Annotated in this window: 111 protein-coding genes and 1 riboswitch (2 of these 112 cut by a window edge); of the genes, 45 read left to right on the top strand and 66 right to left on the bottom strand. The window is 52.7% G+C overall.

The features are described 5' to 3' along the window. The 6 genes from ACIPDS_RS11480 to ACIPDS_RS11455 all read right to left on the bottom strand — a co-directional run. Positions 1-412, bottom strand: partial view of an EscV/YscV/HrcV family type III secretion system export apparatus protein gene (locus tag ACIPDS_RS11480; protein WP_400735622.1) — the start only. Its footprint begins 1,643 nt before the window's first position; the window shows 412 of its 2,055 coding nt (coding positions 1-412); its start codon is at positions 410-412; the stop codon falls past the left edge of the window. Further along, the gene (gene sctW / locus ACIPDS_RS11475) at positions 412-1,575 is read right to left on the bottom strand and encodes a type III secretion system gatekeeper subunit SctW (protein WP_400735539.1); all 1,164 of its coding nucleotides are present in this window, start codon (positions 1,573-1,575) and stop codon (positions 412-414) included. Before sctW ends, ACIPDS_RS11480 begins: the two co-directional genes overlap by 1 nt. Next, on the bottom strand, positions 1,566-3,230 hold the full coding sequence (sctC, locus tag ACIPDS_RS11470; protein WP_400735537.1) for a type III secretion system outer membrane ring subunit SctC: 1,665 nt from the start codon (positions 3,228-3,230) through the stop codon (positions 1,566-1,568). The genes sctW and sctC overlap by 10 nt, the downstream gene beginning before the upstream one ends. A 3-nt stretch (positions 3,231-3,233) precedes the next feature. After that, positions 3,234-3,992 carry a helix-turn-helix domain-containing protein gene (locus ACIPDS_RS11465; RefSeq protein ID WP_400735535.1) on the bottom strand — a complete coding sequence of 253 codons (759 nt, stop codon included), beginning with the start codon at positions 3,990-3,992 and terminating at the stop codon, positions 3,234-3,236. A 122-nt stretch (positions 3,993-4,114) separates the two neighbouring features. Continuing rightward, on the bottom strand, positions 4,115-4,597 hold the full coding sequence (locus tag ACIPDS_RS11460; protein ID WP_400735533.1) for a transglycosylase SLT domain-containing protein: 483 nt from the start codon (positions 4,595-4,597) through the stop codon (positions 4,115-4,117). Positions 4,598-4,615: 18 nt separating this feature from the next. Continuing rightward, entirely contained in the window at positions 4,616-6,085 is a 1,470-nt protein-coding gene (locus ACIPDS_RS11455; protein WP_400735531.1) for a winged helix-turn-helix domain-containing protein, read from the bottom strand. A 581-nt stretch (positions 6,086-6,666) separates the two neighbouring features. On the opposite strand from ACIPDS_RS11455, the gene ACIPDS_RS11450 reads away from it, so the two are divergent. Beyond that, a complete protein-coding gene (locus ACIPDS_RS11450) occupies positions 6,667-7,440 on the top strand; it encodes a hypothetical protein (protein ID WP_400735529.1) in 774 nt (257 codons plus the stop codon). A 121-nt stretch (positions 7,441-7,561) separates the two neighbouring features. Here ACIPDS_RS11450 and ACIPDS_RS11445 read toward each other — a convergent pair whose 3' ends face one another. Next, entirely contained in the window at positions 7,562-8,977 is a 1,416-nt protein-coding gene (locus ACIPDS_RS11445; RefSeq protein ID WP_400735526.1) for an EAL domain-containing protein, read from the bottom strand. A gap of 807 nt (positions 8,978-9,784) precedes the next feature. Here ACIPDS_RS11445 and ACIPDS_RS11440 point away from each other — a divergent pair. From ACIPDS_RS11440 to ACIPDS_RS11410, 7 genes are all read left to right on the top strand, one after another. After that, a complete protein-coding gene (locus tag ACIPDS_RS11440) occupies positions 9,785-10,318 on the top strand; it encodes a fimbrial protein (RefSeq protein WP_400735524.1) in 534 nt (177 codons plus the stop codon). A 43-nt stretch (positions 10,319-10,361) separates the two neighbouring features. Then, on the top strand, positions 10,362-11,081 hold the full coding sequence (locus ACIPDS_RS11435; RefSeq protein WP_400735522.1) for a molecular chaperone: 720 nt from the start codon (positions 10,362-10,364) through the stop codon (positions 11,079-11,081). Between the two features lie 18 nt (positions 11,082-11,099). Next, positions 11,100-13,631 carry a fimbria/pilus outer membrane usher protein gene (locus ACIPDS_RS11430; RefSeq protein ID WP_400735520.1) on the top strand — a complete coding sequence of 844 codons (2,532 nt, stop codon included), beginning with the start codon at positions 11,100-11,102 and terminating at the stop codon, positions 13,629-13,631. Beyond that, positions 13,631-14,977 (top strand): fimbrial protein, encoded by a 1,347-nt coding sequence (locus ACIPDS_RS11425; protein ID WP_400735518.1) that lies wholly within the window; start codon positions 13,631-13,633, stop codon positions 14,975-14,977. The genes ACIPDS_RS11430 and ACIPDS_RS11425 overlap by 1 nt, the downstream gene beginning before the upstream one ends. Next, on the top strand, positions 14,977-15,705 hold the full coding sequence (locus ACIPDS_RS11420) for a molecular chaperone (RefSeq protein ID WP_400735516.1): 729 nt from the start codon (positions 14,977-14,979) through the stop codon (positions 15,703-15,705). Before ACIPDS_RS11425 ends, ACIPDS_RS11420 begins: the two co-directional genes overlap by 1 nt. A 126-nt stretch (positions 15,706-15,831) precedes the next feature. Beyond that, the gene (locus ACIPDS_RS11415; protein ID WP_400735513.1) at positions 15,832-16,572 is read left to right on the top strand and encodes an AzlC family ABC transporter permease; all 741 of its coding nucleotides are present in this window, start codon (positions 15,832-15,834) and stop codon (positions 16,570-16,572) included. Position 16,573: 1 nt separating this feature from the next. Continuing rightward, on the top strand, positions 16,574-16,894 hold the full coding sequence (locus ACIPDS_RS11410) for an AzlD domain-containing protein (protein ID WP_400735511.1): 321 nt from the start codon (positions 16,574-16,576) through the stop codon (positions 16,892-16,894). Positions 16,895-16,925: 31 nt separating this feature from the next. On the opposite strand, the gene ACIPDS_RS11405 is transcribed toward ACIPDS_RS11410, so the two are convergent. Continuing rightward, positions 16,926-18,122, bottom strand: coding sequence for an MFS transporter (locus tag ACIPDS_RS11405; protein ID WP_400735509.1), 1,197 nt, complete (start codon positions 18,120-18,122; stop codon positions 16,926-16,928). A 115-nt stretch (positions 18,123-18,237) separates the two neighbouring features. Between ACIPDS_RS11405 and ACIPDS_RS11400 the strand changes: the two genes are divergently transcribed. After that, positions 18,238-19,185, top strand: coding sequence for a cupin domain-containing protein (locus tag ACIPDS_RS11400; protein ID WP_400735507.1), 948 nt, complete (start codon positions 18,238-18,240; stop codon positions 19,183-19,185). Here the strand turns inward: ACIPDS_RS11400 and ACIPDS_RS11395 are convergent. Further along, the gene (locus ACIPDS_RS11395; protein ID WP_400735505.1) at positions 19,169-20,053 is read right to left on the bottom strand and encodes a LysR substrate-binding domain-containing protein; all 885 of its coding nucleotides are present in this window, start codon (positions 20,051-20,053) and stop codon (positions 19,169-19,171) included. The two genes, ACIPDS_RS11400 and ACIPDS_RS11395, sit on opposite strands and share 17 nt — an antisense overlap. A gap of 108 nt (positions 20,054-20,161) precedes the next feature. On the opposite strand from ACIPDS_RS11395, the gene ACIPDS_RS11390 reads away from it, so the two are divergent. Then, positions 20,162-20,743, top strand: a complete 582-nt coding sequence (locus ACIPDS_RS11390) for a nuclear transport factor 2 family protein (RefSeq protein ID WP_400735503.1) — start codon at positions 20,162-20,164, stop codon at positions 20,741-20,743. A gap of 77 nt (positions 20,744-20,820) precedes the next feature. Here ACIPDS_RS11390 and ACIPDS_RS11385 read toward each other — a convergent pair whose 3' ends face one another. Continuing rightward, the gene (locus ACIPDS_RS11385; protein ID WP_400735501.1) at positions 20,821-21,129 is read right to left on the bottom strand and encodes a hypothetical protein; all 309 of its coding nucleotides are present in this window, start codon (positions 21,127-21,129) and stop codon (positions 20,821-20,823) included. 391 nt (positions 21,130-21,520) lie between these two features. On the opposite strand from ACIPDS_RS11385, the gene proX reads away from it, so the two are divergent. Beyond that, positions 21,521-22,516: a glycine betaine/L-proline ABC transporter substrate-binding protein ProX gene (proX, locus tag ACIPDS_RS11380; protein ID WP_400735499.1), complete on the top strand. Its 996-nt coding sequence runs from the start codon at positions 21,521-21,523 to the stop codon at positions 22,514-22,516. Between the two features lie 285 nt (positions 22,517-22,801). On the opposite strand, the gene catA is transcribed toward proX, so the two are convergent. From catA to ACIPDS_RS11310, 14 genes are all read right to left on the bottom strand, one after another. Next, positions 22,802-23,728, bottom strand: a complete 927-nt coding sequence (catA, locus tag ACIPDS_RS11375) for a catechol 1,2-dioxygenase (protein ID WP_400735497.1) — start codon at positions 23,726-23,728, stop codon at positions 22,802-22,804. 40 nt (positions 23,729-23,768) lie between these two features. Next, entirely contained in the window at positions 23,769-24,047 is a 279-nt protein-coding gene (catC, locus tag ACIPDS_RS11370) for a muconolactone Delta-isomerase (protein ID WP_400735495.1), read from the bottom strand. 11 nt (positions 24,048-24,058) lie between these two features. After that, entirely contained in the window at positions 24,059-25,171 is a 1,113-nt protein-coding gene (locus ACIPDS_RS11365) for a muconate/chloromuconate family cycloisomerase (protein WP_400735493.1), read from the bottom strand. Continuing rightward, entirely contained in the window at positions 25,158-26,501 is a 1,344-nt protein-coding gene (locus ACIPDS_RS11360; protein ID WP_400735491.1) for an MFS transporter, read from the bottom strand. The genes ACIPDS_RS11365 and ACIPDS_RS11360 overlap by 14 nt, the downstream gene beginning before the upstream one ends. A gap of 21 nt (positions 26,502-26,522) precedes the next feature. After that, positions 26,523-27,011, bottom strand: a complete 489-nt coding sequence (locus ACIPDS_RS11355; protein WP_400735489.1) for a flavin reductase — start codon at positions 27,009-27,011, stop codon at positions 26,523-26,525. A gap of 9 nt (positions 27,012-27,020) precedes the next feature. Further along, a complete protein-coding gene (locus ACIPDS_RS11350) occupies positions 27,021-27,953 on the bottom strand; it encodes a PDR/VanB family oxidoreductase (protein ID WP_400735487.1) in 933 nt (310 codons plus the stop codon). 9 nt (positions 27,954-27,962) lie between these two features. Beyond that, on the bottom strand, positions 27,963-28,697 hold the full coding sequence (locus ACIPDS_RS11345) for an SDR family NAD(P)-dependent oxidoreductase (protein ID WP_400735485.1): 735 nt from the start codon (positions 28,695-28,697) through the stop codon (positions 27,963-27,965). Between the two features lie 10 nt (positions 28,698-28,707). Then, positions 28,708-29,190, bottom strand: coding sequence for an aromatic-ring-hydroxylating dioxygenase subunit beta (locus ACIPDS_RS11340; protein ID WP_400735483.1), 483 nt, complete (start codon positions 29,188-29,190; stop codon positions 28,708-28,710). Next, positions 29,191-30,501: a Rieske 2Fe-2S domain-containing protein gene (locus ACIPDS_RS11335; RefSeq protein ID WP_400735481.1), complete on the bottom strand. Its 1,311-nt coding sequence runs from the start codon at positions 30,499-30,501 to the stop codon at positions 29,191-29,193. Further along, positions 30,491-31,042 carry a nuclear transport factor 2 family protein gene (locus ACIPDS_RS11330; protein ID WP_400735479.1) on the bottom strand — a complete coding sequence of 184 codons (552 nt, stop codon included), beginning with the start codon at positions 31,040-31,042 and terminating at the stop codon, positions 30,491-30,493. Before ACIPDS_RS11330 ends, ACIPDS_RS11335 begins: the two co-directional genes overlap by 11 nt. Before the next feature lie 11 nt (positions 31,043-31,053). Further along, positions 31,054-31,413 carry an IacB protein gene (locus ACIPDS_RS11325; protein WP_400735477.1) on the bottom strand — a complete coding sequence of 120 codons (360 nt, stop codon included), beginning with the start codon at positions 31,411-31,413 and terminating at the stop codon, positions 31,054-31,056. A 22-nt stretch (positions 31,414-31,435) separates the two neighbouring features. After that, positions 31,436-32,563 carry an acyl-CoA dehydrogenase family protein gene (locus ACIPDS_RS11320; RefSeq protein WP_400735475.1) on the bottom strand — a complete coding sequence of 376 codons (1,128 nt, stop codon included), beginning with the start codon at positions 32,561-32,563 and terminating at the stop codon, positions 31,436-31,438. 103 nt (positions 32,564-32,666) lie between these two features. Further along, positions 32,667-33,791, bottom strand: coding sequence for an amidase (locus ACIPDS_RS11315; RefSeq protein WP_400735473.1), 1,125 nt, complete (start codon positions 33,789-33,791; stop codon positions 32,667-32,669). A gap of 333 nt (positions 33,792-34,124) precedes the next feature. Then, positions 34,125-34,598, bottom strand: a complete 474-nt coding sequence (locus ACIPDS_RS11310; RefSeq protein WP_400735471.1) for a MarR family winged helix-turn-helix transcriptional regulator — start codon at positions 34,596-34,598, stop codon at positions 34,125-34,127. Positions 34,599-34,855: 257 nt separating this feature from the next. On the opposite strand from ACIPDS_RS11310, the gene hpaX reads away from it, so the two are divergent. Further along, positions 34,856-36,253, top strand: coding sequence for a 4-hydroxyphenylacetate permease (gene hpaX, locus ACIPDS_RS11305; protein WP_400735469.1), 1,398 nt, complete (start codon positions 34,856-34,858; stop codon positions 36,251-36,253). A 112-nt stretch (positions 36,254-36,365) separates the two neighbouring features. On the opposite strand, the gene ACIPDS_RS11300 is transcribed toward hpaX, so the two are convergent. Continuing rightward, positions 36,366-38,468, bottom strand: coding sequence for a TonB-dependent siderophore receptor (locus ACIPDS_RS11300; RefSeq protein ID WP_400735467.1), 2,103 nt, complete (start codon positions 38,466-38,468; stop codon positions 36,366-36,368). 149 nt (positions 38,469-38,617) lie between these two features. Continuing rightward, positions 38,618-38,872 carry a GlsB/YeaQ/YmgE family stress response membrane protein gene (locus tag ACIPDS_RS11295; RefSeq protein WP_166513683.1) on the bottom strand — a complete coding sequence of 85 codons (255 nt, stop codon included), beginning with the start codon at positions 38,870-38,872 and terminating at the stop codon, positions 38,618-38,620. Positions 38,873-39,140: 268 nt separating this feature from the next. Here ACIPDS_RS11295 and ACIPDS_RS11290 point away from each other — a divergent pair, with 268 nt between their 5' ends. After that, complete coding sequence (locus ACIPDS_RS11290; protein WP_400735465.1) at positions 39,141-39,872, top strand: flagellar brake protein; 732 nt, start codon at positions 39,141-39,143, stop codon at positions 39,870-39,872. Here the strand turns inward: ACIPDS_RS11290 and emtA are convergent, their stop codons facing one another. Further along, the gene (emtA, locus tag ACIPDS_RS11285; RefSeq protein ID WP_400735463.1) at positions 39,873-40,484 is read right to left on the bottom strand and encodes a membrane-bound lytic murein transglycosylase EmtA; all 612 of its coding nucleotides are present in this window, start codon (positions 40,482-40,484) and stop codon (positions 39,873-39,875) included. A gap of 94 nt (positions 40,485-40,578) precedes the next feature. Here emtA and ldcA point away from each other — a divergent pair, with 94 nt between their 5' ends. Beyond that, positions 40,579-41,493, top strand: a complete 915-nt coding sequence (gene ldcA, locus ACIPDS_RS11280; protein WP_400735461.1) for a muramoyltetrapeptide carboxypeptidase — start codon at positions 40,579-40,581, stop codon at positions 41,491-41,493. A gap of 94 nt (positions 41,494-41,587) precedes the next feature. Next, positions 41,588-43,321 (top strand): potassium/proton antiporter, encoded by a 1,734-nt coding sequence (locus ACIPDS_RS11275; RefSeq protein ID WP_400735459.1) that lies wholly within the window; start codon positions 41,588-41,590, stop codon positions 43,319-43,321. Between the two features lie 74 nt (positions 43,322-43,395). Here ACIPDS_RS11275 and dadX read toward each other — a convergent pair whose 3' ends face one another. After that, positions 43,396-44,466, bottom strand: coding sequence for a catabolic alanine racemase DadX (gene dadX / locus ACIPDS_RS11270; RefSeq protein ID WP_400735457.1), 1,071 nt, complete (start codon positions 44,464-44,466; stop codon positions 43,396-43,398). Between the two features lie 9 nt (positions 44,467-44,475). Further along, positions 44,476-45,774: a D-amino acid dehydrogenase gene (locus tag ACIPDS_RS11265; RefSeq protein WP_400735455.1), complete on the bottom strand. Its 1,299-nt coding sequence runs from the start codon at positions 45,772-45,774 to the stop codon at positions 44,476-44,478. A 320-nt stretch (positions 45,775-46,094) separates the two neighbouring features. Between ACIPDS_RS11265 and ACIPDS_RS11260 the strand changes: the two genes are divergently transcribed. Then, complete coding sequence (locus tag ACIPDS_RS11260) at positions 46,095-47,627, top strand: SpoVR family protein (protein WP_166513676.1); 1,533 nt, start codon at positions 46,095-46,097, stop codon at positions 47,625-47,627. 290 nt (positions 47,628-47,917) lie between these two features. Here ACIPDS_RS11260 and fadR read toward each other — a convergent pair whose 3' ends face one another. Continuing rightward, a complete protein-coding gene (gene fadR / locus ACIPDS_RS11255; protein ID WP_166514457.1) occupies positions 47,918-48,637 on the bottom strand; it encodes a fatty acid metabolism transcriptional regulator FadR in 720 nt (239 codons plus the stop codon). A 214-nt stretch (positions 48,638-48,851) separates the two neighbouring features. Here fadR and nhaB point away from each other — a divergent pair, with 214 nt between their 5' ends. Next, entirely contained in the window at positions 48,852-50,408 is a 1,557-nt protein-coding gene (gene nhaB / locus ACIPDS_RS11250; RefSeq protein WP_400735452.1) for a Na(+)/H(+) antiporter NhaB, read from the top strand. 135 nt (positions 50,409-50,543) lie between these two features. After that, positions 50,544-51,074: a disulfide bond formation protein DsbB gene (dsbB, locus tag ACIPDS_RS11245; protein ID WP_400735450.1), complete on the top strand. Its 531-nt coding sequence runs from the start codon at positions 50,544-50,546 to the stop codon at positions 51,072-51,074. Positions 51,075-51,137: 63 nt separating this feature from the next. On the opposite strand, the gene ACIPDS_RS11240 is transcribed toward dsbB, so the two are convergent. From ACIPDS_RS11240 to ACIPDS_RS11225, 4 genes are all read right to left on the bottom strand, one after another. Then, positions 51,138-51,383: a hypothetical protein gene (locus tag ACIPDS_RS11240; RefSeq protein ID WP_400735448.1), complete on the bottom strand. Its 246-nt coding sequence runs from the start codon at positions 51,381-51,383 to the stop codon at positions 51,138-51,140. Between the two features lie 77 nt (positions 51,384-51,460). Then, entirely contained in the window at positions 51,461-51,907 is a 447-nt protein-coding gene (locus ACIPDS_RS11235; protein WP_400735446.1) for a cysteine cluster protein YcgN, read from the bottom strand. A gap of 93 nt (positions 51,908-52,000) precedes the next feature. Beyond that, on the bottom strand, positions 52,001-52,660 hold the full coding sequence (locus tag ACIPDS_RS11230; RefSeq protein WP_400735444.1) for a fumarylacetoacetate hydrolase family protein: 660 nt from the start codon (positions 52,658-52,660) through the stop codon (positions 52,001-52,003). A 56-nt stretch (positions 52,661-52,716) separates the two neighbouring features. Further along, complete coding sequence (locus ACIPDS_RS11225; RefSeq protein ID WP_166513670.1) at positions 52,717-52,998, bottom strand: YcgL domain-containing protein; 282 nt, start codon at positions 52,996-52,998, stop codon at positions 52,717-52,719. A 127-nt stretch (positions 52,999-53,125) separates the two neighbouring features. Between ACIPDS_RS11225 and minC the strand changes: the two genes are divergently transcribed. Genes minC through minE form a run of 3 tightly spaced genes read left to right on the top strand, consistent with a single transcriptional unit; the run spans position 53,126 to position 54,942 of the window. Continuing rightward, the gene (gene minC / locus ACIPDS_RS11220) at positions 53,126-53,833 is read left to right on the top strand and encodes a septum site-determining protein MinC (protein ID WP_166514456.1); all 708 of its coding nucleotides are present in this window, start codon (positions 53,126-53,128) and stop codon (positions 53,831-53,833) included. Between the two features lie 23 nt (positions 53,834-53,856). Beyond that, entirely contained in the window at positions 53,857-54,669 is an 813-nt protein-coding gene (gene minD / locus ACIPDS_RS11215) for a septum site-determining protein MinD (RefSeq protein ID WP_400735441.1), read from the top strand. Positions 54,670-54,672: 3 nt separating this feature from the next. Next, entirely contained in the window at positions 54,673-54,942 is a 270-nt protein-coding gene (gene minE / locus ACIPDS_RS11210; RefSeq protein WP_062776232.1) for a cell division topological specificity factor MinE, read from the top strand. Between the two features lie 412 nt (positions 54,943-55,354). On the opposite strand, the gene rnd is transcribed toward minE, so the two are convergent. The 5 genes from rnd to ACIPDS_RS11185 form a co-directional block, all read right to left on the bottom strand. Further along, positions 55,355-56,470 (bottom strand): ribonuclease D, encoded by a 1,116-nt coding sequence (rnd, locus tag ACIPDS_RS11205; RefSeq protein ID WP_400735619.1) that lies wholly within the window; start codon positions 56,468-56,470, stop codon positions 55,355-55,357. A gap of 81 nt (positions 56,471-56,551) precedes the next feature. Then, positions 56,552-58,237: a long-chain-fatty-acid--CoA ligase FadD gene (fadD, locus tag ACIPDS_RS11200; protein ID WP_166513668.1), complete on the bottom strand. Its 1,686-nt coding sequence runs from the start codon at positions 58,235-58,237 to the stop codon at positions 56,552-56,554. 206 nt (positions 58,238-58,443) lie between these two features. Next, entirely contained in the window at positions 58,444-59,025 is a 582-nt protein-coding gene (locus ACIPDS_RS11195; RefSeq protein ID WP_400735438.1) for a Slp family lipoprotein, read from the bottom strand. Between the two features lie 45 nt (positions 59,026-59,070). Further along, positions 59,071-59,766, bottom strand: a complete 696-nt coding sequence (gene tsaB / locus ACIPDS_RS11190; protein WP_400735436.1) for a tRNA (adenosine(37)-N6)-threonylcarbamoyltransferase complex dimerization subunit type 1 TsaB — start codon at positions 59,764-59,766, stop codon at positions 59,071-59,073. A 67-nt stretch (positions 59,767-59,833) separates the two neighbouring features. Beyond that, on the bottom strand, positions 59,834-61,744 hold the full coding sequence (locus ACIPDS_RS11185) for an ATP-dependent DNA helicase (protein ID WP_166513665.1): 1,911 nt from the start codon (positions 61,742-61,744) through the stop codon (positions 59,834-59,836). Positions 61,745-61,871: 127 nt separating this feature from the next. Between ACIPDS_RS11185 and ACIPDS_RS11180 the strand changes: the two genes are divergently transcribed. Beyond that, entirely contained in the window at positions 61,872-62,216 is a 345-nt protein-coding gene (locus ACIPDS_RS11180; RefSeq protein ID WP_166513664.1) for a RidA family protein, read from the top strand. 156 nt (positions 62,217-62,372) lie between these two features. Here the strand turns inward: ACIPDS_RS11180 and ACIPDS_RS11175 are convergent, their stop codons facing one another. From ACIPDS_RS11175 to ACIPDS_RS11155, 5 genes are read right to left on the bottom strand one after another with little or no spacing between them, the layout of a single operon-like run. Next, positions 62,373-63,515, bottom strand: coding sequence for an alginate lyase family protein (locus ACIPDS_RS11175; RefSeq protein WP_400735617.1), 1,143 nt, complete (start codon positions 63,513-63,515; stop codon positions 62,373-62,375). A gap of 7 nt (positions 63,516-63,522) precedes the next feature. Beyond that, entirely contained in the window at positions 63,523-64,617 is a 1,095-nt protein-coding gene (locus ACIPDS_RS11170) for an ABC transporter ATP-binding protein (RefSeq protein ID WP_400735433.1), read from the bottom strand. Positions 64,618-64,627: 10 nt separating this feature from the next. Next, entirely contained in the window at positions 64,628-65,467 is an 840-nt protein-coding gene (locus ACIPDS_RS11165) for a carbohydrate ABC transporter permease (protein WP_166513662.1), read from the bottom strand. Positions 65,468-65,476: 9 nt separating this feature from the next. After that, on the bottom strand, positions 65,477-66,418 hold the full coding sequence (locus ACIPDS_RS11160; RefSeq protein ID WP_400735430.1) for a carbohydrate ABC transporter permease: 942 nt from the start codon (positions 66,416-66,418) through the stop codon (positions 65,477-65,479). An 11-nt stretch (positions 66,419-66,429) separates the two neighbouring features. Beyond that, positions 66,430-67,719, bottom strand: a complete 1,290-nt coding sequence (locus ACIPDS_RS11155; RefSeq protein ID WP_166513661.1) for a sugar ABC transporter substrate-binding protein — start codon at positions 67,717-67,719, stop codon at positions 66,430-66,432. A gap of 526 nt (positions 67,720-68,245) precedes the next feature. Between ACIPDS_RS11155 and ACIPDS_RS11150 the strand changes: the two genes are divergently transcribed. Together ACIPDS_RS11150 and ACIPDS_RS11145 are read left to right on the top strand one after the other, a co-directional pair. After that, positions 68,246-69,484: an alginate lyase family protein gene (locus tag ACIPDS_RS11150; RefSeq protein WP_400735427.1), complete on the top strand. Its 1,239-nt coding sequence runs from the start codon at positions 68,246-68,248 to the stop codon at positions 69,482-69,484. Then, positions 69,484-71,475, top strand: coding sequence for a heparinase II/III family protein (locus tag ACIPDS_RS11145; protein WP_400735425.1), 1,992 nt, complete (start codon positions 69,484-69,486; stop codon positions 71,473-71,475). Before ACIPDS_RS11150 ends, ACIPDS_RS11145 begins: the two co-directional genes overlap by 1 nt. A gap of 30 nt (positions 71,476-71,505) precedes the next feature. Here ACIPDS_RS11145 and ACIPDS_RS11140 read toward each other — a convergent pair whose 3' ends face one another. Both ACIPDS_RS11140 and ACIPDS_RS11135 read right to left on the bottom strand, forming a co-directional pair. Next, positions 71,506-72,225 carry a phosphodiester glycosidase family protein gene (locus tag ACIPDS_RS11140; protein ID WP_400735615.1) on the bottom strand — a complete coding sequence of 240 codons (720 nt, stop codon included), beginning with the start codon at positions 72,223-72,225 and terminating at the stop codon, positions 71,506-71,508. 13 nt (positions 72,226-72,238) lie between these two features. Continuing rightward, positions 72,239-72,445, bottom strand: a complete 207-nt coding sequence (locus ACIPDS_RS11135) for a YoaH family protein (RefSeq protein WP_400735613.1) — start codon at positions 72,443-72,445, stop codon at positions 72,239-72,241. Between the two features lie 91 nt (positions 72,446-72,536). On the opposite strand from ACIPDS_RS11135, the gene pabB reads away from it, so the two are divergent. From pabB to ACIPDS_RS11115, 4 genes are all read left to right on the top strand, one after another. Beyond that, positions 72,537-73,892: an aminodeoxychorismate synthase component 1 gene (gene pabB / locus ACIPDS_RS11130; RefSeq protein WP_400735423.1), complete on the top strand. Its 1,356-nt coding sequence runs from the start codon at positions 72,537-72,539 to the stop codon at positions 73,890-73,892. A 2-nt stretch (positions 73,893-73,894) separates the two neighbouring features. Further along, the gene (locus ACIPDS_RS11125) at positions 73,895-74,473 is read left to right on the top strand and encodes a CoA pyrophosphatase (RefSeq protein WP_400735421.1); all 579 of its coding nucleotides are present in this window, start codon (positions 73,895-73,897) and stop codon (positions 74,471-74,473) included. Between the two features lie 165 nt (positions 74,474-74,638). Beyond that, positions 74,639-76,003, top strand: coding sequence for an L-serine ammonia-lyase (gene sdaA / locus ACIPDS_RS11120; RefSeq protein ID WP_400735419.1), 1,365 nt, complete (start codon positions 74,639-74,641; stop codon positions 76,001-76,003). 136 nt (positions 76,004-76,139) lie between these two features. Then, positions 76,140-77,687 (top strand): EAL domain-containing protein, encoded by a 1,548-nt coding sequence (locus tag ACIPDS_RS11115; RefSeq protein WP_400735417.1) that lies wholly within the window; start codon positions 76,140-76,142, stop codon positions 77,685-77,687. A gap of 111 nt (positions 77,688-77,798) precedes the next feature. On the opposite strand, the gene yoaE is transcribed toward ACIPDS_RS11115, so the two are convergent. Continuing rightward, positions 77,799-79,358: a CNNM family cation transport protein YoaE gene (gene yoaE, locus ACIPDS_RS11110; RefSeq protein ID WP_400735415.1), complete on the bottom strand. Its 1,560-nt coding sequence runs from the start codon at positions 79,356-79,358 to the stop codon at positions 77,799-77,801. A 455-nt stretch (positions 79,359-79,813) separates the two neighbouring features. Here yoaE and manX point away from each other — a divergent pair, with 455 nt between their 5' ends. The 5 genes from manX (at position 79,814) to mntP (ending at position 83,975) form a co-directional block, all read left to right on the top strand. Then, entirely contained in the window at positions 79,814-80,782 is a 969-nt protein-coding gene (manX, locus tag ACIPDS_RS11105) for a PTS mannose transporter subunit IIAB (protein ID WP_400735413.1), read from the top strand. Positions 80,783-80,842: 60 nt separating this feature from the next. Continuing rightward, positions 80,843-81,643: a PTS mannose transporter subunit IIC gene (gene manY, locus ACIPDS_RS11100; RefSeq protein ID WP_400735411.1), complete on the top strand. Its 801-nt coding sequence runs from the start codon at positions 80,843-80,845 to the stop codon at positions 81,641-81,643. A gap of 12 nt (positions 81,644-81,655) precedes the next feature. Next, positions 81,656-82,510: a PTS mannose transporter subunit IID gene (locus ACIPDS_RS11095; RefSeq protein WP_166513650.1), complete on the top strand. Its 855-nt coding sequence runs from the start codon at positions 81,656-81,658 to the stop codon at positions 82,508-82,510. Between the two features lie 55 nt (positions 82,511-82,565). Continuing rightward, complete coding sequence (locus ACIPDS_RS11090; protein ID WP_400735409.1) at positions 82,566-83,024, top strand: DUF986 family protein; 459 nt, start codon at positions 82,566-82,568, stop codon at positions 83,022-83,024. A 198-nt stretch (positions 83,025-83,222) separates the two neighbouring features. Beyond that, positions 83,223-83,387, top strand: a riboswitch (yybP-ykoY riboswitch). A gap of 18 nt (positions 83,388-83,405) precedes the next feature. Beyond that, positions 83,406-83,975 (top strand): manganese efflux pump MntP, encoded by a 570-nt coding sequence (gene mntP, locus ACIPDS_RS11085; protein ID WP_166513648.1) that lies wholly within the window; start codon positions 83,406-83,408, stop codon positions 83,973-83,975. Here the strand turns inward: mntP and rlmA are convergent. Continuing rightward, positions 83,972-84,769 (bottom strand): 23S rRNA (guanine(745)-N(1))-methyltransferase, encoded by a 798-nt coding sequence (gene rlmA, locus ACIPDS_RS11080; protein ID WP_400735407.1) that lies wholly within the window; start codon positions 84,767-84,769, stop codon positions 83,972-83,974. The genes mntP and rlmA overlap by 4 nt on opposite strands. A 185-nt stretch (positions 84,770-84,954) precedes the next feature. Here rlmA and ACIPDS_RS11075 point away from each other — a divergent pair, with 185 nt between their 5' ends. Further along, positions 84,955-85,755 carry a DUF1460 domain-containing protein gene (locus tag ACIPDS_RS11075; protein ID WP_400735405.1) on the top strand — a complete coding sequence of 267 codons (801 nt, stop codon included), beginning with the start codon at positions 84,955-84,957 and terminating at the stop codon, positions 85,753-85,755. A 108-nt stretch (positions 85,756-85,863) separates the two neighbouring features. On the opposite strand, the gene cspE is transcribed toward ACIPDS_RS11075, so the two are convergent. The 4 genes from cspE to mgrB form a co-directional block, all read right to left on the bottom strand. Continuing rightward, on the bottom strand, positions 85,864-86,073 hold the full coding sequence (gene cspE / locus ACIPDS_RS11070) for a transcription antiterminator/RNA stability regulator CspE (protein ID WP_001062678.1): 210 nt from the start codon (positions 86,071-86,073) through the stop codon (positions 85,864-85,866). A gap of 42 nt (positions 86,074-86,115) precedes the next feature. Continuing rightward, a complete protein-coding gene (locus tag ACIPDS_RS11065) occupies positions 86,116-86,232 on the bottom strand; it encodes a DUF2627 domain-containing protein (protein ID WP_073971150.1) in 117 nt (38 codons plus the stop codon). A 739-nt stretch (positions 86,233-86,971) separates the two neighbouring features. Continuing rightward, entirely contained in the window at positions 86,972-87,262 is a 291-nt protein-coding gene (locus ACIPDS_RS11060) for a YebO family protein (protein WP_400735390.1), read from the bottom strand. A gap of 73 nt (positions 87,263-87,335) precedes the next feature. Beyond that, complete coding sequence (gene mgrB, locus ACIPDS_RS11055) at positions 87,336-87,479, bottom strand: PhoP/PhoQ regulator MgrB (RefSeq protein WP_166513644.1); 144 nt, start codon at positions 87,477-87,479, stop codon at positions 87,336-87,338. Positions 87,480-87,647: 168 nt separating this feature from the next. Here mgrB and ACIPDS_RS11050 point away from each other — a divergent pair, with 168 nt between their 5' ends. After that, positions 87,648-87,887 (top strand): YobH family protein, encoded by a 240-nt coding sequence (locus tag ACIPDS_RS11050; RefSeq protein ID WP_166513643.1) that lies wholly within the window; start codon positions 87,648-87,650, stop codon positions 87,885-87,887. 47 nt (positions 87,888-87,934) lie between these two features. Here the strand turns inward: ACIPDS_RS11050 and kdgR are convergent, their stop codons facing one another. Further along, on the bottom strand, positions 87,935-88,726 hold the full coding sequence (gene kdgR, locus ACIPDS_RS11045; RefSeq protein ID WP_400735387.1) for a DNA-binding transcriptional regulator KdgR: 792 nt from the start codon (positions 88,724-88,726) through the stop codon (positions 87,935-87,937). Positions 88,727-88,904: 178 nt separating this feature from the next. Here kdgR and ACIPDS_RS11040 point away from each other — a divergent pair, with 178 nt between their 5' ends. Then, entirely contained in the window at positions 88,905-90,278 is a 1,374-nt protein-coding gene (locus ACIPDS_RS11040) for an MFS transporter (RefSeq protein WP_400735385.1), read from the top strand. A gap of 39 nt (positions 90,279-90,317) precedes the next feature. Here the strand turns inward: ACIPDS_RS11040 and htpX are convergent, their stop codons facing one another. From htpX to ACIPDS_RS11020, 4 genes are all read right to left on the bottom strand, one after another. Further along, the gene (htpX, locus tag ACIPDS_RS11035) at positions 90,318-91,202 is read right to left on the bottom strand and encodes a protease HtpX (RefSeq protein WP_166513640.1); all 885 of its coding nucleotides are present in this window, start codon (positions 91,200-91,202) and stop codon (positions 90,318-90,320) included. 194 nt (positions 91,203-91,396) lie between these two features. Next, entirely contained in the window at positions 91,397-93,445 is a 2,049-nt protein-coding gene (gene prc / locus ACIPDS_RS11030) for a carboxy terminal-processing peptidase (RefSeq protein ID WP_166513639.1), read from the bottom strand. A 19-nt stretch (positions 93,446-93,464) separates the two neighbouring features. Beyond that, positions 93,465-94,157, bottom strand: coding sequence for an RNA chaperone ProQ (proQ, locus tag ACIPDS_RS11025; protein WP_166513638.1), 693 nt, complete (start codon positions 94,155-94,157; stop codon positions 93,465-93,467). A gap of 97 nt (positions 94,158-94,254) precedes the next feature. After that, positions 94,255-94,752, bottom strand: a complete 498-nt coding sequence (locus ACIPDS_RS11020) for a GAF domain-containing protein (protein ID WP_400735381.1) — start codon at positions 94,750-94,752, stop codon at positions 94,255-94,257. Positions 94,753-94,895: 143 nt separating this feature from the next. Here ACIPDS_RS11020 and yebS point away from each other — a divergent pair, with 143 nt between their 5' ends. From yebS to ACIPDS_RS11000, 4 genes are all read left to right on the top strand, one after another. Next, the gene (gene yebS, locus ACIPDS_RS11015; RefSeq protein ID WP_400735379.1) at positions 94,896-96,179 is read left to right on the top strand and encodes a membrane integrity lipid transport subunit YebS; all 1,284 of its coding nucleotides are present in this window, start codon (positions 94,896-94,898) and stop codon (positions 96,177-96,179) included. Continuing rightward, positions 96,148-98,781, top strand: a complete 2,634-nt coding sequence (locus tag ACIPDS_RS11010) for an MlaD family protein (protein WP_400735376.1) — start codon at positions 96,148-96,150, stop codon at positions 98,779-98,781. Before yebS ends, ACIPDS_RS11010 begins: the two co-directional genes overlap by 32 nt. Before the next feature lie 79 nt (positions 98,782-98,860). After that, entirely contained in the window at positions 98,861-100,300 is a 1,440-nt protein-coding gene (gene rsmF / locus ACIPDS_RS11005) for a 16S rRNA (cytosine(1407)-C(5))-methyltransferase RsmF (protein ID WP_400735374.1), read from the top strand. A gap of 112 nt (positions 100,301-100,412) precedes the next feature. Then, complete coding sequence (locus ACIPDS_RS11000; protein WP_062776169.1) at positions 100,413-100,652, top strand: YebV family protein; 240 nt, start codon at positions 100,413-100,415, stop codon at positions 100,650-100,652. A gap of 34 nt (positions 100,653-100,686) precedes the next feature. On the opposite strand, the gene lpxP is transcribed toward ACIPDS_RS11000, so the two are convergent. From lpxP to yobA, 4 genes are all read right to left on the bottom strand, one after another. Beyond that, positions 100,687-101,622: a kdo(2)-lipid IV(A) palmitoleoyltransferase gene (gene lpxP / locus ACIPDS_RS10995; protein WP_400735610.1), complete on the bottom strand. Its 936-nt coding sequence runs from the start codon at positions 101,620-101,622 to the stop codon at positions 100,687-100,689. Between the two features lie 741 nt (positions 101,623-102,363). Then, a complete protein-coding gene (locus ACIPDS_RS10990; RefSeq protein ID WP_166514450.1) occupies positions 102,364-102,702 on the bottom strand; it encodes a YebY family protein in 339 nt (112 codons plus the stop codon). Between the two features lie 14 nt (positions 102,703-102,716). Further along, positions 102,717-103,586, bottom strand: a complete 870-nt coding sequence (copD, locus tag ACIPDS_RS10985; RefSeq protein WP_400735371.1) for a copper homeostasis membrane protein CopD — start codon at positions 103,584-103,586, stop codon at positions 102,717-102,719. 2 nt (positions 103,587-103,588) lie between these two features. Next, positions 103,589-103,963 carry a CopC domain-containing protein YobA gene (gene yobA, locus ACIPDS_RS10980; RefSeq protein ID WP_400735369.1) on the bottom strand — a complete coding sequence of 125 codons (375 nt, stop codon included), beginning with the start codon at positions 103,961-103,963 and terminating at the stop codon, positions 103,589-103,591. Positions 103,964-104,100: 137 nt separating this feature from the next. Between yobA and ACIPDS_RS10975 the strand changes: the two genes are divergently transcribed. The 3 genes from ACIPDS_RS10975 to exoX all read left to right on the top strand — a co-directional run bounded on the left by ACIPDS_RS10975 (position 104,101) and on the right by exoX (position 105,771). After that, positions 104,101-104,331 (top strand): DNA polymerase III subunit theta, encoded by a 231-nt coding sequence (locus ACIPDS_RS10975; protein WP_400735367.1) that lies wholly within the window; start codon positions 104,101-104,103, stop codon positions 104,329-104,331. Between the two features lie 88 nt (positions 104,332-104,419). Next, complete coding sequence (locus ACIPDS_RS10970; protein WP_400735365.1) at positions 104,420-105,088, top strand: carbon-nitrogen hydrolase family protein; 669 nt, start codon at positions 104,420-104,422, stop codon at positions 105,086-105,088. A gap of 23 nt (positions 105,089-105,111) precedes the next feature. Further along, complete coding sequence (gene exoX / locus ACIPDS_RS10965; RefSeq protein ID WP_400735363.1) at positions 105,112-105,771, top strand: exodeoxyribonuclease X; 660 nt, start codon at positions 105,112-105,114, stop codon at positions 105,769-105,771. Here exoX and ptrB read toward each other — a convergent pair whose 3' ends face one another. Further along, positions 105,772-107,823, bottom strand: a complete 2,052-nt coding sequence (ptrB, locus tag ACIPDS_RS10960) for an oligopeptidase B (protein ID WP_400735361.1) — start codon at positions 107,821-107,823, stop codon at positions 105,772-105,774. Between the two features lie 82 nt (positions 107,824-107,905). Beyond that, positions 107,906-108,547 (bottom strand): tellurite resistance TerB family protein, encoded by a 642-nt coding sequence (locus tag ACIPDS_RS10955; RefSeq protein WP_400735359.1) that lies wholly within the window; start codon positions 108,545-108,547, stop codon positions 107,906-107,908. A gap of 181 nt (positions 108,548-108,728) precedes the next feature. On the opposite strand from ACIPDS_RS10955, the gene purT reads away from it, so the two are divergent. Next, positions 108,729-109,907 (top strand): formate-dependent phosphoribosylglycinamide formyltransferase, encoded by a 1,179-nt coding sequence (gene purT / locus ACIPDS_RS10950; RefSeq protein WP_400735357.1) that lies wholly within the window; start codon positions 108,729-108,731, stop codon positions 109,905-109,907. Positions 109,908-109,981: 74 nt separating this feature from the next. On the opposite strand, the gene ACIPDS_RS10945 is transcribed toward purT, so the two are convergent. The 3 genes from ACIPDS_RS10945 to zwf all read right to left on the bottom strand — a co-directional run bounded on the left by ACIPDS_RS10945 (position 109,982) and on the right by zwf (position 114,184). Further along, positions 109,982-110,623 (bottom strand): bifunctional 4-hydroxy-2-oxoglutarate aldolase/2-dehydro-3-deoxy-phosphogluconate aldolase, encoded by a 642-nt coding sequence (locus ACIPDS_RS10945; RefSeq protein ID WP_153742664.1) that lies wholly within the window; start codon positions 110,621-110,623, stop codon positions 109,982-109,984. 39 nt (positions 110,624-110,662) lie between these two features. Beyond that, positions 110,663-112,474 carry a phosphogluconate dehydratase gene (gene edd, locus ACIPDS_RS10940; protein ID WP_400735355.1) on the bottom strand — a complete coding sequence of 604 codons (1,812 nt, stop codon included), beginning with the start codon at positions 112,472-112,474 and terminating at the stop codon, positions 110,663-110,665. Between the two features lie 234 nt (positions 112,475-112,708). Then, positions 112,709-114,184, bottom strand: coding sequence for a glucose-6-phosphate dehydrogenase (zwf, locus tag ACIPDS_RS10935; RefSeq protein WP_166513624.1), 1,476 nt, complete (start codon positions 114,182-114,184; stop codon positions 112,709-112,711). A gap of 397 nt (positions 114,185-114,581) precedes the next feature. On the opposite strand from zwf, the gene ACIPDS_RS10930 reads away from it, so the two are divergent. Then, positions 114,582-114,700, top strand: partial view of a MurR/RpiR family transcriptional regulator gene (locus ACIPDS_RS10930; RefSeq protein ID WP_400735352.1) — the 5' end (the start) only. The gene runs 751 nt beyond the window's last position; only the first 119 of its 870 coding nucleotides appear in the window; it begins with the start codon at positions 114,582-114,584; the stop codon falls past the right edge of the window.

Genomic DNA, 114,700 nt, shown 5'->3' with positions numbered 1-114,700 from the left:
CCGCAACGCGTTCGGCCCCTTTTGTAATCACCATGAACTGCACGATGGTAACGATCGCGAAGATAACGAAACCAACGACTAAGTTATCGCCGATAACAAATTCACCAAAGGTGGCGATAATATCACCGGCATCTGCATCATTGAGGATCAAACGGCTGGTGCTAACCGATAAAGCCAGGCGAAATAATGTCGTAATTAATAGCACCGAAGGAAACGTTGAAAAATTAAGAATACGATCAACGTAAAATGATGCCAGAAACACGAGTATCGACAACACCATATTCAAGCCGATCAAAAAATCGACAAGATAGGTCGGCAGAGGTATCACCAGCATTGAGATGATGACAACAATCAGAACCAGAATAAATAGTTCCGGGTGTCGTCTTATCTGATGTAAAAACTTATTCATTATTATTCATGCTCTTTAAAGATTTGTGCATCAGCGGCGTTACGCCTTTCAACATTCTCATTGTGTAGTGCTTTATCAATGAGCTTTTCAAAATACATCAGCAAATCATTTCTTTCACCAAGCGATGTAAATGCTTCACACGGCAGCTTTTTACAATTGGTATAGACTGATTGTAAAAAACGCGCCTGTTCTGAACGTTTTACGAAACGTAGATAATCACCCACGGTTAAAGTCAGGAGCTCATTAATATCCTGTGGGCCACGTAATATGCCAAACATAAAGAACAACCACGACCGTACATCATGATTAACCTCTGTGACGGACGGATCGCTAAGCACATTCTTAATAAAAAGCTCATCACATGAACGGATTGTTTTTATTTGTCCGATACGCCCGAGCAAATAGCTGAACTCAACATGGCTGCAACTGGGGTCGGCGGAATCAATATCTGAAAGAACCGCATCCTCCATAAAATTAACCACGATGCTGCGAGGTTCGACGCCAAAAGTCGTAACCCAATCTTGATACACCTCAATTTCGTGATCTTCACTCTCCAGAAAGCTGCGATAACTTTCGCGCATTATTGCCGGATTCATGTTCAGCGTCTTGCCAAACAAACGTGCTTTCAATGCGACGTTGATACCCGCTTTAAGCCGCTTAGGATCGGCTTCCTTTTCAACCTGGCTTAATAATTTCTTCAGGCGTTTGCGTACAACTTCATCAAGCTCTCGGCGGCGAAGCGTTTCACGTAACACCAAAACCAGATCACTATCATCAGGGAAAAGTGAACGTGCATGGCGCAGCATATTTTCAATATTTGCGCCCTTCTCCCCTTTCATAATTTTGACAAGCTGATCGGCTTTTGGGAAAACATCCTCATCCAGTACCTGGTCAAAACTACTTTCTGCCGATGCCCCCGTTTTTTTATCGTAGTCACGACGGCTGCGGAATTGTGACATAGCCGCAGACATTTCATCCGTCGCGCTGGCAAAACGCTGTAATAGAGCCGCTGGCGATTCGTCCTCGACTATCGCCCCATCGTCACTGGCTAGCGCGTTTTTAATTTCATTCTGATCCGAAAGCGTCTGCTTTTCCGTCGACAGTTTGTCCCTGCGCTGCATATATATTTGCAGCGACGGGCTGTTATTGTTAATTCCTAACGCCATTTTTGGCTATCCAGGTAGTTTGTCATCCAGTTTTGTAAATCATCGCGTGAGAAGTCCTTCTTCATCTCAGCAATTTGGCTATGAGCATCCGGTGCTAATGGCCCATCAATTTCACGCGGCTGTATCAGAAACACGCGCACCATATTTGAGCCACGGTCACGCTTATAGCTAAATAACTGCCCTAACCAGGGGATATCGCCGAGCAGTGGGATTTTCCCTTCTACTTTTGATTCTTCATCCCGCGTATAACCGCCAATAAGCAGACTTTTCCCCTTCGGAACCCTGGCCACGGTGCTGATCTTAGTTCTGCCTACTTCAGGCAGATCGTCGGTGCCGGTGCGGGCATTATCAAATTGATTGCCATCCTCAACGTTGAGCATCATTTCTATCTCTCCGTTTTCAGTAAATCGCGGCAGTACGCTTACTAGCGTTCCGTAGGTCACATTTTCCAACTGAGCCGTGCGTTCACCGACGAGTTTTGAATAGAACGTTCTGCTGTTATCGAAGATCGCCGGAATATTTTCCTGTGTCAGAATCATGGGTCTGGAAACGATATTGGCTTTATTTTTTTCGCTTAGCGCTAAGGCCGCAGCCATAAAACTCGCACCATCAATGGTGCTGGATCCGCCATTTAGCGACAGTCCAAAACTGTTGCCGACATTAATGCTGCCTGACCACTCAACGCCAAGATTGTTGAAGGCTTCCTTTTGCAGATCGACTATCCATACTGAAAGCTCAACGTGTCGCTTAGGGATATCTAAGGAATTAACCAAATTACGGATATAAGAAACTTGCTCAGCGCTACCCCGGACCAAAAGACTATTGGTTCCAGGGTCGGCGATAATACTCATACCATGGCCGGTCGGCAGTGCTTTCGTTTCGGTATCCACGTGTCTGATTTCACCGGCGTCAGATTCATTGGTATCGCCGGGAAATGAATTAAGCAACAGCGGTTCATCCTCTTTGCGCGGGCTCGTTTGCACCACGCCACCGGGTACATCTCCGTTAGACATCACACGGTTCACCACGCTGGCAATGCCAGGAATGGTAATTTTATCGCTACGGTAGGTGTATTCACGGTCGTCAACGAAAGTATTGAACAATGGGATAACCGCTAGGTTTTCCCGCCCATCGAAACCATCACTTTTGCGATCCAGAAATTTTGCCGTGTTACCAATTAAGTCGATATAAATAGGTGGGCCAGACACGTAAAATGTCTGACTACGATTATCAGCTCGGATTGGGTAGCGAGTATCATAGAGCCCTGAGGATTTCAAAAAATTAACCACTACGTTCAGTGAGGTATTTTTCAACACGATAACCGCATTGCGAATTTCCGAGGAATCATAGATATAAATAGCCTGATTATCGTTATACCAGATGAGACTCAGTTGATTAGCCACGGCATCGACCACCTGCTCAGGACGTGACATATCAAATTCACCGCTTATTTTCTTGCGTGCGGCAATTTTACTGATAACAATAGGCTTGTGCATGGCCGAAGATAGGGCATCAAAAATGCCTTTTATCCCCTCATTGCGTGCAACATATCCTTGCTCAGCGGGTGTATTTGCCATGCCCGTATTCGGTATTATTGTCGTCATCAAAGCTGCGATCAAAATGCAGGCATTGGGGTATTTGTTAAATGTCATCATTAATCAGCTCACGTGTAAAACTTTTTTTAAATTTCTCGGCGATACGCCAAATGCCTCTTTGACCTCATTGGAAAAGTGAGACAGCGATGAGTAGCCATGATTCATCGCAATAGTAGTCAGGTTATGGTTTCCTTCCAACATATCAAATAAAGCTCGAACTAATCGCCAATCACGCAATTCAACTTTCGCAGTTTTGCCCAAAGCAGTTCTGGCCAGCCGTCTGAAATGAGAGGCGGATAAGCCATAACGCTCGCACATTAATCGCAAGTGTTGGGTGTTATTACCGCAAGACTCATCAAGTAAAAATTCGACCAGGTTATACCATTCATTATGTTGTAATATACTGGAGAACTGACTAACTCCATCAGTATTCATAAATATTTGGTTTAAAAACCAGTACTCCACTTTTCTCATTGAGGGACGAGCCCCTAGCTCTGCCGGTAAATAACCATAGGAGCTGAATTCATCGTAGCTTTTTTTATGATTACGAGCCCGGTCAATAAAAACCTGTAATTTTACAAGAAACGGAAACTTAACGCTGCTGTAATATAATAGCCCGGACTCAATAGTCAAAGTACACGGTTTCAGGACCAGCATCCCTTGCTGGTTTTCACCGATAAATTTAACCGACTCCTGCGCGCGAGAGGATATAGTAAGATTGCAACCATCACTTCCGGTGGCGATATAAAGCAAAGAATGCCCTACAAAGGTAATCTCATCCCCAGCAGCCAATCTATTGTTACGGATAGCAATTTTCATCATAAGTTCTTTTGCGAAGAAAGATATAATCACTATAGTGTTTCGGAGCACCATAATCATGACGAAATTATGATGGTAAAATCATTAATCTTAAAACCTCTCATTATATTTAAATCGTAATTCAGTCATAAATGTATTCGACGATGAAATTCCTGTAGGGGAATTTTAAGACGTTCGCCAACGGGCCGTTGATAAATCTGCCATACCTGCCGCGCATACTTCATTCGCATGTTGTAGCGCCCCTTGGCAGCTCCAGCGTTATAGGCCCCCACAGCTTCCCAACCGTAACCATAGATATTCACCATATCTTTCAGAATGGATGCCCCAACTAATAATGAGACACAGGGGTCATTCACCAGCATTGACTCGCTGATGCCCTTTTTACTTAGTCGATTAAGGTGAATACTATTGATTTGCATTAATCCATAATCATGAGTGCCATTTTTGTTTTTGCCAATCGATGCCGGATCCATTCTTGACTCTACCTGTGCAATGGACTGCAGAAGCCTGACCTCAATATTGAATCGTTTAGCGGTAAAATCCCAGCAATCAGCATGAACATGACGAATGAACGGCACAGTAAGAACAACTGCCATGATCAATTTCATCTCTTTGCTAACTCTCTCTTACATCCAGTCGATACTATTGCGTATTTTAAGGGGGTGATAAGATACTTCTTTAAGTTCATTTAAACGGGTATTGAGTAACTGTTTATGCCTGCCACGCAGAGTATTACGCTTATCCTTAGCATAAACATGATAGGTTTCATCAGAAATATCATCCAAAGCTATATCGTCAACCGAAATCTCCTGTAAGCTGTTTTCCGGAGCTTCGTTTTCTAAGAGCTGCTGGCTCTGAATTTTATGTTTCAAAAACTGAACGCGGCCTTTAAAAGCAGATGACTGACTCAGTTTTTGTACTTCATCAAGAAAAACCCTATATTGCCCTTTGACAAAAAAATGCAACGCATAATAATAGATGACAAAATCATCATCCGGCGCTAGATAATTGGCCTGAGCAAAATAATGATGAGAGCGCTCACCCTCTTTATCAATGCTTTTCACTACCCCCATCAAAGCCAGCGCTCTGGCATTAAATGGGTCAACCATCAGCAGTCCATCAATGATCTTTTTTACCTTATAAATCAATTTATAAACATTGCTATCACCAGACAAAATGAAGCCTAGATAACACTCTGCAAGCTTTATAATTCCATCAATTTGATGAGTTGCACAGTTTGCATTTTTGAGCAATACATTAACCGTAGTGGTAAGGCTGGAATGGCTGTAATCATCAATCAGATAATTGACTAAAGAGTGATGCAAATGCGTTTCTTCTGGAAAATCTGTACGTTCAAACGTCTGATGATCATCATTACTGCAGAATTTTTTTCTGAAATAGCGCTGCATGCGGTGTTTGAAATAAGTATAGTTGCGTTCTTTTAGATGCGAACTCTCCAGTGTTATCCAGACTAGCTGGCCACCGTTCACGCGGTTGTCGATGCTAAAGTTAATTATTTTTTCATTATGATCAACATCGGTAAGTGTGTAATAGACAACATACATTGGATTATGATGTTTTATAAACTTCTCAAAATCCACAGGGTTTCGACATTTGCTCAATAAAGCATAGGGGTAAATATTGACATCTTGAGGCAGGATCTCAGAAAACATCTCGTAGACATCAATAAATGCCAACTCGGAAAATATCCCGGAAGGAAAAACCGCCAACATATCCTGGGTATTATTTTTAACACCGGGGCTCAAAGATACCGCAGAAGCGAATGCATAACCTTTACCATATATCGTTTCTATAAAACAAGAGTTATCATCCTTATCTAAAATTTTCCTTAATGAGTAGATGCATCGGGTTAGTGATTCATCGCTCACAATGCCGCCGTTCCAGACCGTCTTGATTAAAAACTCTTTACTTAGAAGCCGTCCTGCATTTGCCGCAAGAAGACTCAGAATGTGTAACTCTTTTGGTGGAATAGGTATCACACGACCATTTTTTAACAAAACCTCGTTGAATTTAAGACAGTAGTCACCAAAGTAGTATTCAGCTGGAAATTGCTTCTCCCATTCATTATCGAACATTTATGACCTCCTTTTGTGGCTGGGAATCCTGAGTTTGACCGATAAAAAGGCTGAACACATACGTATTCAACCATGTCTATTCTTAGTGCCAGATTTGTACTATTCCATTTTTCCCACACCACATGTAGCCAGTGAGGAGATTATGTTTTTTATTTTCATTTCTTAGCCATGCCAACCAGAAGCAACACATTAAAAATTATTTTATTATTCATTTTGATGTCCCCCACTGATTACGAAACATCCGTTAATAAAATGCTTTTTCTTTTCATCACCATTTATTTATTTGCATCGGCTATATTTCATGCTGTGTTTTGTTTAGTTCTTCCCGCAAAATGTTAATTACTCTTCTGTATCTTTATTTGCTTCAGCAAACCACTGTTCTGGTTTTTGCTAACATGCTTTTCAATATCAGCTCCAGCAACTTCCGTTTGAATCGCATGAATATTTAAGAATTATTTTTGGAGTGAGCATGCATATTATTATCCTTTGTTGCATCAAACTATTAAACTTAGAGTCTTGTAAGTTATAATAATTACCAATACCCGACTACCAAATTGCGCTCATTTGGTTCATAACCAGTCATGGCGAAAATCGTTTTTTTAAAGTTATCGGTACAAAGAACAATGATACTCATAAATTACATTTTTATAAGGAGATGCAATATACCTGGTATCAGTACTCGTATTAGTGCTTTTTTCGGTAATGGCAGTGCTAATCTTAATATATCTGATTTTTATTACACCAGGAATGAACTAACCAAAGCGGATAAATTATGCCGTAGAGCTGAGTCAATTATTGGCAAAGATTTAAAGAAAGCATATAATAGTTCAACCAGCTTTGACATTGCCAAAACTAATAAACTTCATGATTTAAACAAGCAGGCAATTTACCGCAGAAAAGATCTGGATAAACGTCTTGACGCTTTAAAACCATCTGGCATCGATAATAATAAAGCTACCGTTAAAACAAAATCATCTTCCGTGTCAGGGGAGCAAAAAAAACTTACGATCGAAGAACATAATCAGCAAGCAATGGCTATTAAGGATTTGGCTAAAAGTCCTGAACACATCAAGTTTATTAAAGACAATATGATTATGCTCTGTGATAAAATTGTCCATACGCAAAACCTTGAAGATGGGCAAGCACGTCGAGTGGTTACCGGTTTAAAAAACTTTAAACATCTGGATACCAACCCTCCTCACCCCGTTCATTCTTACACGGCTTTACTTGCAGAAAAATTTGATGGCGTCACCTTTAAGGATCTTGGAAACGAGGAATTTTTAACCCACGATCAGAAGCAAGCGATCATTAACTTTTTGCCACGCATTAAAACGTTCGTAGAATCTTCTTGCTAGAGCGGCTGGTAAGCCTGTGAAGGCCGGTTACCATTACAACGAAAAATCCACGCAATTGCGTGGATTTTTATTCCTCACCCGACTCTCACGATGAGATTTTATAGGCATTAAGCTGCCGCGTTTATGCCGAAAAACCGACAATAAATTCCTGCAAATCATCCCCCTTAATGGGTTCAGAAATATAGTTCCCCTGGTAAAACGTAATACCAGATTCACTTAATATCTTCGTTTTCTCAAGGCTATCGACCCCTTCTGCAATACAGTAACGGTTAGTCAGCGAGCAGTAATAAGACAGGCTTTTCACCAACGCCAATGCCTCTTCATCCTGGTTCAATAGATCAACTACGCTCATATCCAGCTTGTAGCCGTCGAACTGAAATTTTCTCACCGGGAAAATAACGCTATTAGTTGAGTAGCAATCATCAAGTACAATGCTGAATCCTTCCTCCTGCAAATGCGCAAGATTCTGTATGGATTGCGTATTTTGATAAAGATCGTTACGCTCGTTAATCTCCAGCACAAATTTTTTCACCCAGTCTGGTGAGTGTAGCTGCTTTTTTGCCGTCTCCAGCATTCTGACAAGCCCCTCGTTCTCAATCGTTGAGGATTCAATATTGATTGAGAAGAAGTACCTGCCTTCGTATAAATTGATACAGCTCACCGTCTTTTGAATGAGAAAGGCAGTCAGGATTATCCACACATAGGTCGAGTGTAATCTTGGTAAAAATTCATCTGGCTTTAAAATCTGGCCTTTGCTATACCAGCGTATTAAGATTTCAAACCCTTCCAGCTGATGAATGCCTTTGGTGACTGGCTGGAAGACAACAAAAAGCTCATTACAGTATAAAGCATGTGCAAACTCCCTTTCAAAGGCAGAAAGCTTATTCAACATAGTCATCTCTCCTGTCGCCATGTCCGTTTTATCCCGGGAGCTTGAAAGCATAAATGGCAGCACCCCCGCCATTTTCTTGATACCTGAAAGCCGCTGGTTATAAAGAGTCTTTTTACTGACCCCCACAGCAACGGCCTGTGCTGCTATGTCACAGCCATAAAAAGAGTCGATTAACACCTGCATTTCCTTTTTTGATAATCCATCCTTTTTGTTGTCATACTGGATATTGCCATATTTACCGAGAAAGAAATTCTCTGTCGCCGCTACCTGCTTTAGATAAGGACAATAACGTTTTTCGGACAAGAGAAGCTCCGCGAGCTTGTCACATGGCAGATCCGATGGCGCAGAATAAATAACTAAACGCTCAACTTTATTTTTAACCACTTGTGCTCTTATTACACTCCATAGCCATGATGCAGGGATACGGCTGATGATCAGCACCCAGAAAATATGGCTTGAGTTATTGAATAGTGAAATCAAATAACGCAGCGTTGATAACATCCAATAAGGATCATTGGGAATATAAACCACCACGCGTTCACCCTCCCCAATTATAACGTTCGGGATGTTTTCTTGATTTTCGACATCCAACACCTCTACATTATTTTTTTCATCTAGCATGGCAAGCAGGCCATTGGTGGTCATAGAACATGGTGACAAAATATAGTCGACACATCTATTCGGGGAGTCACTTACATTCTTAGAATACATCCTTGCCTCATTCATTCTATGAGAATCAATTTCACCTGGCTCAGTCGTATTGAAAACAGCACTTTCATGGATTATTTTATAAAATGCGTTAATCCACTTCTCGCTAATTTAAAATAACAAACAAAACTTTAATGATATTTAAATAATTCCTGACTCAAGATATTAGTTTGAGATAATACTAATGGCGTAATTAAACGCAGCGAAACAGGACCTGGCTGATAAGATTTTTCCTGGATATTGCTTCTCTGGAGAAGGCGCCCCTTCAGCAGTAACATGACCTCCCCAACTTCGCAACGCAAAGAGACATCATTAACCAGATTATAAAAAAACCATAAGTCATTGTATTTATTAACATAACATTTAACTATTATGAGCAACAAATAGAAAATAACAAACTTTATAGTGGCATTCATATGTTTTAGGATTTTTCCCAAAGAATCTTTAATGCTCGAAGTTTTTTGGGACGAATCTGATTTTATGTAAAAAATATGAAAATATTAAAGTTATCGGAAAGTTAGACTTATCATAAATCGCGCAGCTTTTAAGCAACCTCGTTATAACCAAACATACGGAAATGACTTAATGCAGGATATTAAAAAGGAGAGAATGAATATCATTGTCATAAATAAACCGCTCAAGTTACAACAACAAATTTAAATGATGATGGTTGTTTAAAACCATGCATCAAGTTTCACATAGCACCAGCTGCTGTAAACAACACAGTCTAACCTAGGAAAAATTATGCAAACCAAACTCCTGACGCTTTCACTTGCTATTATTTCGGCGTCTGCCATGGCAGCCTCTAGCAATACCGTACAGTTTCGCGGTGAAGTTAACTCACAAACATGTTCAGTCAATATTAACGGGAACCCAACAACGCCCGTAGTATTACTACCAACCGTGTCAACGGCGAGCCTCGGTACTGCTCAGGCTACGGCAGGTGCAACCAAATTTACCGTTAACGTGACCGGATGCAATTCGACTTCGGCGGCGACAATCAAAACCGTTTTCGCGGGGAATAATATCTCCAGCGCCGGGAACCTGGCAAACACTGGCGGCACTGCGACAGGTGTCTCTATTCAGATACTGGATAGCGATGGCTCCACCCCATTGAATTTTGTGAATGGCTCAACGGTTCAAACCTCCTCGTTTACCAAGGCGTCAAGTGATACCACCGCCTCACAGGACCTGACCGCACGCTACTATGCAGAAACGGCCAGCGTCACCGCAGGAACCGTTATTGCTTCAGCGCAATATTCTATCACCTACCAATAAATCCACGGGCACATAGCAATATGTGCCTGACAAGAAGGTTAAGATGTTTTTCAAGACTCTCATTTCAATTCTGTGTGTCTGCGCGACGGCTTTTCCCGCCGCGGCCAGCGTCGTGATGCAGGGTAATCGCGTCATTTATGATGCGTCTTCGTCACAAAAAACCGTTAAATTCACCAACAATGACGATTTTCCCTACATTGTCCAGGTTTGGGCTTCGGCTTCTGAAGATAAGCAACCTGTCGCCAATGAGAATATTCCCTTTGCTGTCTCTCCGGGTATTTTTAAGATACAGGCCAAACAGGATCAGAACATTAGCCTGCTTTACACTAATGCCAATCAAAAAATAGACAAAGAACAGGTCTATTACCTTCACTTTACTCAGGTGCCGTCAATCATCGCCGGTGAGCGTGATAAAAACAAACTGGTTCTCATTGTAAATAGTGTGGTGAAGATTTTCCTGCGCCCAACGGATCTGGCAATTTCTTACGATAAAATGTTTGATCACATTCGTTATACCATGTCACCTACCACGGCTGGCTGTGATGTAATTATCGATAATCGTTCTCCCTATTATTTAAATAGTATTCAGCTTACGACCAAGCAGAATTCAATGACGAATAATACGGCAATGAAAATGATTGCCCCTTTATCCACCTACACCCTGCACACTACCTGTAATCATTCAGGGGCAAAACCAGAATTCAGCATTAATTTTATCAATGACTATGGTGTTGTGCAAAAGCAAACACTAAAAGAAAAGTGATAAGCATCGATGAAGAGCATGTCAAAACAAGCTGTGTTAATTATTGTCACGTATCCGCTATCGCTTTTCGCGAATGCGGATACCAATAAGCCAAACACAAATGAAAATGACTATGTTTTTGATGCTACGCTCCTTAAAGGCAGCGGTCTCCCGGTTGATGATATTGTTAACTATCTCGCCAACGATAAAATTAAGCCCGGCACATACTCTATGGATGTGCAGCTTAATGGTGTTTTTTTATTCCACGATAATGTTATTTTCCAGGCGAAGGGAAATGACACATTACCCTGTTTTTCTACACGACAACTCTCACAGTTGCCTTTAAAAGAGCAAATACCCGAAAACGCTATTGATGGTTGCGTTGCGCTACAAGACTATGTCCCTAAGGCAGGCTTAACGACGGACATGCGCAAAATGTTAGTTGAAATCAGCCTGCCCGAAACCGAACTTAAAACGCTGCCTCGGGGCTACGTTAATCCTGAAGATCTTAACGTCGGAGAGACAATGTTTCTCTCTAACTACAGCCTTAACCAGTATTATTCCCGTTTTAATACCTCAGGGGCCAGCAATTATTCGTCTTCCTGGGTTGGACTCAATAACGCTATCAATTTGGGTTCCTGGCAGTTCCACCAGCAAGGCTCATGGTCACATAGCAACCCGGGACGCACTATTTGGTCTACCAATCGCGCTTATGTGCAAAAGGCGATTGTACCCCTCAAAAGCAATTTAGTGATTGGGGATAGCTACTCAACCACCAATCTGTTCTCCGGTATTGCGTTTCGCGGCGTGGCACTGAGCTCTGACGATCGCATGTTGCCGCAATCACAGCAAGGATACGCCCCGGTTATTCGCGGCGTCGCAAAGAGCAACGCGAAGGTAACGGTAAGCCAGGGTCAGGCCATCATTTATGAGAGCACCGTCCCGCCCGGCGCATTTGAGATTAACGATCTCTACCCGGTCTCCTACTCCGGCGACCTGGTCGTGGTAATAAAAGAGGCGGACGGCACCGCGAACACCTTTACGGTTCCCTACGCCGCGGGCCCGGAATCCGTTCGCCAGGGCATGTTTAAATATTCGACGATCCTCGGACAGTCACGTTATGTCGGTGACGACGATCCCTTTGCTGAATTAAGCGCACAGTACGGTATTAGCAATACGATCACCGCCAATATGGCCAGTCGGGTTGCGCAAGGATATGTGTCCGGCGTTATCGGCACCGTGTATTCATCCTCATTCGGGGCCTTTGGCCTCGACTCTACCTTTTCTCAGGCCAGCTTGCCTGATGGCGATCAAAGCGGATGGATGTTCCATGCCAGTTACAGCAAGAGAATTGTCCCCACTAACACCACCATAGCGATCGCGGGCTACCGTTATTCCACCTCGGGCTATCGCGATCTCTCCGATGTGCTTGGGATACGTCACTCATGGAATGAGGATAATGCGCAAAATTGGATCTCGACCACGCTAAACCAATCTTCCCGCTTTGAAGTGTCGATAACTCAGGACCTTGACGCGCTGGGCAGCGTCTGGCTTTCAGGATCGTCTCAGGAATACCGGGATGGGCGAAATAGCGATCGGCAATATCAGTTCGGTTACAACAAGCAGTTTGCTAATGGCGTCACGGTAAACGCCTCCATTGCGCGTACCCGATACAGCGAAGCGTCAAGCACGGCGATTGATGGCTCGATTGGCTATGACAACTACATCAACAACTATTATACCGCCAATCAGCAGACCCTAACTTCGCTGTCTATTTCGATTCCATTCGGTGTAAGCCGCCAGCATACGTTGAGCAGCACCTACACCCAGCAAAAAGGGCTTGGTTCATCGCTACAATCGACGTTATCAGGCGTCACCGAGAGTGAGCAGCCTATCAGCTATGGTCTAACCTACTCGCGGGATTACACGCACAGTAATGCCGTTGGGGGAACGTTGCAAACCTCCACCAGCATAGGCTCACTTCAGGGCACGTTGTCACACGCAAAAAGTTATTCTCAGGGTTCCGCAGGGTTACAGGGGGCGCTGGTCATCCACAAGGATGGCATTACCGCCGGGCCGTATCTTGGCGAGACCTTCGCCTTAATTGAAGCGAAAGGCGCGAGTGGCGCGAAAATTTCCGGCAGCCAGAATACGACGGTTGATAGATTTGGATTTGCCTTAAGTCCGTCCGTCGCCCCTTATCAGTACAACAATATTGCACTGGATTCTGCGAATATTAATTCGAATGCGGAAATTGTCTCAGGCAGTCAGCGCATCGCGCCGCTGGCGGGTGCCATGGTACGCGTGAAATTCAGCGTGCTGCATGGTTATCCGATGCTGATTAACATCCGTTATGTCGACAATATTCCTATCGGCGCGACGGTCTACAACAAAGAAAATAATCCTGTCGGCACCGTGGGCCAGAATAATCAGGCGTGGGTCCGTAACGACAAACTTATCGATAATTTGACCGTTAAATGGGGAAGCAATCAATCCTGTACTCTCCATTACGCTATTTCTGAGCCGGAAGAAAACGCCGCTATTATCAAGACTCGTGGAGAATGCAAATAATGACGTCCCTAAGACCCTCCCTCCTGCTCGGGATAGTGATTATCCTCTTATTAACCCTGACGCAGGCGCAGGCCACTTGTACCCGTAAATCCTCTATTGATGCCGGTTGCGATAGCTGCGGTGTGGGGATTGGCCTGGGCAATGTCAACATTACCAGCGCTTATTTACAGCCTACGGGAACCCCTTTAGGCAGTACGGTATTTAGCATTACGACGGCAACGCGTTACAGCAGTAGCGGCGCAGGCGATCTGGTGCTCTATGAATGTGATGCCACCGATGCCGGGAATATTTATGAGGTCTTCGCCACCAATGGCGACGATCGCGTCGGAGGGTATTACGACCTGGGCGCGACGGACGGCAATCCCAATTACTATGCCACCTATTTCCCCTATGTCGGTATCAAGCTCACGCACATTAATTCAGGACTGCCTTTTACCCGCTACTGGCAGCAGTACCCTATCACCCAATATGCGACGGTCGGCAGTAAGATTCAGATACGCGTAAAAGATTTTAGCGCCATTCGCGCCGACCTTATCAGAATCAGCACCTTGCCCGGTGCCGGGAAAAGCTACTACTGCGGTGCCTACAGCGCCAGCAATCCTTATGCCGGTATGGCCTCAGCCACGGGTACATCGAGCTATAGCTGTATTCAGCCCAATGGTTATGTCACCTTTAAAGGCCCCGGCATTGCCACTGATACCATTGGCTCAGACTCTGCTGATAACTACTCAACCTGGGGCACCGGGCGCTGGATAGCCATGGGCATGGGGACATCACCGGTTTCAACGCTGACGCATACCGCCACCTGTGTCGCCCGTAACGTCACGCCCTTAGTGCTATTACCCACCATCAGCATTCAGTCGCTGGAAAATGGCGGCGTGTCGCAATCCAATTTCACCGTCTCTATTGAATGCGATAATTCCGCCGTCTCGGGCGTTTCATCAGGGGGCACGGCGCTGGGGCTCCAGGTGCCTTACGAGAGTTACTTAACGGCCAAAAATCTGGGCTTAGTGAATGCCTCTGGCGGCGTCAGTTACCTACTATCCGATGGCTACGGCACCGACGCCACTATCGCTACAGGCGTCGGCATCGCATTGGGCAATGCGGCAACCGGCACCACGATGAATTTTTTAGGCTGGGGAGTGTGCACGTCACTGGGTTGCCCAAGCGGTAATGATGTGGGTTGGTATTCGGTGCTAAGCGGCGCCTCTTCCTCAGGCAGCCTGGCTTCCGGGTACACCAGCTATAACACCGTTCTCACCGCAACATTGAAAAAATTACCGGGACAAACCGTCACCACCGGGAAAGTCAGCGCTAAGGCCTACGTTTGGGTAAGGGTTCAATAATGTTCAAAATCGTCTGGTTCAGTCTGCTGCTGGTGACGCTCAACGGTTATGCCGGAATGTTGGTAGATAAAACCCGCGTTATCTTCCCCGAGGGCGAGGTGACGCAAAGCATGAATATCATGAACGTTAATAACTACCCATCTTTCGTTCAGCTTTGGGTCGACTCCGGTGAAATTAATAATTTCAAGCAGAGCGATGACGCCCCATTTTTGCTTATTCCCCCAATTTTTAACCTGCGGGCCAATGAAATTAAGTCAGTTAAAGTGATTTATAACGGTAATCCCCTCCCGTCGGACAGGGAGAGTCTTTACTGGATCAATATCTATGAAGTACCGGCGGTCAAAGAGACGTTAAGCCAGGAGCAATTTCTGTTGATGTCGATGAAAACGCAGATGAAAGTGATTTACCGTCCAGCATCGCTTAAGGCGAATGTTGATAAGGCTTCGCAATCCGTTTCCTGTTCAGTTCAGCATGCCGATGTCCTTTCCCTGGCGTGTCGCAATAACTCGGGATATTTTTTATCCTATAAAGACATCCATGTCATTGCTGACCACCGGGTCTACAAGGCAACGACCGACCTCGACTTAATGCTAAAACCGTTCTCAGAAAATCATTTTACGCTGGTGGAAATCCCCGTTTCTGCGGCTGGAAAAAACAATCAGATAGACTTCTTTTTGATTAACGATAAAGGCGAAGTGAATACCCTCAGCCAAAAGTTGTCGCCTTGAGTGACGGGTTAATCTTTTATTCTCAGCGCGTCTTTTACAACCAAACCATTGTCGATACGCATTTTTGTATTCCAGCGTCGTCTGGCAAAAGTTATTATCCTGAAAAATAGATAACAGGATAGCAAGATGTTAACAGACACGGCGGCCTCACCACGCAATGAGGCCAGGACAGCATTTCGCTCGGGTATTATGGCCTGCTTGCCGACCATTCCCGGTTACTGGAGTATCGGTTTTGCCGCCGGAGCTATCGGGACGCTCGCAGGCTTCACTACCCTTCAGACCGCCCTGCTCGCCACGTTTTTATACGCGGGCTCGGCGCAGTTCTTATTTTACTCACTGTGGGCGGCCGGTGCAGAAACGATCTCCGTGGTGCTGAGCGTACTGCTGGTGAATTTACGCTACCTGCTGATGAGCTCCGCGATGAGCGTCTATTTCCGTGAGCAAACCACATGGCAAAAAGTCATCAGCGGCCTGCTGTTAACCGATGAAACCTTTGGCGTTGCGGTGCAGCACGGAAGCCCGGAAAGTAAAGTCTCTTTTGCCTGGATGCTGGGTTTAAACGTTGCCGCCTGGCTGAACTGGATCCTGGCCTGCATCATCGGCGCGGGACTGGCGTCAGCCCTCCCCCCGGCGCTGATGGAGGGACTCAGTTTCAGCCTGGTATCGATGTTTATTGGCCTGGTGCTGATGATGTGGTTTGCCAGCCGCCGCAAGTTGCTGGAGTCATTCAGTATTGCTATCGCGGTGATTATCACGCTTAGCCTGTCAGGGCATACGGATACCAGTATTGTGGTGATCGTTGCAGCCTCCGTCTCCGCAAGCCTTGCCACGCTGGGTCTGCGGTGCTTTGCGAAAAAGGAGCGCTAGCATGGGGAGAAATATTCTGTTGGCGATTCTGGCCTCAGCCACGGTTACCGCTTTAATGCGCGTCGTTCCCGTGCTCCTGCTGTCGCGCTTTCGTATGCCGCCTGCGCTACAACAGTGGCTTAGCTTCATTCCTACCGCCATTATGGCCGCGATTATTGCCGCAGAACTACTGGGGAAACCGGCACTCACCTCGGGCGGTATCAGCATTTCCTTACTAGCCGCCGCCATCGCCACGGTAGTTGGGATCCTAAGCCGCAGTCTGTTTGCCACCGTGATAGCCGGTATGGTGGCGTTTACCGGGCTTAGCTATCTGCTGATGTAATGGTCAGGCCCGGGGTTAACCGGGCCTGCGCTTATTCTGCCGCTACCGGCTTCACGCGCACTCCGGCAAACACCACCAGCATGGCCACCACCAGTAACACTCCGCTGGCGGTAAAGACGCCGCTGGCCCCGTTCATATCAAAGACCAGCCCGCCGCCTGCCGCTCCGGCGCTTATCGCCAATTGAATGGAGGCAACCAGCAGCCCACCCGCGCTTTCCGCCTCGTCTGATACCGTGGTCGCAAGCCAGGTTGACCAGCCCACCGGCACCAGGCCAAAGGCAAATCCCCACAACGTCACTAATAGACCATCAATCAGCGCCAGATGCCCAAAAGTCACCATCAGCAGCGCCAGCACGCCCATCGCAAACGGCACTAAGGCCAGGGTTAAGCGCAGATTCCGCGCCAGCAGATGTCCGGCAATCGAAGTGCCGATAAAGTTTGCCACCCCGAATCCCAGCAGGATCAGCGAAACGGTTTCTACGCTTGCCTGGCCTACCGTTTCCAGGAAAGGACGCAGATAGGTGAAGAATGCGAAATGGCCGCTGAAAATAAAAATGGTCGCCAGCAGGCCGCCAATCATTCCCGGACGGCGCAGTACACGCAATAGCGTACTCAGACTGCCGCTATTTTCCGGCCGCATGGACGGTAAAACCCACAGTTGCCACAGCAGCGCCAGCGCTCCGGGCACAACGCCCAGAATAAACACATTACGCCAGCCAATCAGACTGCCGAGGTAACTGCCTAACGGTGCTGCCACCACGGTCGCAATCGACACGCCGGCGAAGATAATCGACAGCGCTTTCGGCACGTCTTTTGCCGGTACGAGGCGTATGGCCGTCGCCGTCGACATCGCCCAGAATCCCCCGATAGCCACGCCCAGCAGCAGTCGGCCTATCAATAAAACGTGCAATGAGGGAGCAAAGGCCACCAGCAAACTCGAAATGATTTGTAGCAGCGTAAAGAACATCAACACCCAGCGGCGGTCGATACTTTTGGTGGCGGAGGTAATCAGTAACCCGGTCACCAATGCCACTAATGCTGTCGCCGTCACCGTCTGGCCCGCAAGCCCTTCGCTTACTCCCAGACTTTGCGCCATAGGAGTGAGAAGGCTTGCCGGTAAAAATTCAGCCGTAATCAGGCCAAAAACCCCCAGAGCCAGCGACCAGACGGCTTTCCAGGCCGGTTTTGCAGGTGCCAATGGCCCGCTTGTTGCGGCATACGAATTCATTTGTGACTCTCCAGTTATCAAAGTGTGATATACATCGCAAAGCATAGAAAGTTCTGACTGGACGATCTATGATGGATAATCTTCAATGTTTGATAATTCGTCCGGAGTTAAGCCGATGGCCCTCAATCCCCCCGATATGATAAGCGAGCTGCTGCGTGGTATGCGTCTTTCCGGCGTGAGCTATCGGCGGTTTGAAGCCAGCGCCCCGTTTGGTGTCGCATTCGGTGATGTGCCCGGCAAAGCCCAGTTCCATTTCGTCAGTCGTGGCCCGGCTATTTTGCGGATGCAAAGCGGCGCACAATTTACCTTAAACGGCGGCGATGCGGTCTTTATTCCTCATGGCGAGTCCCATGCCTTAGTTTCAGATGAGGCGGCGACGGTGACGCCAATAACCGATTTCCCCAGCGAACCTATCTGCAATCAGGTGCAGGATATTCACTGTCAGGGCTGCCCAGATAATGCCAAGGTGGTTATCTTCACCGGCTGTATGGATTTCGAGCTTGGTGGAATGCAGCCGCTGGTCAAAGCCATGCCGGAGGTGATGATGGTCAGTAGCCTGATGTCTACTCTGCCGGAAATACAGCCGCTGCTGGCGGCGATGGAACGTGAGTCGCTAAATCGTCAGGTCGGTTTTGCCGGGATCCTCGCCCGTCTGGCCGATGTGGTCGCCGCGCTTATCGTCCGCGGCTGGGTCGAAAATGGCTGCGGCAAAGGCACCGGCTGGATTCAGGTGTTGCGCGATCCGCGACTAAGCCAGGCCATCTACGCCATGCACCAGCGGCCCGGCGTAAACTGGAGCGTCGCGGATCTCGCTAAAGAAGCCGGAACCTCGCGCTCCGTCTTTGCCGAGCGTTTTCAAAGCGCCACCGGAACGACACCGGCAAAATATTTAGGCGAGCTGCGCATGCGGCTGGCTATCCAGTATATCGGCCAGGAGCAGCAGGCTATTGAAACCGTCGCACTGCGTCTTGGCTATGGATCGGTCGCCGCGTTTAGTCGGGCATTTAAGCGCGTGGTCGGACATTCACCCGGCACGCTGCGGGACGTTAGACAGGAGGCATAACCGCCAGGCTCAAATAGGCGGCGACTGCCGGATTAGGCTCCTGCTCACGGCAAACGCGCATCAGATTGGCATTCAACTCTTCATCCTCCAGGCGTCGGTACACCAATCCGGGAATGGCAACCTGCTGCAGCGGAGCGGGTACAAGCGCCAGCCCCAGGCCGGTTGCGGCCATCGCCAGAACGCTGAGCGTACTGCCCGAACGGTGCGCAACGTGAAGATGGTCACCCAGCTTTTGGCTGAGCTTCAGGAATAGTTGCTCTTCCCCATCATGCGCTTCATACAGAATCAGCGGCTGCGCTGCCAGCATCTCGACGCGAAGACTTGATTTCGCCGCCAGCGGGTGCCCATCATGTAAAGCGACAAACATTTCCCATTGGCCCAGCCGTTGCACCACCATGCCCGCAGTATTGATATCGCTGGTTTGTGGCAGATAGCCAATATCCAGTTGTCCCGAGGCGATGGCTGCAAGCTGCTGCTGAGGGGCGAATTCGTTGATAACCAGCACCGCATCGGGATAGGCCTGATGAAAGCGGCGTAAATCTGCCGTCAATTGACCGCTGAAAATCGCATTCCCGGCAAATCCTACCCGTACACGGCCAGTTTCACCACGCATCGCTCGGCCGACGGTCAGTCTGGCATGTTCAGCCTGCGCCAGCGTCCGCTGCGCTTCTGCCTGCATCAGCCTTCCGGCATCCGTCAGTACAACCCGTCGGCTGGTGCGGACAAAAAGCGGCCCGCCAAGCTCTTCCTCAAGCGCTTTAATCTGCATACTCAGCGCCGGCTGGACAATATTAAGACGCTTCGCCGCACGACCAAAATGCCCCTCTTCGGCGACCGCCAGGAAATATCGCAGATGTCGGAGTTCCATATCGCCTTTAACCAATCAATAAAAATGATTATTCAGTAAGATCAATATATTTGAATTAATCGCTTTTGGCGACCAGACTCTCTGTTATCCATAGACAGGAGATTGAAAATGCCAACTACCGATAATGACCGCCAGCAGTTAAACGACCTGATGAATGGCTGGATCCACCGTGACTTAGGGGAGTGGGATCAGCTGCGCAATGTGTTTCACCCGGACGGGACGATTGAGATTACCTGGTTTGAGGGGCTGGCCAGTGATTTTGTCGACGGTTCGATGCGCATGGGCGCTTCCGATCTGCGCACCAAACACCTTATCGCCTCACCCTGCGTGACCTTTAATAGCGCGGGAAATAAAGCGCTGCTGGAAACCAACGCGATGATTATTGCCGAGAACGTAAAGCTGAATCTGGGATGCGAGTGCCATAACCGTTTTTACGATCTGGCTGAAAAGAGAGAGGGTCAGTGGAAGCTTTTTCATCGTCAAAGCATCTACGATATGGGCACCTTTACCTTTCCACAGGGTATTGTGGAGATAGACCCGGTCACGGTCGCAAAATATCCGCGAGAGTATGCGGCGTTGGCATATTTACTGGAAAAAAGCGGTTTTCCACTTGGTCGGGTGTTTGCTACCCGCGGTAGTGACCTTGAGAAAGAGATGAAAGCCGCCGCGCAACGTTGGCTTGCGCGCTAAGGCTATTTAGCGCAGACAGCCTACGTCATCGCCATGCGAGGTAGACTGTCTGAAGGCGTTCGTGTTCTGCCACCCACTCAGAGATAGCTAATAGTCACTTCCTGTAATTCTGGGTGGCCGGGCAATGAACGCTGGCTTACCTTCGCAATATTTTGCAGCGAAAACTCAGCGCTGTCTGGATTAACGGTGACACGCTGGGTACTTTGCGAACCATTTCGATAACAAGAGAACTGCAGCTGCGAACGCTGTATTGTGGCACTGCAAGCTCCTTCAACAATCTCACCGACAAAATGTATCGTTCCTGAGTTTGATTGAGTTTTTGCCTGGGCTACGGTGCTCAACATCAGACCGATAGCGGTGATACACATAATTGATACTATTTTCATATTTCGACCCCACATCCTGTGAGAATTATTAACATCCGCAATATTGCTGGTGCTTCACTTACGTCGCTCTCGTTGTACCATGAAATAAAACGAGATTTCCGTCACTATATCGGCCAGCCTGGGTCACTGCTATCCGACATTCTTCGTATTCGCCTGCATTTATTATGCTAAAAATCAATTAAAATTAAGAATAAACTTATTATGTAAATAATGCGCAGCGGCTTGTCAGGAAATATTTAGGATTGTCATCGGAGCTCAGTGTGATAGGGTAAAGTATCACTGCTAATACTCAGGAAATTATTTGCCAAAACGCTTCTGTTTTACCCTTTTTTCATCGCAAAAATAACCTACCAATTCTCGCTTAACACGTAAAAATAATAAGGTTACTACTATGCAAACACCGACGATAATCGCCATCACACTGGCAGCATTACTCACCTCACCCGCCACTTTTGCAGCTGACCTGCCCGGCAAGGGCATTACCGTTCACCCCGTGCAGAGTCCCTTACCGGAAGAAACCTTTCAGACTGAAATAATCAACCGCGCGCTAAAGCAGCTTGGCTACGATGTCGCACCGATTGAAGAGGTGGAGTATAACGTCGCCTATACGGCTATTGCCTCGGGTGATGCCACCTATATGGCGGTTAACTGGATGCCGCTGCAACAGGATATGTATAGCTCGAGCGGCGGTGATAAGAAATTCTACCGTCAGGGGACTTATATTAGCGGCGCGGCGCAAGGTTATTTGATCGATAAAAAAACAGCCGACAAATATCACATTACGGATATTTCACAGCTTAAAGATCCCAAACTTGCCAAATTATTTGACGCCAACGGCGATGGTAAGGCAGACCTCGCCGGGTGTAACCCCGGCTGGGTTTGCGGGTCAGTCATTGATACGCAAATTAAAGCGTATGGCCTGACGAATACGGTGACGCAAAATCAGGGCAATTATTCAGCGATTATTGCCGATACCCTCACCCGTTATAAAGCCGGTAAGCCGGTGCTGTATTGGACCTGGACACCGTATTGGGTCAGCGATGAATTAAAACCGGGTAAAGACGTGGTGTGGTTAACGGTGCCATTCTCGGCAAATCCGGGGTCGCTTAAGGATCTGAATACCGAATTACCGAACGGCAAAAACTACGGTTTTGCGGTGAACAACGAGTATATCGTCGCCAATAAAGAGTGGGCCGCGAAAAACCCGGCGGCGGCGAAGCTGTTTGCGGTAGCAAAATTGCCGCTGGCCGATGTTAACGCGCAGAACCAGCTGATGCATAAAGGTGAGTCCAGTGCCGAGAACATCCAGCAGCATGTTGATGGCTGGATTCATGCGCACCAGGAGACGTTTGACGGCTGGATTAAACAGGCGCTGGCGGCAAAGTAAGGTGAATTCCCGGCGGCGCTGCGCTTGGCCGGGCTACATGACAACATCCAGGTTGGTAGCCCGGGCAAGGCGTTTACGCCGACCCCGGGAAGTGAAGCCAGTGCCGGGATGATGGCGGGAGCCATTCGCATCAGAAGACCTTTGACGGCTGGATTAAACAGGCGCTGGCGGCAAAGTAAGGTGAATTCCCGGCGGCGCTGCGCTTGGCCGGGCTACATGACAACATCCAGGTTGGTAGCCCGGGCAAGGCGTTTACGCCGACCCCGGGGTTGCACAGGCTATCGTTTATTCCATCACGCGGGCGCGTTTAATGCGCGTCTCTTCCTCGCTATGCGTGGCGTCCACCAGCGTAAAGTTAAAGCTTACCTCGGTATGCGGCTGGTTAATTTTGCGTTCCTGCGAAAGCGTGTCGTCGGTGATTTTTATCGGGTCGGCAATCAATTCTTCGCGGGTTGCAAAGGCGAAATCGTCCCACAGGTAGGCATCACCGTTCAGGTTAATTTGCGTGGTCAGATGCTTGTAACCGGGAGCAGAAACGAAGAAATGCACATGCGCGGGACGATTACCGTGGCGGCCTAAAGCGGTCAGCAATTTCTGCGTCGGGCCATCCGGTGGGCAGCCATAACCGCACGGCACGATGCTGCGCACCGCGTAACGCCCATCAGCCCCAGTTTCAATCCGGCGGCGTAAATGGTATTCACTTTGAGACGGGTCGAAGAAGGAGTAGCCGCCGAGCGTATTGGCGTGCCAGATATCGACAATGGCACCGGCGACCGGATTACCCTGCAAATCCGTTACCTGGCCGTGTAACCACATCGGTTCTCCCGGCTCCTGGCCGTCGTCCATCCGCGCATACTGCTGGCTCAGCGGCGCCCCCGCCACGTACAGCGGCCCTTCAATGGTGCGCGGCGTCCCTACCTCATTGCCGGCCGCGGCCTCTTTTTCATCGGCGCGGATATCCAGATAGTGCTCAAGCCCCAGACCCGCCGCCAGCAGCGCAGACTCTTTACGCTCGCCCAGCTCGTTTAAGTAATTAACCGCCAGCCAGAACTCTTCATCGCTGATATCAAATTTCTTAATCGTCTGGCACAGGTCGCTCAGTACCTGATGCATAATCGCTTTAAAACGATCGTTGCCCTGTTCGGAATTTAAGCCACTGCTGATGGCCAATAAAGATTCCAGTTCGGTTTGTTTGGTCGGATTCACTGACATTGCGTGTTCCTCTTTTTTTGTAGGGTAAGGGTTATTGTTGTTAGTTCACGGACGAGGGATGGCGGCACAGCGGCTGCACTGAAATCGCCATAAAGGGATACAGCGGCAGCGCGGTCAAAATGTCGTGCAGTTCCTGATTGTCGGCGACATCAAAAATGCTGACGTTGGCGTAAAGCCCCGCCACGCGCCAGATATGCAGCCATTTACCTTCACGTTGCAGGCGCTGGGAGTAGGCCTTTTCTTCAGCCTTAATCGCGTCGGCCTGCTCTTTGGGCAGCGAGGCCGGGATATTGACGGTCATTTCAACTTTAAACAGCATGCAGATGTCCTCTATTTTCGGGTGTAAAAACGCAACTTGTCGCAGTCAATCTCAACGCCTAGCCCCGGCCCCTGCGGTAACGAGACCTGCCCCTCGCGGAAGTTAAGCGGCGTGGCGACGATGTCGTCTTTTAGCAGCAGCGGGCCGAACATCTCGGTTCCCCACTGCATGTTGACCGTTGACCAGGCATGCAGTGAGGCCACCGTCCCCAGCGTGCCTTCGAGCATGGTGCCGCCATACAGCGCCACGCCTGCCGCCTGCGCAACGTGCGCCAGTTTTAGCGCCTGTGCCGGGCCGCCCGCTTTGGCAATCTTCAGCGCATAGGCACCGCGAAAACCGCCGCTTGCCAGCGCATAGCCGTCAGAGCTGGTGGAAACCGCTTCATCGGCAAGAATGGGCACGCTGAAACGCTGGCTCAGGGCAATAAGGCCCTGCCGGTCCCACAGCGGAATCGGCTGCTCAATAAGATCGATACCGCCTTCCTCCAGTGCGCTCATCCCTTTCATTGCCGTGGTGAAATCCCAGGCCTGATTAACGTCAACGCGCACGCTGACCTCCTCGCCCAGCGCCGCTTTAATCGCCAGCGCATGGCGCACATCGGCGTCCAGCGTTCGCGCGCCGATTTTCAATTTGAAGGCGTGGTGACGGCCTTGCGCCAGCAGACGTTTCCCTTCGTCGATATCCTGCTGGGTATCACCGCTCGCCAGCGTCCACAGCACGGGAAGCTGCGTCGAGATGGCCCCGCCCAGCAGCGCACTGACCGGCAGCCCTAACGCTTTGCCCTGCGCATCAAGAAAGGCCGTTTCCAGCGCCGATTTAGCGAAAGTATTGCCCTTGACGCTGGCGTTCATCGCCTCGGCTAATGCCGCTACGCCGCTAAAGGTCTGGCCGCACAGCAGCGGTGACAGGTAGTTTTCAATCGCGAGTTTCATCGCCTCCGGGCTTTCCGCACCGTAGCTCAGGCCGCCGATAGTGGTGCCCTCGCCCCAGCCGATGACGCCTTCAGCACACTGCATACGCACCATCATCAGGGTCTGGCAGCCCATCGTCGCCATCGACAACTTGTGTGGACGGACGGTGGGGATATCCACCAGCCAACAGGCCAGTGATTCAATCGTTAACATCTGTTGCTCCTGCTTTTATCGATTTGGAGGGAGTTGGCGGCAGGCTTCTGAGCGCAAGCCACGCCAGCAAGGCGTAGACGATAAGCAGCAGCGACACCGGCCACGAAGCGTCAAAGGCCATCAGTAGCGCCACCGCCAGCATCGGCCCAAGGCCGCCGGAGAATATCGAGCCCACTTCATGCCCCAGCGCCAGCCCGGAGTAGCGCACGCGCACCGGAAAAAGATCGCTCATAATGCACGGCTGGGTACCGGTCATGGCACCGTGGCAAACCGGCAGTCCGAGGAACATCGCCAGCATAATGAAGCCGAACTGGCCGGTGGACAGTAGCCAGAAGAACGGAAACGCCATGACCAACAGGCCAATCACGCCGATGTAATAGACCGGTTTCAGGCCAATACGATCGGAAACCGCGCCCCAGAAGAGGATAGAGAAGAACTCAATCAGCATCGCCAGCGTCACCGCGCTGATAATCTCCCCGGTCGCGATACCGACGTGTTTGGCGTAGACCACCGAGAAGGTGAAGAAAATATAAGATGCGCCGTTTTCCGGCAGACGCAGCGCAATGGCCTGTAGCAGCGCCTTAGGATGTTCACGCACAAGGACAAGCAGCGGGATGTTTTCGTGCTTGTCCTCCGGCTTCGCCCTGGCAAACACCTGGCTCTCACGGATATTTTTACGGATGTAAACGCCCACGAGGAAGATAACGATGCTCAGCAAAAACGGCACGCGCCATCCCCAGCGCATGAAATCATCGTCCGGCAGCTGTTGCACCAGATAGAAGGCGAACGCCGACAGGACAAATCCTCCCGCCACGCCCATCTGACTCCAGGCGGTATAGAAGCCACGACGCGACGCTGGCGCATTTTCACTGAGCATCAGTACGCCACCGCCCCACTCGCCGCCGGAGGCCACGCCTTGTAAAAATCGCAACGTAATTAGCGACACCGGCGCCCACAGGCCAATCTGCGCATAGGTGGGTAGCAGACCAATCACAAAAGTGGTGGCGCCCATGAGCGTCAGGGTCATGATTAGCGTCATTTTGCGGCTATAGCGATCGCCTATATGCCCAAACACGATGCCGCCGAGCGGCCGGGCGAGGAAACCGACCGCGAAACCGGAAAACGCCAGTAATGTCCCCTGGAGCGGGTCACCGCCCACCGGGAAGAACAGCGGGCCAAACACCAGCGCCGCCGCGGTGCCATAGAGAAAAAAGTCGTACCATTCCAGCGCATTGCCCAGCACAGAGGCCACCACCAGCTTGCGCATTTGCTGGGCATCCTGACGGTTTTCGCCCGTTGCGACGACGGTTTCAGAAACGACATTGCTCATCTGTCAGTCCTCTTCTTAGCGTCAGGCTTCATGACCGACGGCGTGGTAGCCACGATTGAAATAGACCAACCCGCGCGCCCGCTCGCTGATGCGCAAAGCCTGCACACGACAATAAAAGACCGAGTGGCTGCCAACCTCATGGCAGTCGCTAATCAAACAGTCAAAGCTGGCAACCGACGAACTGAGCACCGGCGCACCGCTGGCTAAAACCTGCCAGTTGTCATGGCAAAATCGCTCTTCCGAACGCAGGCTGGCGTTCGCAAATACGCCGGAGAGCGCCTGGTGATCGCTTGACAGCACGTTGACGCACAGCACGCCGTTTTGCTTAAAATGCGCGTGGGCGAACGAGTTGCGGTTCATGCATACCAGCAGGGTTGGCGGCTGGTCGGTCACGCTACAAACGGCGGAGGCGGTAAAGCCAAACTTGCCCGCCGGGCCGTCGGTGGTAATCACAGAGACCGCGCTACCTAGCTGCGCCATCGCATTACGGAATTCGGTTTGCAGAGTCATAAAGGATCCTCAAAGATCGATAATCAGACGGGCGCTTTTGGCCCGCGAGCAACACAGCAGGATCTGATCGCCATCGGCCTTCTCTTCGTCGGTCAAATAGTGGTCGCGATGATCCGGCTCACCTTCCAGCACATCGGTCAGACAGCTGCCGCAAATGCCCTGCTTACAGGAGACGCAGACCTTCAGCCCTGCCTGCGCCAGCGCCTCGACGATGGTCTGGTTGGCCGCCACCTGGACGGTGATACCGCTGGCAGCGGCCACCACCTCAAAGGGTTGCCCGCCGGTTTCCACCTCTGCGCTAAAGCACTCCTGGTGGATTTGTTCAGGCGAGTAACCGTGCGCTTTGGCCCGGTCGCTGACCGCCTCCATCAATCGTGACGGGCCGCAGGTATAGACGTGCGAACCCTCCGGCACATCGCACAGCACCGCATCCAGATTTATCCGCTGCTCATCGCTAAAGTGCAGGTGCACCTGTGGCGCATAGGCGCACGCTGCAAGCTGCGGCAAGAATGCCGCCAGGTCGCGGGTGCGCGCGCAGTAATGCAGGGAAAACGAACGCCCGGCGCGGTGCAGTTCTGCCGCCATCGCCAGCATGGGCGTGATACCGATGCCGCCGCCTATCAGCAGGCTATGTGCGCTATGTTCCGCCAGCGCAAAAAGATTGCGCGGTTCACTAACCTGAACCACATCGCCTTCACGCAGCGCATGGGCTGCCAGCGATCCGCCTTTCGATTGACTGTCTTTGAGTATGCCAAGCTGATAGTGATGGCTGTCCTGCGGGTCGCCGCATAGCGAGTAAGGACGAATCAGTTCGCCGGGTAAATACACGTCGAGATGCGCCCCGGCCTGAAACGCGGGCAGCGTAAGACCGTCCGGGTGTGCCAGCGTCAGTAGCACCACTTCCCCCTGCAATTCGCGACGGATAATTTTGAGTGTCAGCATTTCGCCCCCTTAACGCATAAACAGCCCGCCGTTAATGTCCCAGGTTGCCCCGGTGACAAACGACGCGTGTTGAGAGGCCAGCAGCGCGACGGCGTGGGCGACAAACTCGGCCTCGCCAAGCTGGCCCACGGGGATCATTTGCAGTAGCCCGGCCATTTTGTCTTCCGGCACCAGTGCATGAACGGTCGGCAAATCCATCGGGCCCGGGGCGATGGCATTCACCGTGACGCCGGATTTCGCCAGTTCGCGGGCGAACACTTTGGTGAGCGTCAGGATCCCGCCTTTCGACGCGGCGTAGTGCGCGCCGGAGGCCGTGCCGCCGTTTTGTCCGGCAAGCGAAGCAAGATTGATAATGCGACCGTAGCCGCAGCGCGCGAAGTAGCGCCCCATCGTCTGGCAGCCGACAAAGGTACCTCGCAGGTTAGTGGAGATAACCCGGTCAAATTCATCAACGCTAATGTCCATCACCGGGGTTGCCAGGGTTAGCGCGGCGTTATTCACCAGCACCTGTAGGCTGCCAAAGCGTTCAAGGGTAGCGGCCAGCGCACGGTCAAAATCTTGCGGTTGACGAATATCCAGCGCGAGTGCCAGCACGCGCTCGCTATCACAATGCGCGGCGGCAGCCTTTACGCGGTCGGCGTCAACGTCGGTGAATACCACCTGGTCACCCTGTGCCAGAAGGTGTGTGGCGATGACATTCCCCAGCCCGGATGCCGCCCCGGTGACTAATACGGTTTGCGTCATAAATGACTCCTCAGAGGATGTAGCCGATGCTGTGCAGCACATCGTCGCTATTGACCAGACGGATAACCTTTTGGCTGATTCGCCAACCGCTGGCCTGCGGTTGCAGATGCCAGGTGATATCGGCGGCATAGTGGCGGCTATGGCCTTTGCGGTGTTCCCACAACGACTGCGCGCCCCGCACGACCACTTCATTTTCGCTGGCTTCCAGCAGCCGAAAGCGCGACAGCGTGCGCAGCGTTCTGGCGCGCGGTGTGGTGGAAATAGATTCGCCGCTGTACAGGCGTTTCACCCGCTTAGCGCGCATTTCGTGGTCGTCACAGGCGTAGTTGAGCGTATTTTTAAAATCGGTTTCCTGCGGGTCGATAGGCACCACGTACAGGCCATCGTGCAGCCAGAGATCGAGCCACGCGTTAAACTCCCCCTGGTCCAGCAGATCGCCTTCGAGGTTTATCACCGCAATGGCGTTAAACAGTACAGATTCTGCGGTCGTCATTTATTCCATCTCCGTCATCAGTTTTTTCCACTGCTGATAAGCCGCGCGCATGCCGGTTTCGGCGCTGACGTCGCTGCGCAGGCCATCATCGGTACGGTATTCACCCGCCAGACCGCGGTTTAACATGATCCACAGGTCATTGCCTGAGGTGGCCCCGCGCTGAACGCGCTCCCACGCCTCGGAATCGTCCGGCGTGCCAAAGCCCATCGGCCCCTGGAAGTGTTCATGCAGACGTAAACGTGCCTGGTTAGCGATTTCCGGGCCGCCGTCCATGGTGATCACCGCATGATGAATTTCGGTTTCGTTGACCGACAGCGGTTGCAGCACGCGGAAGAACGCCATCGAGCAGGCGATGTTGGGGAAAATATTGAGGTTAAAGCCGGAACCGCCGACGGCGCGTACAATGCGGCGAACCTTCTCTTCGTCGTGTTCTGCGCGCAACGCGTCAGCCAGTTCAGTGAAACGCTCGGGGATCGGCGCATCGAGATTGGCCTCCAGATCCACCAGTTCCGGGATCATCACCATTACGCTGTGGCCGTTACCGAGGTCCTCGACGTAGCCGCTGCCGTCAACAAAGTTGAGCATCTCTTCGGTCTGCTTATCGACCGAGCTTAAAAACGAACGGTGCACCACCGGGAAGTGATAGCCGTCAGTGGTATTCTCAAGCTGAATTTTCCAGTTGCCGGGGAAGCGGAATCGGTGTGCCGGGCCGGTTTTGATCGGATATCCCGCGCCCTGCTTCATAAACAGATCCATCCACTTTTTCGCCGCGCCGAGGAAATCTTCCAGCGGCTCAATGCGATCGTTGAAGGTGGCGAAGATCATTCCCGCATACTGTTCGGTCCGCAGGGACACCAGCCCCAGCTCACCCTTTTCTAACTGGTCGGCATAGCTTTCCGGGTGTGGCACGCCGCGCAGGCTGCCGTCCAGCGCGTAGCCCCAGCCGTGATACGGGCAGACAAAGCTGTTGGTTTTGCCGCTGCGGTGTTCACACACGGTGGCGGCGCGGTGACGGCAGCGGTTGAGTAGCGTATGGACGGTGCCTTTACGGTCACGCACCACAATCACCGGCTGGGTGGCAATCTCGGTGGTTTTGAAACTGCCGGTTTCCGGTATCTCGCTGGCATGCGCTACCCATACCCAGGTTTTGCCAAATACCCGTTCCAGCTCGAGGGCAAACAGCTCCTCTGAGGTGTAAAGCGAGGTATGTACGCGGTCGTGTTGCACCAGCGACGCAATCTCGTCGCGGCCTGGCGCGGCGGGCGTGGTGGTGTCGATATTTTTCACATTAATGGTGCTGTCACACTGCATGTCCATTCTCCTGGCCGTCTTTGACGGTCTGATGGTTTTCTGGCACCGGGAGTAAATCCTCGGCGTGCCAGTGGCTAACGGGGCGACTAAACAGGTTGCGGGTGGTGAAATGGTGCATCACCATCTCACCCGCTTCGCGACGGAAAGAGACGTTGAGTTCGGCGGCATTGAGGTGCGCCCCGCCCGCGCTAAAGGCGGAGGTTTGCAGCATCAGCCAGCGACCTTGTAGCTCACCGCTCGCCGCGTGTCTCAACGACTCGGAACACAAGAAGTGCGCGTTCATGGCGAAATGCGCGGGCTTGCGAACGTATCCAGTCATCATGGCCACAATGGCTTCACGCCCCAGATGACGCCCCAGCCGCGCGGCGTAAGGTTCGCCAACGCCTTCCCAGCAGGCATCCGCGCTGAACAGTTCGCCAATCGCGCGCACCGTTTCGGCATCATCTAGCCGGTCGCACAGGTGCATGTAGTCGCTAATGCAAACGCGTGCGGCCTGCTGGTCTTCAAGCTGCTGTAAACGCAGGGCATCCTGAGAGGTCATGGCGCGCTCCGTTAGCCCTGAATGATCAGTTCACGCCCGACGCGGGCTTCGATTTTGCAGTACTTCCACAGCTTGCTGCCGCCATCGCCCACCGGCGTGGTACGGAACAGGTTGCAAACCGCGGCGACGTTTTCCAGCGCCTGCGCGTCGGCCAGGACGTAGGTCGTCCACGGTGCGGTTGTCGAGGGGCCGACCATCAACTGGTCGTCATCCATATTGCCAATCACCGTGATCCCTGGGGTTTCATCGATGCCTTTCATCATCACGCCGAAAGCGGCCCATACCTGCTTCGCTTCCGCCGCGCTGGCGTCGAAAAAATTCTGGTTCACGCCGATACAAAACAGCACGCGTAAGGTTTTTAACTGGCTCATGTAGTGCTCCTTAAGGAAAAAATCACAGATAACCGGGCTGCGGTTTGCCGCCAAAAAAGACGGTGCCCGCGTTGAGATAAGAGAGATCGCCCATAAAGGCGTGTTGGGTAATGACCATGGTGTCGCGGACATAGCGCTGTAGCGGGCTGGTCATGGTGACGCCGCCCATACCATTCAGCGCCAGCGCCTGACGGGCCACCTCGGCGGCCACGCGCGTGACGTGAGTTGACGACAGGCGTAAGGCGTTAATCTGTTCGCAGCTGGGATCGTCACCGCTTAGCAAGCGCTGCCAGACATCATCAATAGCGTCGTAGAACCAGGCGCGTGCCGAGCGCAGGTCGGCTTCACAGCGGGCAATTTGCATCTGCGCCTGCGGCCGTTCGGCCAGACGCGGTGCGCCGGTCACCGACTGCTGGCGGTGGGCAATCGCATAGATTTCGTTGAGTGCGGCACGCGCCACGCCGAGCGCCACGACCGACAGCACCTGGGTCGCCAATGACAGCACCGGATAGCGGTATAGCGGCCCTTCGAGATTGAGCACGCCGCCGCGAATAAAGGTCCACTCGTGCGGCACAAATACGTCGTCCACCAGCAAATCGTGGCTGCCGGTACCCGCAAGCCCGACCGTATTCCATACCGGGTCGATCTGTACGCTGGCGCGCGGCAATACCGCCATACGCGGCAGCGGCTGTTCACCGTCAGGCAAGATGCCAACACCTAATACCGATGCGCCCATGCTGCCGCTGGCAAAGCTCCAGCGTCCGCTAACGCGGTAGCCGCCGTCGGCCTGACGGGCCTTTTGGGTGGGGAAAATGCCGCCGGCAAAAACCACGTCCGGGCCGTTTCGATAGAGTTCTTTTAAGGTGTCAACGGGCAGCGCGCCGAGGTAAAACGGGCTCATGCCGAAGCTTGCCACCCAGCCTGCGGAGCCGTCCGCCGTAGCAATCTGCTCGATCAACTCGCAAAACTGCGCCGGGGAACATTCGTCACCGCCGTAGATTTTCGGCACCAGCGCACGGTAGACGCCAACCTGCTGAAAACGGCTAATGATGTCGTCAGAAATATGACGTTGATGTTCAAAATCTTCGCTTCGCGACGCAACTTCACTCAACAGCGGCGCTAGAGCTTCACGGATTAAGACGGCAGACATGGCGTTCTCCGGGTAGTGGTGGCGACCGGTCGCAGGGCGAGCGCAGCCGCAATGAGTCGAACTCACTGAGTCATTAGGAACCAGGCAAAGAAAGAGTGTGTGGTTAGCGTCGTCGTCGCGACAAAAGCCACTCGGCGGCCTGCACCAGTAAGCCTTCGGCGCCTTTGCGGGCCACCAGCTGGAGGGCTATCGGACGACCTTTTCGCTCACCTGCGGGCAGGGTTATCGCCGGATGGCCGCTGAGGTTGAACGGGCGCACCAGTCGGGTCAGGCTGACGACGCTTAGCGGGTCACTGGCCTCAACCAGCGTGGGCGGCAGTTCGGGTAAGGTGGCCAGCGCCAGCAGCGGCGTTTTCGCCAGCAGCGCATCAACATCGGCGGTGAAGCGCTGCCGCACGCGCTCTGCGTCATCAAGCGCTTGTGGAGTAACCGCTTCACCGGCGCGAATGCGGGTCGCCACATCATCAGAGACGGCGCCGGTGGCTAACAGCGGATTGAGCGCCAGCCAATTTTCGCGGCTGATAAGAGCAATTCCGGCCTGATGAGCATCGACCAGGGTAACCAGTTCACCACGATGAGGGTAAACGTGCGCATCGGCGAGAAACGCCAGCAGCTGCGCGTCTATTTCAGGCAGTGCTGCGGCGATAAAGGTCATTTCTGGTAGCGTGTCCAGCGGCGCATCGACCGGGAGATCGAGACGCTTCAGCACCTGACGCAGTACATCCGCCTGCCGCGCAAAAAGGCCCACGCAGTCCAGCGAACTGTCAGCGGGCATCACGCCCCGGCGGCTTAAAACACCATAGCCGGGTTTGAGCCCCAGAATACCGCAGCAGGCGGCGGGCATACGCACCGATCCTCCGGTGTCGGTTCCCAGCGAAAAATCGACCTCACCGGAGGCGACAACCGCCGCCGAACCGCTTGAGGATCCGCCGGGGATCAGCGCAGGATACAGAGGGTTGATCGGCGTTCCGCCCCAGGCGTTGATCCCGGTGACGCCAAACGCCAGTTCGTGAAGCGTGGTTTTCCCGCGCAACGTGCAGCCGTTTTCCAGTAGCTTTGCGACCACGCTTGCATGTTGTCGCGCAGCCGGGCTTTCCGCCAGCGCCGGGCACCCGGCCAGGGTGCGGTATCCCGCCACGTCCAGCGTATCTTTAACGGCAAAACTCAGGTCGCCCTCGCCGAGGGTAAACCGTTCGACAAACCCATCGCTCTCATAAACTGGCTGCATGATTAACACCTTAACCAGAAATAATGAATCATATTCAGGCAAGCAGTCGATGCTGCTTTTTTGTCCTGACTAACGTTTAATCAATACTGGCAAATTTAGATGAATATTCAAGTAATATTTCACGTTATTTTTACCGAGCCGCAACAAGTTATTAACCATGAGCATGAAAGGGTTACTCATGCAGTTTGATGAAATATAAAGCAAAATTCGGCATAAAGGCAGGTACAGTCGCCGGGTAACGAACCGGCGACAGATGTCAGAAAGGTTTTTATTTACAGAGGGTTAAGATAAAAATCTACGCAAGTCACAATTTTGTCATTGTGTCCTGCTGGCTCATAATTCATTGAGGTTATCGAGCACTTTCGCCAGCGACTGGTTCATTTTTTCGACCTGGCTTACGCTCATTCCCTTAAAACCTTTGTCGAAAATTTTGCCCACTAACGGCATCGCTTCGGCCACTTTCTGCTTGCCGGCGTCCGTAAGCATCACCACCGTCACCCGGGCGTCACGCTCGCTGCTGCTGGTGGTAACCAGACCATCATCGCGCAGGCGGCCAACGATTTTGGTGACCGTCGGCATTTTCGCCAGCGCATATTCGGAGATTTGTGAAATGCTCGCTTCACCGTACTGGTGAGTGATCATCAGTACGCGAAAGCGCGATACGTCGAGGGCAATCTTTTTCAGGGCGATTTCGACGGTTTGGGTATAACGCGCATAGACGTTGACAATCCAGTAGAACGGAAAATCTTCACGGTGAAATTCGTTCTCGTCAGGCAGGCCTTCCGATATTTTTTTTGTATGACGCATGCGTTTCCTTACCCCAATCTGCAACAGATTTTTCGATTATACCCTGTGTCTGAACGCCCGTCCTGAAGCGCTTTTCCGCCACATGCTCCACAGTGCCTGATTTACGCGACACAGATCGCATTATGATTCACAAACGACGAATGAATAACAATTTCGTATCATTTTTGACACATAAAGTTGACAGCCATTGTGGCTATTTTCTATACGTTAGCAGCCTGTCTGATACTCATACTAATAAACACAATGTGGAGCTTTTCATGAACGATAGCCCTTCTACGGAGCACAATCGCTCCGGGCCTCAAGCCCCAATGCCTCTCAATCCTCGCCAGCAGGCGGTGATCAATAAACTTTTTCGCCGCTTAGTCGTTTTTTTATTCATTCTGTTTGTTTTTTCCTACCTCGACCGGATCAACATCGGCTTTGCCGGCCTGACAATGGGCAAAGATTTAGGCTTAACCAGCACCATGTTTGGCCTGGCCACCACGCTTTTTTATGTGATGTACGTGGTGTGCGGTATTCCAAGTAACGTGATGCTGACTATCGTCGGCGCGCGGCGCTGGATTGCGATATTGATGATTGTGTGGGGAATTGCCTCCACCGCGACCCTGTTTGCAACCGGGCCGAAAAGTCTGTATGCCCTGAGAATGCTCGTCGGGATTGCGGAAGCCGGTTTCCTGCCCGGCTTGTTGTATTACATGACCTACTGGTTTCCGGCACACTATCGCGCCCGCGCCAATGCGCTGTTTATGATTGCCATGCCGGTGACCATGGCGCTGGGGTCGCTCGCTTCGGGTTATATTTTAAATATGGACGGCCTGCTTAATCTGAAAGGCTGGCAGTGGCTGTTCTTGCTGGAAGGTTTTCCGTCGGTATTGCTGGGACTGGTCGTGTGGTTCTGGCTTGATGACAGCCCGTCTACCGCAAAATGGTTGACCGAGGAGGATAAAGCCTGCCTGAACGAGATGCTGGAAGCGGACAAGCAGAGCGCATTGCAGACGCAAAGTGCGATTGCCGCGGCGTCTGTCGGGCAAAAAAGCATCTTTCGTGAGTTATTCACGCCGGTGATTATTCTCTACACCCTCGCCTATTTCTGTCTGACCAATACGCTAAGCGCTTTGAGCGTCTGGACTCCGCTTATTCTGCGCAGTTTTAATGCGGATAGCAGCAATGTGACCATTGGTTTACTGAGCGCCATTCCGCAGGTGTGTACCATTATCGGGATGATTTGGTGGAGTAAGCGTTCCGACCGCCACAATGAACGCAAGCTGCACACCCTGCTGCCGTATTTGTTTGCCTCCGTCGGCTGGATGTTGACCGCCACCAGCGTGAATCCGCAACTACAATTTACCGGTATCGTGATGGCATCGATGGGGGCATTTGCGGCGATGGTGATCTTCTGGACGACGCCGGACAGAGTGATGTCGCTGCGTGCCCGAGCGCTGGGAATCGCGGTGATAAACGGCACCGGCATGACCGGCGCGGCGCTGGGGCCGCTGCTGATGGGCTGGATGAAAGATGTCACCGGCAGCTTTAACGCGGGCATCTATATGGTGGCCGGGTTCCTGGTGCTGGGGGCGATTATTGTGGCGTTTATTCCGATGAAAGCGGTCGTGAAGCCGATTGCTCGCACCGGCGCTTCACCGGAGTCGGCGTAATGACTCTTTAATACCAATTGTAGGCCGGATAAGCGCAGCGCCATCCGGCGTCGTGCGGCACCTTGCCGGATGGCGCTGCGCTTATCCGGCCTACAGGGGTATTACCCGCTTATTAGAAGGTGTAACTTGCTCCAACCTGCACCGTACGGTCACGGCCAATCCAGCAGTTGGTGCTGTCATAGCAGGTTAAGGTCTCTTTGTTGGTCAGGTTCTGAGCGCTGGCTTTGAGCACCAGTCCGTTCAGGCTGCTGTCCACGGCAGACATATCGTATGAAACCGACATATCATACTGCGTGGTGCCACCCAGTTTCCCTTCATCATTATTCGGTGAAATCTCCATCGGCCCGGTATAACGCACCCCGGCTCCGACCGTCAGCCCACGCACCAGACTCTGGTCAAAGGTATAATCCCCCCACAGGTTGAAGGCATTTTCCGGCACCTGCGTCGGGCGTTTACCCTGATAGCTTTCATCTTTGGTATTGATGGCATGCGTGTAGGCATAATTCGCGATCAGGTTGATGTTGTCGGTCGGACGGCTGATAGCCGACAGCTCCGCACCCTTCGACTCAATCTCCCCGGTCTGACGATAGGTAAAGCTTGGGTCCGCACTCAACACGTTTTTCTGCCGAATATTAAACACCGACGCGGTAAAGGTGGTCGCATAATCGGCCAGCAGATATTTCACCCCGCCTTCCACCTGCTTGCTGGTGGTGGGTTTCACCTGTTCTGCCGTCAGCCCGCGCGCGGGTGAGACCGGTTTGAAGCCTTCGGAGTAGCTGATAAATGGCGATATTCCGTTGTCAAAAGCATACAGCGCACCCAGTCGCTTGGTGACGCGGTCTTGCGAAATCCACTCTTTTTTATCGCTATTAAGATAATCAGTGGTGCCGGACTGGTAATCGTCATAGCGCAGGCTGGCGAGGATATTCAGGCCACCGTAGGCGACCTGATCCTGCAAGTAGTACCCTTTCTGATTATAGGAAAGACGGTTTTTCTGCGCGGTATAAAGCCCCAGCGCATCTTCATTCACTAATCCGTAATTCGGGTTACGCATATCGATGCCAGGTGTTGCCGATGCATAATCATAATCGTAATGTGAATTGAGTTTCTGATAGTCAAACCCGGCCAATAGGTGATGCTGCCAGTCGCCCAAAGCGACGGTACGTGTCACCTGGTTATCAATGTTGAAACTGTGCAGATCCTCATTGGTGGTATAGGCAAAACGGTTGAGCTCATAAACCGGGTTTCCCGCGTTACCGGTGGAGTAGATACTTTGCTGATGGGTATCAATATCAAAGTAACGCGCTTTCTGGGTGATCCCCCAGCCGCTATCAAATTCATGTTCGAAGCTGTAGCCGATCATCCATTGACGCTGCTTAAAACCGCTCCATTTGTCACCCGCAAAATCGCGCTTGTTGGCATAACTGGAGCGCAAATATGAAAGCGGCAGGGGGTTCGACGGCGTCAGGCTTGGCGTGTTTTGTGCCAGCGCATCGAGGGTTAAGCGCGTTTTATCGCTCGGCTGCCAGGTGACGCTTGGCGCCACCAGATAATCCTCATAGCGAGTGGTGTGCGGTTGATCATCGCCTTCCGTCGCTTTGCCCAATAGACGATAGCTCCAGTCGCTGTCGCTAATCTGGCCGGTAGAGTCGAGATACCCCTCTTTGAGGTTGCGCGTGCCGGTATTGAAGCCCATTTCCGTGCGCGGCGTGGTCTGCGGTTTTTTACCCTGAATATTCACCAGCCCGCCCGGCGAGCCGTTGCCATAGAGCACGGAAGATGGCCCTTTCAGGATATCGACGCTGTCAATCAACAGCGGGTCGATACGCGCTTTGGTATTCCCGGTCACGTTATACGGCAGCTGCAGGCCATTGTAGAATTCGTTGTCGACGGTGAAGCCGCGAATTTTATATTCGCTCATATAGCTCGTGCTACCGCGCGTCTCGGTTGAAACGCCCGGCGCATAACGAAGCACTTCGTTGATTGAGGTGGCGTGACGCTGGCTGATTTCATGCTGGCTTAGGGTGTTTATCACCTGTGGCGTTTTACTTTCCGCCACCGCCGATTTAGTCGCGCTGTTGGTCCAGCCCGCTAGCTCACTGCCCTCGCCCGATGCGGTAACCACCATCGTGGACTCTTGGGCATGCCCCTGCGTGGAAAGCGCTAACGCAATCATCCCGGAAAGCGTACAAACGCGAAAACCTGTTTTTTTCATTATGGTTGTGCTCAATGCAAATCAGAGAACGATAATTATTATCATTGCTGTTTGCAATTCAACACCAAAATAAGAAGGGGTATAAAAATGTGATGGAGTTAACGCTTTTGAGAAAGTGAAACGGCCCCGGACGGGGCCGTCTGAAACATTTAATCGCGGCGAATTAAGCGGAATACCGCCAGCACCACAATTGCGCCGACAACGGCGACGAGGAAGCTGTGCAGGTTAAAACCACTGACGCTGCCGCCCAGACCAAATGTGGTCGCCAGCCAGCCGCCTACTACCGCACCAACAATCCCGAGGATACAGGTGAGAAAGAAGCCCCCCCCATCACGTCCCGGCATCAGCATTTTCGCAATCACACCGGCAATAAGACCAAAAATAATCCACGCAATAATACCCATTTTCCCACCTCTTAGTTCCATTAACATCAATAAATAGCGCCGTCATTCTGCGCCGCTAATGTTTCAAGTATAGGTAATTGTTCTTAAAATACCTGGTAAGACGATGATATTTTATGCGGAAAAATACGAATTTTGACATAAGCACTGTCTTAAGCGCCACAAACTACCGAAAGCAGTAGGCGTGCCAGGTTTTTTCGCTAAGGTGCTGAAGTTCTTTTATTCGACGCCGATAGTGATTTAAGAATCTGCCATTCTGGAGCCCTTGCCGGTGAGTGAGCACAACGCACAATTTCTTAAGCAAAATCCGTTAGCGGTATTAAATGTCCTTCGCGATCTGCAACACAATAACGCGGCACTGCGCGTGAGTTGGGCATCGAGGCAGTTTATTAGCCGTATTCTGGAAGTGACCCAGCAGCGTCTGGTTATCGACTTTGGTAGCCGTGAAGATGATAACAACGCGGCGGTAACGGCGAGGAATATCGCTATGGTCGCCGAGACGAACGGCGCAAAAATTGAGTTTACGGTGCCGCACATGCAGATCGAGAATTATCAAGGTCTGCCCGCCTTTGTGATGCCCACACCGCCCGCGGTATGGTGCATCCAGCGCCGCGAATATTTCCGCATTTCCGCGCCGCTGCATCCCCCCTATTTTGGCAAAGCCACGCTGGCAGATAAAAGCACGCTGCGCTTCCGGCTGTTTGATTTATCTTTAGGCGGTATGGGCGCGCTGCTGGATGCCCCGCCGGCAGAAAGCCTGGTGCCGGGTTTACAGCTTAAAGAGATTGAGCTTGATATGGGGCAATGGGGAAGATTTCGCTGCGATGTTGAGCTACTCGCCATTAGCGAGCGTAAAGTGGTGGATAGTAAAGGCGAAACGATTGCCACTCCGCGTCTAAGCTTTCGTTTTCTGCATATGAATCCGGTGCTTGAGCGCACGCTCCAGCGAATTATTTTCTCGCTGGAGCGTGAGGCGCGGGAACGGGCGAATAATGTCCGCTGATTACATCGCGTCCATCGCTTTCTTCACTTTCCAGATATAGCGCGGAGCCTGAGGTGCGGGATGATTTCTCACCACATGGTCGAAGAACTCATCCGCGTCCAGATCGTTAATCTCTTCTATCGCCTTTTTCCGATTTGATGAGAAGGTTCGTAACAGCGCCCCCGCTCCGTTTGCATAGGAGACCATCAGCGCATATTGCATCACCTCAGGATCGTTAATTCCCGCAAGCGATCCGTGTTCCAGAATGCTCAGGTAAGCGGCCCCCATGGAAATATTACGCTCCGGGTTTTTCAGCTCACTGGTGGAGGGTTGTCCGCTCCAGCCCATATGACGATATACATCCAGCCCGGATGTTGAGGCTTTTAACTGCATCAACCCTACCGCGTTAGATTTGCTGACAAGGTTCGGGTTACCGCCGGATTCAACGGCAATAATGGCGGTGATAAGACGCGGACTGACTCCCCATGCCGTACCGGCTTTTTCAGAAATAGGCATCCACTGCATCGCACGCTTCACCGGAACCTCTGGGTTCCACGGCGGATCGCGGTAATCCGATTTAGAGCTACACCCTGCAAGCAATACAATTAAAAAAGCAAACCATCTCAATTTCACGCTTCTATCCTTTTAGCTGAACTTTTGCTGCTGCTAATGACAACCACCGGCTCAGGCGGCATGATACCCGTTTCATTATCAGCAAGGAAATGCCATGTCTTCGTTTCATCTCATCGCCCCTTCCGGCTACTGCATCAACCAAACGGCCGCGCGTCTAGGCGTCGCGCGATTAGAAGAGGCAGGACATCAGGTAACCCAGACCAACATTATTCAACGCCGCCATCAGCGATTTGCCGGCAGTGAGGCTGAAAGGCTGGCCGATATTAATGACCTGGCTTTGCTTAGCGGCAAAAACCAGATTGTGATGCCGGTGCGTGGCGGTTACGGTGCAAGCCGTCTGCTGGCGGATATCGATTGGTCAGCGCTTATCGCGCGTCAGCAACACGATCCGCTGTTAATTTGCGGTCACAGCGATTTCACCGCCATCCAGTTTGGGCTTTTAGCCAAAGGTAACGTGATCACCTTTAGCGGCCCAATGCTCGCGGGGAATTTCGGTGCGCCAACGCTCGATAGTTTTACCGAAGAACACTTCTGGCGCGCGCTACGAAACGCCACCTACACCGTCGAATGGAAGGGGGACGGGCCGGATTGCGTCGCGGAAGGTACGCTGTGGGGCGGCAATCTGGCGATGATCAACTCTCTTATCGGTACTCCGTGGATGCCTGAGATTGAGGGCGGCATTCTGGTGCTCGAAGACATTAACGAACATCCGTTCCGCGTGGAACGGATGCTGCTACAGCTGCTGCACGCTGGCATTTTGCCACGCCAGCGCGCCATCGTATTGGGCAGCTTTAGCGGCGCGCAAACGAATGACTATGATGCCGGTTACTGTCTTAATACCATGTATGATTACCTGCGTTCGCGGCTGTCGATCCCGGTCATAAGCGGTCTGGATTTCGGCCATGAACAGCGCACCGTCACGCTGGCGCTGGGCGCAAAAGCGCGGCTTACCCATCAGGTTGCGCATTCAACGTTAACCCTGAGCGGTCACCCGGTAATAAACGAATAAAAAACGATTGTTGCTGCTTATTAATCCAATGTTTATGTGCTAACTATGGTAACGTTTTGTCACGAGTTAGTCCGTTACGGGGAGTGCGTGAACATTGGACGCCACGGCAGTCATTAGTCTTTTTATTTTGGGTTCGGTCTTAGTAACCTGCAGTATTCTATTAAGCTCATTTTCTTCTCGCCTCGGCATCCCGATTCTGGTGATTTTTTTAGCCATAGGCATGCTGGCAGGGGTCGATGGCATCGGCGGTATTCCCTTCGATAACTACCCTTTCGCCTACATGGTCAGTAACCTCGCGCTGGCGGTGATCCTGCTTGATGGTGGTATGCGTACCCAGGCCAGTTCCTTTCGCGTCGCTCTTGGCCCGGCGCTGTCGTTAGCCACCGTTGGCGTGCTGATTACCTCCGGGTTAACGGGGATGATGGCGGCCTGGCTTTTTAAGCTGGACATCATGGAAGGCATGTTGATTGGCGCGATTGTTGGCTCAACGGACGCCGCCGCGGTCTTTTCGCTATTGGGCGGTAAAGGGCTTAATGAACGTGTCGGTTCAACGCTCGAAATTGAGTCCGGTAGCAACGATCCGATGGCGGTATTTCTGACCATCACGTTAATTGAGATGATCCAACAGCACGAAACCGGGCTGAGCTGGATGTTCCTCGTACACATTATTCAACAGTTTGGATTAGGCATTGTCATCGGCCTCGGCGGCGGTTATCTGCTGCTGCAAATGATAAACCGCATCTCGCTACCCGCGGGTCTTTATCCGCTGCTGGCATTGAGCGGCGGGATCATGATTTTCGCCGTCACCACCACGCTTGATGGTAGCGGTATTCTGGCGGTATACCTGTGCGGCTTCCTGCTTGGCAATCGCCCCATTCGCAACCGCTTTGGCATTCTGCAAAACTTCGATGGGCTGGCGTGGCTTGCGCAAATCGCTATGTTCCTCGTGCTGGGGCTGCTGGTGACGCCGTCGGATCTGCTGCCCATTGCCATTCCGGCGCTGCTGCTTTCAATGTGGATGATCTTTATCGCCCGTCCGCTGTCCGTATTCGCCGGGCTGCTGCCGTTTCGCGGCTTTAATCTCCGCGAGCGGACATTTATCAGTTGGGTGGGGCTGCGCGGCGCGGTGCCGATCATCCTCGCCGTCTTCCCGATGATGGCCGGGCTTGAAAATGCGCGACTGTTCTTTAACGTGGCCTTCTTTGTGGTGCTGGTTTCTTTGCTGTTACAGGGCACCTCGCTTGGCTGGGCGGCGAAAAAAGCGCGGGTCGTGGTGCCACCGGTCGGCTGGCCGATTTCTCGCGTCGGGTTGGATATTCACCCCGATAATCCGTGGGAGCAGTTTGTGTATCAGTTGAGCGCCGATAAATGGTGCGTGGGCGCAGCGCTTCGCGACCTGCATATGCCGCAGGAAACACGCATTGCCGCGTTGTTCCGCGATAATGTGCTGCTGCATCCCACCGGCAGCACGCGTCTGCGCGAAAACGATATCCTGTGCGTTATTGGTCGCGAGCGTGACCTGCCGTCGCTGGGAAAAATGTTTAGCCAGTCTCCGCCGGTGGCGTTGGACCAAAGTTTCTTCGGCGATTTTATTCTGGAAGCGGAAGCAAAATTTGCCGACGTGGCGCTGATATACGGGCTGGACGGTGGCGAAGAGTTCCGCGATAACCAGCAGTCGCTGGGCGATCTTGTTGAACATCTGTTAGGCGCAACGCCGGTGGTCGGTGACCAGGTAGAGTTTGCCGGAATGGTGTGGACGGTCGCTGAGAAAGAAGAAAATCAGGTGCTGAAAGTCGGCGTGCGCGTGGCGGAAGAAGAAGTCGAGTAGTCTGAGGTTGCCGGATGGCGCAAGCTTATCCGGCCTGTAGTAGGCCCGGTAAGCTCACGCCACCGGGCAATATGTTACACCGTCACAACTGGTACACGCGGCGCTACGGCACACATCAATTCATAACCGATAGTCCCGGCGCTTGCGGCCACCTCATCAATTTTAATCTCCTTACCCCACAGCTCAACCGGTGTGCCAATACCGGCGTGGGGGCATGGCGTTAAATCCACGGCCAGCATATCCATGGAAATGGCGCCGACGGTGCCGGTGCGAATACCGTCGACCAGGATCGGCGTTCCATTGGCGGCAATGCGCGGATAACCATCCGCATAGCCACAGGCAACGATGCCAATCCGCTGCTCTTGCGACGTCCGATAACGGCTGCCGTAACCGACCGCATCGCCCGGTTTCAGATTCTGAATACCAATAATCTCGCTGCTTAGCGTCATCACCGGTTTCAGGCCGCTGTTGGCGATATCCTGCCACTGGCCGGACGGCGACGCGCCATACAGCACAATGCCCGGCCGCACCCAGTCAAAATGAGTCTCCGGGTGCCATAATGTGGCGGCCGAGTTTGCCAGCGAACGCGGGCAGTCCAGACCTTCCGCAGCCTGTTCAATTTGCCGCATTGGCGCCGCAACGCCATCGGCGTTTTCCGCCTCGGCAAAATGAGACATCAGCGTCATCGAGCCGACGTTACTCATCCCCCGCAGCTGCTGCCAGACGCTGTTCACCTTGTCCGGGGCGAATCCCAGACGGTTCATGCCGCTGTTCACTTTGACGTAGACATCTATCGGCGCATGTACCCGCGCATTTTGCAGCGCTTTAAGCTGCCAGTTGCTGTGGATGCTGGTGGTTAAACGGTACTTATCAAACAGCTCCAGTTCATCGGCATGGAAAAAACCTTCGAGCAGTAAAATCGGTCCCTTCCAGCCCCGTTCCCGCAGCAAGATGGCCTCTTCCAGGTTAAGCATCGCGAAACCATCGGTCTCGCGCAGGGCATTCCACACCCTATCCAATCCGTGACCATAGGCGTTAGCCTTGACCACAGACCAAATTCGGGCGCCACCTGCCGCCCGGCGAACAATCGCTAAATTATTACGTAACGCCTGTAAATCGAGGCTGGCGAGCACGGGACGTGACATGCCTTCTCCTTATTGATGTGCGCCATGCAAATGCTGCGCGCGCGCCGGAGTGAATCCCGGAGAATAGCGAGCAACGCTAAGATCATCATAGGGGATAGCAGGCGTTCTGCCAGACATCAGGTCGCTAAGCAGTTGTCCTGAACCACAGGACATCGTCCAGCCCAGCGTGCCATGTCCGGTATTAAGCCAGAGGTTTTTGAAAGTCGTCTTGCCGACAACCGGCGTACCATCAGGGGTCATCGGACGCAGCCCGGTCCAGAAAGTAGCCTCAGAAATCTTGCCACCGCGTGGGAATAAATCGCCCACCACCATCTCCAGCGTTTCGCGGCGAGGTTGCAACAGTTCGGTGTTGAAGCCGACGATTTCAGCCATGCCTCCCACGCGGATACGATTATCAAAGCGGGTAATGGCAATTTTGTACGTTTCATCAAGGATGGTCGACACCGGCGCACCGCTCTCTTCGACTATCGGAATGGTCAACGAGTAGCCTTTTAACGGATAGACCGGAATGTCCACCAGCCCTTTGAGCATCGACGTAGAATAGGAGCCGAAGGCCATCACGTAAGCATCGGCTTTCACCACTTCATCGCCGCATTTCACGCCAACGATACGCCCACCGTCTTCAATCAGGCTATCGACCGGGGTATTAAAGCGGAACTGTACCCCCGCCTGCTCGGCCATTTTCGCCAGTCGTTGGGTAAAGAGCTGGCAATCGCCGGTTTCATCATTGGGTAAGCGCAGCCCGCCGGTCAACTTGTGGGCAACGTCGGCAAGCGCCGGTTCCACTTCAGCAAGACGTGAGGCTTCCAGCAGCTGATACGGAACGCCAGCATCCTCAAGAACGGCGATGTCACGGGTGGCGTTCTCATACTGTTGCGCGGTGCGAAAGAGCTGTAAAGTGCCGCCCTGGCGACCTTCATAGCTGATTCCGGTGGTGTCACGCAGGGTTTTCAGGCAGTCACGGCTGTATTCCGCCAGGCGCACCATGCGGCCTTTATTCTCCATATAGTGGCGCGTGTCGCAGTTTCGCAGCATCTGCCACATCCATTTGAGCTGAAAACCGGTGCCATCCAGTCGAATTGCCAACGGCGCATGACGCTGGAACATCCATTTGATCGCTTTTAACGGTACGCCCGGTGCCGCCCACGGCGCGGCATAACCCGGCGAAATTTGCCCGGCGTTAGCCGCGCTGGTTTCGAGCGCCGGTCCCGCTTCACGGTCAATCACCGTCACCTGATGCCCTGCCTGACTTAAATACCAGGCGCTGGTCACGCCCACTACGCCACTTCCCAGTATGACAACGTGCATAGCCACTCCAGAATCAGTAAAAGAACAATCATCTAATTACAAATTGATAACCTAGATGAAAATATTATTCAACATACGCTTTTTTTATGGTGACTGAAGTCACAGAGCGCCCATTTGGCGGGGAGGGATAGAAATTGATATCTCCTGCTGTCCGATATTTTTTGTCAGCATAAAATCCTGCGAACACGGCAAATATTCCTCCGTAATATGAATAAATCATGTCGAAAAAAAATGGCGGTTGTTACAGATTTTCTGCGGTGTTCTATTCTTTATTTGAGGCTCTCCGCACAGAGAGGGTCGCCAACAATGAGGGCGCGCTAATGGCTACGATTGACTCGATGAATCAGGACACGACTCGTCTGAGCGATGGACCCGACTGGACGTTTTCGCTACTGGAAACCTACCTGGCTGAAATTGACCGGGTGGCGAAGCTGTACCGACTCGACACCTATCCGCATCAAATCGAGGTCATTACTTCCGAGCAGATGATGGATGCCTATTCCAGCGTCGGGATGCCGATTAACTATCCGCACTGGTCATTTGGCAAAAAGTTTATTGAGACCGAGCGCCAATATAAGCACGGACAGCAGGGGCTGGCTTACGAGATAGTGATCAACTCCAATCCGTGTATCGCCTATCTGATGGAAGAGAACACCATCACCATGCAGGCGCTGGTTATGGCGCATGCCTGCTATGGTCATAACTCTTTCTTTAAAAACAATTACCTGTTCCGCAGCTGGACCGATGCCAGTTCTATCGTCGATTATCTGCTATTCGCACGTAAGTACATTACCGACTGCGAGGAGCGCTATGGCGTTGATGAAGTGGAAAGATTGCTCGACTCCTGCCACGCATTGATGAACTACGGTGTGGATCGTTACAAACGTCCGCAGAAGATTTCGTTGCAGGAGGAGAAAGCGCGGCAGAAAAGCCGTGAGGAGTATTTGCAAAGCCAGGTCAACACCTTGTGGCGCACCTTACCAAAACGCGACGAGGAGAAAGCCGTTGAGTCTGCTCGCCGTTATCCATCAGAGCCGCAGGAAAACCTGCTGTACTTTATGGAGAAGAACGCACCGCTGCTGGAGCCGTGGCAGCGTGAGATCCTGCGCATTGTGCGTAAAGTAAGCCAGTATTTTTATCCGCAAAAGCAGACCCAGGTGATGAACGAGGGGTGGGCCACGTTCTGGCACTATACCATCCTCAACCATCTGTACGACGAAGGTAAAGTTACCGAGCGTTTTATGATGGAGTTTCTGCACAGCCATACCAACGTGGTATTCCAGCCGCCGTATAACAGCCCCTGGTACAGTGGGATTAACCCCTATGCGCTGGGTTTTGCCATGTTCCAGGATATTAAACGCATTTGTCAGAATCCGACGGATGAGGATAAATACTGGTTCCCGGATATCGCCGGTTCCGATTGGCTGACCACCCTCCACTTCGCCATGCGTGATTTTAAGGACGAGAGCTTTATTAGTCAGTTCCTGTCGCCAAAAATTATGCGTGATTTCCGTTTGTTTACCGTGCTTGATGACGATCAGCATAACTATCTGGAAATATCGGCCATCCATAATGAAGAGGGTTATCGGGAGATTCGGGCGCAGCTTTCTTCGCAATATAACCTGAGCAATCTGGAGCCCAATATTCAGGTGTGGAACGTTGATTTGCGTGGCGATCGTTCGCTAACGCTGCGCTATGTCCCGCATAATCGCGCGCCGCTGGATAAAGGACGTCGTGAGGTGTTAAAGCACGTGCATCGTCTGTGGGGATTTGATGTACATCTGGAGCAGCAGAATGCGGACGGTAGCGTTGAGCTACTGGAACGCTGCCCACCGCGGCCAAATGCGCTCTGATATCTGCTCGAGGATGTGAGCGCGGTATTGCCGGATGGCGGCTTCGCCTTATCCGGCCTACATAACCGGTAGCCCGGACGAGGTGTTGACGCCGACTCCGGGATGGCGGCTTCGCCTCATCCGGCCTACATAACCGGTAGCCCGGACGAGGTGTTGACGCCGACTTTGGGATGGCGGCTTTGCCTTATCCGGCCTACATAATCGGTAGCCCGGACGAGGCGTTGACGCCGACTCCGGGTGAGCTCGGTGCTAATCCCGGCGTCGCGTTGCTCGGCCGGGCTACAAGGGTATTAACGGCCGTGGATTGCCAGGTCGCCCGGCAGATTTTTCTGCATACCGTGCCAGATTTCGCCACTCTCATGACCATAGCGGCGCACCGTCTCATACACCTTATCGTGATCGCCCTGCTGACAAAGCTCAGCAAGACGGTGATAGAAACCCAGTGCCAGGCTGCGCGCTTCGGGGCTTGAGAAGTAATGGCGACCCAGTCGGGTATACAGCCCTTTCATGCCGTTTAAAATCAGCCCGTAGATCGGGTTACCAGAGGCAAACGCCAGGCCACGGAAAATACTGTAATCCAGCTCGGCAAACGCGTCAGCGTAGTCTTCCACCTCGCGGGCGGTCGCCAGAACTTCCAGCGCTTTATCCGGGTGCTGACGGAACGCGGTACGGATATAAATCGTCGCGATATTGGTGCGGACAGAAAGCAGATTATCAATAAGCTGCGGCACGCTATCGTGATCGAGGCGCGCCAGCGTTTCCAGGATATTCAACCCGGAGGTTTCCCAGAAATTGTTTACTTTAGTGGGCTTACCGTGCTGAATGGTCAACCAACCATCGCGCGCCAGACGTTGCAACACTTCACGTAAGGTGGTGCGAGTGACGCCAATCAGTTCAGAGAGTTCACGTTCAGCAGGGAGAATTGAGCCAGGGGGAAAACGGTTATTCCAGATGCTCTCAACAATATACTCTTCAGCGAAACCCGCTGGGCTTTGCGCCTTAATGACCATAGTAAAAATTCCATTACACAGCGTTGCAATTACACTCATCATACCAGAGGCAACATACAGCAGATAGCCAGGGTATTAATAAAAAAGGGATCGCCGTTTCATTTTTTACATTTATTTTTAATATAGGAAATAAATCTTCCTGCGGGGCGTTTTCTGGTAGTCACCGCGAATAAATGGTAAAAAATGACATCTTTTCAGGAGGAAGACGATTGTCATGGAAATCTCTTACGGTCGCGCCTTGTGGCGTAACTTTCTTGGTCAGTCCCCAGACTGGTATAAACTGCTGCTGATTATTTTCTTAATCATCAATCCGTTAGTCTTTTTAATTAATCCTTTTGTCGCCGGGTGGCTATTGGTGGTGGAGTTCATTTTCACCCTGGCGATGGCGTTAAAATGTTATCCACTCATTCCGGGTGGCCTGCTGGCGATAGAGTCAGTCTTTGTCGGCATGACGTCAGCCAACCACGTGCGCGATGAGATTGCCGCCAACCTGGAAGTCTTGTTACTGCTGATCTTTATGGTCGCGGGCATCTATTTTATGAAACAGCTGCTGCTGTTCATCTTTACCCGCCTGCTCCTTAACATCCGCAGTAAACGGCTGCTGTCGATGGCCTTTTGTCTCGCCGCCGCGTTCCTCTCCGCCTTCCTTGACGCGCTGACGGTCGTCGCGGTCATTATCAGCGTCGCGGTGGGTTTCTACAGCATCTACCATCGCGTCGTCACCTCAAGAACTGACGATGACGATATGCTCGACGATAGCCACATCGACAAACATAACCGTGAAGTGCTCGAACAGTTCCGGGCCTTTTTACGCAGCCTGATGATGCATGCGGGCGTGGGTACTGCGCTTGGCGGCGTGATGACCATGGTTGGTGAACCGCAGAACCTGATTATCGCCAAAGTCGCTGGCTGGCATTTCGGGGAATTCTTCCTGCGTATGGCACCGGTGACGCTGCCGGTCTTCGTTTGTGGGATCCTGACCTGCTTCCTGCTGGAAAAATGCAAAGCCTTTGGTTACGGCGCTGAATTGCCGGAGCCCGTGCGTAAGATCCTCCATGACTTTGACCAACGCAGCCGCAAACAGCGTTCGCGTCAGGAGACCCTGCGTCTTATCGTTCAGGGGATCATTGGCGTTTGGCTGGTGCTGGCCCTGGCGCTGCATCTGGCGGAAGTGGGCCTGATTGGTTTGTCTGTGATTATTTTTGCCACGTCATTAACCGGCGTGACCGACGAACATGCCATCGGCAAAGCCTTCACCGAAGCGTTACCGTTTACCGCCCTGCTAACGGTCTTTTTCGCCGTCGTGGCGGTGATTATCGACCAGCATTTATTTGCCCCAATTATCGATTTCGTCCTTCAGGCATCGCCTCTTGCGCAGCGTTCGCTGTTCTATCTGTTTAACGGCGTGCTGTCATCGATATCGGATAACGTGTTTGTCGGTACGGTGTATATTAATGAAGCGAAAGCGGCGTTGGATAACGGCGCGATTAGCCTGCCGCAGTTTGAGCTGCTGGCGGTCGCTATCAATACCGGAACCAACCTCCCCTCGGTTGCCACCCCTAACGGTCAGGCCGCGTTCCTGTTCCTGCTGACCTCTGCGCTGGCACCGTTAATCCGTCTCTCTTATGGCCGAATGGTGTGGATGGCGCTGCCCTACACCCTCGTGCTAACGCTGGTCGGCCTGGTGTGCGTTGAGTTCACTCTTCAGCCAGCCGTCGACTGGATGATGAATCACGGTTTTCTGACGCTACCCGCTATGGCCCACTCCTGACTCTGAGTCGATTCATGCCCGGCGAATTTGGCCGGGCATAAATTATCCATTTATGAATAATTACGTATAGCCAGATGGCAGGGCTAACGTTTTGGTTTACACTGCGTTTTCTACGCTCGTTCCAGGGAAATGATTATGTTGCGATATTTAAACCAGAGCTCACGTGGCCGCAGTGCCTGGTTATTAATGGCGTTAACCGCTTTTGCGCTTGAGTTGGTGGCACTATGGTTCCAGCATGTGATGCTGTTAAAGCCATGCGTACTGTGTATTTATGAGCGTTGTGCGCTGTTTGGCATTATGGGGGCGGGTTTAGTGGGTGCGATTGCGCCTAAAAGTCCTCTGCGTTATGTCGCCATTGTTATCTGGATTTACAGCGCATTCCGCGGTTTGCAACTGGCGTGGGAACACACCATGATCCAATTGCATCCATCGCCGTTTATGACCTGTGACTTTATGGCCCGCTTCCCAAGCTGGCTGCCGCTGGATAAATGGCTGCCGCAGGTGTTTGTCGCTTCCGGCGATTGCGCAGTGCGTCAGTGGGAATTTTTATCGCTGGAGATGCCGCAATGGCTGGTCGGCGTATTCGCCGCCTATCTGATTGTGGCGCTTCTGGTGCTGATTGCCCAACCGTTCAAACCGAAAAGACGCGACCTGTTCGGCCGCTAATTATGTTCAACTGCCAGCGGCATATTCTTTGGCGCTGGCAGGTATTCTTACCGCTTTGGTGCCTTAGTGACCCAGTGGCTTGTGCCGTGTAAAAGCCTCCAGCCAATCATATTTCTTACGGGTGCCCACTTCCTTTTCACCCTCTTCAAGCTTAATGATTAGCCGTCGCTTATTAATATCTTCCTGATTAAAGAAATAGGCAGCCAGTCTTAATGAAAGCGCGTCGTACATAGCCTGAGCAATATCTTCACCCGTTTCGGGATCATATTTATCATACTCATTCTTGATATCCTGAAAATCCTGATTCATACGTGCTCCACCAGCAAATTAAGTTTCAGTATGATTTAGAGGCTAAGGATTTTCCACCGTCTATGCTCAGTGACGCATCAATCCGCCCACTCGGGTTTGTTTAAAATATGATCCTGCCAATCGTGCACTTCGGACTCTTTCACCGCAATATGGCGCACGGAAATACGCTCGCCGTGCATCGCGGCTTTGGAACCGGCAATCAGCGGATGCCACTGGGGTAGCGGCTGCCCTTCCGCCAGCAAACGGTAGGCGCAGGTATGCGGCAACCATTCAAAGGTTGGCAGATTGTCACGCGTGAGCTTGATGCAGTCCGGTTCATATTCAAAACGGCGCTCGTAGTTACGGCACTGACAGGTTTTGATGTTCAGCTGTTTACAGGCAACGTTGGTGAAATAGATTTCATCGGTGTCTTCATCCATCAGCTTGTGCAAGCAACACTGCCCGCAGCCGTCACACAGCGACTCCCATTCGGCGTCAGTCATGTCGTCAAGGGTTTTGCTCTGCCAGAAAGGTAATTCGCTCATCAGGATGTCCACATCAAAAATCAGGTTGCACCTTATAACCAGTCTGGCACAGGGATGCAAGTTTTGCCGCCCGATAAAGGCGGCAAGAAGGGGTTACAGTACGCGGGTAGTGAGAGACAAACCGTTAAACTGGACATCCAGTTCATCACCGCTGTGCAGCGGGCCAACGCCTTCTGGCGTACCGGTGAGCACCACGTCACCCGGTTTTAAGGTAAAGAAGCGGCTCATATAGGCAATCAGCGGGACGATTTTGTGGATCATATCCGCCGTGGTGCCCTGCTGGCGAATATCGCCATTTACCATCAGGCTGAGCGTGGTATTTTGCGGGTCGCCTTCAAACGCGGCCACCGGGATAAAACCGGAGATCGGACATGAATTATCGAATCCTTTGGCCTTTTCCCACGGCTGGCCGGCTTTTTTCATTTTGCCCTGCACATCGCGCAAGGTGAGATCGAGCGCCACGCCGTAGCCCGCAATGGCTTGCTGCACGTGATCCGGCGTCGCCTGGCGCAACGTCGCGCCAATTAACACCGCCAGCTCAACTTCATGGTGTACCGACCCAAGCCCCTGCGGCAGAATCAGCGGCTGACGTAAATCGCACAGCGCCGTTTCTGGTTTAATAAACAAAACGGGTTCTTCCGGCGTGGCGCTGCCCATTTCCTGGATGTGTTTTGCATAATTACTGCCAACACAGACAACTTTGCTTACCGGGTAATCCAGCAGAGCACCCTGCCAGTTATGATGCTGATACATGCTTTTCCCTTACTCGTTGTTCAACCATGGACAAACATTGGCCGGAAGTCAGTTCGCTACTCGCCTTTATTTTGCGCGGCGGCCAGATGCTGTTTTAACAAATTTTCGGGCGGTGGCGGGATCTGCAAATAATATCCCTGCTCGACCAGCGCCTTTTTCACTTTTTCCCAATCGGCATTGACCGGTTTCTTGCGACCGTCCAGCGGTAGCACCATAGCCAGCTGCGGCTGACCGAAGCCTTGCATAAGCTCTGCCGGTACGCGGGAGAAATCGTCTCTTTTTTCGACATACAAATAGGTCTGGTCGCGCTTAGAACTACGATAAATCACACAAAACATACTTTATACTCGGAATTAGGACTGAGGTTACTTGCTTGAATATATTAGTGACTATAACATGACTGACAGTCTTCGGAATATCATCGTGCGCGGTGCGATGGTAAATAGCAAATTGAGTAAGGCCAGGATGTCAAACACGCCAATCGAACTTAAAGGCAGTAGCTTCACCTTATCAGTGGTTCATTTGCATGATGCAAAACCCGAGGTTATTCGTCAGGCGTTAGAAGACAAGGTTGCCCAAGCTCCGGCCTTTTTCCGTCATGCCCCTGTCGTCGTTAACGTCAGCCACCTTGAGGAATTCACCCAATGGCGCGCAATTCAGCAAGCGATTATGGCTGCGGGTTTGCGTATCGTTGGCGTCAGCGGCTGTAAGAACCCCCAATTTAAGGCTGCCATCGATCAGTCCGGTCTTCCTTTACTTACTGAAGGTAAAGAAAAAGTGGCTCGCGCACAGCCCGTTGAAGTTCCGCTGCCCGTTGAGCCTGAGCCAACTGTTAATTCGATCACAAAAACGCGAATGATTGATACGCCGGTACGTTCCGGTCAGCGCATTTATGCGCCAAACTGTGATCTGATTGTTACAAGCCACGTAAGCGCAGGCGCGGAACTTATCGCCGATGGTAACATTCATGTGTATGGCATGATGCGGGGTCGCGTTCTGGCGGGTGCGAGCGGCGACCGGGAAGCGCAAGTATTTTGTACCCACCTTGCCGCAGAGCTAGTCTCTATCGCAGGGGAATATTGGCTGAGCGACCAGATCCCAGCCGAATTTTATGGCAAAGCGGCGCGTCTGTATTTAGATGAAGCCGCTTTGACTATTCAACCGTTAAATTAATCCCTTTTTAACAAGGAATTTTTATGGCACGCATTATTGTTGTGACTTCAGGTAAAGGGGGCGTGGGTAAAACCACCTCCAGCGCGGCCATCGCGACTGGTTTGGCGCAGAAGGGAAAGAAAACGGTCGTTATTGATTTTGATATCGGTCTGCGTAACCTTGACCTGATCATGGGTTGCGAACGTCGCGTTGTTTATGATTTCGTTAACGTTATTCAGGGTGACGCCACCCTGAATCAGGCACTCATCAAAGATAAACGCACCGACAATCTTTATATCCTTCCTGCTTCTCAGACTCGCGATAAAGATGCGCTGACTCGCGAAGGCGTCGAGAAAGTTCTCGATGAGCTGAAAAAAATGGAGTTCGATTTCGTGGTCTGTGACTCCCCGGCGGGGATTGAAACGGGCGCGCTGATGGCTCTCTATTTCGCCGACGAAGCGATTATCACCACCAACCCTGAAGTGTCGTCCGTACGTGACTCCGACCGTATTCTTGGCATCCTGGCGTCAAAATCACGCCGCGCGGAAAATGGTCAGGAGCCAATCAAAGAGCACCTGTTGTTAACGCGCTATAACCCAGGCCGCGTCAACAAAGGCGATATGCTGAGCATGGAAGATGTGCTGGAGATCCTGCGCATTAAACTGGTCGGCGTGATTCCAGAAGATCAGTCCGTGCTGCGCGCTTCAAACCAGGGCGAACCGGTCATCCTGGATGCGGCGTCTGACGCGGGCAAAGCCTACGCTGACACGGTAGATCGTCTGTTGGGAGAAGAACGTCCTTTCCGCTTCATTGAAGAAGAGAAGAAAGGTTTCCTCAAACGCCTGTTCGGAGGATAACTCATGGCATTACTCGACTTTTTTCTCTCACGGAAAAAGGCAACCGCCAACATTGCTAAAGAACGCCTGCAGATCATTGTCGCGGAACGCCGCCGCAGTGATGCAGAACCGCACTATCTGCCGCAGTTAAGGAAAGACATTCTGGAAGTGATCTGTCGATATGTACAGATTGACCCAGAAATGGTCACGGTGCAGTTAGAGCAAAAAGACGGGGATATTTCGATTCTGGAACTCAACGTCACGCTACCGGAAGCTGAAGAATCTAAATCCTGATTCTGGTGGTGAAGAAAAGGCGCTAATGATAGCGCCTTTTTTGTTTTGCGACGGTGGTGTGATCCCGGGGTCGCTTGCGCTCGCCCGGACTACATAGGTCGGTAGGCCTGATAAGCGAAGCGCCATCAGGCAGATTCAGCGCGCCATTGCCGGATGGCGGCGTAGCCTTACCCGGCCTACGGATAGTGTGTCATCACGGGGTCGCTTGCGCTCGCCCGGGCTACATAGGTCGGTAGGCCTGATAAGCGAAGCGCCATCAGGCAGATTCAGCGCGCCATTGCCGGATGGCGGCGTGGCCGGATAGTGTGTCATCCTGGGATCGCTTGCGCTCGCCCGGGCTACATAGGCCGGTAGGCCTGATAAGCGGAGCGCCATCAGGCAGATTCAGTGCACCATTGCCGGATGCGGGGATTTAACGCGGGTATTGCGCTAACAGCTTATCCAGACGCCCCGCCAGCAGCTCGCCGCGCCAGCCGGAGATCATTTCCGGTGCGGTGGTGCGTGGTTTTAATTGCCAATGCCAGTTCAACAACTGGTTAATCTGACGGCGTGACGCCAGCATTTCAGCACTCATTCCGCTCTCCTGCCCTACTTCCTGCACCAGCGCCTTAATCTCTTTAAACGCTTTACGATAACCGGGCATATCCATCAGGTTCAGCAGAGGTTCCGGCAGCGCCTCTTCTGGAAGCGCCTGCGCTTTCTCGACAAGACTGAGCAAGGTTTTACCGTGGAAGCGGATTTCACTGCCAGACAGCCCCAGGCTATCGAGCTCACCCAGGCTACCCGGCATATAGCGCGCAACGCTCCAGAGGTGTTCTTCGCGAACAACAAAATTCACCGCCATATCGCGATCACGCGCCTTACGCAAGCGCCATTCAGCTAACAGCTGCAGACAGGCTAACTGACGGGTACGCAGTTGGCTGGCGTTGGTAATGTCGCGCCAGGCATCACTCGGGTCGACAATCTCCTGACGGCGCTGCTGCATAAGCTGGCATTCATCAAGTGCCCAGGCAAGACGTCCCGTCTGCTCGGTCTCTATCATCAGTTTGTGGGCAATCGGCAGCAGATACCACACATCCGCGGCTGCGTATTCGCACTGGCGCGCGGTCAACGGGCGCGCCAGCCAGTCGGTGCGGGATTCGCTTTTATCCAGCTCAACGCCGGTAAATTCGGCCACCATTGCGGCAAAACCCCAGGACATTGGACGGCCGCAGAAAGCCGCCAGAACCTGCGTGTCGATAAGCGGCTGCGGCATCGAGCCGAAGGTGTTCATGAAAACTTCCAGATCTTCACTTCCGGCATGCAGGAATTTAGTGATATTGCGGTCTTGCATAATCGCCTGGAGCGGCGACCAGTCGGTAATATCCAGAGGATCAATCAGCGCCGTGCGCTCACCGTCAAACAGCTGAATGAGCCCCAGCTGTGGATAGTAGGTACGGGTACGGACAAATTCGGTATCCAGCGCCACGGCGTTAGTTTGACGAACCGCGTCGCACAGGGTGCTGAGCGCGTCGTTGGTGGTGATCATCTGATAGTTCAAATCATACTCTCTTATATTGCGCCAAAAAAAACGCCAGCAGAGCTGGCGTTGGGCATCATGACTCGTGACTTATGCCTTATTGTCCACTTTGGCACGGGCTTCGTCACGTAATTCTCGACGTAAAATTTTGCCGACATTGGACTTCGGCAATTCTTCACGGAATTCAACCTGTTTCGGGACTTTGTAACCGGTAAGCTGGCGACGGCAGAAAGTGATCAACGCCTCTTCGGTGAGCGCGGCGTCTTTTTTCACCACAAAAATCTTCACCGCTTCACCGCTGTTACCGGACGGCACGCCGACGGCCGCCACTTCCAGGACGCCGGAATGCTGCATCACCACGTCTTCAATCTCATTAGGATAGACGTTGAAACCGGAGACCAGAATCATATCTTTTTTGCGGTCAACGATTCGCAGGAAGCCCTCGGCATCCATCACCGCAATATCGCCGGTATGCAGCCAGCCGTCTTTGATGATTTCATCGGTCGCGTCCTGGCGTTGCCAGTAACCTTCCATCACCTGCGGTCCCTTGACGCAAAGCTCTCCCGGTTCACCGGGCGGTACTTCGTTATCGTCATCGTCCACCAGCTTCACCTCGGTTGACGGCACCGGCAGACCAATGCTGCCGCTGTGGTAGTCGATGTCATGCGGGTTGACGCTGACCAATGGCGCACATTCGGTCAGGCCATAGCCTTCTAGCAGATACTGGCCGGTGAGTTTTACCCAACGATCGGCAACCGACTGGTTCACCGGCATCCCACCGCCCGCAGACAGATGCAGGGTTGAAAAATCGAGCTGCTGGAAATCTTTGTTATTAAGGAGCGCATTGAACAGCGTGTTGACGCCGGTCATTGCTGTAAACGGATATTTCGCCAGCTCCTTCACAAGCCCGGGGATATCACGCGGGTTGGTGATAAGAATATTTTTGCCGCCCAACTCGATAAACAGCAGACAGTTCATGGTCAGCGCGAAGATGTGGTAAAGCGGCAGCGCGGTGATGACGACCTCTTTGCCTTCATGCAGCAGCGGCCCGTAGGTCGCTTTTACCTGCTCAAGGTTGGCAAGCATATTGCGGTGGCTTAGCATCGCCCCTTTAGCCACGCCCGTGGTGCCGCCGGTATATTGCAGGAAGGCAATATCCTCCGCCTTCACAACCGGCTTCACATACTGTAAGCGGTAACCCGTGTGCAGCGCGCGGCGAAAAGAGATGGCATCCGGCAGATGGTATTTTGGCACCAGCCGTTTGATGTATTTCACCACGAAGTTCACCAGCGTGCCCTTGGCGGTGGAGAGCTGATCGCCCATGCGCGTGAGAATCACATGCTTGACCGAGGTCTTATCGACCACTTTTTCCAGCGTATGGGCAAAATTGGAGACGATAACGATCGCTTGTGCGCCGCTATCGTTAAGCTGATGCTCCAGTTCGCGGGGGGTATACAGCGGGTTGACGTTAACAACGATCATGCCCGCGCGCAAAATACCAAATAGCGCCACCGGGTATTGCAACAGGTTAGGCATCATCAAGGCAACGCGATCTCCCTGTTTAAGCCCCAGGCCCTGCTGGAGATAGGCGGCGAAAGCACGGCTGCGTTCTTCAAGTTTACGGAAAGTCATCACCTCGCCCATATTGACGAAGCCAGGCTGGTCCGCATAGCGCGTGCTCGCCTGTTCAAACAGTTCTACCAGGGATTGATAACGGTCAGGATTGATCTCTGCCGGAACATCAGCAGGATAACGGTTGAGCCAAACCTTTTTCAAAGCATCACCTCTAAAATACGTATTCGTCGTCATCACAACCCCAAATGATAAACTTTCATTAACATAATATTAACTCAGCGTACCAGTTTGAAAAATACTCAGAATTCAGGTTGCGAAGCGCGTCACTCTTTATTTTTTTTATATCCATTACAAAGAAGAAACAGCGGTCGAGCCGCTGTTTCTTTTTGTCTGTATCACAACATACTTTATTCCGTGACGACGTTACGAACCTCTGCGGGGCCGGTGTTATACCAGCCCCAACCGCCGTAACCGTAGCGCCATGGATGTGGGCCAAAGCCCCACGGGTCGATAGGCTGTGGCGGCATGACCACCTGCTGGGCAACATGCCAGCGTTTGTAGCCCGTCGCCTGAACGTGCAGGAAGGTGTATTTCGTCCCTCCCACTTTGCCTTCCAGCGTACCGACAATTGGGCCGACGACCGTCACCAGCTGTCCACGGAAATCAACCGGATCGAGGAAGCCGTTGATGTCGGCAAAGATTCGCCCGCGTGAAGCTTCACCCAGCGTTGGCCGTGCGCCGCTGTCCAGTGGGACGGTGGCTATCTCCAGACGAGTATGGCCCTGCTGGTTTTCAATTCCCACGACCGTCCCGCCAAAGCGAGACTCCTGGCCCACGTACAACTGCGGCGCAGACATCACGCGCACCAAATCCTGCTGCGGTGTCGGGCTGCTACCCTGAATGGCATCCGGTACGGTGACGCAGCCGCTTAACGCGAGCGCAATAAGCCCAGCGATAGCCCCGCGAAAGACCCTTTTATTACCCGCCATGATGCTGCTCCTGTTCTCAATAATTGTGTATCTATCTACTGAGATTCATTCACGGCCAGGAAGTTTCTTCCACGCAACTTCATTTCGCAAATAAACCGGCTCCGCTTTGTCCACGGCGACCGTTTTACCCTGTTCGAGCAGTTGGCAAGCTATCGGCAACATATCTTCGGCTTCAGGTAACGTGACGTTACCGTCGGTCAGCGTGACGTTTGCGCCCTGCACCATGTCCGGCCACGCGGCCCAGCCGGTGCCAACCATCGCCCATTCGCCTTCAAGCTCGGTGAGGCGCTGCTGTACCGCTTCCGGTTTCATTACCGCTTCGCTGGCTTCGCCCTGCCAGACACCCTGCGCATCGCGCTGGTATTCTGCCCAATAAACCTCGCCCATTCGCGCATCGATAGCGGCGAGGACGCGCGTTGCGCCCTGCTTGCGCCATGCGCCTTGCGCCATGGTGGCAAGCGTCGACACACCGATCATCGGCAGCTCGGCCCCCAGCGCCAGCCCCTGTGCAATACCAATACCGATGCGCACGCCGGTAAAGCTGCCCGGCCCACGGCCAAACGCCAGCGCGTCGAGATCGGTCAGGCTAACGCCGCCTTCGGTGAGGATATCCTGCACGATAGGCAGGATACGTTGGGTGTGTTCCCGAGGACAAAGCTCGAAGTGAGCACAGGTAGTACCGTCATTCCACAGGGCAGCCGAACAGGCTTCCGTGGCGGTGTCGATGGCCAGAATTCGCATGATTAGTCGCGCTCTCGCAGTTACGGATCAATAAAATGGCGCGCATCTTATCACATTCCGACGCACATTACCGCGCCGATGGCACCGCCAAAAAACGTACCGCACGGCGAATGTCACGGGTGCGCGGCGCGGGCGGCAGGCTCGCCAGGAAGGTGGCGCCGTAAGGACGCATCACCAGACGGTTGTCGCAAATCACCAGTACGCCGCGATCGGTGACGTCACGAATCAGACGACCCACCCCCTGCTTAAGGGTAATGACCGCATCCGGGAGCTGCACGTCGTCAAACGGATCGCCACCGCGCAGGCGGCAATCCTCCATGCGCGCTTTTAGCAGCGGGTCGTCCGGCGAGGTGAACGGCAGCTTGTCGATAATCACTAATGACAACGCGTCGCCGCGCACGTCAACCCCTTCCCAGAAGCTGCTGGTTGCCACCAGTAAGGCGTTACCGGCGCTGACAAATTGCTGTAGCAGCTGGCCTTTACTGGTTTCCCCTTGCAGCAAAACCGGCAGCGTCATGGTGGCGCGGAACTGTTCCGCCAGGTCACGCATCATGGCGTGCGAGGTGCACAGCATAAAGCAGCGACCGTTGTTCGCCTCAATCAGCGGACGAAGCATCGCCGCTAAATGACGCGCCGCGCCCGGCTGATTAGGCAATGGCAGGTTACGCGGTACGCACAACAGCGCTTGCGTGGCGTAGTCAAAGGGGCTGGGCAGTAACATCGACTCGGCTGATTCAATGCCTAGTCGTTCGGTAAAGTGATGGAGGTCGTCGTTTACCGACAGCGTGGCGGAGGTAAAGATCCAGCTTCCCGGCTTTGCCGCCATCACTTCTTTAAATTTATCGGCCACCGTCAGCGGCGTGAGCGCCAGCGTAAAGTGGCGGGAGTTGCATTCGTACCAGTAGCTGTATCCCGGCGTGTTGATCTCTTTTAACCGCTTTAGCCGCGCGCGGTAAAGGGTGGCGCGTTCGAAAGCGACATCCAGTAAAGCCGAGCGGCCGAGGGAGAGTTTTGCCACGTCGTAGCAAAGCTCGAGGGCATCATCGAGCAACAGTAGCGCGCGTTGCACGTTATTATCCGCCAGCAATTCGCGCAGATTGCCGCGATAGCCGGGGTCACCAACTTGTAAGCGAAAATCCTGCGTCGCCTGCGCCAGGCGGTCGGCGCATTTTTGCAGCTGCTGGGTATCTTTCACTTCCGTGCGATACGCGATGGTGACATCTTTCGCCAGATCCAGTAGCTGACGGCTGGAGAGCGACTGGCCGAAATACTGGCTGGCGATGTCCGGGAGCTGATGGGCTTCATCGAAGATCATCACCTCAGCTTCGGGGATAAGCTCACCAAAACCGCCCTCTTTGACCACCATATCGGCAAGGAACAGGTGATGGTTAACCACCACCACGTCAGAGTCCATCGCCTTTTTACGCGCTTTGACCACAAAGCAATCCTGATACAGCGGGCAGTCGCTGCCCAGACAGTTGTCATTGGTGCTGGTCACCAGCGGCCACGCCTGGGAGTCTTCCGCTACGCTCGCACAGGTGCTGATATCGCCATCCGTTGTGTGGTTGGCCCAGCTGCGCAGCATAATGACGTCACTTAACGTCTGCACCGGCAGGTCACCGCCCGCCAGCGCCTGCTGCTCCAGACGTTCCAGACACAGATAGTTTGAGCGTCCTTTGAGTAACGCCATTTTGCCGGTAAAGGCTAACGCTTTGGCGACGGTGGGCAAGTCGCGACTGTAGAGCTGATCCTGCAACGCCTTCGAGCCGGTTGAGATGATCACTTTTTTGCCTGCGCGTAACGCAGGCGCCAGGTAGGCGTAGGTTTTACCGGTTCCCGTTCCGGCTTCTACCACCAGCGGTTGCCCGTCTGTAATCGCCTTCATGACGGCGTGCGCCATCTGGCGCTGCGGTTCACGCGGTTTAAAGCCGGTTATCGCCTGCGCAAGCTGGCCGTCTGCTGCAAAATCGTCGGTCACATTACCCCCTGGAAAAATTCCCAGTGATTATGTCAGGCGAATCCCGCTTATGCCAGCCGAAGTCGTGACGCCGCGTCGACAATGTGGCAGTCTTAGCGCGTTTACGTGATCTTAAAAGGAAAATGAAATGACAATTATACGTATTGATGCCGAAGCGCGTTGGTCTGACGTGGTGATACATAACAACACGTTGTACTACACCGGCGTGCCGGAAAACCTGGACGCCGACGCTTTTGAGCAGACGGCGAATACGCTGGCGCAGATTGATGCGGTGCTGGAAAAACAGGGCAGCAACAAGTCGCGTATTCTCGACGCCACCATTTTCCTGCCGAACGGCGAGGATTTCGCCGCCATGAACAAAGCGTGGGATGCGTGGGTGGTGGCCGGTCATGCGCCGGTGCGCTGCACGGTGCAGGCGAAGCTGATGAACCCGCGTTATAAAGTTGAGATTAAGATTATCGCGGCGGTGTAAACGCCTCGCCCGGGCTACTGGCCCCTGTAGGCCGGATAAGGCGGCACGCCGCCATCCGGCAACGTGCGCCTGACGCCTGATGGCGCTACGCTTATCAGGCCTACATGTGCTGATATGTAGCCCGGCCAAGCGTAGCGCCGCCGGGAATGCACCGGGTTATAACCCCGGGCACCACATCAACTGTTCTTTTAGCTGCAACGTCTCCTGCGGCAAGCATTTCAGCGCATCACGGTAACTTGCCGACTGTTTCGGATACCCGCGCACCGACTGCAACAACACCCGCAGCGCGCTATCCCAGACGATCCCCTGTAAATCGCTGTACGGCCACAGGTCGGGTTCGCGCACAAACGGCACCAGATAATCAATCCCCTGCTTTACGCCGCGCCCGTCGCGAATGGTATTCCAGCGGTCGAACTCAACGTGCTCGGCGTAGCGGTTAAGAAGCAAATGCGCCTCCAGGTTAAACAGCGAGTAGTGGAACGGAATGGTGCGCTCCAGCTCCATCGTCTGCTTACCGTCCTGGTCGATTTGCGCCGCCATCCGCTGGGTAATGCCCTGCTCGATGATGCGCGCCGCCAGCCCTTTATCGCCATAAAATAGCGCGTTCACCGTGCGCTGCGCGTCGTACCATGTACCGTGGTTGTTGTGCCACACATATTCGGAATGACCGATTTCGCTGTAGTACATCCAGTGGTTAAAATCGCGGAACCACTGATGCAGGCCGATAATGTCGTCAGTATCCAGCACGCTGGCGGCATTAATCAGCCCGATGGTATCGACCACCATCCACAACAGCCGCGTATCGATAAGCCCGGTACCGCGCCCGGAGACAATTCCCGGGATCGCCTGACCGTAGTTCAGATGCGGATTCATCCGCGTCTCACCATCGAGGAACCAGCAGCGGATTTGCACCGCCGCCGCCTGCGCATACTGACGCTGGCCGGTGAAGTACCACGCCAGCCCCAGCGTCAGGCAGCGCTCGCACATGCGGATAATACGCGAGGTATCGGTGTCGTTGTTTTCGCACTGCGGGTTGATATGCCCGTCGCGGCGAATGTACGGCAGCCCGTTGGGCCGCCGTGGGTTTGGCCACCAGTAGGTGCCCAGGCTGTAGTAATCGTGCGCGTCGCCGCTCGCCGGACGCAGCTTCTTATGCACCACGCTTTCCGGCGGCTCACGCTTAAGCGTATCCGCCTCCGCTACCAGCTTGCTGAGCGCTAGCTGTAGCGGGGAGAAGGGCTGCTTCAGCCCCGCGCGCGCATTTTCCAGACAGGTTTCATCAAGGGTGTACAGCTTCATCGCCACCTTATTCTTCCTCCAAACACGCCACGCGCAGACCGCTTTGCGCGTCAAACAAATGCACGCCGGAGAGTTTTGGTTGCAGCCAGATGGTGTCACCCTCTTTAACCGGCAGACGCTGTTTGAACACCGAGGTGAAGGCACCGCCGCCGGTATCGCAGAACAGCTGCATATCCGAGCCGGTATTCTCCACCGCCGTCACTTTCGCCGCCAGCGCATCGTCACGGGCTTCATGCACCACGTTCACCTGCTCCGGGCGAATGGCATACACCACCTGTTGACCGTTTTTCACCTGCATTCCGGGCGGCAGCGCCAGCAGCGAACCATCTTTCAGGCGCAGGCTGGTGGCGTTTGCGCTCAATACCACCTCACCCGGTAGCTGATTGATTTCCGGCGAACCGATAAATCCTGCGACAAACAGGTTAGCCGGCTGGTCGTACAGCTCAAGCGGCGTTCCCGCCTGCTCAATGCATCCATCGCGCAGCACGACGATCATCTGCCCCATGGTCATTGCTTCAATCTGATCGTGAGTCACGTACACCGAGGTAGTTTTCAGGCGGCGATGCAGCTCGCGGATTTCGCCGCGCACCTGGGTACGCAGCTTGGCATCGAGGTTCGATAACGGTTCGTCGAACAGGAATACCTGCGGTTTACGCACGATAGCCCGCCCCATCGCCACACGCTGGCGCTGGCCGCCGGAGAGATCTTTTGGCAGACGCTCCAGCAACGGTTCCAGCCCTAGCAGCCCCGCCGCTTCGTTGACCTTCTGGTTAATTTCCGCTTTCGGTAATTTAGCCATCTTCAGGGCAAAGCCCATGTTTTCGCGTACCGTCATTTGCGGATACAGCGCGTAGCTCTGGAACACCATCGCGATATCGCGCAGTTTCGGCTCAACCTCAGTGACGTTACGTTCGTTAATGTGCACTTCACCGCCGGAAATTTCCTCAAGCCCCGCAATCATGCGCAGCAGCGTAGATTTACCGCAGCCGCTGGGGCCGACGAGAACGCAAAATTCACCGTCCGGGATAGTCAGCGACACATCTTTAATCACGTGTGCATCACCGTATGACTTGCGCACGTTATTCAATACAACAGATCCCATCGGTAACCCCTTATCCTTTGACCGCGCCGGACATAATCCCGCGATTGAAATGTTTTTGCAGACCCAGATAGACGATGATGCTTGGCAGCATCGCCAGTAGCGTAATGGCGATAAATATGTTCGGCGTGATGCTCTCATCGGTACGCAGCGTGCCGAGGATCACCGGAATGGTGTTCAGGCTGTCCTGGTTAACCACAATCAGCGGCAGCAGGTACTGGTCCCAAATCATAATGAAGCCGAAGGTCACCACCGTGCCGAGCGCTGGTTTTACCAGCGGCAGAATGACGTGGAAGAAAATCTGCCATTCGTTCGCGCCATCAATACGCGCCGCCTCCTCAAGCTCTTTCGGGATGGCTGACATAAATTCGGTCAGCACGAAGATGGAGAACGCCCAGCCCACCACCGGCAGAATCATCCCGAGGTAGCTGTTGTACAGCGATGCATCGATAAACGGCAGCCGCCAGTTGATAATCATGTACAGCGGAATGGCGATAACCTCTTCCGGCAGCATCATGGTCGACAAAATCACAAGGCTCACCAGCGCCACGCCGCGAAACTTCTTACGGGCCAGCGCATAGGCCGCCAGCGCGCTCACGGACACCTGGAGGATGGTGCCGAAGAACACCACCAGAATGGAGTTCAGCAGGTACTGCCAGACGCCGATATCCATCCAGGCGAAGATAAAGTTGTCGAATGAGAACTGATTTGGCCAGGCTAACAGCTCGCCGGGCTTTACCGGCGCGCCGCTAAAAGCGGTCGCCACGATGCCCCAGAACGGCCCGACAAAGACAATCAGCAGTAACGCGTAAATACACCAGCGCCCTGCGGTATCCCAACGTTTACTTAACATCACGGCTCCTTAGTAGCGTGCGATACGCTTTTTCAGCGTCAGATGACAAATCGTTAAGAGCACCGTGAAGGTGAATAACAGGAAAGACACCGCCGAGGCGTAGCCATAGTCAAACTGCTCAAAGCCCAGCTTATAGATGTGGGTCATGACCATTTCCGTCGAATTAGACGGCCCGCCGCCGGTGGTGGCGTACACCTCAGCAAACACGCGGAAACCACGGATAAAGGAGAGCATCAGCACCACCGACAGCGCCGGGATCATCCCAGGCAGCGTGACGTAGCGCAGGCGGTTCCACCAGTTGGCACCGTCTACGTTCGAGGCGTCGTATAAATCGCGACTGATCCCCGCAAGGCCGGCAATGAAAATCACCATGTTGTACGGCACCGCTTTCCAGATGTGCAGCAACATAATGACCCACAGCGCCTGGTCGGAACTGGCGAGGAACCCCTGATCGGCGACACCAAACCAGCTCAGAATGTGGTTCATTACCCCGTTGGGTGTCGGGTTGAACAGAATGCGCCACATTTCAGCGACAATCGCTGCACTGGTGACCGCCGGTAAGAAAATGGCGGTACGAATAAAGCGCAGATGGCGCGCCGGGCCTTCCAGCAGCATCGCGAGGAAGAAGGCCAGAATGGCGGCGGCGAACATCGTCACCACCACGTACAGCAGCGTGTTAACCACCGCTGCATGCAGTTCAACGTCGCCGAAAGCGCGGGTGAAGTTGGCAAAACCAACCCACTCGTTGGGCTCATTAAAGTTAACCTTGTAGAAGCTCATCACCAGACCCTGAATCATCGGGATGAACTTAAACCAGCTAAAAATAATCAGCGCCGGAGCGAGGAACAGCCAGGGGATCAGCGCCCGCTTGCGTTTGGCCGTCAGCCAGCCGGTCGCGTCAGGCGAAGCGGCTTGCTTTAGCGGCGCGGACTTCGTCTCATGCAGAGTCATTACGCGTTTCCTCACTTAGCCAGCACGTTTTGTTTTTCAAGCTCAGCGTTGACCTTGCCGTCAATCGTTTTCAGCTCGGCGGAAATGTCGCTGTTGCAGTCGGCAAAGATGCGGTTGAAGCCATCGGCTGCCACCTGACGTACCGGCGTCCAGTTAGGGATCTGCGGCACATAGCGGCCCTGCTCGTTGTACAATTTGGCGAAGGTTTCCCAACGCGCATCCTGATACACCGCTTTGACGTCGACGTTCTTATTCACCGGCAGGCGAACCACCGGGATATGTTTGCTCCCTTTGCCCATGCCAATTTCCTGACCTTCCGGGGAAATCATAAATTCAACAAACTGGCGCGCGGCCTCTTTCTGCTTGCTGCTCTTCATCATAAAGACCGTGGTGCCTTCCGCGAGGGTAGCCTCGCCTTTCGGCCCCACTACCGGCACAACCTCAAAGTTGTCTTTGCCAGGGTCTTTATCAAACAGCGCAATGTGATACGGGCCGCTGAAGAACATGCCGCTTTGGCCTGAACGGAATGACGGAATAACATCGGCGGTGGTGGCGTTAATTGCGCCCGGCTGAGTGACCTTTTCACACATCATGGTGCGCATAAAGGTCATGGCCTGTGCCACTTCGGGGGTGTTGAGCGAGGCGCTGAATTTACCGTTATGGTCGCTGACAAAATCGCCACCGGCCTGCCAGATAAAGCTGCTCATAAACCAGCTGGCGTAGCCGCGCGTCGTCGATGCCGGGACGATAAAACCGTAGGTATCATTTTTGCCGTTGCCGTCCGGGTCTTGTGTGGTAAAGGCTTTGGCGAGGGTCTGGATATCATCCCAGCTTTTTGGCAACGGTAAGCCCAGCTTTTCACGCCAGTCTTTGCGCACGAACAGGGCGAAAGTTTGCGCTGAGGTCGGCACGCCATAGTATTTGCCGTCGATATAGCGGGTGCTGTTCCAGGCCGTTTGATACAGCTGGTCGCCGCCGTTTATCGCTTTCGGGTCGATTTCCTCAGCAATGCCAAGCTGGATAAACTGCCCAAGCGAGGCGGCATCATTGAAAATCAGATCCGGCAGCGCGTTACCCGCCGTGGCTCGCGCCAGGCGCTGCTCAAAGTCAGTGGTCGCGTTGAAGTATTCGATTTTGATGCCGGTTTTTTCTTCAAATTTCTCGGCCTCTTGCTTGTAAATATTTTTCGAATCGTTGCTTGCGCGGATCCAGACGTTAAGGGTCGTGGCGGCGTAGCTCTGCCCGATGCCAAGCCCCAGAGCGGAAAGGAGTAATAATGAACGTAATTTATTCGCAGACATGATTGCATATCCTTTATTGTTGGGCACAAAGGTAATTAAATTCGCAATAAATGCATTTTCAAATGAAATGAATAGCATTCTGTTATTAATACAAGATGCGTAAAAATTATTTTCAATCATTAAATAGAAATGTATTTTCTAATACAACCACACAAAAAAGAAATTGCATTTCAAAAATCAAAAAGTTGAATCAGATCACACTGAAAAGTGACAAGAAAAGTGACTTAGATATTTTACCCTTTAAAATCAATATGATGATATTTTCCGCAATTTGTTAAATTTATCAACAAAAATAGAAAAACGCTAAATTCTGTGACTCACGCTGCATTAAATACGTCATTTTTTATTCATACCAATAAGCTTGATGTTCATCACAAAAAAAATCACTTTGTCTTTTACACTGCACGGCATCGCTTTCTTAAACACTTTATTTTTAATTAAACCGCCTGTCTCTTATGCCTCTAAAATACGCGGCAGGTATAATTGTGTTGTTATCTTTTCTCTTATTTGCAGAAGGGTTATCACGATGAACTCAATACCTCGCCCTGGAATATTAGCGCTTGCGCTACTGTGTTCCGGCCTAAGCACATCGCTGTACGCCGCCGAGCCTTATACCCTTGATGGTAAAGATCTGGCGTTTAGCCGCCAGCAAATAGCCGCCAAAGATCCCCTTTTTGTCCAGGCACAAAGCGCGCTGTTAAAAAAAGCCGACCTCGCCTTGAAGCACCCGCTGTTTTCGGTGATGGATAAAACGCTGGTCGCCGCCAGCGGCAACAAGCATGACTATTACAGTTTCCCGCCGTACTGGTGGCCCGATCCCAATACCAAAGACGGGCTGCCGTACATCCGTAAGGATGGTCAAACCAACCCGGACGCCAACAGCGATGCCACCGATAAAAATCGGTTGGTGAAGATGAGTAACGACGTCTCCACTCTGGCGCTGGCGTGGTATTTCTCTGATGACAGTCGCTATGCGCATAAAGCCGCCGAGCAGATTAAAAACTGGTTCCTGAATCCAGAAACGCGCATGACGCCAAACCTGCAATACGCCCAGGCGATCCCGGGCATAAATACCGGACGCGGCATTGGCATTATCGACAGCCGGGCGCTGGTTGAGGTGGTGGACGCCATCGCCCTGCTGCAATCTTCAGGCGCATTGAGCGAGTCTGAAGTGGCGGAGCTTAAAACGTGGTTCGGCGAGTTTTATCACTGGATGACCACCAGCCAGAACGGTTTTGAGGAAGAAAACTGGCATAACAATCACGGGACTTATTTTGATATGCAGGCTGCCACTTTTGCCCTGTTCAGCGGCAAAACCGACGAGGCGAAAAAGCGTCTGTATGTCACCCAGCTGCGGCGCATTGCCGGACAGTTTGATATCGAAGGTCGCCAGATGGCGGAGCTTGAGCGCACGCGTCCGTGGCATTACAGCAACTTTAATCTTGAAGCCTACAACCGTCTGGGGCGTCTGGGCGAAAAAGCGGGCGTCAATATCTGGAACTTTACCCTCGACGACCATAGCCTGCGCAAGGGCTATCAGTACATCGCCGGGTTTATCAATAGCGATACGCCGTGGCCGTGGAAAGACCTCGACAAAATGGATGATAAAAAAGCGCTGCGTAATATTGCCACCGCCGCCCATGCCTGGCCGGATGACAAGTTGTTCCGCGAAAAAGCACAGTGGCTGCGCGCAAAATATCCCGACGATATCACCACGCTTATCGCGCCGCTTTCGGCATCGGCAGAGGTCAAGGATAACCACTGATGAAACAATTTTCTGGGCTATGGCCCGACATTGCCAGACGTGCAGCCGGCAATAACGGTCTGATTGAACAGCTCGTGAAGAGTGCACAACCGATGCTTGACGCCGCCGTTCGTATCCCGCAAACCGGGATTGCGAGCTGGAATCTGTACTATTTTTGCCCGCACCATGGGGTGCGGCTTACCTGGCAGGCGGACGCTCCTGATCAGCACGCCTGCCCGGTTGACGGTGAGATTTTTAGCGGCGAGCCGTGGGACGGCGCGTGGTGGCGTGAGATGAACGGGCGCAACGCCAGCGCCTGCCAGCAGTTGGGGCTACTGTGGCAGTTGACCGGAGAAACACGCTATCGCGATAAAGTCCGCACCTTGCTGATGGGCTATGCGGATGTGTATCCCGATTATGAAATTCATGGCGATATTCCCCACAACGGCCCGGGCAAAATGAATGCCCAGACGTTATGCGAAGCGAACTGTATTCTGGAGATGGCGCTGGGCTATGATTTTATTCGTGACAGCGTCACATTCAGTGAGCGGCAGCATATCAGCGAAAATCTGCTGCGCTGCGCGGCGACGTTTTTACGTAAACATCGCAGCCCGCAGATTCATAATCACGAGGTGAAAATCAGCGCCGCGCTCGCCGTGCTCGGGTTTGTCCTTGAAGATGAAGAACTTCTGGAGTTTGCCGTTAATCAACCCTACGGTCTGCGCTGGCAGCTAGAGCATGGATTGCTGGCGGAAGGTTTGTGGTTTGAAGGGTCGGTGCACTACCACTATTACGCGCTACAAGGATTCTTCGCGTTCGAGAAACTGGCCCGTGGCACCCGCTGGAGCCTGATTGATGGCCCGTGGTATCAGCCGATGCTCAAGTTTCCCCTCGCATTGTTGCTGCCGGATGGCACCTTCCCACGGCTGAACGACTGCCTTGCCGGGCAGGAGAAACTGCACCACCGGGATCTCTACGAGTTTGCCTGGTTTATCTGGCACGACCCGCAGTACGCCGCCGTGTTGCAGTTTACCGATGAGATGCCTGACGAGCGTGAAACGCTGTTATGGCGCGACAGGCCGCTGCCGGAAACCACGCCCGCGCTGATCCCGCACGAGTCGCTGTTTGCCCCCGGCGCCGGTATCACCCTCTGGCGCCGACCGCAGCATGCGCTGTTAATTAAGCACAGTCCGTGGGGCGGTGAGCACGATCATTATGACCGGTTGGGGCTGATGCTATGGCAGCGCGATGGCTGGCTACTGCCGGACTTGGGCACCACCGGTTACGGTGCCCGGATGCATTATGACTACTATAAAAACAGCGCGACCCATAATACGCTGACGGTCAATCAGACCAACCAGCCTCCGGCGACCCCGGACGTGCTGGGCTGGCATATGGGCGAGGATTATCTCTGGCTGGATACGGAAGTTGACTGGGGTAAACCGCCACCGGAACTGAACAGCCATTCGCGGGTAGAGTGGGACGTTGATGCCTGGCGCGATGTCCGCTTTCGCCGCCGTTTACTGTGGCTGGACGATGTGCTCATCGACCTGTCGACGGTGGAAAACCCGCATCGTCAGCAGCTCGACTGGACGCTCCATCTGGCGGCACAGGCGCTGGATCAAAGCGGCACGCCGCAGCCTTTCTCCCTAAGCGGGCCGCTGCGGCAGATGACCGACTCTACCATGACGCCGCTGCACGGCTGCCAGCCGCGCCACTTCTCACGCAATGGTAATACGGTGGCGCTGTGGTTGGCTGGAGACGGTGAGCTGTGGCAGGGGCTGGCTGCGGATAATCCGGCCATCAGCGATCTTAGCTATCTGGTGTTGCGCAATCACCTGCCGCAGGCGCGGTTTGTCTGTCTGTGGGATTTGGCGAAATCGGCCCCGTTAACCGAAGTGAGCGTGCATCATACGTCCGTGGGGACGCAGGTTTCTTTCTGGCGCGGCGAGCAGGTGGTTCACGTCACGCTGGACGACGATCCTGCACAGCTGCCGGATGTGATTTTCTAGGGCCGCGCCTTCTGGCAGCGGAAGGCGTCTTTAGCGTTTTTCAACGGTTATCATGCTGACGAAAGGATAGTACTGCCAGGGCACGCTGCCGCCCTGCTGGTACATTTTAGAGATGGTGCCATCGAGATAGAGCATCTGCTGCACGTTAAGCCGGGATTTGGCGTAGCAAGCAAAATCATAGAAATTGGTTTCCCGAGCGCTTTGCATAAACACCACCTTCCCCTGCGCGTTAATGCCAACGCCGTTGCGCAGCTTACGCGAGGTGGCCGACGGTTTGAGCCGCCAGTTGATAACGCCGTTTTCAATCAGCATCGGGCCGGACTGAACGGCATAATCCATGCCTTTGGTCGACTTAAGCTTATCCAGGCTAACGATACCCGCCTGCTCGCCACGCAGATAAAACACGCCGCCGGGTTTGATAAAGAAATTACCGCCGCCGGAAGCGCGGTTCACCGCCACCTTTTGCTGGCCCTTTTCGATATACAGCCCAAGCGGTGCATAGGTTTTATCGTAGATACCGCCGTTCATCGCCATCCGTACGCGACCGTCGCCGTTGATGGTGGAAAGCAGCGCACGCAAGGAACCATAATCCTTGCCATCGGGTTTACGCCAGTACATGGCAATGCGTTCCTGGTGGGGATCGGCGGTGTAACTTTGTAACGTCAGGGTTGCATCGGTCAGCTGACAGGAGGTCTGTGCGGCGGCTAACGCAGGCATGATAGCCAGCGCCAGCGGCAAAGATTTCAACAAGCGCGCGACTGGCTTACTCGTCCTCGTCTTCACTGGCCGGGTCTTCATCTTCATCCTCAAAACGGGCAATAATCTGCTCACCGGTGTGGTTTGCGCGAAGCTCTTCGGCCACGATCATAATGGCCTGCCCGCTCGGCATCCCTTGCGCCATCAGTTCGTGAATGCGGTCAACGGCTTTTTGCTGCTGTTCATGGTTTAGTGAAGGTAATCCTGCAAACATCATTGACTCCTGCTACATTGTGGGCGCTTATTATTCCATGCTGCCCGGATATTCGCCATAGGCGGCACAGACAAGGCTTGATTGAAAAACCATGTTACTCCCTTCAACCCTGACACTTCCCTGGCAACCCGACGCCGCAGAAGTCTATTTTGCGCCATTGAGCGCCTCGCCGTGGGCGATGCTGCTGCACTCCGGCCATGCAGACCATCCGCACAGCCGCTACGATATTGTCGTGGCACAACCGTGTAAAACGCTTGTCACGCACGGTGATATCACCGTAGTCAGCGATGCGGACAAAACCGAAACCTCTCATGACGACCCGTTACGCTTATTGCAACAGGCGCTAGAGGATTGTTCGTTTAGCGACACTCCGCTTTCGGATCTACCGTTTATTGGCGGGGCCGTCGGGCTTTGGGGTTATGACCTTGGACGCCGTTTCGAGAGTTTGCCACAATGGGCAGCTCAGGATATTAGCGTGCCGGATATGGCGGTTGGCATTTACGACTGGGCGCTGATTGTCGACCATCATCGACAGGTCGTGACTCTGCTAAGTTACACGGACGTGAATGCGCGTCTGGAATGGTTACAGGCGCAGCGTGCGCCGACCGCCCTGCCGTTCGCACTGACTTCACGCTGGCAGTCGAACATGAGTCGCCAGCAGTACGGTGAAAAATTCCGTCAGGTGCAGGCTTACCTGCAAAGCGGCGACTGCTATCAGGTCAACCTGGCGCAACGCTTTAAGGCATCCTATGAAGGGGATGAATGGGCGGCATTTGTACGCCTGAATCGCGCTAACCGCGCGCCGTTCAGCGCCTTTTTGCGTTTCGATGACAGCGCCATTTTGAGCCTCTCCCCTGAGCGATTTATTCAGCTTGAGCAAGGCCAAATCCAGACGCGGCCGATTAAAGGCACGTTACCGCGCTTAGACAACCCAATAGCTGATGCCGAACAGGCCGATCGTCTGGCCCATTCCGCGAAGGATCGCGCAGAGAATCTGATGATTGTCGATTTGATGCGCAACGACATTGGCCGCGTCGCCGTACCGGGCAGCGTCCGGGTGCCGGAGCTATTTGTGGTTGAACCCTTCCCGGCGGTGCACCATTTAGTCAGCACCATTACCGCAACGCTGCCTGCCGAGCTTCACGCCACCGATCTGTTACGCGCGGCGTTTCCCGGCGGCTCGATTACCGGCGCGCCGAAAGTGCGGGCGATGGAAATTATCGACGAGCTTGAACCCCATCGACGCAACGCATGGTGTGGCAGCATTGGCTACCTGAGCGTCTGCGGCAACATGGACACCAGCATTACTATCCGTACCGTCACGGCGTCAGAAGGAACGCTTTACTGTTCGGCAGGCGGAGGCCTGGTCGCAGACAGTGAAGAAGGTGCTGAATATCAGGAAACATTTGATAAAGTGAATCGTATCTTATCGCAACTGGAGTCATAACCATGGACGTCAACGCGCTGGATCTGGATGATTTTCTTTCCCGTTTTCAGCTACTGCGCCCGCAGGCCACCCGTACTGCGTTAAATGCTCGTCAGGCCGCGGTGCTGATTCCGATAGTCCGCCGCCCGCAGCCCGGCCTGCTGCTGACGCAGCGCTCCGCGCGTTTGCGCAAACATCCCGGGCAGGTGGCGTTTCCCGGCGGTGCGGTGGACAGCAGCGATGCTTCACTGATTGCCGCCGCCCTGCGTGAAGCCCACGAAGAGGTGGCCATTCCACCGGAATGCGTGGATATCATTGGCGTACTGCCTCCCGTGGACAGCGTCACCGGTTTTCAGGTCACTCCGGTGCTCGGCGTCATCCCGCCCGACCTGCACTATCACGCCTGTGAAGACGAGGTGGCTTCTGTTTTCGAGATGCCGCTTGCGGAAGCGCTGCGCCTGGGGCGTTATCATCCGCTGGATATCCATCGCCGGGGCAATTCTCACCGCGTCTGGCTGTCGTGGTATCAACACTATTTTGTCTGGGGCATGACCGCAGGCATCATTCGTGAGCTGGCACTACAGGTGGGTCTGAAACCCTGACTATACTTATGATGGTCATCGGTGTTCTGCATTAGTAAAACCAAGGCTATTCATTAGTTAAATTCATGTGAATAGTTAAGCCGATTTCCGGGTTCCCTCATACACTATGCGCAGTTATTACATCGTTGCCGCAACGGCGCGGCAACCCTGTTCAGGAGTGTTAAAGTGATTAGTCTATTCGACATGTTTAAGGTGGGGATTGGTCCCTCATCTTCCCATACTGTAGGGCCGATGAAGGCTGGCAAACAGTTCGTCGATGATCTGGTCGAAAAGGGACTGATAGATGACGTGACGCGCGTTGCCGTCGACGTCTATGGTTCACTGTCCCTCACCGGTAAAGGCCACCATACGGATATCGCTATTATCATGGGTCTGGCGGGCAACCAGCCGGATACCGTTGATATTGACGCCATTCCCGCTTTTATTCGCGATGTCGAAACTCGCGGGCGTTTATTGCTGGCACAAGGCCGCGTCGAAGTCGATTTCCCCGCCAATGACGGTATGCGTTTTCGTAGCGAAAATATGTCGCTGCATGAAAACGCCATGCAGATCCACGCCTGGGCGGGTGAGACGCTCGTCTACAGCAAAACCTATTACTCCATCGGCGGCGGTTTTATCGTTGATGAAGAGCACTTTGGTAAAGAAGCCAGCAACGCGGTGCAGGTGCCCTATCCGTTTGCTTCCGCCACTGAAATGCTCGGCTACTGCAAAGAAACCGGGCTGTCGCTGTCCGGGATGGTTATGCAAAACGAACTGGCGTTGCACAGTAAGCAAGAGATTGAAGACTATTTTGGCAACGTCTGGCAGACCATGCGCGCCTGTATCGATCGTGGGATGAATACCGAAGGGATTCTGCCAGGGCCGCTACGCGTGCCGCGCCGCGCTTCAGCGTTACGTCGTTTACTGGTGGCAAGCGATAAACTGTCTCACGATCCGATGAACGTGGTTGACTGGGTTAACATGTTTGCGCTGGCGGTTAACGAAGAGAATGCCGCCGGTGGCCGCGTGGTGACGGCGCCAACCAACGGCGCCTGTGGGATCGTTCCTGCGGTACTCGCCTACTACGATCACTTTATCGAACCCGTTACACCGGAAATCTATATCCGTTACTTCCTGGCATCCGGGGCCATTGGCGCACTGTACAAAATGAACGCATCGATTTCCGGGGCCGAAGTGGGCTGCCAGGGTGAAGTTGGCGTTGCCTGCTCTATGGCGGCCGCCGGTCTGGCTGAAATTCTGGGCGCCAGCCCAGAGCAGGTCTGCGTGGCGGCAGAAATTGGCATGGAGCATAACCTGGGGCTGACCTGCGATCCGGTTGCCGGTCAGGTGCAGGTGCCGTGCATTGAACGTAACGCCATTGCGTCGGTGAAAGCGATTAACGCCTCGCGTATGGCGATGCGTCGTACCAGCGAACCGCGCGTGTCGCTCGATAAAGTTATTGAGACCATGTATGAAACCGGTAAGGACATGAACGCCAAATATCGCGAGACCTCTCGCGGCGGTCTGGCCATTAAGGTGCAGTGCGACTAATCCGCCATTCCACCCACCCGTGATACGGGTGGGTGATTTATTTATCTCTTTTTTCTCACTATTCTCTCTTCCCTCTACACTTGCTTTATCGTCACTGATATTTTCAGTATCAATACCTCTGAACCGAGCTTCGGACATGCGAAATGCACAATGGGTTATCAGGAAGTATTTACGCCAGCGAATCGCCGTTTGTGTGATTGTCGCAGTCTGTGCTTTTGCTATTACGCTGGGCACCCGATTTATTTCACAGCGCGGTATAAATCAGAATCAGATAGACTCGCTTATCCGCCATTCCATTGACCGAATGGATACCCTGTTGATTCCGCTGCAAACGCAGCGTGCTGAAATGTTGGCGCTGGTTGGGCAGCCTTGCGAAGCGATTCATTTGCCGTTGCGCAAACTGGCGGTCGCGTTGCAAACCGTCCGCTCTATCGCCTTGGTGAAATCAGGCCAGCTGTACTGCTCAAGCGCGCTAGGTAAACGGGATGTGGCGATACATTCCCTACAGGCGCAGCTACCCAGCCGCACGCCGCTGCTGGAGCTCACCACCGATCACTCTTTGCTAAAGGGTACGCCGATCCTCATCCAGTGGTTTCCCGCCTCAGCAGATGGTAAGGACGGGGTGCTCGCCTCGCTCAATATTGACTTAATCAGTAATATTATTCTCGAGTCCTCGCCGCCGCTGATTGACCAGATGAGCCTCAACGTGGGGAAGCTCTATTTTCAACATGAGACGGGGATCACCGACCGCTTAGTTTCTGCAAACGATAAGATTTACAGCCAGCAATCCGCACGTTTTCCCTTTAGTATTAGCGTATTAAGTCCGGGCCCGGAACGCTTAGCGCTGCAGAACTTGTTGTCAGAACTGCCGCTCGCAATCATCATGAGCGTCCTGTTTACCTGGATTGCCTGGCTGGTGACTGCGGGCCGCCTGAGCTTTACGCGTGAAATCAGCATGGGCATCGCCCGAAAAGAGTTCAGCCTGTACTGCCAGCCGCAGATGGATGCGCGGATGCAGCGCTGCATCGGCGTAGAAATTCTACTTAGATGGCATAACCCCCGCGTGGGCTGGATAGAGCCGGACGTGTTTATTCCGATTGTCGAAACACAGAACCTGATTATTCCGCTGACACGCTATGTGATCAGCGAAACGGCGCAACGGCTGCATCTTTTCCCTCAGGATCCCAACTTCCAGATAGGCATTAACGTTGCAGCGGCGCATTTCAAGAACGGGCGCTTGCTGCAAGACCTACAGCCATATTGGTTTAACTTCCAGCCGATTCAGCAGTTAACCGTTGAGTTGACCGAGCGCGAAGCGCTGCACGATGTGAACTATCAGATGCGCAGCGAGCTGGGGAATCAACAAATCAAGCTGGCGATAGATGATTTCGGTACGGGCAACAGTTCACTGTCGTGGCTGGAAATGCTGCACCCGGACGTGTTGAAAATCGACAAATCCTTTACCCAGGCGATTGGCACCGATGCGGTGAACTCGACAGTGACGGATTTGATTATTGCCCTTGGGCAACGATTGAATATTGAACTGGTGGCAGAGGGGGTGGAGACGCCGGAGCAAGCGAGTTACTTGCAGCAACATGGCGTTCATCTGTTACAGGGATATTGGTTTGCACATCCTATGCGCATTGAGGAATTTCCTCAGTGGCTGGCGGAGCGAGAACAATAGATATTCTAACGGATCCGGGAAGCACCCCGGCCGCGCAAAGCGACGCCGGGAAGCTCGGATGCCAATCCCCGGGGTCGGCGTAAAACGCCTCGCCCGGGCTACCGGTCGCTGTTACTCTTCTTCGTCGTGTGCTGAAACGAGTTTCACTACACGCACCTGATCGACACGGTAGTTATTGGCCTGAGTCACGGTGATCTGCACGGCAGGCAGTTCAACGCTTTCACCGACCAGCGGGATTTGCCCATTGACCGCAATGACCAGCCCTGCGACAGTGGCATAATCATTGTCTTCATCAACAAGATTTTCCAGCCCCAGCGTCTGTTGCAGCGCATGCAAATCGGTGGAACCTTTCACCAACCAGCCGTTGCCATCGGCAACAATTTCCGGCGTTTCATCGGCGTCCGGGAATTCACCCGCAATCGCTTCCAGAACGTCAAGCGGCGTCACCAGCCCCTGCACCATACCAAATTCATTGGTGACCATGACGAAGCTACCGCGCGCGCGGCGTAAAACGCCCAGCAGGTTGATAGGATCCAGCGTATCCGGCACGATTATCGCCGGGGAGGCTGCCGCTAACGCCAGCACGTCTTCCCCCGCTTCCAGCGCCACCAGCAGCTCTTTAGCCCGCACGATACCGACAATCTCATCAAGCTCACCCCGGCAGACCGGGAACAGACTGTGCGGCGACGACAGGAGCTGTTCACGGATTTGATCCGCGCTGAGATCCGCATCCACCCAGCTAATTTCACCGCGCGGCGTCATAATACTGCGCAGCGAGCGTGAGGCCAGCGTCAGTACGCCGTTTATCATGTAGCGTTCTTCTTCAACGAACGCCCCTTCCGGTACCGGAACGTTTGTCACATGACCTTCTTCCACCGCGGAAGAGACCGGTTTGCGATTGCCCATCAGACGCAAAATCGCATCTGCCGTACGCGCACGCAGCGGCATCGTCGACTGGTGGCGGATAAAGTTACGACGTGCAATCTGGTTAAACAGCTCGATAATTATCGAGAAGCCAATCGCGGCGTACAGGTAGCCTTTCGGAATATGGAAGCCAAACCCTTCGGCCACCAGACTCAAGCCAATCATCAGCAAGAAGCTCAGACACAGCACGACAACCGTAGGGTGCTGGTTGACGAAACGGGTCAGCGGCTTTGACGCCAGGAGCATCACACCCATCGCGATAACCACTGCTGCCATCATCACCGGCAGATGGTTCACCATGCCGACCGCTGTAATCACCGCATCCAGCGAGAACACCGCATCGAGGACGACAATCTGCGCCACGACCACCCAGAAGCTGGAATAGCCTTTCCCATGACCAGAGTCGTGCTGTCGGTTTTCGAGTCGTTCGTGGAGTTCCGTCGTGGCTTTAAACAGCAGGAACAGACCACCGACCAGCATAATCATGTCTCGGCCAGAGAAGGTGTGCCCCCACACGCTAAACAGCGGCGCGGTCAATGTCACCATCCAGGAAATCACCGAGAGCAGCCCCAGACGCATAATCAGCGCTAAAGACAGGCCGATAAGACGGGCTTTATCTCGCTGTTTTGGCGGAAGTTTGTCTGCAAGAATGGCGATAAACACCAGGTTATCAATACCGAGAACAATCTCCAGCACAACAAGCGTGAACAGCCCGACCCAGATTTGCGGATCCATTAGCAATTCCATAAATCACTCCAACGAGAGACAAGACGAGTCATCGCTATGTCATGTTTAAGCGTGACGATACCTGACGATAGAACAGTGTGGCGCGAGATGCCGGGAGGTGTGCCGCACAAGCGGGCAGATGCGAAAAGGCGTCGGTGACGATCCATACTTCGGGCTGATGCCCTATACTCCTGTGTTATTAAACGAAACGTTAACATACCAAAAATAACCGTGATTCTGGCAAAAATTTACCAGTCTTTGCAAAATGTAAGGTGATTTTTTACACCGCAAAATAATTGCGACCCTTTAACTAAATTACGGATCTTCATCACATTAATTATTCTTTCACTGTCTAAAATAATTCTCGGTAATTATTGGTTTATCTCTCTAACCCTTGTCTGAATCGATTCGGTAACGAAATCGGCTCAAATTGTATCAGTTAACCTGATACACATGATAATAACAGGAGGTAGCAAGTGACGATTGCTATTGTAATAGGCACACATGGTTGGGCAGCAGAACAACTGCTGAAAACGGCAGAAATGCTGTTAGGCGAGCAGGAAAACGTTGGCTGGATCGATTTCGTGCCTGGCGAGAATGCAGAAACGTTAATCGAAAAATACACCGCGCAGCTGGAAAAGCTTGATACCAGCAAAGGCGTGTTGTTCCTTGTTGACACCTGGGGCGGTAGCCCATTCAACGCGGCTAGCCGCATTGTTGTTGACAAAGAAAACTATGAAGTCATTGCAGGCGTCAACGTACCGATGCTGGTCGAGACCTTCATGGCGCGTGACGATAACCCAAGCTTTGATGAGCTGGTTGCATTGGCGGTTGAAACCGGTAGCGAAGGCGTGAAAGCGCTGAAAGCAAAACCGATTGAAAAAGCTGTTGCCGCACCGGTTGCAGCTGCGCCAAAAGCCGCTGCCCCAGCAAAACCGATGGGCCCGAACGATTACATGGTTATCGGTCTGGCACGTATCGATGACCGTTTGATTCACGGTCAGGTTGCTACCCGCTGGACGAAAGAGACTAACGTTAAACGCATTATCGTGGTCAGCGATGAAGTTGCTGCTGATACCGTGCGTAAAACGTTGTTGACTCAGGTTGCTCCTCCAGGCGTAACGGCACACGTTGTCGATGTCGCCAAAATGATCCGCGTTTACAACAACCCGATGTATGCGGGCGAACGTGTGATGCTGCTGTTCACTAACCCGACCGACGTTGAACGTCTCGTGGAAGGCGGCGTGAAAATCACCTCTGTGAATATCGGTGGTATGGCGTTCCGCCAGGGCAAAACCCAGGTAAATAACGCTGTGTCCGTCGATGAGAAGGATATTGAGGCCTTTAACAAGCTGAACGCCCGAGGTATCGAGCTGGAAGTGCGTAAGGTTTCTACCGATCAGAGACTGAAAATGATGGATCTGATTGCCAAGATAGCGAAATAACCGCTGAGGCGCCGTTTTTAGCCTTTCATTTAAGTTTGCATAAGCAATAGGAGAAGTACAATGGAGATTACCACTCTTCAGATTGTGCTGGTGTTCATCGTCGCATGTATTGCCGGTATGGAATCAATACTCGATGAATTTCAGTTCCACCGCCCGCTGGTCGCCTGTACGCTGGTCGGTATCGTTCTTGGGGACATGAAAACCGGTATTATCATCGGTGGTACCCTGGAAATGATCGCCCTGGGTTGGATGAACATCGGTGCTGCCGTTGCGCCTGATGCCGCACTGGCGTCTATCATTTCTACCATTCTGGTCATTGCAGGTCATCAGGGTATTGGTGCAGGTATCGCCCTGGCAATCCCTCTGGCGGCAGCCGGCCAGGTTCTGACCATTATCGTTCGTACGATTACCGTGGCATTCCAGCACGCAGCGGATAAAGCTGCCGACAACGGCAACCTTACGGCGCTGTCCTGGATTCACGTCTCTTCCCTGTTCCTGCAGGCGATGCGTATTGCTATTCCTGCCGTTATCGTTGCTGTCTCCGTCGGCACCAGCGAAGTACAGAACATGCTGAACGCGATTCCAGAAGTCGTGACCAGCGGTCTGAACATCGCCGGTGGTATGATCGTGGTAGTGGGTTATGCGATGGTCATCAACATGATGCGCGCAGGCTACCTGATGCCGTTCTTCTACCTCGGTTTCGTTACCGCAGCGTTTACGAACTTCAACCTGGTTGCTCTGGGTGTGATTGGCGCAGTCATGGCTATCCTCTACATCCAGCTGAGCCCGAAATATAACCGCGTTGCAGGCGCGCCTGCGCAAGCGGCTGGTGCTAACGATCTTGATAACGAACTGGACTAACAGGTGAGCGAAATGGTTGATATGACTAAAACTACCACCACCGAGAAAAAACTCACCCCGAGTGATATTCGTGGCGTATTCCTTCGTTCTAACCTGTTCCAGGGTTCATGGAACTTCGAACGTATGCAGGCGCTGGGTTTCTGCTTCTCAATGGTACCGGCAATCAAACGCCTTTACCCAGAGAACAACGATGCGCGTAAACAGGCCATCAAACGTCACCTGGAGTTCTTTAACACTCACCCATATGTTGCAGCGCCAGTACTGGGCGTTACGCTGGCAATGGAAGAACAGCGTGCTAACGGCGCGGAGATTGACGATGCTGCCATTAACGGTATCAAAGTTGGTCTGATGGGGCCGCTGGCAGGCGTGGGCGACCCAATCTTCTGGGGTACCGTGCGTCCGGTATTCGCAGCGCTGGGTGCGGGTATCGCGATGAGCGGCAGCCTGCTTGGGCCACTGCTGTTCTTCATCCTGTTCAACCTGGTACGCTTAGCAACCCGTTACTACGGCGTAGCTTACGGTTACCGTAAAGGTATCGATATCGTTAGCGATATGGGCGGCGGCTTCCTGCAGAAACTGACTGAGGGGGCATCTATCCTCGGCCTGTTTGTCATGGGGGCGCTGGTGAACAAATGGACACACGTGAACATCCCGCTGGTGGTTTCAACCATCACCGGTCAGGATGGTCAGACGCGTGTGACCACCGTGCAGACTATCCTTGACCAGCTGATGCCGGGTCTGGTACCGCTGCTGTTGACCTTCGCCTGTATGTGGCTGCTGCGTAAGAAAGTAAACGCCCTGTGGATCATCGTTGGCTTCTTCGTCATCGGTATCGCAGGTTACGCTGTCGGCCTGCTGGGTCTGTAATATCTGAAGTACGCCGGGGGCCATTGCCCCCGGCTTTTTTATATCTGGAGGCTTAATGACATTAACGGATCTGGTACTGGTTCTTTTCATCGTTGCACTACTCGCTTTCGCGATCTATGACCAGTTCATCATGCCCCGCCGTCATGGCGCCACCCTGCTCTCCGTACCCCTGTTGCGCCCTGGTCGAGTAGACAGCGTGATCTTCGTCGTGCTGATTGTCATTCTGGTGTACAACAATGTGACCCATCACGGCGAATTAATTACCACCTGGTTATTATGTGCGCTGGCGTTAATGGGCTTCTATCTATTCTGGATCCGCAGCCCAAAGATTATTTTTAAAAGCGAAGGATTCTTCTTTTCTAATGCGTGGATAAAATATAGCCGCATCCAGAAAATGAATTTATCTGAAGATGGCGTACTGGTCATGCAATTAGAACAACGGCGTCTTCTGGTTCGCGTAAAGAATATTGACGACCTCGAAAGGATTTACAAACTTCTCCTTAACTCTCAATGAGTTGAAATATAGCCAATACTATAACTGTGCTATTTTGAGACAATGTAGTTATAGCGTTGGCTATGTTTACCCAACATTATTCCCTGTTATTTATTAACGTTTTCATTACCTGCAAAATCTAAATGAAAATCGTTATCATCAAACATTTAAATATGCAAGCACAACAGTTGTTTTATATTCTAAAAATATGTTAAGGTTGCGTCCGTCGTTGGGGAGTAGCTGATTTCCATCCTATTGGAAATGTACGTGTCAACATACTCGTTGAAAAACGTGGTGCGTACGGATTACATCAAGTAGTCAAGCGAGACCATAGATGCATTCACTGCTGATTACTGGGGGCAGTAATGTGTCATATGGAAATTTCCCGGTCTGGACATCTTCATGCATTTAACCGCCACTATTCTTCTTGCCTTCGGTATGTCGATGGATGCCTTTGCTGCATCAATTGGTAAAGGGGCAACGCTGCATAAACCCAAATTCTCTGAAGCGCTCCGCACTGGCCTGATTTTTGGCGTCATTGAGATGCTCACCCCGCTTATCGGCTGGGGTTTGGGAATGCTGGCAAGCCAGTTTGTCATGGCATGGAGTCACTGGGTTGCGTTCATCCTGCTGGTCTTCCTCGGCGGACGAATGGTACTGGAGGGGATTCGGGGTGGCGATGACGACGAAGAAAAAGAAGCGCCGCGTCGTCACGGCTTCTGGCTGCTTGTCACCACCGCCATTGCCACAAGCCTTGATGCGATGGCCGTCGGCGTCGGTCTGGCGTTCCTGCAAGTCAACATTCTCACGACCGCATTTGCTATCGGCTGCGCCACCTTTATGATGTCGACGCTGGGTATCATGGTAGGACGATTTATCGGCCCGCTGCTGGGCAAACGAGCCGAAATTCTGGGCGGGATTGTGTTAATCGCCATTGGCGCACAAATTCTTTACGCCCACTTTGCGGGTTAATCGGCCTCTCGCTGCCAGGCGTGAATCGCAAAATCCGTCTGGCAGTTAAACTGCGTTTCCCGCTTCAACGCTTCCCACACCTCAGGTTTTGCTCGCCACGCAAACGGCGTCATCTGCAATAACGTTGTGGCTTCTTCGCCGGTAAGCTGCATTGGATACGCCAGCGCATCATGGTTTACCAGGCTAAAGCCTTCAATGACTTCTGAATGCGGCGCATGCAGCTGTATCTCGCTATAAATAAGCCCTTTCATTTCCATGAGATGTCGTGGCCCCGGCGTCACCGTAATGACCCAGCCGCCAGGCTTCACCACACGTTTGAGTTCAAGAGGGTTGCAAGGCGCGTAAATGCGAACGACCACATCCATGCTGTTGTCATCAAACGGCAGGCGTTGACTGGAAGCCACGCAGAAATTCACCTGCGGGTAGCGTTTAGCGCCATAACGAACCGCCGTTTTTGAGACATCAAGCCCCCAGGCCTGACCGGCTTCAGCGGCAAAAGCATGGGTGTAGTACCCTTCTCCGCAACCAATATCCAGTAAATTTTCAGGCTCAATAGCACGAAGTTTTTCACTCACCGCGTCGCGTAGCGGCTGATAATGACCGGCGTCGAGGAACGCACGACGCGCCTGCATCATTTCAGCGCTGTCGCCGGGTTCACGTGAGCGTTTATGCTGTACTGGCAGGAGATTGACGTAGCCCTCTTTCGCCTGGTCAAATTGATGACGCTGTGGGCAAAGGTAACTATTGCCGCTGCGCGTTAGCGGCGCGTGGCAGAGCGGACAACTGTAGGACATAACGACTCCGGCATGATCTCAAAGGGCGAAAGTGTACCGCTATTCAGGCAAGGGAGAAAGAACAGGATTGATTGGGCAGGTCTTCTCTCTGACCGCTGTTTTTAACCATGCGCGTTTTTTGATATCAATAGAAACCCTATCTCTGAAAGATAAAGAGGTATTTTTTACCTTATAAGGAGAAGGTTATGAGAGCAAAGGCATGCGCCGTTTTGCTGGTGTCGGCATCTCTGGCAGCTTGTGCGGCCCCCAGTACAGAAAAATCCCCCTCCCATCTGGCCCCCATGACAGCGGAAAAAGTGAATCGGATTATCCGCGCTGATGTCATCCCTTATTCAGGTCAAGCGCATGGAGAAGTCATCGGCCGGGTCTCCTCCGCCTTTCTCGGTACGCCTTACAAAGCTGATACGCTCATCGGTGGCCCGGACACCCCTGAAGTGCTGGTCGCAGATTTAAATAACGTCGACTGCTTTACCCTGATTGATTACGTTGAAGCCCTGGCTCGCAGTCATGATGAAAAATCATTTTTGCATAATCTCAAGGACGTTCGTTATATCGACGGAAAGGTTGATTATCTCAGCCGCCGACATTTCTTCTCCGACTGGTTCGCAACGCCTACACCCAATGCACGGGACATTACGCCTACTATCAGCCCTGACTATCTCGTCTCTGAAAAGCGACTCAACCGTAAAGCGGATGGCAGTGAATACATCCAGGGGCTGGGCATTCATCCGCGGAAAATCAATTTTATTCCCGCAAACGCCATTACTTCGCAAGTGCTGGACCAGCTGAAAACCGGAGATTACGTCGGCGTCTACTCGCCACTTGACGGTCTGGACGTTTCCCATGTGGGTATTGTTATCCGCAAGGACGGGGATGTCTTCTTCCGAAATGCCTCTTCGCTGGCCGCAAAAAGGAAAGTCGTGGATTCCCCGTTGCTGGAATACATGCGGACAAAGCCAGGCATAGTCGTGCTACGCGCTCAATGATTGGAAGGTTTGCGGACTGCGGCACATAAAATGAGAAAGCCCCGCATTAGCGAGGCTTTATGTCTGATGATGGTGCGCTATCGCGCCGCAAGATCAGTGATTGTCGAATCAGATAGCGGTTACGTTAACAGCCGCTGGGCCTTTCTGGCCGTCCTGAATTTCGAACTCAACGTTCTGGCCTTCAGCCAGAGTTTTGAAGCCGTTACCCTGGATTGCAGAGAAATGTACGAATACATCTTTGCTGCCGTCAGCAGGAGTAATGAAGCCAAAACCTTTAGACTCGTTGAACCACTTAACTTGACCTTTAATCTTTGCCATTTGCAAAATTCCTTAGAGTGTTTTCTGCGCCCGCAGGCGTTTTCATATAGATAAAACTGAGACATGACTGCATGCGGCACTAATTAAAGGTTCGGCAGAGAAGCGGTATTCAACGTCAACGTTTTTACTCAGGACTTCTTTACTGATAATGCCATACATAAACAGAACTGTACCTCGTTTAACCCAAAACGTGTTATCACATACAACGTAATTAATGGCAAGCCATTTTTAAACGTGTCTCGATCAGCCGCACAAATCCAAAAAAATCATTGGCGAGAACAGGGATTAGCGTCTCTACTTAAGCCTTATCATCTCCGCCTGCTCCAGGCTTAAATGTGACCTAGCTTACGGTAACGTAAGACTTTTTTAACATGTAGCCGTACTGGCGCTGCGCGCAGAGCAAGGCAGATTATGAAACTTTTTTTTATATCCTTAGTGCTATTTCCACTATAACTTTTTGCCCGCCATTTTGCCGAACGGTTATAAGTGCTTTACAGGTGTTTGATAATCAAACGCCGACTGCGCGTTTAATAACGGCAATGAGTTTGCACCAAAATAATGAAAGTTTCGTGACATTGCCTCATCATCACGCAATAAAAACGTTTCGCTCATTTCATGCAGATAATGTACAACAAATTAGATGATTAATTAATCGCCGCTACAATGTTAATACGAGGGATAATATATCCTGTAGTCGAATAGCAATGATGAATGAGGCATAGATAACAGCGACATACCGGTCATGTAGTCTGTAAAAAGAGGATGATGGGAGAGTGGCAACTGCCCAGTGATGCAGAAAGGTACGCTCAGGGGAAAACGGGCGGCTTGCCCTGAAATGGTGCTTTAAAGGTTTTCCGGCAGCCCATCACAGGCTGCACGGCGTCATTCTTTGAAGAGACTAGCGCTCAGCGACCAGGCGGATGAAATCGTCTTCATTGTCTTCTTTTACGTTTTCTGCCTTCGGCGCTTCTTCTTTTTTCTCAGGCTCATTGGCTTCGCACAGTCGACGCAGCAGCGCATTCTGGCGCTTTTGCTGATCGAGTAACGATTCAAGGAGTTCGATTTGCTCATTAGCGCGGGAGCTGGCGCGATTCACGAAGAACCACAATACCAAACCCACTAACAGCAACAGGAAGGATAACGCCAAAGAGGCCAGATTTAATGCCCCAGAACTTACAAGATCACTCATTTTACCACCTCAAAAGGAACGATCTATTCTACCACTCACATTACGGAAGGAAATCGCTACCGGCAAAAATGTTTTACCAGGGTATATACCTGTTAATGCTGCAAACGCCGCTGAAGAACTGGACATCCTGATCGCACATCACGTTGATCATCTGGGTCCACAGCAGCAGGCAGGCAGCGATTACGAGTATTAATAATACCCACCGAAACTTTTTCACTCCACTCTCCGCATGAATTCTTATTCAGATGCAATCAGGTTAGCATGCTAACCTTAAACCGCGGCTAACTGTAACGGCATCTCCTGCTTTTAGGAATCATAGACTTGTGTCAATTCATCAACGAAGTATCGTATTATCTATGCAGAAAATAATAGAAGAGGAATTCCTATGCGCTTGTTTATCCGAACCGTCATTTTCCTGGCGATTGTTGCCATTGGGGTCTTAATGAGCGGCTATGGCGTACTGGCGGGAAGTCAGAAAACCGCGGGTGGTCTGGGGTTACAGTGTAAATATCTGACGGCACAAGGATTCAGCACGGCATTTTATCTTCATGGCGACAACGGCGTTGTCGGTCGGCCGAGCTGCCCGCTGCTGCGTAAAAGCGCAAGCGTGGTAGACGAAGGCTAAAAATGGACAAAAAAATACCCGGTAACCCCGGGCATTTTGTCTCAGACTCAGAATGGATAATCGTTATAACCCATTTGCTCTGAAATTTTACGTGCAGCCGTATGCAGCATCGCTACGTACTCATGCAGACGCTCTTCTGAGAAGCGTAGCGTCGGGAACGAGATACTCAAGCCCGCGATAACCACGCCAAAGCGGTCAAATACCGGTACCCCGATACACCGCAGACCTTCTTCCTGCTCTTCGTTATCTTCGCCATAACCCTGCTTACGCACCTGCGACAGCACAGTGATAAGCTCATCAGTATTGGCAATAGTGCGGTCAGTGCTCACCTTGAACTCAACGCCGTCAAGGATCTGACGCACTTCGTCAGTCTCGCGCCAGGCCAGAAGAACCTTACCAATTGCCGTACTGTACAACGGGTTACGACGTCCCACACGGGAGTACATACGCAGGTTATACATAGAATCAATCTTGTGGATGTAGACAATTGAGTCTTCATCCAGCGCGCCCAGGTGAATGGTCTCTTTGGTTAAACGAGACAATTCACGCATCTGAATATCTGCGCTACGAATCAAATCGACGTTCTGTAATGCGCGAGCACCCAACTCAAACAGTTTCAGCGTGAGCGAATACTTTTCGGACTCCCCTTCCTGGGCAACATACCCTAACGATTTCATGGTCTGCAAAAAGCGATAAACGGTGCTTTTCGACATCATGACGCGCTGCGAAAGTTCAGTAATACCGATTTCGCGTTCTTCGCCAAGTGCCTGCAGGATACCAAAAACCTTTAGTACCGAAGAGACAGAATCTGGCTGCTTGTCCAAATCCGCTGCTGACATTTATCACCTCATCGCAACTGTTTTATAAATATTAGAACCGGTTTTTATTATAATTTCGCAATGCCTTTGTAGCAATGAAACTTCTGTGACCTGGTTACAAATCTGCGACATTCAATAGATTAATCAATGCTAGAATCATTTCTTGCTTAATTATTTCCCTGAAAACAAGTTTCTTCTCATGACTAGACCCCTGATTGATGGCCTGCCCGTCCCCCAGCGTTACGGCGCCATCCTGACCATTGTTATTGGTATCACCATGGCCGTGTTAGACGGTGCGATTGCCAACGTGGCATTACCCACCATTGCCACCGACCTCAACGCATCGCCGGCAGCCTCTATCTGGATAGTGAACGCCTATCAAATAGCCATCGTCATCTCTTTACTGTCGCTCTCCTTTCTCGGCGATATGATTGGCTACCATCGCATCTATAAAGCCGGCCTCGTGGTCTTTACCCTAACCTCGCTGCTGTGCGCCTTCTCACATTCGCTGGAAATGCTAACCCTCGCGCGTATTGCGCAAGGCTTTGGCGGCGCGGCGTTGATGAGCGTGAACACCGCGCTGATTCGTCTGATTTATCCCCAGCGGCAGCTCGGGCGCGGAATGGGGATTAACTCGTTCGTGGTCGCCGTCTCTTCTGCCGCGGGGCCAACCATTGCCGCTGCAATTCTGTCGCTGGCCTCCTGGCAATGGCTGTTTCTGATTAACGTTCCGCTAGGGATTATCGCCTGGCTGCTGGCGGTGCGATTCCTGCCGTCCAACGGTACCCGCAGTCAGACCCAGCGCTTCGACCTGCCAAGTGCGGTGATGAATGCCCTCACCTTTGGCTTGCTGATTACCGCATTAAGCGGTTTTGCTCAAGGCCAGTCCATTACGCTGGTAATGGCTGAAGTGGTCGCATTGCTGGTGATTGGCTTCTTCTTTGTGCGTCGCCAGCTGCGTCTGCCGGTACCGCTACTGCCGGTCGATCTGCTGCGTATTCCGCTGTTTTCCCTGTCCATTTGCACCTCTATCTGTTCATTCTGTGCCCAGATGCTGGCGATGGTATCGCTGCCCTTCTTCCTGCAAAGTATTATCGGTCGTAGCGAAGTGGAAACCGGGCTGCTGTTGACGCCGTGGCCGCTGGCGACAATGGTAATGGCGCCATTGGCGGGTTACATGATTGAGCGGGTTCATGCGGGCTTATTGGGCGCACTGGGAATGGGCATAATGGCCTGTGGGCTATTTGCGATGGCGATGCTGCCGGCCTCCCCCAGTGATATCGATATTATCTGGCGTATGCTGTTGTGCGGCGCAGGCTTTGGTCTGTTCCAGTCACCAAACAACCACACGATTATTGCCTCTGCCCCGCGTAACCGCAGCGGTGGCGCGAGTGGGATGCTGGGTACGGCGCGTCTATTGGGTCAGAGTACCGGTGCTGCGCTGGTTGCGCTGATGTTCAACGCGTTTGGCAATGGCGGAACTCACGTTTCGCTGCTGCTCGCGGGTAGCCTGGCGGTCGTCGCGACGCTGTTTAGTGGTTTACGCATCACCCAGCCTCGGGCCCGGAGTTAGGGTACAATTGAAAAGCGCCTCAATAGAGGCGCTTGTTTGTTACTTCATGTATTCGCCGCTACGCAGCGCTTCGATACGTTTATCCAACGGCGGGTGCGTCATGAACATTTCGCTCAATGATTTCGACTTACCGTTAATGCAAAACGCCATCATGCTGCTGGCTTCCTGGGGCTCGTAGCTGGTTTTCAGACGTTGCAGCGCGGCAATCATCTTTTCACGACCTACCAGTTTCGCCGAACCTGCGTCGGCGTGGAATTCACGGTAGCGTGAGAACCACATGGTGATAATGCTCGCCAGGATCCCAAACACCAGTTCCAGAACCATGGAAACAGCAAAATAGATCAGCGGATTACCATTGCCGCCTTCTTCACCTTCATCGCGGTTACCGCCGAGAAAACCGGCCGCAATCTGCGCAATAATGCGTGAGACAAAGATAACAAAGGTGTTCACGATACCCTGAATCAGCGTCATGGTAACCATATCACCGTTGGCGATGTGGCTAATCTCGTGAGCAATAACCGCTTCCGCTTCGTCACGGCTCATATTCTGCAACAGACCGGTACTCACCGCGACCAGGGAGGCATCACGACGTGCGCCGGTGGCAAAGGCGTTAATATCCGGCGCGTGATACAGAGCAACCTGAGGCATCGCAATACCGACCTGCTGGGCCTGACGGGCCACGGTTGCCATCAACCAGCGTTCCTGCTCGTTACGTGGCTGCTCAATAACCTCACCACCTACCGACTTCAACGCCATCCACTTCGACATCATCAACGAAATAATAGAACCGCCAAAACCAAATAGCAGCGCCATGATCAGCAGACCCGTTATGCTGCTCGACTGAATTCCTGTCAGGCTTAGCACCAGCCCAAACACAACCATCACTGCCAGGTTGGTCATCAGGAAGAGCGCGATTCGCATCATAATTAACTTTTAACCTCATTTTAACAAAACGCACTATGCGATTACCCATATCGTAAGGGCAATACGGCAATTTTCAACGATTAGGCCAGGCTAAGTCACGAGAAAGACACAACTTTACATTTTGTAGCATAGTTGTTGACGAGAAGATGTGAGAGCTAAAAAAAACAGGCACAATTGCTTGTGCCTGTTGGGGGTTATTTGCTTGCTGCGGGTTGCTCGGCAGGATTCGCTTTTTCGAGCTTCGCCAGATCCACGGCTATTTTAACCGTCTCATCAAGGTAAGGATCCGGTTCTTTGTAATCCTTCGGCAAATCGTCGAGTTTCTTCAGCGGCGGTTTTCCTTCACGCTTATAGCGATCGTTAATCCGCGCCAGACGCGTTGCATCATCTTCATCGTTCTCTTTCAGACGCTGAGCGTAATTCAGAGAAGCAATATTGCGCTTATCTTTCAACGCATTGAAGTGGGCAATGTCTTTCACGATGTACTGGAACTCGGGATCTTTCGCAATACGTTGATCGTGCAGCTTCAGTAGCTCAGGTTCGAACGGCGCCATATCGCCTGACTTCACATAGGTGGCAGCATTAACGCTGTCCCACGGCAGTGCGTTGTCTTCGAACTTCTCACCCGTTTCGGTCTCTTCCTTGCCGGTTGGCATCAGAATATCCGGGGTCACCCCTTTACGCTGGGTACTACCGCCGTTGATGCGGTAGAACTTCTGGATGGTGTACTGGACAGAGCCCAGCGCCGGCCACTCAGGTCGCAGCATCTGATCGTAAATACGATTCAACGAGCGATACTGCTGTACGGTGCCTTTCCCGAATGTCGGTTCACCAACGATAAGCGCGCGGCCATAGTCCTGCATCGCAGCAGCAAAAATTTCTGATGCTGACGCACTAAAGCGGTCGACCAGAACCACCAGCGGCCCTTTGTAATAGACAACGCCATCGGTATCGCTATCTTCGCGAACTTTACCGTTGTTATCACGCACCTGCACGACCGGCCCGGACGGAATAAACAGACCGGAAAGCGATACCGCTTCAGTCAGCGCCCCGCCGCCGTTGCTGCGCAGATCGATAATCACGCTGCTGACATTCTGTTTTTCCAGCTTTTGCAGCTGTACTTTCACATCTTCGGTCAGACCCACGTAGAAGCCAGGAATATCGAGAACGCCGACTTTATCCTTGCCAACGCCCTTGACCGACATTTTCACCGCCCGGTCTTCAAGACGAATGCGTTCGCGAGTCAGCGTGACAATGCGGGTTTTCGAACCTTTACCGGCAGGCAGAACTTCCAGGCGAACCTTGCTGCCTTTCGGCCCTTTGATCAAGGCGACAACGTCGTCAAGACGCCAGCCAATCACATCGACCATACCTTTGCCTGACTGACCCACGCCAACAATGCGATCGCCAACGCTTATCGCTTTGCTTTTCGCCGCCGGGCCGCCCGCTACCATGGAGTTGATAACGGTGTAGTCGTCGTCCATTTGCAGCACCGCACCAATACCTTCCAGAGACAGGCTCATTTCAGTATTGAACTGTTCGGTATTGCGTGGTGACAGGTAGTTAGTGTGCGGATCGATTTCACGCGCAAAAGAGGTCATCGCTAACGAGAACACATCTTCGCTGTTCGTCTGCGCCAGACGACGGATGGCGAATTTGTAGCGACGCGCCAGCGTGTCGTGGATCTCTTTGTCGTCTTTGCCCGCCAGTTTCAAACTCAACTGGTCGTACTTAACCTTGCCATCCCACAGCTTATCCAGCTCGGCCTGATCTTTTGGCCACGGCGCCTTTGAGCGATCGAGGTTAAAGGTGTCAGTGCCGGTGAAGTCCATCGGACGTTCAAGCACCTTCAGCGCATACTCATAACGCTCAAAGCGACGTTTTTGCGCCAGGTTATACAGGTCGTAAAAAACGTCCAGTTTGCCTGAGCGCAGCTCGTCGCCAATCTGCCCTTTCTTCGCCGCAAATTGCTCAACATCACCCGCCAGCAGTACGTTGTGGCTGTAGTCGAGCAAATTCAGGTAGCGATTAAAGATTTTGGCTGAAAAAGCCTTGTCGAGATCGAACTGACGGTAATGGGAACGGGTAAAGCGTGAGGTGACACGCTCGCTGACCGTCGCGTGCTGAGTTTCTTCCTTGAGAACCGGAAGCTGGTCAGCACGGGTAATATCTTCAACCGCTACGGCCTGGCCTGTTAGTAATAACAGGCCAGCAAGCGCGGAGAGCCTAAAAAATGTGTTCATGCCTGGCCCGGCCTCCGTTTCAGAACACCAGGTGTTCTGCGCGTACAATCATTGACATACCAGAAGTAAGCTGCACGCGAACGCCGTCTTTGGTGATTTCGAGAATCGTGGCGTCCATTGCGTTGTTGCCCGCTTTAACTTTCAAGGATTGACCGACAGTCAACACAGATAAGTCGGATACCGGAGTCAGTTTTTCTTCACGAACTTCGCGAACTGGCTTAGCGGCAGGTTGTGCAGCGGCTGCGCGCGGCTTACGCTCTGCCCCTTCTTTACGACGCACCGGTGGACGTGGCTTACGCTCACGACGTGGCGCATCACCCGCCTCGCCTGCGGCAGCGGCCGCTTCGCGTTTCTTAGCCTGCTGTTCAGCGCGCTGCGCCTGAACGCGAGCTTTAGCTTCTTCAAGCTGCTGACGCGCATGTGCAACGTGTTGCTCGTCGAGTTCACCACATGGGTTGCCATCGAGATCAACACGGACGGCACCGGCTTTGATGCCGTAAAGGTAGCGCCAGCTTGAGGTATAAAGGCGTAATGCTGAACGTAATTGCGTTTTGCTGAGGTTCATTTCCCCTTCAACACGCTCGACGAGATCCTGAAAAATACCGACTTTCAGGGGGCGAGCTTCACCTTCCGCGCTAAAACACTGCGGGAAACGTTCGGCCAAAAATGCGATAACTTCTTTACTGCTATTCAACTTAGGTTGATTTTCCATGAAATTTCCTGATTACAACGGACGTAGCCAACTAGCCGCAGGCATGAACAGGCGACATTATAATGACGTCGTCCGTAAATGCTACGTTATCCGTTGATTATCCTGCGACGGGTGCAAAGAATTTTTGATAATCGGTGGCTTCAAGCACTTTTTGAAGGTGGCCGACCAGTTCTACCAGGCCTGATTCATCTTCTTCGCTAAAACGCGAGAATACCGTGCTGTCGATATCCAGTACGCCAATAACCTGATTATTAACCTGGATAGGCAAGACAATTTCCGAATTACTTGCGGCATCACAGGCGATATGGCCATCAAAAGCATGAACATCTGCGATGCGCTGCACGCGATTTTGCGCCACGGCGGTACCGCAAACACCGCGACCAACAGGGATACGCACGCATGCAATTTTGCCCTGGAACGGCCCCAGAACCAACGAGTCACCTTCCAGTAAATAAAAACCTGCCCAATTTACCTCTGACAGGCGCTCATATAACAGCGCGCTAGTATTGGAGATTACCGCTAGAAAACTCGTTTCACCTGCCATCAATGCCTGAAAATCACGGTTAAGATCCGTATAAAACTCTGTTTTGGTCATTATTTAATCACTATTGTTTGCGATGTTACTGATTCGATACCCAGTTTACGGTCTCATAAAATACGCATTAAGTGCGCTCGGGCTCAAGATGAATCCATACTTAGGTTAATATAGATTTATACATTCATTTCTCAATGTAATAAATGGCACTGATAACTTCACGTATAACGCCGACGAAAAAAATCCGAATTCACACCGTTATCGAACCACTACCCTGGGCACATTACCAACGTTGCCCCCAGTGCGATACGCTTTTTCGGTTACCGGTCGTAAAATCATCGCAACGCGCCTATTGTCCGCGCTGCGATGCCAAAGTTCGTGATGGACGAGACTGGTCGCTGACCCGTCTGGGCGCCATGGCGATTGCAATGCTGCTGCTGATGCCTTTCGCCTGGAGCGAACCGCTGCTGCGACTTTATCTGCTGGGCGTGCGCATCGATGCGACCCTGCTATCGGGGATCTGGCAGATGACCTACGGCGGAGATCCGATCACGGCCGCCATGGTCTTTTTCTGTACCGTTGCCGCACCGGCGGTACTGGTGATAGCCATTGCCTATCTCTGGTTTGGCAATATTCTCGGCATGAATCTCCGGCCGGTACTGCTGATGCTGGACAAACTTAAAGAGTGGGTGATGCTGGATATCTACCTTATCGGTATCGCTGTTGCGTCGATTAAGGTTCAGGATTATGCCTTTTTGCAGCCGGGAATTGGCCTGTTTGCGTTTATCTCGCTGGTGGTACTGAGCATTTTGACGCTCATTCACCTTAACATCGAACAGCTCTGGGAGCGTTTTTATCCCCAACGTCCTGCCACCCGGCCTGATAGCAATCTTCGCGTGTGCCTTGGGTGCCATTACACCGGCTTTGCCGACAATCGCGGCCGCTGTCGTCGTTGCCATACGCCTCTCCGCTTTCGTCGGCGACAAAGTTTGCAGAAAAGCTGGGCCGCGCTTATCGCCTCTATCGTGTTTATTTTTCCCGCCAACCTGCTACCTATTTCCATAATCTATGTGAATGGAGGACGCCAGGAAGACACGATACTGTCAGGCATTATGTCGCTGGCAAGCAGCAATATTGCGGTAGCGGCGGTGGTATTCATTGCCAGTATTCTGGTGCCGTTTACTAAGATTATTGTGATGCTGACGCTGCTTATCAGCATCCATTTTAAATGCGAACAGGGGCTGCGCACGCGTATACTGCTGCTGCGTTTTGTCACCTGGATTGGCCGCTGGTCAATGCTCGACCTGTTCGTGATTTCGTTAACCATGTCGCTCATCAATCGCGACCAGTTGCTCGCGTTCACAATGGGCCCCGCTGCGTTTTATTTTGGTGCTGCGGTAATATTAACTATTCTTGCTGTTGAGTGGCTGGACAGCCGATTACTTTGGGATGCACATGAGTCAGGAAACGCACGCTTCACAGACTGAAGCGCGAATTAAAACAAAACGTCGCATTTCGCCGTTCTGGCTACTGCCGGTTATTGCCTTGCTGATAGCCGGGTGGCTTATCTGGAATAGCTTTGAAGACCGGGGCACAACCATCACCATCGACTTTATGTCGGCGGACGGTATCGTGCCGGGACGTACACCGGTGCGCTTCCAGGGGGTTGAGGTTGGGACGGTACAGGATATTCGTCTGGCCAGCGACCGCAGCAAAATCGAGGTGCGCGCGAGTATCAAAAGCGATATGGAAGATGCGCTGCGCGAAGAAACGCAATTCTGGCTGGTGACACCAAAAGCCTCTCTGGCTGGCGTCTCCGGGCTTGATGCGCTGGTCGGCGGTAACTATATCGGCATGATGCCAGGTAAAGGCGAACCGCGCGAGCGTTTCACCGCCCTCGATACTCAGCCCAAATATCGCCTTAACAATGGCGAGCTGATGATCCATCTGCATGCGCCCGATCTCGGCTCCCTTAGCAGCGGTTCTCTGGTTTATTTCCGCAAAATTCCCGTCGGTCGCGTTTATGATTACGCCATTAACCCCAACAATCAGGGGGTAACCATCGACGTGCTGATTGAGCGCCGCTTCACCAATCTGGTGAAAAAAGGCAGCCGTTTCTGGAATGTCTCCGGTGTGAAAGCAGATGTGGGATTAGCTGGCGCGAAAGTTCAGCTTGAAAGCCTGGCGGCGCTGGTCAATGGCGCGATTGCATTTGATTCTCCGGCTAACTCCAAAAATGCCGATCAAAATGATGAATACGGATTGTATGAGGATCTCGCGCACAGTCAGCGCGGTGTCATTATTAAGCTTCAGTTACCTAGCGGTGACGGGCTGAAAGCGGGCTCCACGGCAATGCTTTATCAGGGGCTTGAAGTCGGACAGCTGTCTAAGCTCACGCTTAATGATGATGGCTCAGTCAGCGGAGAAATGACCGTAGATCCAAGCGTCGTCACGCTGTTACGGGAAAAAACCCGCATTGAACTGCATCAACCGAAGCTGACGCTGGATAATCCTAATCTCAGTATGCTGCTGACCGGCAGCACCTTTGAACTGGTGCCGGGCGACGGTGAACCGAAAGACCACTTTACGGTACTCGCCGCCGACAAAACCTTACTGCAACAGCCCGGCGTGATGACGTTATCCCTGACTGCACCGGAAAGTTACGGCATTGAAGGCGGCCAACCGATTATGCTGCACGGGGTTAAAATTGGTCAGGTACTACAACGCACGCTGAGCGCCAAAGGCATCGAATTTGCCATCGCAATCGACCCGCAATACCGCAATCTGGTCCACGGTGACAGCAAGTTTGTGGTTAACAGCAAAATGGACGTTAAGGTGGGTATTGATGGCGTTGAGTTCCTCGGCGCTAGCCCTAATGAGTGGTTAAGCGGCGGCATTCGTATTTTGCCGGGCGAAAAAGGCCCGATGAAAGCCAACTATCCGCTGTACGCAAACCTGGAAAAAGCGCAGGAAAACAGCCTGAGCGATTTCCCTACCACGACGCTGATGCTGACGGCAGAAACGCTCCCTGATATTCAAAGCGGCTCCGTGGTGCTTTACCGTAAGTTCCAGGTGGGTGAGATAACCTCCGTACAACCGCGGGCCAATGCTTTTGACATCGCGGTGCATATCAAACCCGAATACCGTTCACTGTTGACGGCCAATAGCGTTTTCTGGGCGGAAGGCGGCGCGAAAGTGCAGCTTAACGGCAGCGGCCTAACGGTGCAGGCTTCACCGCTATCGCGGGCTCTTAAAGGCGCGGTCAGCTTCGATAACTTCAACGAAGCCAAAAACGGTATCCGTAAGGGCGATAAGCGCGTGCTCTTTGCCTCAGAGACTGCTGCTCGCGCCATTGGGGGGCAAATCACCCTGCACGCCTTTGATGCCGATAAGCTCTCTTCAGGGATGCCAATCCGCTATCTGGGCATCGATATTGGTCAGGTGCAAGACCTCAAACTGAACGCTTCTCGCAACGAGGTTGAAGCCAGCGCGGTGCTCTATCCTGAATATGTGAGCACGTTCGCCCGTCGCGGCACCCGCTTCTCGGTGATCACACCGCAGATCTCTGCTGCCGGCGTTGAACATCTTGATACCCTGCTTCAGCCTTACGTGAACGTCGAACCGGGGCACGGTGAAATGCGCCGCGATTTTGAGTTGCAGGAAGCCACCATTTCCGATTCGCGTTATCTCAATGGCCTGAACATCGTGGTGGAGGCCCCGGAAGCGGGTTCACTGAATATCGGCACACCGATTCTGTTCCGTGGTCTGGAAGTGGGTACGGTGACCGGCCTGCGTCTGGGCAGCCTCTCTGACCGCGTGATGATTGAAATGCGCATCGGTCAGCGTTATCAGCATCTGGTGCGCAATAATTCCGTCTTCTGGCTGGCCTCCGGTTACAGTCTCGACTTTGGCCTGATTGGCGGCGTGGTGAAAACCGGCACCTTCAACCAGTTCATTCGTGGCGGTATCGCTTTCGCTACTCCACCGGGGATACCGCTGGCGCCGAAAGCGCAAGAAGGTAAGCACTTCCTGCTGCTGGAGTCTGAACCTAAAGAGTGGCGCGAGTGGGGTACCGCCCTGCCGCGTTAATTCCCTGAGCGCCGGTGCCTGCCACCGGCGCTTTTTTCTGGTAGACTGCGCGCTCTTTATCTCCTTGTGGTAAGCACCCGTGGCTCAAAACTCAGTCTATTTCCCCGAACAATTCCTTGCGCAAATGCGTGAGGCCATGCCTGCTCATCTCTCCTTTGACGAATTTATTGACGCCTGCAAGCGCCCACTGCGCCGCAGCATTCGCGTTAATACGCTCAAAATTACGGTCGATGATTTTCTGGCGCTGGTGGCGCCCTACGGCTGGCAGTTAACGGCCGTGCCCTGGTGTGCGGAAGGGTTCTGGATTGAGCGCGAGGATGAAGAAGAATTACCGCTGGGTAGTACCGCAGAGCATCTAAGCGGCCTGTTTTATATTCAGGAAGCCAGCTCAATGCTGCCGGTTGCCGCACTGTTCGCCGAAGGATTAGCCCCCGAGCGCGTCATGGATGTTGCCGCCGCTCCGGGCTCAAAAACCACGCAGATTGCCGCGCGGATGAATAATCGCGGCATGTTGCTGGCGAATGAATTCTCCGCCAGCCGCGTCAAAGTACTGCATGCCAATATCAGCCGCTGCGGGATCAGCAACACGGCCTTAACCCATTTCGACGGCCGCGTTTTCGGGGCCGCACTGCCCGAGTGCTTTGATGCCATTTTGCTTGATGCCCCCTGCTCAGGTGAAGGCGTGGTGCGAAAAGATGCGGATGCGCTAAAAAACTGGTCAGAAGCCAGCAATCTCGAGATTGCCCAAACTCAGCGCGAACTGATTGAAAGCGCCTTCCATGCACTGCGTCCGGGCGGGACGCTGGTCTATTCCACCTGTACATTGAACCGTGAAGAAAATGAGTCAGTCGTGGCCTGGCTGCTGGAACGCTACCCGGAGGCCGTAACGGTCTCGCCGCTTGGCGATCTGTTCCCTACGGCAAAACAGGCCCTGACCCCTGAGGGCTACCTGCACGTTTTCCCACAAATTTACGACTGCGAAGGTTTTTTCGTCGCCCGCCTGCACAAAACAGCGTCTATCGATGCGCTGCCCGCTCCGGGTTACAAAGTGGGGAAATTCCCCTTCACCCCGATGAAAACGCGCGAGTCTGCCGCAGTTTCCGATGCGGCGAGAAACGTCGGCATCGAATGGGATGACGCATTAACGCTATGGCAACGTGACAAAGAGATCTGGTTATTCCCAAAAGAGATCGCGCCGCTGCTGGGTAAAGTTCGTTTTTCACGCATCGGTATTAAACTTGCCGAAACCCACAATAAAGGTTTCCGCTGGCAGCACGAAGCGGTGATAGCGCTGGCAAAAACCAGCAAGCTCGGGCATGAGTTAACGCCTATAGAAGCGCAGGAGTGGTATCGCGGTCGCGACGTTTACCCTCAGCAAATCCCGCAATATGATGATGTTATTGTCACCTTCCAGGGATTCCCGCTGGGGCTCGCCAAACGCATAAATTCACGCCTGAAAAACAGCTATCCACGTGAGCTGGTGCGTGATGGCAAGCTGTTTACCAACCGGTCGGCATAGCAAATAAAAAAAACGCATTTTTTGACTGGCATAAATCTCCGCGTTGACTAGGCTGAAAGGTACGGCCTAACTGGTCGTACCACCACCGGTCAGCAGAGTAACGGAGAGCATTATGAGCAAAACCAGCGTACGCATCGGCGCATTTGAAATTGATGATGCCGTGCTGCATGCCGAGCAGCACGGCGAGCGAACGTTAAGTATTCCTTGTAAGTCCGATCCCGATTTATGCATGCAGCTTGATGCCTGGGACGCGGATATCAGCATCCCTGCACTTCTCGATGGCGAACAGTCCGTCCTTTATCGTAAACACTACGACCAACCTTCCGACGCCTGGGTTATGCGCCTTGCTTAGCCCAAAAAGAACCCGCCAGCAGGCGGGTTATTTATTATTTGGCTTGTGTAGCAACCTTGTAGAGGGACGCTTCTCCCCGCGGCCGCGTTTTAAACCGGCGATGCACCCACAGGTACTGCTCAGGCGCGCGCAGAATTTCACGTTCGATAATTTTGTTCATATAGCAGGCTGCCGAAATTTCATCCCCTTTCGGGTAATCGGTCATCGCTTCGCTGATATGCAAGGTATAGCCTTTCTTGTGCGATTTACGCACCATGGTCACCGTCAGCATGGCGGCGCCGGATAAGCGCGACAGGACGTTTGTGCCGTTAGTGGTTGCCGCTTCGCTTACCGAGAAAAATGGCGCGAACACGCTGCCCTTAGGGCCATAGTCCTGATCGGGAGCGAACCATACGGCCTCACCCGCTTTCAGCGACTGGACTAAGCCACGCAGATTACGGCGGTCGATCATCGCTTTATTGGAACGCAGGCGACCGGTGGTCTGCACCCATTCCATTAGCGGATCGTTATGTGGGCGATAGGTTGCCATCATCGGACGACACAGGCCCATTGCCCGGCCACCCAATTCTAATGACATAAAGTGAACGCCTACAACCATCACGCCGCGCTGCTCATTGAGCGCTTTCATCAGGTTGCTGTAGCCGTCCACATCAAACCATTTTTTGACGCGGGCATCGCTCCAGAACCAGGCCATGCCGGTTTCGATAAGCCCCATGCCGAGCGACATAAAGTTCTGCTCAATCAGCTTTTCCCGCTGAGCAGGGTCCATGTTGGGAAAACAGAGTTCAATATTACGCGTAGCAATACGTTCACGGCGTTTTAAAAATCGACGTGATGCTTTACCAACGGAAGTGCCAAGAACATGCAAGAGTGGATAAGGAAGTTGAACAACCAACCATAAGGCGGCCAAAGCGAACCACTTCAACCCATTACGCGGGTGAAGTAAGCTAAAATCAAAATTTTTGAACATCATTTATTCCAGTAACGTGGAGCACAGGTAACGCCAAAGGAAAAAATGATTCCGTTCATCTATCTTTATGCGATACGTATAATGGTTGGACAGTATTACGTTCGACAAATTCACTATCTGTATGATTTTTTACAAAACATCACAGAGGCAGCAAGAGACGTGGCGTGGCGTGGCAAGCTGTGGCAAAATTCGACGCAAGCATGCACCTTTTTCTGAAAAAAAAATAGAGAATTTTAGTAACAGGACGAAATAATACCCCAATTGTCGTACGTTCATATTATTACTCATTGATCTTTTTATTTAATCAGGAAGACTCCTGGAAAAATAAAATGCGCGAGAGCGAATGGGCTCAGTATTGCGGGAAAAATAATTTCACAAAATAGATGAAAAAATGCTTGGATGGCAGCTTAAATCTGTTTACATTGGTGTAACAAGCACGCGGTATGATGACGCTGTTTGTCCTGCCGGGCGTATTCAGCAGGCAAAAAGAGACCGAATACGATTCCTGTATTCGGTCCAGGGAAATGGCTCTTGGGAGAGAGCCGTGCGCTAAAAGTTGGCATTAATGCAGGCTCAATCGCCTTGCCTTATAAGAATAGATGACCGTGACAGGTTTTCCAGTCCACGCCCTGCGTGAGCGGAAAATTTTCGTCCCAAAAACGGCATAAAATCAAAAAACCGCAGCCATTTCATCAGAAAGACTGCGGTTTTTTATTAGTTTTCAACCAGATATACGGATACTTAGCAAAGCTTCTCCGCCCGCTCAATAAACGGCGCCAGACTCATTTTCACGCCAGGATTCTTAGGATCATCAACCTGGATTATCTCAAGCGGCTGCGCCTTCGTTTTTCCGGCCTTGACCTGTTCTTGTGCGATATCGTTCAACGGGTATTGAACCAGGGTGCTTGGGTTTATGACATACAGCGCATTGCCCGCCCGGCAGGTCAGCATCACCTCTTCACGGTTAAAGGCCCATTTGTCTTTACCCACCTCAAAACGACTGACCGTGATAACCTGCGCCGCCAGCGCCGAACTCGACACGCTTAGCAGCAATAAAGAAAGGATCATTTTTTTCATAATTTCGCCATTTTTAATCAAAAGGGTTCCCAGGTAGCAAACAGGCTTACACATGCCAGCACGCAGGCCGCCAAAAAAATTTCAATCTGCGTCACGCGGATAAACAGGTGATGCGCTCGCGTGCCGGACGCCGAAAGACGAGGCACCAGCAGATAACGGTTAACCAACGCCGCCAGCACCATCAGCAGCACAAGACCGCATTTCACCCATAATGCACGACCGTATGGCGTCGTCGTGGTCAATCCTCCCTGAATCAACCACGCGTTGACAAGGCCGGTTAGAATTGCCCCCGCGACCGCAAGATGCCCGTAGCGAGAAAAACGCATCATGGTGGTGATCGCAAGCGTACGCCAGCGTCCGTTTGCCAGCCGCAAACAGTAAAGAAATGGCACCAGGCCACCTACCCACGCGGCGGCACAAAGCAGATGCAGCGCGTGGTTGGTGCGCTGCACCAGGCCGATGGTGCCATCTCCCATAGCGGCGTGGCCAACACCCGCCAGCAGGATAAACTGCGCAACACCAAGAAGCAAAAGTCGCCGCATCATCTGTCGGGGACGAACGCAAACAATGCCCAGAGCCACCCATGCCAGGACAATTTGCCATAGCCAGACGCTGCCAAACTGGGTTTGCAGCACTGCCCGCCAGATTTCTGGTCGCCAGGTATCTGACCAGCCTCCCCCCATCAGCCCACCCTGAACACACAGCATCAGCATTGCCGTGAACGCGCTGAGCGCCAGCATTCCCCGCAGTAAGCGAGAAAAACGTTGAATGAGTAAACGTCGTAACGCAGGCGGAGCCCACCAGCCGCCGTAAAGCGTGCAGCCGAAGACAACCATAAGCGAGGTGAAATGGGTGAAGCGTAACGCGATATAGAGAGCGGTCAGCATGATTACTTCACGCTAAATTGGTACTGGCCTTTAGTTTTATGGCCGTCAACGGAAACGACGTGCCATTCAACGGTATACAAACCTGATGTCAGCGACTCCGTTAGCGGGACGATGAGCTGTTTTTTATCGTTCTCATTGCGTACCGCCTTGCCGATAGCGATGTTCTGCTGGTTTGGCCCTTTGAGCGTGACGCCGCTGAAATTACCTTCAATGCCTTCAGAGAAGTTGAGCGTGAGAGACTGCGGTGAGGGGCTGACCTCCGAGTTGGCAGCCGGCGTTTGTTGCTCCAGATGCGCATGTGCCCAGACCGATGATGCGGACAAGACGCCTAACAGCAACAGCGATGCGCGCAACGCGCGAGAGGTGGTGAAGTTCATTTTCATCATTCCCTTTGATTATCAATCTAACCCGAAGGATAACGCTCTATAATGTTCGAGTCGAGATAAGCGCCCTATTGACTTGCCATTTTGCGAGACTCTTAGTAACTTTTGCGCGTTAGCTTTAGGAGAAAATCATGCAAACGAATCTGGCCACCTTACCGCAAGAAGAGATGGATAAAGTCAACGTGGATCTGGCAGCCGCCGGAGTCGCCTTTAAAGAGCGTTACAATATGCCGATTGTGGCGGAAGTGGTCGAACGTGAGCAGCCCGAACATTTGCGGGACTGGTTCCGTGAACGACTCATTGCGCACCGCCTGGCTTCCGTCAACCTGTCTCGCCTGCCGTATGAGCCTAAATCTAAATAATGATTACGCTAAGTGACAAATCCTGACATCCCGTCTGCTACTCTTTTACAGGATAAAAGACCACTGACACGTGTTGAAGGATGCAACTATGCTGACATGGACAATTGCTGCGGCGCAATATGCGCCACGTGAAGGAGACATCGCAGAAAATATCACCCACCATCTGCGTTTTATTGATGCCGCCGCCAGACAGGCATGCAAGGTATTAATTTTTCCTGAATTATCGCTTACCGGGCCCATTGATGAAAAATGTCTCCCGGCCCCGCCGTGCGATACCCAACTGCAACCGCTCAATGACGCCGCCCAGCGTTATCAAATGACCATCATTGCAGGCTTGCCGGTCGACCAGAACGGTAAACGAATCAAAGGCATCGTGGTTTTCACCCCCCATCACCATCAGCCTGCGAAACATCATCAAGGTCACGGAACCTGCCTGGCACCCGATTCCGATCAAATCAGTATCTTTGAACTCAATGATGAAGGCTGCGAATTGTCGAACCAGGCATCACTTTTAGCGACCGTTAGCTCAATGGCTGAACCTCAGCAACAGCGTACCACCCAGCGTTTACAGCGTTTTGCTCATAAATATGCAATAGCCGTTTTAAAGTCTAATTACGCCAGCGGCACGTTCTCTGGCGGCAGCGCGTTGTGGGATGAAAACGGTCAGCTTATCGTTCGAGCCGACAGCGGCGAATTGCTGCTCACCGGCAGAAAAAGCGCCCAGGGTTGGCAAGGCGAGATCATTCCTTTACGCTAGGCGTTTTTGGCCGGGAGTTCGCCATGCTGCGCGTTATCGATACCGAAACCTGCGACCTGCAAGGGGGCGTCGTTGAGATAGCCTCCGTCGATGTAGTTGACGGTAAAATTGTTAATCCAATGAGCCATCTGGTTCGTCCTGACCGTCCTATTAGCGCCCAGGCCATGGCTATCCACCGCATCACCGAAGAGATGGTGGCCGATAAACCGTGGATTGAGGAAGTGGTGCCCTTCTATCAGGGAAGCCCGTGGTACGTCGCGCATAACGCCAGTTTTGACCGCCGCGTCCTGCCGGAAATGGACGGCGAGTGGATTTGCACCATGAAGATGGCGCGTCGACTGTGGCCCGGCATCAAGTACAGCAATATGGCGCTGTACAAATCCCGCAAGCTGAGCGTGGCGACACCGCAAGGGCTGCATCACCACCGCGCGTTATATGACTGCTACATTACCGCAGCACTGCTGATTGATATTATGAACGTCTCCGGCTGGACGGCGGAACAGATGGTTGACGTAACCGGACGCCCCGCGTTGCTGCGCACTTTTACCTTCGGAAAATATCGCGGGCAGGAAGTGGCGGAAATCGCTCGCGACGATCCGGGCTATCTGCGCTGGCTTTTCAACAACCTTGAGCGCATGAGCCCGGAACTCAAAATGACGTTAAAGCACTATCTGGAGAAGTAGTTAGCGCTCCGTTTGTCCCGGAAGCGTTCCCTGCGCCAGCGCTATCAGGAAGGCGTATTCCAGCGCCACGCCTTCATAGCTCTTATAGCGCCCGGACTTACCGCCGTGCCCGGAATCCATGTCGGTGCAGAGCAGCAGAAGGTTATCATCGACTTTCTGCTCACGCAGTTTAGCGACCCATTTCGCGGGTTCCCAATACTGCACCTGTGAATCATGCAGCCCGGTCGTCACCAGCAAATGAGGATAAGCCTGCGGCTTGACGTTGTCATAGGGGCTGTAGGATTTCATATAACGGTAGTAGGTTTCATCCTGCGGATTCCCCCACTCTTCGAATTCTCCGGTGGTCAGCGGGATGGATTCATCGAGCATGGTAGTCACGACATCAATAAACGGCACCTGAGCGACCACGCCCTTTAACAACGAAGGTCGTTCGTTAATCACCGTGCCCATCAGCATTCCGCCAGCGCTTCCCCCCATACCGAAACACAGCGCCGGATCACCATAGCCCTTTGCCAGTAACCCATCGCAAACGTCGATATAGTCATTAAAGGTATTGTGCTTTTTGAGGAACTTGCCGTCTTCATACCATTGCTGTCCTAGCTCACCGCCGCCGCGAATATGGGCAATAGCAAAGACAAAACCCCTGTCGAGCAAACTCAACCGACTGCTACTGAAGTCGGCATCCATACTGGCGCCATAAGAGCCGTAGCCGTAGACCAGTAAGGGATTTTTGCCGCGACGGAAATGTTCATGGCGATAGACCAATGACACGGGAACCTCGACGCCGTCGCGTGCCGTTATCCACAAACGCTCGCTGCGATAGCGGCTGGCCACAAAGCCTTGCACCTCTTGCTGTTTAAGCACCGCTCGTTCGCCGCTGTCCATATTCAGCTCAAAAAGCGTATCTGGCGTGGTCATAGAGGAATAACCATAACGCAAACAGGCCGTTTCCGGTTCCGGGTTATAGGCAATCCACGTCACATACGTCGGATCATCAAACGCAATTTCCCGTTCCTGCTGACTGTGACGATGGATCTGCCGCAGACGCATTAACCCCTGCTGACGTTCTTCCACCACCAGCCAATCGCGGAACAAGGTGAAATCTTCCAGCATCACCGTATCGCGCGGTGGGATCACCGTTTGCCATGCGCTTTCATCCCAGCTTTCGCTGCGGTAGAGACCGAAATTTTTACCGTCACGGTTAGAGCGCAGATAAAACTGCTGCTGATAATGGTCGAGGCTGTATTCATGATCTTTGCGGCGCGGCAGATAAGACTGGGGCTGTGCGTGCGCTTTATCAGCATCCAGCAACAACATCTCACTGGTGGTGGCGCTGGAGAGCGCTATCACCACGTACTTGCGCGAGGAGGTTTTATGCAAGCTGACGTAGAACATTTCGTCAGCTTCCTCGTAAATTAACTCATCTTGCGTCACGGGAGTGCCAATCTGATGACGCCAGACCTGCCACGGCAACAGCGTTGTCGGGTGCTGGCGGACGTAATAGAGCGTACGCGAGTCATTGCCCCACACCACGCCCGGAGAGACGTCTTCAATAACTTCCGGCAGCCAGCTGTCATTCGTCAGATGACGAATGCGCAAACCGTACTGGCGACGCGAGAGAAAATCCTCGGTCACGGCCAGCAGATGGTTATCCGGCGCAACATTGAGGCCGCCCAGCGTGTAAAACTCGCTGTCTGCCGCCCGTTCATTTTCATCAAGCAGCAACGACCAGCTGTCTTCCCCTAATGCCTGACGCTGATAAATCGCATACTCCTGTCCCGGTTCATACACCTGCCGATAGCGGTAACCATTTTTGATATAGGGCGCCGACACTTCCCGGGGCGGAATGCGGTCGATGATCTCTTTAAGCACCTTGTCCTGTAAGCTGCGCTGTGAGGACATCACCGCCTGCCCGTAGTCGTTCTCCTGTTTTAAATAGTCCAGTACGACAGGCTCACACCGCGTGTCATCACGCAGCCAATAGTAGTTATCAATACGCGTATCGCCATGCAATGTCATGGCGAATGGGATCCGTTTCGCTTTAGGTGGCATCTCATTATTCATCTGTTTTAGTCACACTCTATAAGGGTGGACAAATTAGACGCTGATGCAAGCAAAACCTGCGTTCTGAACCTTAAAGTTGCTGTTTTTGTTGTTGTAAATCCTTCTCGATTTCCAGGCGCACCTCAAGCGGCAGCTTTAACGCCTCGCCCAGCGCATTCAGATAGCTGCGCTCCATAAAGTGGTCGATATCGATGGCGGCACAGCTGATAAAATAGAGCTCCAGCGCCTCTTCTTCGTTATGGACATCGCGTGCCAGACGCAGGGGATCGAGCGGTTGTTCGAGAGCCGTAGCGATGAACGTTCGCCCCTGCTCTTCCACGCCCGCTTCACGTAGCTGGTGTTCAATAGCCGCCTGCTCTTTAGCATCGATATGCCCGTCACTCTTCGCGGCAAAAACCAGCGCCAGAATCAGCCGCTCAGTACGGACATCCAGCGGGGCCGCCGGTTGACCGTATTTCGATTCTGTTTGCGGGTTAGCGCGCAATTTATCCTTATACTTGTTCCACAGCACGCTTCCCGCCACGGCACCACCGCCGACCAGTAGCGCGCCAGTGCCATATTTGGCCAACATCTTCCGTGACGATTTACTGGCGACGAGCAGGCCCGCCAACCCACCTAATGCGCCAGGCACCAGCATCTGGCTAAGATCCTTCTTTCCCTCTCCTGATTTTTGTCCCAGCAATGATTGCAGCTGATTAAGCCAACCTGACATATAACCTCCCGTAGAAATGCATGAGGATTTCAGCCTAAGCGTGCAGATGTCAGGATATGTCTGGTACGCATAAAGATGCGCAAATTTAAGGCGATGGTGCTGATAAAAGATCGCCGGCAAGACACACGCAAACGTTTTCGTTTATAATGCAGCAAATTTTGGATAGAGGGTGGATTGGGTCATGACGTTATTAGGCACAGCTCTGCGTCCTGCTGCGACGCGCGTAATGCTTTTGGGTTCGGGTGAGCTTGGCAAAGAAGTCGCCATTGAGTGTCAACGATTAGGGATTGAGGTCATTGCGGTTGATCGTTACCCGGATGCCCCGGCGATGCACGTCGCACATCGCGCTTTTGTTATTAATATGCTTGATAAAGACGCGCTTAAAGCGCTGGTCGAGCAGGAAAAACCTGACTTTATCGTGCCAGAAATTGAAGCGATCGCCACCGACATGCTGATTGAACTCGAGCAGGCAGGTCAGCATGTAGTGCCCTGCGCACGCGCAACCCAATTGACCATGAATCGCGAAGGTATCCGTCGACTGGCGGCTGAAACGCTCAAACTGCCTACCTCGGCGTATCACTTTGCGGACAGTGAGGAGCTGTTTCGCCAGGCAGTAACGGATATTGGTCTACCGTGCATTGTTAAACCGGTGATGAGTTCATCCGGCAAGGGCCAGACGTTTATTCGCCACGAGGATCAACTGACACAAGCCTGGCAATACGCGCAAGAAGGTGGGCGCGCCGGTGCCGGTCGCGTCATCGTTGAGGGCGTGGTGAACTTTGATTTCGAAATCACGCTGCTCACCGTGAATGCCGTGGATGGCGTTCATTTTTGCGCACCAATTGGCCATCGTCAGGAAGACGGTGATTACCGCGAGTCGTGGCAGCCTCAGCAGATGAGTGAACGAGCGCTGGCGCGCGCGCAGGAAATTTCGCGTGAAGTGGTGCTGGCGCTTGGTGGCTATGGGCTGTTCGGCGTCGAACTGTTTGTCTGTGGTGATGATGTGGTGTTCAGCGAAGTATCGCCGCGCCCGCACGATACCGGGATGGTGACGCTGATTTCACAAGATCTCTCGGAATTCGCCCTGCACGTCCGCGCCTTCCTTGGGCTGCCGATTGGCGGGATCCGTCAGTACGGCCCAAGCGCTTCCGCCGTGCTGCTGCCGCAGTTAACCAGCCGTAACGTGACGTTTGACAATGTGCAGAATGCGTTGTCGGCTAACGTACAACTACGTCTGTTCGGTAAACCTGAAATCGACGGTTCACGCCGGTTGGGCGTGGCGCTGGCGACCGCCGATAGCGTTGAAGACGCGGTTGAGCGGGCCAAAATTGCCGCCGCGGCGGTCATCGTTCAGGGATAAAAAAAGGCGGGTCGCTTTCGCGTACCCGCCCTCTTTTCTGTTACCCGGCCATAAGACCGGGTAAATCAGATATCTTACAGCTTCGCACCAGCAACCGCTTCGCGAGCCAGTTTGGTGATGCGATCGTAATCGCCTGCTTCCAGCGCGTCAGCCGGAACCAACCAGGAACCGCCGATGCACAGAACGCTTTTCAGCGCCAGGTAGTCACGGTAGTTCGCCGGAGAGATACCGCCGGTTGGGCAGAAACGGATCTGCGAGAATGGCCCTGCAATCGCCTGCAACGCTTTCACGCCACCGTTCGCTTCAGCCGGGAAGAATTTGAACTCTTTCAGGCCGTGTTCCATACCCAGCATCAGTTCAGACACGGAGCAGATACCTGGGATCAGAGGGATAGTGCCCGCGGTTGCCGCTTTCAGCAGGCTGTCGGTCAGGCCTGGGCTGATGGCAAACTGCGCGCCCGCTTCGGTAACTTCTTTAAGCTGCTGTGCGTTGGTCACGGTACCCGCGCCGACGATAGCATCCGGCACTTCTTTGGCAATGGCGCGAATCGCATCCATCGCGCAGGCGGTACGCAGCGTCACTTCCAGTACACGTACACCACCAGCAACCAGTGCTTTAGCCATCGGTACAGCGTGCTCAAGCTTGTTTACCACAATTACCGGTACTACCGGGCCAGTGGTCAGGATTGCTTCTGCAGTTGTTTTCCAGTTTTTCATCAGAAATTTTCTCTCGCCAGATCTACAAATCGTGTCATCTTAAAAGGTAATACAGGTTGCGCCCTGCTCTGCACCGGAGAGTTTTTCCCGTAATGCACCGAACAGCTCACGACCTGTGCCCACGCGCGAAGCGCTCAGATCGGGAATATGCGGTTGACGCGCAGCCAGTTCGGCCTCATCGACCAGCAGCGTCAGCTCACCGGTCTGGCCGTTTACGCGGATCATGTCACCGTCGCGCACTTTTGCCAGCAGCCCACCATCATAGGCTTCCGGGGTGACATGGATCGCCGATGGAACTTTGCCGGAAGCGCCAGACAGTCGCCCATCAGTCACTAACGCAATTTTGAAACAGCGGTCCAATAATACACCAAGTGGCGGCATAAGTTTATGTAATTCTGGCATACCATTCGCTTTTGGCCCTTGATGACGCACAACAACCACGCAATCTTTATCCAGCAGACCTGCTTCAAACGCTGGTAAAACATCATGCTGGCTTTCAAAAACAACCGCAGGCGCTTCAATGACCTGGTTTTCAACCGGCACGGCTGAGGTTTTCATCACCGCGCGACCGAGGTTACCGCTCAATACTTTGGTGCCGCCGTGTTTTGAGAATGGCTTGTCGAAGGTAGCGATAATGCTATCGTCAAGCGATACGCTAGCCCCTTCACGCCAGTCCAGCTTGCCGTTGTTCAACCACGGTTCCATGGTGTAATGAGACAGGCCGAAACCGGCTACCGTGTTCACATCTTCGTGCAGCAGACCGCCTTTTATCAGTTCGCGCACCAGCACCGGTACGCCACCGGCCGCCTGGAAGTGGTTAATATCGGCAGGGCCGTTCGGATAAAGTCGCGCCAGCAGAGGCACCACGTCGGAGAGTTCGGAGAAATCATCCCAGTTGATGATAATGCCCGCCGCGCGCGCCATCGCCACAAGGTGCATGGTGTGGTTTGTTGAGCCACCGGTTGCCAGCAGGGCAACAATCCCGTTGACGACCACTTTCTCGTCGATCATTTTACCCAGTGGCATCCAGTCGTTACCGTTGCCGGTCATACGCGTCACCTGACGTGCCGCCGCCGCGGTCAGCTCCGCACGCAGTGGAGCATCCGGGTGTACAAATGATGAGCCCGGCAGCTGCATCCCCATGAACTCAATCACCATCTGGTTGGTATTGGCAGTGCCGTAGAAAGTACAGGTGCCTGGCGCATGGTAGGATGCCGCTTCTGACTCGAGCAGCGCAGTACGGTCAACCTTACCTTCGGCATAAAGCTGGCGAATACGCACTTTTTCTTTGTTAGGCAGGCCGCTGGCCATCGGGCCGGATGGAATGAAAACGGAAGGCAGGTGGCCGAATGACAGCGCAGCCATCGCCAACCCTGGGACGATTTTGTCGCAGACGCCAAGGTAGAGCGCGCCATCGAACATGTTGTGAGACAAGCCAACCGCCGCGGACATCGCGATAACTTCACGGCTCAGCAAGGAGAGTTCCATCCCGTCCTGCCCCTGAGTGACCCCGTCACACATCGCTGGAACGCCGCCCGCGACCTGGCCCACCGCATTAACGCTGTGCAGCGCTTTGCGGATTTGATCCGGGTAGGTTTCATACGGCTGATGGGCAGAAAGCATGTCGTTGTAAGAGGTAATGATCGCAATATTGTTACGCAACATGCTTTTCAACGACGCTTTATCGTCAGCCTGACAGGCGGCGAAGCCGTGCGCCAGGTTACCGCAGGCCAGTTCTGAACGGTGAACCGTTTCAGTTTTTGCCTGCTCAATACGCGCAAGATAGGCCTGACGCGTAGCACGAGAGCGTTCGATAATGCGATTTGTTACCCGTAACATTACAGAGTTCATAAAGGCTCCTCAAAATTTTTCTGTCCAGGCCGCCATCGTATACGGTGAATACATTGGGCAAACTTATCAAAAAACACCGGTACAGCGCAGCTCAGAGGCAAGTATCTAGAGGTAGTGTAATAAAAAAAGCCCCGGGAGTGAATCCACCCGGGGCTTAAATGCACAGAAATAGCACTACATGCTGTGTTAGATCATGTTACCGGTAAAATAACCATAACGGATTATCTGTACCGCTTACTCGAACTCGTTCCAGGAACGACCATCGCGGGTAATCATCGCGACAGAAGCCACTGGCCCCCAGGTACCGGCCTGATACGGTTTCGGCGCATCTTTATCGCTTGCCCACGCTTCGGTGATAGAGTCGACCCACTTCCAGGCTTCTTCTACCTCATCGCGGCGCACAAACAGAGCCTGAATGCCACGCATAGTTTCCAGCAGCAGGCGCTCATAGGCGTCTGCAAGGTGTGTCTGATTAAAGGTTTCTGAATAGCTCAGATCCAGTTTAGTCACCTGCAGGTTGTGCTTGTGCTCAAGACCCGGGACTTTATTGAGGATCTGGATATCCACGCCTTCATCCGGCTGCAAACGAATGGTCAGTTTGTTCTGCGGCAGTTCAGGCCAGGTTTCCTTGAACAGATTCAGTTCAGGGTTTTTGAAGTACACCACCACTTCGGAGCATTTGGTCGGCAGACGTTTACCGGTACGCAAGTAGAACGGCACGCCAGACCAGCGCCAGTTATCAATATCCACACGAATGGAAACGAAGGTTTCGGTGCTGCTGGATTTGTTCGCGCCCTCTTCTTCAAGGTAGCCCGGCACCTTCTGACCCTGCGCAAAACCGGCGGTGTACTGTCCACGGACGGTTTTTTCACGCACGTTGGTATGGTCAATGCGACGCAAAGACTTCAGAACTTTGACTTTCTCATCACGAATGCTGTCAGCGCTTAAATCTGAAGGAGGCGCCATGGCAATCATGCACAGAACCTGCAACAGGTGGTTTTGGATCATGTCGCGCATCTGACCGGCCTGGTCGAAGTAACCCCAACGGCCTTCGATGCCCACTTCTTCAGCAACGGTGATTTCCACATGATCGATCGTACGGTTATCCCAGTTATTAACAAACAAGGAGTTTGCAAAACGCAGCGCCAGCAGATTCAGTACCGTTTCTTTACCCAGATAGTGGTCGATACGGTAAACCTGGCACTCTTCAAAATACTCGCCAACCTGGTCGTTAATTTCACGAGAGGTTTCAAGGGAAGTCCCCAGCGGTTTTTCCATCACCACGCGCGCAGGTTTGGCATTCAGCTTGGCTTCACCCAGACCGCGGCAGATGGCGCCAAAGGTGCTCGGCGGCATGGCGAAATAGTTAATGGTGGTACGATTTTTTTGATCGAGCATCTCACCCAGACGGGAGAACGCTGGCGCGTCGTTCACATCCAGATTGCAGAAATCAAGGCGTGCGCTGAGGGTGTCCCACAAACTTTCATCAATTTTTTCCTTCATGAAAGTTTCAAGCGCTTCGCGGACAACTTTGGTGTACGCCGCTTTGTCCCAGTCTGCACGACCCACCCCGATAATCCGGGTGTCCGGATTGATCTGCCCGGCTTTTTCAAGCTGATACAGGGAAGGCAGCAGTTTTCGGCGGGCCAAATCGCCCTTCGCGCCGAAAATGACCAGATCGCATGCCTGCGCCGTTTGCGTTACCGCCATGTCATTCTCCTCAGTTTAGGTTCCTGGTTCTGTGCCAGGCTACATATTCATCATCTATCAGCTTTTCCTGAAAAACGACGGATATCATTGTAATTTTCTTACGGTGCACTGTACTGTGTTTACCAAATTGCCGAAACCCTTTAACGCCCTTCTCGCCCGTCGATCGCACAAATCGGAACCGTTGCGGCAACAGCGTTAGGCATTCCACCAATTTTGTTTGTTCTTTCGCCTCAATGGCGTCAGTTAAAATACGACGCTGATCATGTAATGAAAAAAAACAACATTTTTTGCCGTTGTTATTCACTTTACGACCGGGTTCGAGCGTATATTCTTGCTAAAACGCCCGAAGATTTCACCCATTAATGGAATCGTTTCAATCTATGAGCGCCTTGCTACGATGAATATGCTGGAAAAAATTCAGTCCCAACTGGAAAACCTTAGCAAATCCGAGCGAAAAGTCGCGGAAGTTATTCTTGCGGCCCCGGACCAGGCGATCCATTCAAGCATTGCCGCACT

The organism is Kluyvera sp. NPDC087067 (assembly GCF_044745165.1).
GTDB lineage: Bacteria > Pseudomonadota > Gammaproteobacteria > Enterobacterales > Enterobacteriaceae > Kluyvera.
Note: the sequence above shows the minus strand (reverse complement) of the source record. Positions and strands in the feature narration are given on the sequence as shown.

What these genes read in the sequence shown, in the direction of transcription:
- sctW (WP_400735539.1), bottom strand. Translation starts at nt 1,575, where the DNA reads ATGGCGTTAGGAATTAACAATAACAGCCCGTCGCTGCAAATATATATG.
- sctC (WP_400735537.1), bottom strand. Translation starts at nt 3,230, where the DNA reads ATGATGACATTTAACAAATACCCCAATGCCTGCATTTTGATCGCAGCT.
- ACIPDS_RS11465 (WP_400735535.1), bottom strand. Translation starts at nt 3,992, where the DNA reads ATGATGAAAATTGCTATCCGTAACAATAGATTGGCTGCTGGGGATGAG.
- ACIPDS_RS11460 (WP_400735533.1), bottom strand. Translation starts at nt 4,597, where the DNA reads ATGAAATTGATCATGGCAGTTGTTCTTACTGTGCCGTTCATTCGTCAT.
- ACIPDS_RS11455 (WP_400735531.1), bottom strand. Translation starts at nt 6,085, where the DNA reads ATGTTCGATAATGAATGGGAGAAGCAATTTCCAGCTGAATACTACTTT.
- ACIPDS_RS11450 (WP_400735529.1), top strand. Translation starts at nt 6,667, where the DNA reads ATGGCGAAAATCGTTTTTTTAAAGTTATCGGTACAAAGAACAATGATA.
- ACIPDS_RS11445 (WP_400735526.1), bottom strand. Translation starts at nt 8,977, where the DNA reads ATGACCACCAATGGCCTGCTTGCCATGCTAGATGAAAAAAATAATGTA.
- ACIPDS_RS11440 (WP_400735524.1), top strand. Translation starts at nt 9,785, where the DNA reads ATGCAAACCAAACTCCTGACGCTTTCACTTGCTATTATTTCGGCGTCT.
- ACIPDS_RS11435 (WP_400735522.1), top strand. Translation starts at nt 10,362, where the DNA reads ATGTTTTTCAAGACTCTCATTTCAATTCTGTGTGTCTGCGCGACGGCT.
- ACIPDS_RS11430 (WP_400735520.1), top strand. Translation starts at nt 11,100, where the DNA reads ATGTCAAAACAAGCTGTGTTAATTATTGTCACGTATCCGCTATCGCTT.
- ACIPDS_RS11425 (WP_400735518.1), top strand. Translation starts at nt 13,631, where the DNA reads ATGACGTCCCTAAGACCCTCCCTCCTGCTCGGGATAGTGATTATCCTC.
- ACIPDS_RS11420 (WP_400735516.1), top strand. Translation starts at nt 14,977, where the DNA reads ATGTTCAAAATCGTCTGGTTCAGTCTGCTGCTGGTGACGCTCAACGGT.
- ACIPDS_RS11415 (WP_400735513.1), top strand. Translation starts at nt 15,832, where the DNA reads ATGTTAACAGACACGGCGGCCTCACCACGCAATGAGGCCAGGACAGCA.
- ACIPDS_RS11410 (WP_400735511.1), top strand. Translation starts at nt 16,574, where the DNA reads ATGGGGAGAAATATTCTGTTGGCGATTCTGGCCTCAGCCACGGTTACC.
- ACIPDS_RS11405 (WP_400735509.1), bottom strand. Translation starts at nt 18,122, where the DNA reads ATGAATTCGTATGCCGCAACAAGCGGGCCATTGGCACCTGCAAAACCG.
- ACIPDS_RS11400 (WP_400735507.1), top strand. Translation starts at nt 18,238, where the DNA reads ATGGCCCTCAATCCCCCCGATATGATAAGCGAGCTGCTGCGTGGTATG.
- ACIPDS_RS11395 (WP_400735505.1), bottom strand. Translation starts at nt 20,053, where the DNA reads ATGGAACTCCGACATCTGCGATATTTCCTGGCGGTCGCCGAAGAGGGG.
- ACIPDS_RS11390 (WP_400735503.1), top strand. Translation starts at nt 20,162, where the DNA reads ATGCCAACTACCGATAATGACCGCCAGCAGTTAAACGACCTGATGAAT.
- ACIPDS_RS11385 (WP_400735501.1), bottom strand. Translation starts at nt 21,129, where the DNA reads ATGAAAATAGTATCAATTATGTGTATCACCGCTATCGGTCTGATGTTG.
- proX (WP_400735499.1), top strand. Translation starts at nt 21,521, where the DNA reads ATGCAAACACCGACGATAATCGCCATCACACTGGCAGCATTACTCACC.
- catA (WP_400735497.1), bottom strand. Translation starts at nt 23,728, where the DNA reads ATGTCAGTGAATCCGACCAAACAAACCGAACTGGAATCTTTATTGGCC.
- catC (WP_400735495.1), bottom strand. Translation starts at nt 24,047, where the DNA reads ATGCTGTTTAAAGTTGAAATGACCGTCAATATCCCGGCCTCGCTGCCC.
- ACIPDS_RS11365 (WP_400735493.1), bottom strand. Translation starts at nt 25,171, where the DNA reads ATGTTAACGATTGAATCACTGGCCTGTTGGCTGGTGGATATCCCCACC.
- ACIPDS_RS11360 (WP_400735491.1), bottom strand. Translation starts at nt 26,501, where the DNA reads ATGAGCAATGTCGTTTCTGAAACCGTCGTCGCAACGGGCGAAAACCGT.
- ACIPDS_RS11355 (WP_400735489.1), bottom strand. Translation starts at nt 27,011, where the DNA reads ATGACTCTGCAAACCGAATTCCGTAATGCGATGGCGCAGCTAGGTAGC.
- ACIPDS_RS11350 (WP_400735487.1), bottom strand. Translation starts at nt 27,953, where the DNA reads ATGCTGACACTCAAAATTATCCGTCGCGAATTGCAGGGGGAAGTGGTG.
- ACIPDS_RS11345 (WP_400735485.1), bottom strand. Translation starts at nt 28,697, where the DNA reads ATGACGCAAACCGTATTAGTCACCGGGGCGGCATCCGGGCTGGGGAAT.
- ACIPDS_RS11340 (WP_400735483.1), bottom strand. Translation starts at nt 29,190, where the DNA reads ATGACGACCGCAGAATCTGTACTGTTTAACGCCATTGCGGTGATAAAC.
- ACIPDS_RS11335 (WP_400735481.1), bottom strand. Translation starts at nt 30,501, where the DNA reads ATGCAGTGTGACAGCACCATTAATGTGAAAAATATCGACACCACCACG.
- ACIPDS_RS11330 (WP_400735479.1), bottom strand. Translation starts at nt 31,042, where the DNA reads ATGACCTCTCAGGATGCCCTGCGTTTACAGCAGCTTGAAGACCAGCAG.
- ACIPDS_RS11325 (WP_400735477.1), bottom strand. Translation starts at nt 31,413, where the DNA reads ATGAGCCAGTTAAAAACCTTACGCGTGCTGTTTTGTATCGGCGTGAAC.
- ACIPDS_RS11320 (WP_400735475.1), bottom strand. Translation starts at nt 32,563, where the DNA reads ATGTCTGCCGTCTTAATCCGTGAAGCTCTAGCGCCGCTGTTGAGTGAA.
- ACIPDS_RS11315 (WP_400735473.1), bottom strand. Translation starts at nt 33,791, where the DNA reads ATGCAGCCAGTTTATGAGAGCGATGGGTTTGTCGAACGGTTTACCCTC.
- ACIPDS_RS11310 (WP_400735471.1), bottom strand. Translation starts at nt 34,598, where the DNA reads ATGCGTCATACAAAAAAAATATCGGAAGGCCTGCCTGACGAGAACGAA.
- hpaX (WP_400735469.1), top strand. Translation starts at nt 34,856, where the DNA reads ATGAACGATAGCCCTTCTACGGAGCACAATCGCTCCGGGCCTCAAGCC.
- ACIPDS_RS11300 (WP_400735467.1), bottom strand. Translation starts at nt 38,468, where the DNA reads ATGAAAAAAACAGGTTTTCGCGTTTGTACGCTTTCCGGGATGATTGCG.
- ACIPDS_RS11295 (WP_166513683.1), bottom strand. Translation starts at nt 38,872, where the DNA reads ATGGGTATTATTGCGTGGATTATTTTTGGTCTTATTGCCGGTGTGATT.
- ldcA (WP_400735461.1), top strand. Translation starts at nt 40,579, where the DNA reads ATGTCTTCGTTTCATCTCATCGCCCCTTCCGGCTACTGCATCAACCAA.
- dadX (WP_400735457.1), bottom strand. Translation starts at nt 44,466, where the DNA reads ATGTCACGTCCCGTGCTCGCCAGCCTCGATTTACAGGCGTTACGTAAT.
- ACIPDS_RS11265 (WP_400735455.1), bottom strand. Translation starts at nt 45,774, where the DNA reads ATGCACGTTGTCATACTGGGAAGTGGCGTAGTGGGCGTGACCAGCGCC.
- ACIPDS_RS11260 (WP_166513676.1), top strand. Translation starts at nt 46,095, where the DNA reads ATGGCTACGATTGACTCGATGAATCAGGACACGACTCGTCTGAGCGAT.
- fadR (WP_166514457.1), bottom strand. Translation starts at nt 48,637, where the DNA reads ATGGTCATTAAGGCGCAAAGCCCAGCGGGTTTCGCTGAAGAGTATATT.
- nhaB (WP_400735452.1), top strand. Translation starts at nt 48,852, where the DNA reads ATGGAAATCTCTTACGGTCGCGCCTTGTGGCGTAACTTTCTTGGTCAG.
- dsbB (WP_400735450.1), top strand. Translation starts at nt 50,544, where the DNA reads ATGTTGCGATATTTAAACCAGAGCTCACGTGGCCGCAGTGCCTGGTTA.
- ACIPDS_RS11240 (WP_400735448.1), bottom strand. Translation starts at nt 51,383, where the DNA reads ATGAATCAGGATTTTCAGGATATCAAGAATGAGTATGATAAATATGAT.
- ACIPDS_RS11235 (WP_400735446.1), bottom strand. Translation starts at nt 51,907, where the DNA reads ATGAGCGAATTACCTTTCTGGCAGAGCAAAACCCTTGACGACATGACT.
- ACIPDS_RS11230 (WP_400735444.1), bottom strand. Translation starts at nt 52,660, where the DNA reads ATGTATCAGCATCATAACTGGCAGGGTGCTCTGCTGGATTACCCGGTA.
- ACIPDS_RS11225 (WP_166513670.1), bottom strand. Translation starts at nt 52,998, where the DNA reads ATGTTTTGTGTGATTTATCGTAGTTCTAAGCGCGACCAGACCTATTTG.
- minC (WP_166514456.1), top strand. Translation starts at nt 53,126, where the DNA reads ATGTCAAACACGCCAATCGAACTTAAAGGCAGTAGCTTCACCTTATCA.
- minD (WP_400735441.1), top strand. Translation starts at nt 53,857, where the DNA reads ATGGCACGCATTATTGTTGTGACTTCAGGTAAAGGGGGCGTGGGTAAA.
- minE (WP_062776232.1), top strand. Translation starts at nt 54,673, where the DNA reads ATGGCATTACTCGACTTTTTTCTCTCACGGAAAAAGGCAACCGCCAAC.
- rnd (WP_400735619.1), bottom strand. Translation starts at nt 56,470, where the DNA reads ATGATCACCACCAACGACGCGCTCAGCACCCTGTGCGACGCGGTTCGT.
- ACIPDS_RS11195 (WP_400735438.1), bottom strand. Translation starts at nt 59,025, where the DNA reads ATGGCGGGTAATAAAAGGGTCTTTCGCGGGGCTATCGCTGGGCTTATT.
- tsaB (WP_400735436.1), bottom strand. Translation starts at nt 59,766, where the DNA reads ATGCGAATTCTGGCCATCGACACCGCCACGGAAGCCTGTTCGGCTGCC.
- ACIPDS_RS11180 (WP_166513664.1), top strand. Translation starts at nt 61,872, where the DNA reads ATGACAATTATACGTATTGATGCCGAAGCGCGTTGGTCTGACGTGGTG.
- ACIPDS_RS11175 (WP_400735617.1), bottom strand. Translation starts at nt 63,515, where the DNA reads ATGAAGCTGTACACCCTTGATGAAACCTGTCTGGAAAATGCGCGCGCG.
- ACIPDS_RS11170 (WP_400735433.1), bottom strand. Translation starts at nt 64,617, where the DNA reads ATGGGATCTGTTGTATTGAATAACGTGCGCAAGTCATACGGTGATGCA.
- ACIPDS_RS11165 (WP_166513662.1), bottom strand. Translation starts at nt 65,467, where the DNA reads ATGTTAAGTAAACGTTGGGATACCGCAGGGCGCTGGTGTATTTACGCG.
- ACIPDS_RS11160 (WP_400735430.1), bottom strand. Translation starts at nt 66,418, where the DNA reads ATGACTCTGCATGAGACGAAGTCCGCGCCGCTAAAGCAAGCCGCTTCG.
- ACIPDS_RS11155 (WP_166513661.1), bottom strand. Translation starts at nt 67,719, where the DNA reads ATGTCTGCGAATAAATTACGTTCATTATTACTCCTTTCCGCTCTGGGG.
- ACIPDS_RS11150 (WP_400735427.1), top strand. Translation starts at nt 68,246, where the DNA reads ATGAACTCAATACCTCGCCCTGGAATATTAGCGCTTGCGCTACTGTGT.
- ACIPDS_RS11145 (WP_400735425.1), top strand. Translation starts at nt 69,484, where the DNA reads ATGAAACAATTTTCTGGGCTATGGCCCGACATTGCCAGACGTGCAGCC.
- ACIPDS_RS11135 (WP_400735613.1), bottom strand. Translation starts at nt 72,445, where the DNA reads ATGTTTGCAGGATTACCTTCACTAAACCATGAACAGCAGCAAAAAGCC.
- pabB (WP_400735423.1), top strand. Translation starts at nt 72,537, where the DNA reads ATGTTACTCCCTTCAACCCTGACACTTCCCTGGCAACCCGACGCCGCA.
- ACIPDS_RS11125 (WP_400735421.1), top strand. Translation starts at nt 73,895, where the DNA reads ATGGACGTCAACGCGCTGGATCTGGATGATTTTCTTTCCCGTTTTCAG.
- ACIPDS_RS11115 (WP_400735417.1), top strand. Translation starts at nt 76,140, where the DNA reads ATGCGAAATGCACAATGGGTTATCAGGAAGTATTTACGCCAGCGAATC.
- yoaE (WP_400735415.1), bottom strand. Translation starts at nt 79,358, where the DNA reads ATGGAATTGCTAATGGATCCGCAAATCTGGGTCGGGCTGTTCACGCTT.
- manY (WP_400735411.1), top strand. Translation starts at nt 80,843, where the DNA reads ATGGAGATTACCACTCTTCAGATTGTGCTGGTGTTCATCGTCGCATGT.
- ACIPDS_RS11095 (WP_166513650.1), top strand. Translation starts at nt 81,656, where the DNA reads ATGGTTGATATGACTAAAACTACCACCACCGAGAAAAAACTCACCCCG.
- ACIPDS_RS11090 (WP_400735409.1), top strand. Translation starts at nt 82,566, where the DNA reads ATGACATTAACGGATCTGGTACTGGTTCTTTTCATCGTTGCACTACTC.
- mntP (WP_166513648.1), top strand. Translation starts at nt 83,406, where the DNA reads ATGCATTTAACCGCCACTATTCTTCTTGCCTTCGGTATGTCGATGGAT.
- rlmA (WP_400735407.1), bottom strand. Translation starts at nt 84,769, where the DNA reads ATGTCCTACAGTTGTCCGCTCTGCCACGCGCCGCTAACGCGCAGCGGC.
- ACIPDS_RS11075 (WP_400735405.1), top strand. Translation starts at nt 84,955, where the DNA reads ATGAGAGCAAAGGCATGCGCCGTTTTGCTGGTGTCGGCATCTCTGGCA.
- cspE (WP_001062678.1), bottom strand. Translation starts at nt 86,073, where the DNA reads ATGGCAAAGATTAAAGGTCAAGTTAAGTGGTTCAACGAGTCTAAAGGT.
- ACIPDS_RS11065 (WP_073971150.1), bottom strand. Translation starts at nt 86,232, where the DNA reads ATGTATGGCATTATCAGTAAAGAAGTCCTGAGTAAAAACGTTGACGTT.
- ACIPDS_RS11060 (WP_400735390.1), bottom strand. Translation starts at nt 87,262, where the DNA reads ATGAGTGATCTTGTAAGTTCTGGGGCATTAAATCTGGCCTCTTTGGCG.
- ACIPDS_RS11050 (WP_166513643.1), top strand. Translation starts at nt 87,648, where the DNA reads ATGCGCTTGTTTATCCGAACCGTCATTTTCCTGGCGATTGTTGCCATT.
- kdgR (WP_400735387.1), bottom strand. Translation starts at nt 88,726, where the DNA reads ATGTCAGCAGCGGATTTGGACAAGCAGCCAGATTCTGTCTCTTCGGTA.
- ACIPDS_RS11040 (WP_400735385.1), top strand. Translation starts at nt 88,905, where the DNA reads ATGACTAGACCCCTGATTGATGGCCTGCCCGTCCCCCAGCGTTACGGC.
- htpX (WP_166513640.1), bottom strand. Translation starts at nt 91,202, where the DNA reads ATGATGCGAATCGCGCTCTTCCTGATGACCAACCTGGCAGTGATGGTT.
- prc (WP_166513639.1), bottom strand. Translation starts at nt 93,445, where the DNA reads ATGAACACATTTTTTAGGCTCTCCGCGCTTGCTGGCCTGTTATTACTA.
- proQ (WP_166513638.1), bottom strand. Translation starts at nt 94,157, where the DNA reads ATGGAAAATCAACCTAAGTTGAATAGCAGTAAAGAAGTTATCGCATTT.
- ACIPDS_RS11020 (WP_400735381.1), bottom strand. Translation starts at nt 94,752, where the DNA reads ATGACCAAAACAGAGTTTTATACGGATCTTAACCGTGATTTTCAGGCA.
- yebS (WP_400735379.1), top strand. Translation starts at nt 94,896, where the DNA reads ATGGCACTGATAACTTCACGTATAACGCCGACGAAAAAAATCCGAATT.
- ACIPDS_RS11010 (WP_400735376.1), top strand. Translation starts at nt 96,148, where the DNA reads ATGAGTCAGGAAACGCACGCTTCACAGACTGAAGCGCGAATTAAAACA.
- ACIPDS_RS11000 (WP_062776169.1), top strand. Translation starts at nt 100,413, where the DNA reads ATGAGCAAAACCAGCGTACGCATCGGCGCATTTGAAATTGATGATGCC.
- lpxP (WP_400735610.1), bottom strand. Translation starts at nt 101,622, where the DNA reads ATGTTCAAAAATTTTGATTTTAGCTTACTTCACCCGCGTAATGGGTTG.
- copD (WP_400735371.1), bottom strand. Translation starts at nt 103,586, where the DNA reads ATGCTGACCGCTCTCTATATCGCGTTACGCTTCACCCATTTCACCTCG.
- yobA (WP_400735369.1), bottom strand. Translation starts at nt 103,963, where the DNA reads ATGAACTTCACCACCTCTCGCGCGTTGCGCGCATCGCTGTTGCTGTTA.
- ACIPDS_RS10975 (WP_400735367.1), top strand. Translation starts at nt 104,101, where the DNA reads ATGCAAACGAATCTGGCCACCTTACCGCAAGAAGAGATGGATAAAGTC.
- ACIPDS_RS10970 (WP_400735365.1), top strand. Translation starts at nt 104,420, where the DNA reads ATGCTGACATGGACAATTGCTGCGGCGCAATATGCGCCACGTGAAGGA.
- exoX (WP_400735363.1), top strand. Translation starts at nt 105,112, where the DNA reads ATGCTGCGCGTTATCGATACCGAAACCTGCGACCTGCAAGGGGGCGTC.
- ptrB (WP_400735361.1), bottom strand. Translation starts at nt 107,823, where the DNA reads ATGCCACCTAAAGCGAAACGGATCCCATTCGCCATGACATTGCATGGC.
- ACIPDS_RS10955 (WP_400735359.1), bottom strand. Translation starts at nt 108,547, where the DNA reads ATGTCAGGTTGGCTTAATCAGCTGCAATCATTGCTGGGACAAAAATCA.
- purT (WP_400735357.1), top strand. Translation starts at nt 108,729, where the DNA reads ATGACGTTATTAGGCACAGCTCTGCGTCCTGCTGCGACGCGCGTAATG.
- ACIPDS_RS10945 (WP_153742664.1), bottom strand. Translation starts at nt 110,623, where the DNA reads ATGAAAAACTGGAAAACAACTGCAGAAGCAATCCTGACCACTGGCCCG.
- edd (WP_400735355.1), bottom strand. Translation starts at nt 112,474, where the DNA reads ATGAACTCTGTAATGTTACGGGTAACAAATCGCATTATCGAACGCTCT.
- zwf (WP_166513624.1), bottom strand. Translation starts at nt 114,184, where the DNA reads ATGGCGGTAACGCAAACGGCGCAGGCATGCGATCTGGTCATTTTCGGC.